Origin of the sequence: Streptomyces sp. CB02058 (genome assembly GCF_001905505.1) — a bacterium.
Classification (GTDB): domain Bacteria; phylum Actinomycetota; class Actinomycetes; order Streptomycetales; family Streptomycetaceae; genus Streptomyces.
The window spans coordinates 475,621-590,963 of sequence record NZ_LIPG01000005.1 but is presented as its reverse complement, the minus strand read 5'-3'; the positions used below and the strand labels follow the sequence as shown (position 1 = coordinate 590,963).

At 69.6% G+C, this 115,343-nt stretch carries 94 protein-coding genes and 2 tRNA genes; 53 read left to right on the top strand and 43 right to left on the bottom strand.

The features are described 5' to 3' along the window. Nucleotides 1-297: 297 nt before the first annotated feature. The gene (locus AMK10_RS27515) at nucleotides 298-4,476 is read left to right on the top strand and encodes a PAS domain-containing protein (protein WP_073750810.1); all 4,179 of its coding nucleotides are present in this window, start codon (nucleotides 298-300) and stop codon (nucleotides 4,474-4,476) included. Between the two features lie 89 nt (nucleotides 4,477-4,565). Here AMK10_RS27515 and AMK10_RS27510 read toward each other — a convergent pair whose 3' ends face one another. The 3 genes from AMK10_RS27510 to AMK10_RS27500 form a co-directional block, all read right to left on the bottom strand. Continuing rightward, nucleotides 4,566-6,212: a long-chain fatty acid--CoA ligase gene (locus AMK10_RS27510; protein ID WP_073750808.1), complete on the bottom strand. Its 1,647-nt coding sequence runs from the start codon at nucleotides 6,210-6,212 to the stop codon at nucleotides 4,566-4,568. 198 nt (nucleotides 6,213-6,410) lie between these two features. Next, entirely contained in the window at nucleotides 6,411-6,965 is a 555-nt protein-coding gene (locus tag AMK10_RS27505; RefSeq protein WP_073750806.1) for a SigE family RNA polymerase sigma factor, read from the bottom strand. Nucleotides 6,966-7,425: 460 nt separating this feature from the next. Beyond that, nucleotides 7,426-7,737, bottom strand: coding sequence for a hypothetical protein (locus tag AMK10_RS27500; protein ID WP_073750804.1), 312 nt, complete (start codon nucleotides 7,735-7,737; stop codon nucleotides 7,426-7,428). Nucleotides 7,738-8,102: 365 nt separating this feature from the next. Between AMK10_RS27500 and AMK10_RS27495 the strand changes: the two genes are divergently transcribed. Further along, nucleotides 8,103-8,984, top strand: coding sequence for a bifunctional DNA primase/polymerase (locus AMK10_RS27495; protein WP_073751057.1), 882 nt, complete (start codon nucleotides 8,103-8,105; stop codon nucleotides 8,982-8,984). A gap of 157 nt (nucleotides 8,985-9,141) precedes the next feature. Here the strand turns inward: AMK10_RS27495 and AMK10_RS27490 are convergent. Next, nucleotides 9,142-9,226, bottom strand: a tRNA-Ser gene (locus tag AMK10_RS27490). 61 nt (nucleotides 9,227-9,287) lie between these two features. After that, complete coding sequence (locus tag AMK10_RS27485) at nucleotides 9,288-10,763, bottom strand: S1C family serine protease (protein ID WP_073750802.1); 1,476 nt, start codon at nucleotides 10,761-10,763, stop codon at nucleotides 9,288-9,290. Between the two features lie 197 nt (nucleotides 10,764-10,960). Here AMK10_RS27485 and AMK10_RS27480 point away from each other — a divergent pair, with 197 nt between their 5' ends. The 3 genes from AMK10_RS27480 to AMK10_RS27470 all read left to right on the top strand — a co-directional run bounded on the left by AMK10_RS27480 (nucleotide 10,961) and on the right by AMK10_RS27470 (nucleotide 13,625). Next, nucleotides 10,961-11,788: a glycerophosphodiester phosphodiesterase gene (locus AMK10_RS27480; RefSeq protein WP_073750800.1), complete on the top strand. Its 828-nt coding sequence runs from the start codon at nucleotides 10,961-10,963 to the stop codon at nucleotides 11,786-11,788. A gap of 140 nt (nucleotides 11,789-11,928) precedes the next feature. Next, nucleotides 11,929-12,534 carry an ATP-binding protein gene (locus AMK10_RS27475; protein WP_079180884.1) on the top strand — a complete coding sequence of 202 codons (606 nt, stop codon included), beginning with the start codon at nucleotides 11,929-11,931 and terminating at the stop codon, nucleotides 12,532-12,534. Nucleotides 12,535-12,659: 125 nt separating this feature from the next. Next, entirely contained in the window at nucleotides 12,660-13,625 is a 966-nt protein-coding gene (locus AMK10_RS27470) for a DUF5926 family protein (RefSeq protein ID WP_073750798.1), read from the top strand. A 766-nt stretch (nucleotides 13,626-14,391) separates the two neighbouring features. Here AMK10_RS27470 and AMK10_RS27465 read toward each other — a convergent pair. Continuing rightward, nucleotides 14,392-15,075: a bifunctional DNA primase/polymerase gene (locus AMK10_RS27465; RefSeq protein ID WP_073751053.1), complete on the bottom strand. Its 684-nt coding sequence runs from the start codon at nucleotides 15,073-15,075 to the stop codon at nucleotides 14,392-14,394. A 656-nt stretch (nucleotides 15,076-15,731) separates the two neighbouring features. On the opposite strand from AMK10_RS27465, the gene AMK10_RS27460 reads away from it, so the two are divergent. Both AMK10_RS27460 and AMK10_RS27455 read left to right on the top strand, forming a co-directional pair. Further along, on the top strand, nucleotides 15,732-17,102 hold the full coding sequence (locus AMK10_RS27460) for a PP2C family protein-serine/threonine phosphatase (protein ID WP_241839690.1): 1,371 nt from the start codon (nucleotides 15,732-15,734) through the stop codon (nucleotides 17,100-17,102). 96 nt (nucleotides 17,103-17,198) lie between these two features. After that, entirely contained in the window at nucleotides 17,199-18,662 is a 1,464-nt protein-coding gene (locus AMK10_RS27455; protein WP_073750794.1) for an aminopeptidase P family protein, read from the top strand. Nucleotides 18,663-18,710: 48 nt separating this feature from the next. Here the strand turns inward: AMK10_RS27455 and AMK10_RS27450 are convergent, their stop codons facing one another. Beyond that, entirely contained in the window at nucleotides 18,711-19,304 is a 594-nt protein-coding gene (locus AMK10_RS27450; RefSeq protein WP_073750792.1) for an ATP-binding protein, read from the bottom strand. 259 nt (nucleotides 19,305-19,563) lie between these two features. Here AMK10_RS27450 and AMK10_RS27445 point away from each other — a divergent pair, with 259 nt between their 5' ends. The 9 genes from AMK10_RS27445 to AMK10_RS27405 all read left to right on the top strand — a co-directional run bounded on the left by AMK10_RS27445 (nucleotide 19,564) and on the right by AMK10_RS27405 (nucleotide 29,450). After that, nucleotides 19,564-20,367 carry a hypothetical protein gene (locus tag AMK10_RS27445; protein ID WP_073750790.1) on the top strand — a complete coding sequence of 268 codons (804 nt, stop codon included), beginning with the start codon at nucleotides 19,564-19,566 and terminating at the stop codon, nucleotides 20,365-20,367. A 105-nt stretch (nucleotides 20,368-20,472) separates the two neighbouring features. Beyond that, nucleotides 20,473-21,204: a YcnI family copper-binding membrane protein gene (locus tag AMK10_RS27440; protein ID WP_073750788.1), complete on the top strand. Its 732-nt coding sequence runs from the start codon at nucleotides 20,473-20,475 to the stop codon at nucleotides 21,202-21,204. A 38-nt stretch (nucleotides 21,205-21,242) separates the two neighbouring features. After that, nucleotides 21,243-21,899: an SCO family protein gene (locus AMK10_RS27435; protein ID WP_073750786.1), complete on the top strand. Its 657-nt coding sequence runs from the start codon at nucleotides 21,243-21,245 to the stop codon at nucleotides 21,897-21,899. Continuing rightward, entirely contained in the window at nucleotides 21,896-22,342 is a 447-nt protein-coding gene (locus tag AMK10_RS27430) for a copper chaperone PCu(A)C (RefSeq protein ID WP_073750785.1), read from the top strand. The genes AMK10_RS27435 and AMK10_RS27430 overlap by 4 nt, the downstream gene beginning before the upstream one ends. A gap of 13 nt (nucleotides 22,343-22,355) precedes the next feature. Further along, entirely contained in the window at nucleotides 22,356-24,290 is a 1,935-nt protein-coding gene (locus AMK10_RS27425; RefSeq protein ID WP_073750783.1) for a copper resistance CopC/CopD family protein, read from the top strand. Next, a complete protein-coding gene (efeB, locus tag AMK10_RS27420; RefSeq protein WP_382564614.1) occupies nucleotides 24,287-25,621 on the top strand; it encodes an iron uptake transporter deferrochelatase/peroxidase subunit in 1,335 nt (444 codons plus the stop codon). Before AMK10_RS27425 ends, efeB begins: the two co-directional genes overlap by 4 nt. Nucleotides 25,622-25,746: 125 nt before the next feature. Next, nucleotides 25,747-26,682 carry a prephenate dehydratase gene (gene pheA / locus AMK10_RS27415; protein ID WP_073750779.1) on the top strand — a complete coding sequence of 312 codons (936 nt, stop codon included), beginning with the start codon at nucleotides 25,747-25,749 and terminating at the stop codon, nucleotides 26,680-26,682. A 678-nt stretch (nucleotides 26,683-27,360) separates the two neighbouring features. Beyond that, on the top strand, nucleotides 27,361-28,638 hold the full coding sequence (gene serS, locus AMK10_RS27410) for a serine--tRNA ligase (protein ID WP_073750777.1): 1,278 nt from the start codon (nucleotides 27,361-27,363) through the stop codon (nucleotides 28,636-28,638). Next, on the top strand, nucleotides 28,635-29,450 hold the full coding sequence (locus tag AMK10_RS27405) for an HAD family hydrolase (RefSeq protein WP_073750775.1): 816 nt from the start codon (nucleotides 28,635-28,637) through the stop codon (nucleotides 29,448-29,450). The genes serS and AMK10_RS27405 overlap by 4 nt, the downstream gene beginning before the upstream one ends. Nucleotides 29,451-29,540: 90 nt before the next feature. Here the strand turns inward: AMK10_RS27405 and AMK10_RS27400 are convergent. From AMK10_RS27400 to AMK10_RS27375, 6 genes are all read right to left on the bottom strand, one after another. Then, nucleotides 29,541-29,627 (bottom strand) — tRNA-Ser (locus AMK10_RS27400). Between the two features lie 259 nt (nucleotides 29,628-29,886). Further along, a complete protein-coding gene (locus AMK10_RS27395; protein WP_073750773.1) occupies nucleotides 29,887-30,579 on the bottom strand; it encodes a hypothetical protein in 693 nt (230 codons plus the stop codon). Between the two features lie 332 nt (nucleotides 30,580-30,911). Beyond that, entirely contained in the window at nucleotides 30,912-31,631 is a 720-nt protein-coding gene (locus AMK10_RS27390) for an ABC transporter permease (RefSeq protein ID WP_073750771.1), read from the bottom strand. Nucleotides 31,632-31,661: 30 nt separating this feature from the next. Beyond that, nucleotides 31,662-32,573 (bottom strand): ABC transporter ATP-binding protein, encoded by a 912-nt coding sequence (locus tag AMK10_RS27385; protein WP_073750769.1) that lies wholly within the window; start codon nucleotides 32,571-32,573, stop codon nucleotides 31,662-31,664. Next, complete coding sequence (locus tag AMK10_RS27380) at nucleotides 32,570-33,478, bottom strand: ABC transporter permease (RefSeq protein WP_073750767.1); 909 nt, start codon at nucleotides 33,476-33,478, stop codon at nucleotides 32,570-32,572. Before AMK10_RS27380 ends, AMK10_RS27385 begins: the two co-directional genes overlap by 4 nt. Then, nucleotides 33,468-34,481: an ABC transporter ATP-binding protein gene (locus AMK10_RS27375; protein WP_073751051.1), complete on the bottom strand. Its 1,014-nt coding sequence runs from the start codon at nucleotides 34,479-34,481 to the stop codon at nucleotides 33,468-33,470. Before AMK10_RS27375 ends, AMK10_RS27380 begins: the two co-directional genes overlap by 11 nt. Nucleotides 34,482-34,801: 320 nt before the next feature. Between AMK10_RS27375 and AMK10_RS27370 the strand changes: the two genes are divergently transcribed. Both AMK10_RS27370 and AMK10_RS27365 read left to right on the top strand, forming a co-directional pair. Further along, complete coding sequence (locus AMK10_RS27370) at nucleotides 34,802-36,580, top strand: SDR family oxidoreductase (RefSeq protein ID WP_073750765.1); 1,779 nt, start codon at nucleotides 34,802-34,804, stop codon at nucleotides 36,578-36,580. A 353-nt stretch (nucleotides 36,581-36,933) separates the two neighbouring features. Continuing rightward, nucleotides 36,934-37,473, top strand: coding sequence for an RNA 2'-phosphotransferase (locus AMK10_RS27365; protein ID WP_073750764.1), 540 nt, complete (start codon nucleotides 36,934-36,936; stop codon nucleotides 37,471-37,473). Nucleotides 37,474-37,530: 57 nt separating this feature from the next. Here AMK10_RS27365 and AMK10_RS27360 read toward each other — a convergent pair whose 3' ends face one another. Then, complete coding sequence (locus tag AMK10_RS27360) at nucleotides 37,531-37,821, bottom strand: hypothetical protein (RefSeq protein ID WP_073750763.1); 291 nt, start codon at nucleotides 37,819-37,821, stop codon at nucleotides 37,531-37,533. 198 nt (nucleotides 37,822-38,019) lie between these two features. Between AMK10_RS27360 and AMK10_RS27355 the strand changes: the two genes are divergently transcribed. Continuing rightward, nucleotides 38,020-38,931 (top strand): LLM class flavin-dependent oxidoreductase, encoded by a 912-nt coding sequence (locus AMK10_RS27355; protein ID WP_073750762.1) that lies wholly within the window; start codon nucleotides 38,020-38,022, stop codon nucleotides 38,929-38,931. Nucleotides 38,932-39,156: 225 nt separating this feature from the next. Further along, nucleotides 39,157-39,999: a Cof-type HAD-IIB family hydrolase gene (locus AMK10_RS27350; protein WP_073750761.1), complete on the top strand. Its 843-nt coding sequence runs from the start codon at nucleotides 39,157-39,159 to the stop codon at nucleotides 39,997-39,999. 91 nt (nucleotides 40,000-40,090) lie between these two features. Here AMK10_RS27350 and AMK10_RS27345 read toward each other — a convergent pair whose 3' ends face one another. The 5 genes from AMK10_RS27345 to hisC form a co-directional block, all read right to left on the bottom strand. Then, entirely contained in the window at nucleotides 40,091-41,797 is a 1,707-nt protein-coding gene (locus AMK10_RS27345) for a sensor histidine kinase (RefSeq protein WP_073750760.1), read from the bottom strand. 61 nt (nucleotides 41,798-41,858) lie between these two features. Further along, nucleotides 41,859-45,422 carry a thiol reductant ABC exporter subunit CydD gene (gene cydD, locus AMK10_RS27340; protein ID WP_073750759.1) on the bottom strand — a complete coding sequence of 1,188 codons (3,564 nt, stop codon included), beginning with the start codon at nucleotides 45,420-45,422 and terminating at the stop codon, nucleotides 41,859-41,861. A gap of 178 nt (nucleotides 45,423-45,600) precedes the next feature. Then, nucleotides 45,601-46,602, bottom strand: a complete 1,002-nt coding sequence (gene cydB, locus AMK10_RS27335) for a cytochrome d ubiquinol oxidase subunit II (protein WP_073750758.1) — start codon at nucleotides 46,600-46,602, stop codon at nucleotides 45,601-45,603. A gap of 19 nt (nucleotides 46,603-46,621) precedes the next feature. Further along, nucleotides 46,622-48,130, bottom strand: coding sequence for a cytochrome ubiquinol oxidase subunit I (locus AMK10_RS27330; RefSeq protein WP_073750757.1), 1,509 nt, complete (start codon nucleotides 48,128-48,130; stop codon nucleotides 46,622-46,624). Between the two features lie 418 nt (nucleotides 48,131-48,548). Continuing rightward, entirely contained in the window at nucleotides 48,549-49,628 is a 1,080-nt protein-coding gene (hisC, locus tag AMK10_RS27325) for a histidinol-phosphate transaminase (protein WP_073750756.1), read from the bottom strand. Between the two features lie 403 nt (nucleotides 49,629-50,031). On the opposite strand from hisC, the gene AMK10_RS27320 reads away from it, so the two are divergent. The 3 genes from AMK10_RS27320 to AMK10_RS27310 all read left to right on the top strand — a co-directional run bounded on the left by AMK10_RS27320 (nucleotide 50,032) and on the right by AMK10_RS27310 (nucleotide 53,384). Beyond that, nucleotides 50,032-51,144: a LacI family DNA-binding transcriptional regulator gene (locus AMK10_RS27320; RefSeq protein ID WP_073750755.1), complete on the top strand. Its 1,113-nt coding sequence runs from the start codon at nucleotides 50,032-50,034 to the stop codon at nucleotides 51,142-51,144. Between the two features lie 174 nt (nucleotides 51,145-51,318). Beyond that, a complete protein-coding gene (locus AMK10_RS27315; RefSeq protein ID WP_073750754.1) occupies nucleotides 51,319-52,377 on the top strand; it encodes a metallophosphoesterase in 1,059 nt (352 codons plus the stop codon). Between the two features lie 182 nt (nucleotides 52,378-52,559). Continuing rightward, nucleotides 52,560-53,384: a hypothetical protein gene (locus tag AMK10_RS27310; RefSeq protein ID WP_073750753.1), complete on the top strand. Its 825-nt coding sequence runs from the start codon at nucleotides 52,560-52,562 to the stop codon at nucleotides 53,382-53,384. Nucleotides 53,385-53,534: 150 nt separating this feature from the next. On the opposite strand, the gene thiC is transcribed toward AMK10_RS27310, so the two are convergent. Continuing rightward, on the bottom strand, nucleotides 53,535-55,361 hold the full coding sequence (gene thiC / locus AMK10_RS27305) for a phosphomethylpyrimidine synthase ThiC (RefSeq protein ID WP_073750751.1): 1,827 nt from the start codon (nucleotides 55,359-55,361) through the stop codon (nucleotides 53,535-53,537). A gap of 197 nt (nucleotides 55,362-55,558) precedes the next feature. On the opposite strand from thiC, the gene AMK10_RS27300 reads away from it, so the two are divergent. Beyond that, complete coding sequence (locus AMK10_RS27300; RefSeq protein WP_073750749.1) at nucleotides 55,559-56,914, top strand: YibE/F family protein; 1,356 nt, start codon at nucleotides 55,559-55,561, stop codon at nucleotides 56,912-56,914. A gap of 63 nt (nucleotides 56,915-56,977) precedes the next feature. Here AMK10_RS27300 and AMK10_RS27295 read toward each other — a convergent pair whose 3' ends face one another. From AMK10_RS27295 to AMK10_RS27280, 4 genes are all read right to left on the bottom strand, one after another. Beyond that, nucleotides 56,978-57,415: an SsgA family sporulation/cell division regulator gene (locus AMK10_RS27295; RefSeq protein ID WP_073750747.1), complete on the bottom strand. Its 438-nt coding sequence runs from the start codon at nucleotides 57,413-57,415 to the stop codon at nucleotides 56,978-56,980. 101 nt (nucleotides 57,416-57,516) lie between these two features. Next, the gene (locus AMK10_RS27290) at nucleotides 57,517-58,284 is read right to left on the bottom strand and encodes a helix-turn-helix domain-containing protein (RefSeq protein ID WP_198959795.1); all 768 of its coding nucleotides are present in this window, start codon (nucleotides 58,282-58,284) and stop codon (nucleotides 57,517-57,519) included. Nucleotides 58,285-58,572: 288 nt separating this feature from the next. Beyond that, nucleotides 58,573-58,782: a DUF5326 family protein gene (locus tag AMK10_RS27285; protein WP_073751047.1), complete on the bottom strand. Its 210-nt coding sequence runs from the start codon at nucleotides 58,780-58,782 to the stop codon at nucleotides 58,573-58,575. A gap of 161 nt (nucleotides 58,783-58,943) precedes the next feature. Continuing rightward, entirely contained in the window at nucleotides 58,944-59,261 is a 318-nt protein-coding gene (locus tag AMK10_RS27280; RefSeq protein WP_073750744.1) for a cupin domain-containing protein, read from the bottom strand. A gap of 78 nt (nucleotides 59,262-59,339) precedes the next feature. Between AMK10_RS27280 and AMK10_RS27275 the strand changes: the two genes are divergently transcribed. From AMK10_RS27275 to AMK10_RS27255, 5 genes are all read left to right on the top strand, one after another. Beyond that, nucleotides 59,340-59,717, top strand: a complete 378-nt coding sequence (locus AMK10_RS27275; RefSeq protein ID WP_073750742.1) for a phage holin family protein — start codon at nucleotides 59,340-59,342, stop codon at nucleotides 59,715-59,717. A gap of 87 nt (nucleotides 59,718-59,804) precedes the next feature. After that, a complete protein-coding gene (locus tag AMK10_RS27270) occupies nucleotides 59,805-60,929 on the top strand; it encodes a cystathionine gamma-lyase (RefSeq protein WP_073750740.1) in 1,125 nt (374 codons plus the stop codon). Between the two features lie 385 nt (nucleotides 60,930-61,314). Then, entirely contained in the window at nucleotides 61,315-62,211 is an 897-nt protein-coding gene (locus AMK10_RS27265; protein ID WP_073750738.1) for a LysR family transcriptional regulator, read from the top strand. A gap of 52 nt (nucleotides 62,212-62,263) precedes the next feature. Further along, nucleotides 62,264-62,743: an NUDIX domain-containing protein gene (locus tag AMK10_RS27260; protein ID WP_073750736.1), complete on the top strand. Its 480-nt coding sequence runs from the start codon at nucleotides 62,264-62,266 to the stop codon at nucleotides 62,741-62,743. 136 nt (nucleotides 62,744-62,879) lie between these two features. Further along, complete coding sequence (locus AMK10_RS27255) at nucleotides 62,880-63,392, top strand: DUF2269 domain-containing protein (protein WP_073750734.1); 513 nt, start codon at nucleotides 62,880-62,882, stop codon at nucleotides 63,390-63,392. On the opposite strand, the gene AMK10_RS27250 is transcribed toward AMK10_RS27255, so the two are convergent. Next, nucleotides 63,292-64,536: an MFS transporter gene (locus AMK10_RS27250; protein ID WP_073750732.1), complete on the bottom strand. Its 1,245-nt coding sequence runs from the start codon at nucleotides 64,534-64,536 to the stop codon at nucleotides 63,292-63,294. The genes AMK10_RS27255 and AMK10_RS27250 overlap by 101 nt on opposite strands. A gap of 139 nt (nucleotides 64,537-64,675) precedes the next feature. Between AMK10_RS27250 and AMK10_RS27245 the strand changes: the two genes are divergently transcribed. The 3 genes from AMK10_RS27245 (at nucleotide 64,676) to AMK10_RS27235 (ending at nucleotide 66,851) form a co-directional block, all read left to right on the top strand. Beyond that, on the top strand, nucleotides 64,676-65,134 hold the full coding sequence (locus AMK10_RS27245; protein ID WP_073750730.1) for a MarR family winged helix-turn-helix transcriptional regulator: 459 nt from the start codon (nucleotides 64,676-64,678) through the stop codon (nucleotides 65,132-65,134). 27 nt (nucleotides 65,135-65,161) lie between these two features. Next, nucleotides 65,162-65,614, top strand: a complete 453-nt coding sequence (locus AMK10_RS27240; RefSeq protein WP_073750728.1) for a GNAT family N-acetyltransferase — start codon at nucleotides 65,162-65,164, stop codon at nucleotides 65,612-65,614. Between the two features lie 73 nt (nucleotides 65,615-65,687). Next, a complete protein-coding gene (locus tag AMK10_RS27235; protein ID WP_073750726.1) occupies nucleotides 65,688-66,851 on the top strand; it encodes a winged helix DNA-binding domain-containing protein in 1,164 nt (387 codons plus the stop codon). 75 nt (nucleotides 66,852-66,926) lie between these two features. Here the strand turns inward: AMK10_RS27235 and AMK10_RS27230 are convergent, their stop codons facing one another. After that, nucleotides 66,927-68,306 (bottom strand): serine hydrolase domain-containing protein, encoded by a 1,380-nt coding sequence (locus AMK10_RS27230; protein ID WP_073750724.1) that lies wholly within the window; start codon nucleotides 68,304-68,306, stop codon nucleotides 66,927-66,929. Between the two features lie 282 nt (nucleotides 68,307-68,588). Continuing rightward, a complete protein-coding gene (gene dnaB, locus AMK10_RS27225) occupies nucleotides 68,589-70,046 on the bottom strand; it encodes a replicative DNA helicase (protein ID WP_198959807.1) in 1,458 nt (485 codons plus the stop codon). Nucleotides 70,047-70,522: 476 nt separating this feature from the next. Between dnaB and AMK10_RS27220 the strand changes: the two genes are divergently transcribed. Then, nucleotides 70,523-71,860, top strand: coding sequence for an MATE family efflux transporter (locus AMK10_RS27220; protein WP_073750720.1), 1,338 nt, complete (start codon nucleotides 70,523-70,525; stop codon nucleotides 71,858-71,860). A gap of 251 nt (nucleotides 71,861-72,111) precedes the next feature. On the opposite strand, the gene rplI is transcribed toward AMK10_RS27220, so the two are convergent. The 4 genes from rplI to rpsF all read right to left on the bottom strand — a co-directional run bounded on the left by rplI (nucleotide 72,112) and on the right by rpsF (nucleotide 73,832). Then, on the bottom strand, nucleotides 72,112-72,558 hold the full coding sequence (gene rplI / locus AMK10_RS27215; protein ID WP_014155197.1) for a 50S ribosomal protein L9: 447 nt from the start codon (nucleotides 72,556-72,558) through the stop codon (nucleotides 72,112-72,114). A gap of 18 nt (nucleotides 72,559-72,576) precedes the next feature. After that, nucleotides 72,577-72,813, bottom strand: a complete 237-nt coding sequence (rpsR, locus tag AMK10_RS27210; RefSeq protein ID WP_003967857.1) for a 30S ribosomal protein S18 — start codon at nucleotides 72,811-72,813, stop codon at nucleotides 72,577-72,579. A 42-nt stretch (nucleotides 72,814-72,855) separates the two neighbouring features. Then, a complete protein-coding gene (locus AMK10_RS27205) occupies nucleotides 72,856-73,470 on the bottom strand; it encodes a single-stranded DNA-binding protein (RefSeq protein ID WP_073750718.1) in 615 nt (204 codons plus the stop codon). Between the two features lie 71 nt (nucleotides 73,471-73,541). Beyond that, nucleotides 73,542-73,832, bottom strand: a complete 291-nt coding sequence (gene rpsF, locus AMK10_RS27200; protein ID WP_006604399.1) for a 30S ribosomal protein S6 — start codon at nucleotides 73,830-73,832, stop codon at nucleotides 73,542-73,544. A 286-nt stretch (nucleotides 73,833-74,118) separates the two neighbouring features. On the opposite strand from rpsF, the gene AMK10_RS27195 reads away from it, so the two are divergent. From AMK10_RS27195 to AMK10_RS27185, 3 genes are all read left to right on the top strand, one after another. After that, the gene (locus AMK10_RS27195; RefSeq protein WP_073750716.1) at nucleotides 74,119-74,475 is read left to right on the top strand and encodes a hypothetical protein; all 357 of its coding nucleotides are present in this window, start codon (nucleotides 74,119-74,121) and stop codon (nucleotides 74,473-74,475) included. 183 nt (nucleotides 74,476-74,658) lie between these two features. Then, complete coding sequence (locus AMK10_RS27190; protein WP_073750714.1) at nucleotides 74,659-75,777, top strand: lipid II:glycine glycyltransferase FemX; 1,119 nt, start codon at nucleotides 74,659-74,661, stop codon at nucleotides 75,775-75,777. Nucleotides 75,778-75,856: 79 nt separating this feature from the next. Beyond that, nucleotides 75,857-76,888: an alanine racemase gene (locus tag AMK10_RS27185; RefSeq protein WP_073750712.1), complete on the top strand. Its 1,032-nt coding sequence runs from the start codon at nucleotides 75,857-75,859 to the stop codon at nucleotides 76,886-76,888. A gap of 15 nt (nucleotides 76,889-76,903) precedes the next feature. On the opposite strand, the gene AMK10_RS27180 is transcribed toward AMK10_RS27185, so the two are convergent. Then, nucleotides 76,904-78,412, bottom strand: coding sequence for a glycosyltransferase family 87 protein (locus AMK10_RS27180; RefSeq protein ID WP_073750710.1), 1,509 nt, complete (start codon nucleotides 78,410-78,412; stop codon nucleotides 76,904-76,906). 164 nt (nucleotides 78,413-78,576) lie between these two features. Further along, on the bottom strand, nucleotides 78,577-81,267 hold the full coding sequence (locus tag AMK10_RS27175) for a transglycosylase domain-containing protein (RefSeq protein ID WP_079180883.1): 2,691 nt from the start codon (nucleotides 81,265-81,267) through the stop codon (nucleotides 78,577-78,579). Between the two features lie 388 nt (nucleotides 81,268-81,655). Between AMK10_RS27175 and AMK10_RS27170 the strand changes: the two genes are divergently transcribed. From AMK10_RS27170 to AMK10_RS27160, 3 genes are all read left to right on the top strand, one after another. Further along, entirely contained in the window at nucleotides 81,656-82,357 is a 702-nt protein-coding gene (locus tag AMK10_RS27170; protein ID WP_073751043.1) for a PadR family transcriptional regulator, read from the top strand. Nucleotides 82,358-82,419: 62 nt separating this feature from the next. Continuing rightward, nucleotides 82,420-83,502 (top strand): inositol-3-phosphate synthase, encoded by a 1,083-nt coding sequence (locus AMK10_RS27165; protein WP_073750708.1) that lies wholly within the window; start codon nucleotides 82,420-82,422, stop codon nucleotides 83,500-83,502. A gap of 82 nt (nucleotides 83,503-83,584) precedes the next feature. Next, nucleotides 83,585-84,874, top strand: coding sequence for an MFS transporter (locus AMK10_RS27160; protein ID WP_073750706.1), 1,290 nt, complete (start codon nucleotides 83,585-83,587; stop codon nucleotides 84,872-84,874). Between the two features lie 87 nt (nucleotides 84,875-84,961). Here AMK10_RS27160 and AMK10_RS27155 read toward each other — a convergent pair whose 3' ends face one another. Continuing rightward, nucleotides 84,962-86,404 carry a CCA tRNA nucleotidyltransferase gene (locus tag AMK10_RS27155; RefSeq protein WP_073750704.1) on the bottom strand — a complete coding sequence of 481 codons (1,443 nt, stop codon included), beginning with the start codon at nucleotides 86,402-86,404 and terminating at the stop codon, nucleotides 84,962-84,964. A 180-nt stretch (nucleotides 86,405-86,584) separates the two neighbouring features. Here AMK10_RS27155 and AMK10_RS27150 point away from each other — a divergent pair, with 180 nt between their 5' ends. The 7 genes from AMK10_RS27150 (at nucleotide 86,585) to trxA (ending at nucleotide 96,063) form a co-directional block, all read left to right on the top strand. Then, nucleotides 86,585-88,882 (top strand): DUF6049 family protein, encoded by a 2,298-nt coding sequence (locus AMK10_RS27150; RefSeq protein ID WP_073750701.1) that lies wholly within the window; start codon nucleotides 86,585-86,587, stop codon nucleotides 88,880-88,882. Between the two features lie 49 nt (nucleotides 88,883-88,931). Then, nucleotides 88,932-91,091, top strand: a complete 2,160-nt coding sequence (murJ, locus tag AMK10_RS27145) for a murein biosynthesis integral membrane protein MurJ (RefSeq protein ID WP_073750699.1) — start codon at nucleotides 88,932-88,934, stop codon at nucleotides 91,089-91,091. Nucleotides 91,092-91,220: 129 nt separating this feature from the next. After that, nucleotides 91,221-92,930, top strand: a complete 1,710-nt coding sequence (locus AMK10_RS27140) for a protein kinase family protein (RefSeq protein WP_073750697.1) — start codon at nucleotides 91,221-91,223, stop codon at nucleotides 92,928-92,930. 25 nt (nucleotides 92,931-92,955) lie between these two features. Then, nucleotides 92,956-93,660 carry an RNA polymerase sigma factor SigM gene (gene sigM, locus AMK10_RS27135; RefSeq protein WP_073750695.1) on the top strand — a complete coding sequence of 235 codons (705 nt, stop codon included), beginning with the start codon at nucleotides 92,956-92,958 and terminating at the stop codon, nucleotides 93,658-93,660. Then, nucleotides 93,657-94,586 carry a hypothetical protein gene (locus AMK10_RS27130; protein WP_073750693.1) on the top strand — a complete coding sequence of 310 codons (930 nt, stop codon included), beginning with the start codon at nucleotides 93,657-93,659 and terminating at the stop codon, nucleotides 94,584-94,586. Before sigM ends, AMK10_RS27130 begins: the two co-directional genes overlap by 4 nt. A 126-nt stretch (nucleotides 94,587-94,712) precedes the next feature. Next, nucleotides 94,713-95,684: a thioredoxin-disulfide reductase gene (gene trxB / locus AMK10_RS27125; RefSeq protein WP_073750691.1), complete on the top strand. Its 972-nt coding sequence runs from the start codon at nucleotides 94,713-94,715 to the stop codon at nucleotides 95,682-95,684. A 46-nt stretch (nucleotides 95,685-95,730) separates the two neighbouring features. Next, on the top strand, nucleotides 95,731-96,063 hold the full coding sequence (trxA, locus tag AMK10_RS27120) for a thioredoxin (RefSeq protein ID WP_073750689.1): 333 nt from the start codon (nucleotides 95,731-95,733) through the stop codon (nucleotides 96,061-96,063). Nucleotides 96,064-96,138: 75 nt separating this feature from the next. Here the strand turns inward: trxA and AMK10_RS27115 are convergent, their stop codons facing one another. The 9 genes from AMK10_RS27115 to rpmH all read right to left on the bottom strand — a co-directional run bounded on the left by AMK10_RS27115 (nucleotide 96,139) and on the right by rpmH (nucleotide 103,061). Then, nucleotides 96,139-96,756: a GNAT family N-acetyltransferase gene (locus tag AMK10_RS27115; protein ID WP_073750688.1), complete on the bottom strand. Its 618-nt coding sequence runs from the start codon at nucleotides 96,754-96,756 to the stop codon at nucleotides 96,139-96,141. 305 nt (nucleotides 96,757-97,061) lie between these two features. Then, the gene (locus AMK10_RS27110) at nucleotides 97,062-98,159 is read right to left on the bottom strand and encodes a ParB/RepB/Spo0J family partition protein (protein ID WP_073750687.1); all 1,098 of its coding nucleotides are present in this window, start codon (nucleotides 98,157-98,159) and stop codon (nucleotides 97,062-97,064) included. Further along, nucleotides 98,156-99,250, bottom strand: a complete 1,095-nt coding sequence (locus tag AMK10_RS27105) for a ParA family protein (protein ID WP_073750686.1) — start codon at nucleotides 99,248-99,250, stop codon at nucleotides 98,156-98,158. The genes AMK10_RS27110 and AMK10_RS27105 overlap by 4 nt, the downstream gene beginning before the upstream one ends. Nucleotides 99,251-99,554: 304 nt before the next feature. Next, nucleotides 99,555-100,274, bottom strand: a complete 720-nt coding sequence (gene rsmG, locus AMK10_RS27100; RefSeq protein ID WP_073750685.1) for a 16S rRNA (guanine(527)-N(7))-methyltransferase RsmG — start codon at nucleotides 100,272-100,274, stop codon at nucleotides 99,555-99,557. 110 nt (nucleotides 100,275-100,384) lie between these two features. Continuing rightward, on the bottom strand, nucleotides 100,385-100,894 hold the full coding sequence (locus AMK10_RS27095; protein ID WP_073750684.1) for a Jag family protein: 510 nt from the start codon (nucleotides 100,892-100,894) through the stop codon (nucleotides 100,385-100,387). 14 nt (nucleotides 100,895-100,908) lie between these two features. Further along, complete coding sequence (gene yidC, locus AMK10_RS27090; RefSeq protein ID WP_073750683.1) at nucleotides 100,909-102,174, bottom strand: membrane protein insertase YidC; 1,266 nt, start codon at nucleotides 102,172-102,174, stop codon at nucleotides 100,909-100,911. Between the two features lie 3 nt (nucleotides 102,175-102,177). After that, the gene (gene yidD / locus AMK10_RS27085) at nucleotides 102,178-102,537 is read right to left on the bottom strand and encodes a membrane protein insertion efficiency factor YidD (RefSeq protein WP_073750682.1); all 360 of its coding nucleotides are present in this window, start codon (nucleotides 102,535-102,537) and stop codon (nucleotides 102,178-102,180) included. After that, nucleotides 102,534-102,905 carry a ribonuclease P protein component gene (gene rnpA / locus AMK10_RS27080; protein ID WP_073750681.1) on the bottom strand — a complete coding sequence of 124 codons (372 nt, stop codon included), beginning with the start codon at nucleotides 102,903-102,905 and terminating at the stop codon, nucleotides 102,534-102,536. Before rnpA ends, yidD begins: the two co-directional genes overlap by 4 nt. Nucleotides 102,906-102,923: 18 nt before the next feature. Then, nucleotides 102,924-103,061 (bottom strand): 50S ribosomal protein L34, encoded by a 138-nt coding sequence (rpmH, locus tag AMK10_RS27075; RefSeq protein ID WP_014047156.1) that lies wholly within the window; start codon nucleotides 103,059-103,061, stop codon nucleotides 102,924-102,926. Between the two features lie 381 nt (nucleotides 103,062-103,442). On the opposite strand from rpmH, the gene dnaA reads away from it, so the two are divergent. The 7 genes from dnaA to gyrA all read left to right on the top strand — a co-directional run bounded on the left by dnaA (nucleotide 103,443) and on the right by gyrA (nucleotide 115,324). Beyond that, nucleotides 103,443-105,236, top strand: coding sequence for a chromosomal replication initiator protein DnaA (dnaA, locus tag AMK10_RS27070; RefSeq protein ID WP_073750680.1), 1,794 nt, complete (start codon nucleotides 103,443-103,445; stop codon nucleotides 105,234-105,236). Between the two features lie 1,026 nt (nucleotides 105,237-106,262). Further along, nucleotides 106,263-107,393, top strand: a complete 1,131-nt coding sequence (gene dnaN, locus AMK10_RS27060; protein WP_073750679.1) for a DNA polymerase III subunit beta — start codon at nucleotides 106,263-106,265, stop codon at nucleotides 107,391-107,393. Between the two features lie 145 nt (nucleotides 107,394-107,538). After that, nucleotides 107,539-108,417 (top strand): phosphogluconate dehydrogenase (NAD(+)-dependent, decarboxylating), encoded by an 879-nt coding sequence (gene gnd, locus AMK10_RS27055; RefSeq protein ID WP_073750678.1) that lies wholly within the window; start codon nucleotides 107,539-107,541, stop codon nucleotides 108,415-108,417. 86 nt (nucleotides 108,418-108,503) lie between these two features. Then, a complete protein-coding gene (recF, locus tag AMK10_RS27050) occupies nucleotides 108,504-109,634 on the top strand; it encodes a DNA replication/repair protein RecF (protein ID WP_073750677.1) in 1,131 nt (376 codons plus the stop codon). Then, a complete protein-coding gene (locus AMK10_RS27045; protein ID WP_073750675.1) occupies nucleotides 109,631-110,200 on the top strand; it encodes a DUF721 domain-containing protein in 570 nt (189 codons plus the stop codon). The genes recF and AMK10_RS27045 overlap by 4 nt, the downstream gene beginning before the upstream one ends. Nucleotides 110,201-110,580: 380 nt before the next feature. Continuing rightward, the gene (gene gyrB, locus AMK10_RS27040) at nucleotides 110,581-112,650 is read left to right on the top strand and encodes a DNA topoisomerase (ATP-hydrolyzing) subunit B (RefSeq protein ID WP_073750673.1); all 2,070 of its coding nucleotides are present in this window, start codon (nucleotides 110,581-110,583) and stop codon (nucleotides 112,648-112,650) included. Between the two features lie 46 nt (nucleotides 112,651-112,696). Further along, a complete protein-coding gene (gyrA, locus tag AMK10_RS27035; protein WP_073750670.1) occupies nucleotides 112,697-115,324 on the top strand; it encodes a DNA gyrase subunit A in 2,628 nt (875 codons plus the stop codon). Nucleotides 115,325-115,343 lie beyond the last annotated feature (19 nt).

Here is a 115,343-nt window from a genome sequence, read left to right as displayed (position 1 = left end):
CGCGTACGGGGGCGTGCGCGGAGTCGCCCCAGGTACGTACCTGCCGGGTTCCAGGCGCAGTTCGGGCATGTCCAGGCATACGCCGGAACGTATCGGCCCACGTCACAGGGGGCGCTCGCGGTCACGGCACGGACCACCGGCGTACACCGTGTGCACAGAACCTTGGTGAGAGCTCCCCCTCATCCGCCGCCCGACATGCGCTCCCTGCCTTTAGACTCCTCCAGTGACAGCCTGAGGCCCGAGGGGCAGGATGGGGCCCGCTGTCGGCAAGGTGGGTATTCAGGGAGGAAGCGTCTCGTGAGCAGCAGGCCATCCCGAGGCGCTGCTCGCCTCGCAGCCATACTCGACGCCCTTCCGGACGGGCTCCTGCTCGTCAACTGCAACGGCACGGTCGTCAACGCCAACACCATCGCCCTCGAAATGTTCGAGACCCCGGGCACCGCGCTCGTGGGCCGCGGGCTGCTGGATCTGCTCCCGGAGTTCGACTCCAGGCTGATCCCGGGATCGATGCGCAGGCCGGACGCTGCGGACGAGCAGGGCAGGACCAAGCCGACGCGGATGATCGCGCGCCGTACCGACGGCACCGAGTATCCCGTCGAGGTCACCAGCGCGGCCCTGGACAGCGGCCAGGCCGGGTACAACGACATCCACTCCAGCTACACCGGCGACGAGCTGCTCATGCTCGTCGTACGGGATCTCTCCGGCACCGTCGACACCGAGGCCGAGCTGGCCCGTTCGCAGCGGCAGACCGAGATGATCCTGCGGGCCGCCTCCGAGGGCGTCGTCGGCACGGACACGGACGGCCGGGTCGTCCTGGTGAACCCCGCCGCCGCCCAGATCCTCGGCTTCCGGGCCAGCGACCTCGGCGGCAAGGAGCTCCACCCGCTGATCCTGCACTCGCGTGCGGAGGGCGAGCCGTTCCCGTACGAGGAGTCCCCGCTCGCCGACACCCTGAAGTCCGGCCGCAAGCACCGGGTGCGGGGACAGGTGCTCTGGTCCAAGAGCGGTGCCCAGGTACCGGTCGACCTGACGACCGCGCCGGTGCGCGACGGGGACCAGCTGGTCGGCGCCGTCATGACGTTCACGGACCGCAGGCCCTACGAGGAACTGACCGAGCAGCACACCGGCGAGGTCTCCCGGCTGACCGAACGCCACGCGGCGGAGATCGCCGAGCTCACCGAGGCCCACGGCGCAGAGGTCACCCGGCTCACCGAGAAGCACGCGGCCGAGACGGCCGACCGCACCGAGCGGTACGCCTCCGAGCTGGAGGAGAAGACGGAGCGCCTCGCCGATCTCGGCGAGCGGCACACCCAGCTGACCGCCGTGCTCGGCGAGTCCCTGCGCGGGCCGCTGGAGGAGCTGCGCGGCGAACTCTCGACCCTCGCGGCCGACCCGGCCGGACAGCTGTGGCCCGAGGCCAACCAGATCCTGCACCACCTCGCCGCGGGCTACGCGCGTATGACGACGCTCGTCGACAACGTACTCAGCTACCAGCGCCTGGACAGCGGGAGCGAGGAGCTCGTCAAGCACCCGGTGCTGCTCGACTCGGTGGTGACCGCCGGTATCGACGGCGCGGTCGAGCTGATCGGTCCCGGCCGCGCCCAGTTCGCGGTGCACGCGCCGCCGATCGAGGCCGAGGTCGACGCGGGACGGCTGATCACGGCGCTCGCCCATCTCGTCGCCGACGTCGCCGGTGTCGACTCGACCGGCAAGGCCCGGCTGGTGCCGGGCGGCGGTTACGTCGACTCGACGGTCGTGGTGGCAGCGGCGCAGCGTGGTGACGTCGTGCGCATCGAGGTGCGTGGGCCGTTCGCCGGGGGTGACCCGGTGCATGTGCCGATCGTGCGCGGGATCGTACGGGCGCACGGCGGGGTGCTCCAGACGCACGAGATGCCGGGCATGAGCGGCAGCGCGTACGTCCTGGAGGTGCCGATCGGTACGGGTTCCGGGACGATCGCGCCGGTGCCCACGCCGGAGGCCGTACCCGCGCCCGCACCGGAGACGGTGGCCGAGCCGGCCGCCGCGCCGGTTGCCGATGAGCCCGTCGCGCCGGAGGCCGCGCCCCAGCCCGCGGGCGGCGGCCGGCGCAGGGCGCGCAGGGCGTCGACGGACGCGTTCCTGGACAGCCCCCTGGACCCGGCCTCCGCGTCAGGGGACACAGCGGCGGCCGAGCCGACCGGGCGTCGCAGGGCTCGCAAGGAGACCCCGGCCCCCCAGGAACAGCAGCAGGAGGAGCGCGAGCCGGCGCTGACCCCGCCTCAGCGCGGCGAGGGTTCGGGCCGCAGGCGCGGCAGGCCCAGCCCCGCCGAGACGGGCCCCGCGGCCGACCAGCCCCGGCAGGCCCTGGCACTTCCCGCGGCGGGCCAGGCCCCCTCCGAGGGTTCGGTCGTCACGGCGGCCGAGGGCGCGCAGGGCGGCGGCCGTCCGCAGCGCGGGCAGACGGTGCCGCCCCAGGGCGTGCCGCAGAACGCCGCGCGGACCGGGCGTCAGGGCGGCGGCCAGCCCGCGCTGCCCGCGCTCGCCTCGTCCGAGGCCCAGGCGGAGCACCCGAGGCAGGAGGAGCCGGCACAGCAGCCCAGCGGCCGGCGCGCCCGCCGGGCCCTGGCCGCGGCGCAGGAACGCGCCGCGGCGGCGGAGAACACCGGGCCCCGTACGGCGTTCGCGCTGCCGCCCGCCGCCGCCGACCGGATTCCGCCGGTGGCCCCGGGCTCGCCCGTCGTGGCCCCGGCCCCCGTCACGCCTCCGGTCCCGGTCCCGGTCCCCGACCAGCCGGTCGCACCGGACCCCCAGCAGGCCGCACCGGGCCCGCAGCCGACCGATGCGGGCCCCCCGCACGTCCCGGCGAGTCCTCAGCAGATCCCGACGGGCCCTCAGCACCTCGCGGCCGAGGGCGGTCCCCGGCACCACGCGGCCGAAGACGGTTCGCTGCCCGAGCGTCACGACGCCGTGCGGACCGCGCCGGACGCGGACCACACCCCGCCGCAGCCGCACCCCGTGCCCTCCGGCCGCCGCAGGGGGCGGCCCGCCGACGCGCCGGAGCCGCAGCTCGGACCGGGGCACCCCGTGCCCGGGCAGCCGCTGCCCGCCGTTCCCCCGCAGCCCGACTGGGCGCAGTCGGGCACGTCGGGGCAAGGGCTGGCCGCACTGGTGCACGAGGACGACGTGGCTCCGGACGAGTCCTGGGCGGGCCCCGGCAGCACCACGCACACCACGGGCACCGCCGCCCCCGCCGGCCCTTCCGGTCCCGTACCGACGCCGGACGCACACCCGGCCGACGCCGACGCGCACGCCCCCGCACCGGACGCGCGGCGCCAGCCGCTGCCTGCCGAGGCGCCGATGCCCGCGTCCTCGGACTCGACCCAGGGCCGCGCCTTCAGCGTCCGGACGCTGGGGCAGGGCGTGCCCTTCGCGCAGCACCTCGCGCATCAGCAGAACCAGACGCTCGGGGGTGCCGGGCGGCGCCGTAAGCTCGCCGCCCCGCCTGAGGCCGAGCGTCAGACCCCTGCCGCGACGGCTCCCGTACCGCCGCAGCCCGTCACGGCCCCTGTCCCGCCGCAGCCCGGTGGCACCCAGGGGAGCACCGTGCAGGGCTCCGGCTCGGGCCGGCTGATGTCCGCTCCCGCGTCCGAGGGGCGCGCGTACGCCATAGGGGCGCCCGACGAGGGCGCGGAGGGCCCGGAGCCGCTGGACGGGCCCGGTGGCGCCGTCGAGGTCGCCAACCGTCCGCAGCCGCAGCCCGTCGACGACGAACTGCCCCCGGAGCCCCTGGACAACCCGCGCAGGCTGCTCGTCTGGCCCGCCCCCGACGTCTCCACCCAGCAGGCGCTGAGCGACCGCGGCTACCGTCCCGTGATCGTGCACTCGCGCGAGGAGGTCGACGCCCAGATCGCGGCCTTCCCCGCCGCCCTGTTCGTGGACCCGCTGACCGGGCCGATCACCCGTACGGCGCTGCAGTCGCTGCGTCAGGCCGCGGTGGCGGCCGAGGTCCCGGTGCTCGTGACGGCGGGTCTCGGGCAGGCGACCCGGGAAGCGGCGTACGGCGCCGACCCGGCCGTGCTGCTCAAGGCGCTCGCCCCGCGCGACAGCGACCAGCACCCGCCGCGGGTCCTCGTGATCGAGGAGCACGAGGAGATCGCGCTGGCCCTCACCGAGACGCTGGAGCGGCGCGGCATGCAGGTCGCGCGGGCTTCCGGCGACACCGAGGCCGTCGATCTCGCGACCCGGATGCGGCCGAACCTGGTCGTGATGGACCTGATGCAGGTGCGCCGCCGCCGCGCCGGGATCATCGACTGGCTGCGCGCGAACGGCGCGCTGAACCACACTCCGCTGGTCGTCTACACCTCGGCCGGGATGGAGGAGGCGGACCTTCCCAGGCTCGCTTCGGGCGAGACGGTGCTCTTCCTCGCCGAGCGCTCGACGAGCGACGAGGTGCAGTCCCGGATCGTGGATCTCCTGGCGAAGATAGGGACGAACTGACGGCGGACGTCACCGGACGCGTACGACGAGGGCGGTACGGGAAGACCCCGTACCGCCCTCGTCGTGTGCGGCGCCCAGGGGCGCCCGGCTCAGAGCTGGGTGACGTCGAGCTCGCCGTCGGCGTACTGCTTGCGGATCACCTTCTTGTCGAACTTGCCCACGCTCGTCTTCGGCACGGCGGGGACGATCGTCCAGCGCTCGGGCAGCTGCCACTTGGCGACGGACTGGGCGAGGAAGGTCTTCAGCGCGCCGTAGTCGGCGGTGGCACCCTCCTTGAGCACGACGGTCGCGAGGGGGCGCTCGCCCCACTTCTCGTCGGGGACGGCCACGACCGCGGCCTCGGCCACATCGGGGTGCGCCATGATCGCGTTCTCCAGGTCGACGCTGGAGATCCACTCGCCGCCGGACTTGATGACGTCCTTGGCCCGGTCGGTGAGCGTGAGGAAGCCGTCGGGGCTGATGACACCGACGTCGCCGGTCTTCAGCCAGCCGTCCTCGCTGAACTTGTCCTCGGGGCGCAGCTCCCCGCCGTCCGCACCGCCGTAGTACGCGGCGGCGATCCAGGGGCCCCGGACCTCCAGCTCACCCGCGGACTCGCCGTCCCACGGCAGGTGTTCGCCCCCGGGTCCGGCCAGCCGCGCCTCGACACCGGCCGGGAAGCGGCCCTGGGTGATGCGGTAGGGCCACTCCTCCTCGGCGGTCAGCCCGGCGGGCGGGTTGGACATCGTGCCGAGCGGCGAGGTCTCCGTCATGCCCCAGGCGTGGCAGAGGCGGACGCCCAGCTTGTCGTACGCCTCCATCAGGGAGGGCGGACACGCGGCGCCGCCGATGGTCACGTTGGCCATGGAGGAGAGGTCGCGCGGCTTGGCGGTGACCTCGGCGAGCAGCCCCTGCCAGATGGTGGGGACGGCGGCCGCGTGGGTCGGGCGCTCCCGCTCGATCATGTCGGCGAGCGGGGCGGGCTGGAGGAAGCGGTCGGGCATCAGCATGTTGATGCCCGTCATGAACGTCGCGTGGGGCAGCCCCCAGGCGTTCACATGGAACTGGGGCACGACGACCAGCGTCGTGTCCTTGTCGGTCAGCGCCATCGACTCGGCCATGTTGACCTGCATGGAGTGCAGATAGATCGAGCGGTGGGAGTAGACGACGCCCTTGGGGTCGCCCGTGGTCCCGGAGGTGTAGCACATGGCGGCTGCCTGGCGTTCGTCCAGCTCGGGCCAGTCGTAGGAGGTGGGGCGGCCCGCGATCAGCTCCTCGTACTCGTGCACCCGGGGCGTGACGCCTTCGAGCGCGGAGCGGTCGCCGGGGCCGGCCACCACCACGTGCTCGATGGAGGGGAGGTGGGGGAGCAGCGGCGCGAGCAGCGGCAGCAGCGAACCGTTGACGAGGACGACCTTGTCGTCGGCGTGGGCGACGATCCAGATCAGCTGCTCGGCGGGGAGCCGCAGATTGAGCGTGTGCAGCACGGCGCCCATGGAGGGGATCGCCAGATACGCCTCGACGTGCTCAGCGTTGTTCCACATGAGGGTCGCGACACGCTGGTCGCCGTCGATACCCAGCTCGTCGTGCAGGGCGTGCGCGAGTTGCGCGGCACGCCTGCCGATCTCCGCGAAGGTTCGCCGGTGCGGCTCCGGTTCGCCGGTCCAGGTCGTCACCTGCGACTTCCCGTGGATGGTCATCCCATGGTTCAGGATGCGGGTCACAGTCAGCGGTACGTCCTGCATGGTGCTCAGCACGGCGTCCTCCCGGTGGGCGCTACGTGGCAGTAAGGGTGCGCTGATTCTGCTCACATACCACGCGGTATGTCACTACTTCCGGGAGTACGAATCAGCGTCGGCCGCCAGAAACCGGGCTTCGGAGCGGCCTTCGAAGGGCTGCGAAGGGCTGCGGAGGGCTCGGAACGGTCCTCATCGGGCGTGGGCGTCCTGCGCGTCTCAGCGGACCGGGCTGAGCTCCGGGTCCTCGCGGAGCTTCCCGAGCGCCCGCGACACGGCGCTCTTCACCGTACCGACGGAGACCCCCAGCACCTCGGCCGTCTGCGCCTCGCTGAGGTCCTCGTAATACCTGAGGACGACCATGGCGCGCTGGCGGTCGGGGAGCTTGAGCACGGCCCGCCACATCGCGTCGTGCAGCGTCTGCTGCTCGGCGGGGTCGGGCGCCGGCGCGGCCTCCCTCTCCGGCAGCTCCTCGCAGGCGAACTCGTCGACCTTGCGCTTGCGCCACTGGGAGGTGCGGGTGTTCACCAGGGCGCGGCGGACGTATCCGTCGAGGGCCCGGTGGTCCTCGATCCGCTCCCAGGCGACGTACGTCTTGGTGAGAGCGGTCTGCAGCAGATCCTCGGCATCGCTCGGATTCGCGGTGAGGGAGCGGGCGGTACGCAGCAGCACGGGCCCCCGCGCCCGTACGTACGACGAGAACGACGGATAGCGGCGGTGTCCGGTGGCAGCAGCGGCCGCCCTGGAGGCGCCGGTGCAGACTGGCGTGGTCATGGCTCCACGCTAGGAGCGGACACGGACGAGGGGATCGGCCCCAGGTCCCGAAGCCGCGTCCGCCTCAGGGTGTAGGGGTGGGGCGGTCCTCACCTCCTGAAGGTGGAGGGGCGGCACACCCTCCTTCAGGGTCCCCGGCCCCGGGCCTCAGGGTCCGCGCCTCCGGGCACCCCGTCCCACCTCCTGGGTCGGGCCCCGGAGCCGCCGCCGTCATCCCCTGGGACTACTCGCGTCCGTACGGAAGTTCGCGGGCCGCTCACCCCGGGGCACTCGCCCCCGGATCACTCACCCCGGGTCACCCGCCCCAGGATCGCTCGCCCCGGATTGCGCTCCTCCGCGCGAAAGCCCTCCGCACGAAAGCCCTCCGTTCGGGACCCGGGGCCGTCCACCTCCGTGTACGGAAGCGGCCCGTGCGCCGGCGACGGGACTTCCGCCGGCGCACGGGCCAACCCCCCTCAGGTCACCAGAGCGGCGAGAAGGTCACCGAGTAGATGCGGGTCGACTGGTCGATCACCGTGAAAGCCGAGCCGTTCACCTGGGCCGAATTGCTGTGGTTCGACGCACCGAAGCCGACGGCCTGCTGCTGCGACGTGGATGAATTGCCGGAGTTGTTCCCACCGACACCGCCGGACCCGATGGTCGCCACCGCCGCGTTCGATCCGTCGCTGGCGAACGAACCGTTGTCCGCCACCGCGATACCTCCGAAGAGGGCGACGGTGAGAGGCAGGGCGGCAACGGCAGCAAGGGTGCGAGCGGTACGGGTACTTGCCATGTCAATTTCCTCCAGGAACCTGAATGCGGCTTGATACGGCTGGTTCCGAAGCAGTTGGCCGACCGCCTCGGTGCTGGTCACGACGTCGCGGAAGCAGAACTGCCCAGCGCATCCCCGCCGAATCGCCCGTGATCCGCGATTCCCCCGTAGGTATGAGGACCACCCGATAAACCCCTCGGGCCCGCGGAAGCGATCCACCAGGAACCACCCGGGACCGCCGGGCAAGGAGCCCTCAGGCTCCGGCCGAGGAGCCGCCCGATTCCGGCCGAGGCGCCACCCCGTTCCAGCCGCGAGGGCGCCGGAACCGCCAGGAGGACCCCAGGAATCCCCTTCCTTTCTTCGAACGCATGTACGAAACTATGGGCATGGCCATCATCGACCGGCAGACCGCCACCCTGGCCCTGGCGCACGCGCTCTCCGCCGCCGAGCGCGGGCTCCCCGTCTTCCCGCTGTCCGCCACCAAGCTCCCCGCCCTGCGCTCCCCCCACCACGACGAGGACCCTCCCGTGCAGTGCCGGGGCGCCTGCGGACTCCCCGGCCACGGTGTCCACGACGCGACCACCGACCCCGCCGCGATCCGGGCACTCTTCGCCGCCGCCCCCAGGGCGACCGGGTACGGCATCGCCTGCGGGCGCGCGCCGCACCGCCTCATCGGCATCGATCTGGACATCGACACCACGCACGGCAACGACTCCGTCGCCGCCCTCCAGCACCTGGCCCTCCAGCACCTGTTCACCATCCCGGCCACCGTCACCGTGCTCACCCCGAGCGGCGGCCGGCACCTCTGGCTGACGGGGCCCTCCGGCGTCCCGGTGCCCAACTCCGCCAGCCGACTGGCTCCCGGCATCGACGTCCGCGGGGCCGGCGGTTACCTGGTCGGCCCCGGCTCGGTCACCACCCACGGCCGCTACCGGCTCGCCCCCGGCACGGCGCATCTGACTCCCGCACCCTGCCCCCGCGCCCTCCTGCGCCTGCTCACGCCCCCACCGCGCCCCCACCGGTCCTCCGGCCGGGCCGCCCCCGCGCGGCAGGGCGAAGGGCTGGTCCAGTTCGTACGGGCGGCACATGAAGGCCAGCGCAACACCCGGCTGTTCTGGGCGGCCTGTCGCGCGTACGAACACGGCTTCGGCGACGACCTCGCGGACGCCCTCACCGACGCGGCGCTCAGCACGGGGCTCACGGAACAGGAGGCACGCGCCGCCATCGCCTCCGCCGCCCGCCTGACCGCACCACGCCGAACGCCCTGACCGAGCGGGCCACTCTCCCGGCTCCACCGGGACGCCCTGTTCGCGGGCCGCGCCCCGGCCCCGCCGACTGCGGGGAACGGGGAACTACGTGCGTTGACGGACAGGACAACGAGAAGGCCCCTGACCAGAGGTACCGGTCAGGGGCCTTCTCGCACTGCGGTGGGTGTGGGATTTGAACCCACGGTGACTCGCGCCACGACGGTTTTCAAGACCGTTCCCTTAGGCCGCTCGGGCAACCCACCCCGCATCCCCGCCCTGTCCGGTGCAGCCCGGCCCGCGTGATGCGTGGAACAGCCTAGCCGGTCAGCTGTCGCCCTTGCGCTCGCCCAGGGTGAGTTCGGCCGTCGCCGTCCTGCCGTCCCGCTCGTAGGTGATCGTGACCTTGTCGCCCGGCTTGTGGGTCCAGATCTCGCCGATCAGGGTCGGTCCGCTCTCGACCGCCGTGTCGTTGAACTTGGTGATCACGTCGCCGGCCTTGAGCCCCGCCTTCGCCGCCGGGCCGTCCGGAGTGACGGCCGGGGTGCCGCCCGCGCCCTCGTCCGAGATGACCGCGCCGCCGGTCTTCTCCTCCATCGTCACCGTCGCGCCGATCACCGGGTAGACCGGCTGGCCCGTCTTGATCAGCTGCTCCGCGACGTTCTTCGCCTGGTTGACCGGGATGGCGAAGCCGAGGCCGATGGAGCCGGCCTGGGACTGGCCGGCGCCGCTGCCGCTGGTGGACTGGATGGCCGAGTTGATGCCGATGACCGCGCCGCCCGCGTCCAGCAGCGGGCCGCCGGAGTTGCCCGGGTTGATCGAGGCGTCGGTCTGGAGGGCGCTCATGTACGAGTTGTTGTTGCTGGAACCGTCCCCGGAGGCCACCGGGCGGTCCTTCGCGCTGATGATGCCGGTGGTGACCGTGTTGGAGAGGCCGAACGGCGCGCCGATCGCGATGGTGGAGTCGCCCACCGCGACCTTGTCCGAGTCGCCCAGGGCCAGCGGGGTCAGTCCGTCCGGGGCGTTCTTGAGCTTCAGCACGGCCACGTCGTAGCCCTGGGCCCGGCCGACCACCTCGGCGTCGTACTTCTTGCCGTTGGAGAACGTCGCGGTCAGCTGGCCGCTGTCCGCCGCGGAGGCCACCACGTGGTTGTTCGTGAGGATGTGGCCCTCCTTGTCGTACACGAAGCCGGTGCCCGTGCCGCCCTCGCCGTCGCCGGACTGCGCGTCGATGGTGACCACGCTGGGCAGCGCGCCCGCCGCGACGCCCGCGACGGTGCCCGCCTCGCGCTTGAAGTCCTTGGGGCTGTTGGAGGCCGAGACCGTGGTCGACCCCGAGGAGCTGCCGTCGTTGCTGTCGGCGGCCCAGTAGCCGAGGGCTCCGCCGACTCCGCCCGCGACCAGTGCGGCCACGGCCACGGCGGCGATCAGTCCGCCGGCGCGGCGCTTGCGGGGGTGCTCGGGTTCCGCGTGCGCGGGGGCTCCCCAGGCCGGGGGGCTGCCGCCGTCGGCGTACGAGGGAATGGCCGGCGGGGGCGGCGGCCAGCCGGCCGAGGCGGCCGGGGGCTGCTCCGGAGCCGGCGGGGCGTACGGGTGCTCGTCGTGGGCGTGCCCCGCGTGCTCCTGGTACGCCGGAACCTGGGCCGTCGGTGCGTCCGTGTGGGCGGCCGGAGGGGTTTCCGGGGCGGGCGGGCTGCCCTGCGGGGTGCCCTCGGGAGCGGCGGCCGGCACGGGAGGCGCGGTCGGAACAGACGGTACGGACGGAACCGCGTTGTTCTCGTTGCCCTCGTTCTCGGTGCTCACAGCTCTTTACTCCTCGGTTCCACTCGGCATTCGGCAAGAGATCCGCTGTGCACGTGTCTGCGGTCAGCTTTTCCCACAGCACGTCAGGCCACTGTAAGCAGGACCTGTGCATCCGCACACCAATCTTTACATCAGGCAAAACGGTCCTGTGCAACAAGGTGTCGGCGCCCGACGCGTCGCGGTGACACCATGTCGCAGTGACCCACGCTCGCCTACCCTCCGAACAGCCTGCCATCCAGGTCATCGCCCACCGCGGGGCGTCGGACGACGCCCCCGAGCACACCCTGGCCGCGTACCGGAAGGCCATCGAGGACGGGGCGGACGCCCTGGAGTGCGATGTACGCCTCACCGCCGACGGACAGCTCGTCTGTGTGCACGACCGCAGGGTGAACCGCACGTCGAACGGCCGCGGCGCCGTCTCCGCCCTGGAGCTGGCCGATCTCGCCGCCCTCGACTTCGGCTCCTGGAAGGACCACGAGGAGTCGCCGGACTGGGACCCGGTCCCGGGTGAGCTCACCTCCGTACTCACGCTGGAACGCCTCCTGGAGCTTGCCCACGACGTACGGGCCACCGGCCGGCCGCTCCAGCTGGCCATCGAGACCAAGCACCCCACCCGCTGGGCCGGCCAGGTCGAGGAGCGGCTGCTCGACCTGCTCAAGCGGTTCGGCCTGGACGATCCGCCGGCCGGTGAGCCCTCGCCGGTACGCGTCATGAGCTTCTCCGCGCGCTCCCTGTACCGCGTCAGGGCCGCCGCCCCGAATCTGCCCACGGTCTTCCTGATGCAGTTCGTGTCACCGCGGCTGCGCGACGGGCGGCTTCCCGCCGGGGCGCGGATCGCCGGCCCGGGGATGCGGATCGTACGCAATCACCCCGCGTACATCGAGCGCCTGCACCGCGCGGGCCACCGCGTGCACGTGTGGACGGTGAACGAGCCGGAGGACGTGGAACTCTGCGCACGCCTCGGAGTGGAAGCAATCATCACCAACCGCCCCAAACAGGTGCTGTCACAACTTGGCCGTTCTTAACATCAGTTACCGGGGGTGCACCGGCGCATTCGCTCCGCAATCGATCGTTACGAGTGCATCACTGACAGGGCTTTGGCCGGTTTCCGGCGCAGCCCAGGGGGGCATCCAATCCCTGGCGTGGGGCAAAGGAGGTCTCGGGGGTGGCGTTTGTGGTGGCACAGGAAGTGCCCACGTCGTCGAGCATGGCCGTACCCCATGGCCCTGCGGGCGTGGGGCGGGCACGGCACTGTATGCGTGAGCAGCTGCGCAGCAACGGGGTGTCGGACGCCGTGGTCGACGACGCTGTACTGATCCTTTCCGAGCTCCTCAGCAATGCCTGCCGGCACGGCAGACCGCTGGGGCAGCACTCGGACATGGGTGACGGCGACGTCCGCGCCGCGTGGCGCGTGGACAGAAGAGGCGACCTGACCGTCGAGGTCACGGACGGCGGAGGACCGACCAGGCCGGTTCCGGCCACACCGTCGGTGACCGCGCGTGGCGGGCGCGGTCTCAACATCATCAGCGCGCTGGCCCAGGAGTGGGGCGTGCGCGACGACACCGCGGGCGAGGTCACCGTCTGGGCCCTGGTCTCCACGGACCACAAAAGCCCGGGCTTTCCCTCCGCAGCGCCGGGACGCCCGGTGCCCGCGCAGCGCGAGCGGGGCGGGCTGGAGGGACTGGGCGGACCGATCGGATTCGGCTCGCTGGACGGGCTGGACCTCGCCGAGGCGCTGGACGCGCTCGACGCCTTCGACGACGCGGGCTGAGAGCGAAACGGGCGCGCGGCGGCGGGGCGGGTCACGTGCCGTCACGGCGCGTGTGCCCCGGCGGCGACGGGGGCGGCTAGGCTCGCGCCCGAGACCGCACTTTCGCAATCGGGAGATCGCCCACCATGGCCAAGAAGCGCCCTCAGACCAAGGCCGGGAAGCCGCAGCTCAAGGATGGTGAAATCCCGGTCGTAGGGGCTCGTGAGCCCTGTCCGTGCGGTTCGGGCCGCCGCTACAAGGCGTGCCACGGGCGCGCCGCGGCCCAGGCCGTGACCGAGCTGGTCCAGCGTCCCTTCGAGGGACTCCCCGGCGAGTGCGACTGGATCGCCCTGCGCGAGCTGGTCCCCGCCGCCACCGTCGAGCTGACGCTCAAGGGCGGCCTTCCCGACGGCGTTCCGTCCGTGGCCCTCGCGACCGTACTTCCGATGGCGTGGCCCGCGCTGCGCCGTGACGACGGCTCCGTCCTGCTCGCCCTGCAGAACGACACCTCGTCGGGCGACCTCAGCCGCGACCTCGCGGACACCCTTCAGCGCGCCCTGGAGGCGGAGCCCGGTTCGCCCGTCGCCGCCCGCCGGGTACCCGCCGACGGCCCGCGGCTGCAGGATCTGCTCGACCCCGAGGGGGCGTTCGAGCCGGTCGTGCACTCCGGTTTCGAGTTCTGGGTCCCGGACGCGGAGAACGCGACGCCGGAGGTGTCCGCCTCCCTGGAGCGCGCCAACGCGGCGGCCATCCCCACCACCCTGCTCTCCGGCGTGGACGCCGCCTACTGGTGCGAGACGCCCGAGAAGAACCACCTGCGCTGGGTCATGCCGCACCCCGAGGAGCAGCTCCTCGACGCCCTGGCCCGGCTGCACGCGGCGGGAACCTCCTCGCTCGGCGAGGGCACCCGTCTGGTGGGCTCGTTCCGTGCCCACGGGCTGATGGTCCCGGTCTGGGACCTGCCGAGCGGGATGGGCGCCGAGGAGTGTGAGAAGCCCGCGGCGGAGTTCGCCGAGCGGCTCGCTCAGGCCCTGGCGACGGACGCCCCCCTCACGGGCGAGGAGCGCCGTGCGCGCGGAGGGCTCACCAACCGCCAAGTGACGCTCAGCTGACAGTGACGAGATCCCGGGCGTTGTGGTGACTCCCGTCACAGCGCCCGTACTCGCCGGTAAATACCTGTCCGAATAGGCGAGATCGAATTTGCTCACGGCAGATCTCTTGTTACGGTTCTGGAAGCCCGGTCGCTGGTGCATCCCCCGTCGCCAGCGGCCGGGCGTCCTCGTTTCCGGAGCACGGCCTGCCGGGGCGCACGCCGGAGCGCGCAGAGGATCGGGGACCTGCGGCGACCACCAGGCCCCGTCCCCGCTCCGGTCTCCCGCACCCGCCCTGCCAGGGGCTCACTCCATGGCCGGCCCCTGTGAGCGCCCTACCTGCCGGTCCGTGCGGAGTCGCACGCGCCCCCGGCCATCAACGGTGCGGGGCCGTTCGCTTTCGGACAGAAATCCGGTCCGCGGACCGCGTCCGGGAATGCGCCACCGGCACCTCGGAAAACATTCACGCCGGCATCACCACGCGCACCATTTCCGCAATCTGCGGAAAGGTCGTCAGAAGATGCGACGTCAGCGGCTTTTGCCTCTCGGGCAATTGTGGCGCTCTCCCGACCGCTCACGCATTCGAACTTCCGCCTGTTGATGCATCACGCGCTCACGCGTCCGCGCGGAACTCGGGCGGCCCCACACCCTTGCGAGTGAGCCGCCCGTTGTTCCCGCGTCTTCGCGCCTGCCGCGCTTCGGCGCCCGGCCCCACGGCCACTCGGCGCCCGAGCCGACCGCCTTTTGTACGTGAGCCGACCGCCACCCCGTACGCGAGCCGCTCGCCTCAGTACGCGAGCCGGCTGCCGCCGTCCGGGGCGCTGTTGCTCGCCTCGACGAGCGCGTCCAGGACGGATTCCACATCGGGAAGCCACGGCGCGGCCTCGCCGGCCTCGGGCGCGCGCTCCCAGCGCACCTGCCCCGTACCGATCTCGGACGGGGGCAGCACGAGATAGCCGCCCTCCCCGTGGAACCGCAGGGAGCTGGGCACCCAGTCCTTCGCGTGGAGCAGCTCACCGAGCCGCTCCAGGGTGTACGGGGCGACCAGCAGCGACCATCTGGTGGGCGTCGCCACCACGGGGCCGAGCCGCAGTCCCATTCCGTCGAGCGCGGCCAGCGCTCGGGCACCCGCCACGGCGGGCAGGCTCAGCGCGCACGGCGCCCGGCCGCCGGTCGCCAGGACGACGGGGGCGGTGGGCCGGTTGGTCCACCACCAGCGCACCATGCGGGCGTCGGTGGTCGCCGCGAGGAGACCGGGATCGAAGGGGTGTGCGCCGGGTACGGCGCACTCGGGGTCGGGACAGGCGCAGTCACGGCCGCGTTCGCCGCGTACACCTGTCGTCGCCAGCCCCGCTCCGGGGAGCACGGGCCATTTCCAGGCGGTGGCGCAGGTCAGCGCCGCGTCGAGCCGGGCGGAGCTTGCCTTGCGCCGGGGCCGGTGCCTGCGTCGCCTTCCGAGGATCTCGCGCATGAGCGCTCGTTCCTTTCCGTTGAACGCCGAGGTCCACATCACACCACGTGTTCGTTACACCACGTGTGCGTCTCTTCGCTGTGCGTGCTTGCTCATCGGGTTTGCGGTACGGACGAGTAGTCGGTGCCGAGCGTGAGCCGAGCGGAGCAGAGTGGAACCGAACAGAATGGAGCTGAGCCGAGTCGAACAGAGTTGAACCGAGCCGAGTCCAGTCAATACATCGCGCGGTCGGCGTGCGCATCGCGCGTGCCGTCCCTTGTGCATCCCCGCCACTCGGGGGCGGGCGGGCGGCCGTCATCGTTGAGGACGTTCGGGCGCGCTGTCGGGTTCCTGGGCGGTCACAACTGCCTCTGTGCCGTCCAGTGATTACGTACCCAGCATGCCCGGGATGACGCTCCCTCCGGCATTTCACCCCGAGGGTGCCCCCTGTCGAGCACACCCAGTCGACCGCAAATAGCCGCCCGGGGGTGCATTTTTTGGCCAAGTTAACACTGCCACGGACACCATAAATATCGTAAGGACAATGCTGGACATCGCGTTACTTGTACGTGTACATGTGGGGGCGTGTACATGTGGTTGCACCGAGATCGGCGCAGCACGACATGGGGGTTTGCGATGCTATTCGACACAAAGCACCGGTCGGAAAGCCGACTGCCATGAGCGCCCCGCATCTTCCGAAAGTGGCTGGAATCGATCCCATGGTTCCCGTTTCAACGCACACTGCCGTGCCTCCGGAGGGTGCGCTCTCCGCGCCCGGAGCCTTCATCCAGGACCGGCTGGCGGGCTGGGTCTCCGACCTGACCACGCTGCACGAACTCACCGAGCGTCTGGCCGGAACGAGCACTCTGGACGGCGCCCTCCATGAACTCCTGAGTGCCGGAGCCGCCCTCGTCGGGGCCGGCCGCGGGTTCCTCGTCCTCGAACCCGCCGACGGCGGCGGGCCGTCCCGCACGATCGGTCTCGCCCTCAGCCACGCCGAGCTCGGGCACATCGAGACGGTCCCGCGCCGCGCCACCCCGTACGGCCTCTTCCTCGACGGCCACCCGGACACCGGCGCCCCACTGGCCAGCCCCGACATCCTCGGCGACACCGCTCTCGACCCCCGCGCCCGCGAGGTGGCCGCCCGGATCGGATACGCCGCCAGTTACGCGCTGCCCCTCTCCACCGGGACGGCCGGGCGCCTCGGCGTGGCCGTCTGGCTGTACGACGAACCGGCGGAACCACTGGAGCGCCAGCGCCATCTCGTCGGGGTGTACGGCCGCTACGCCGCGGAACACCTGGCCCGCCTGCTCGAACTGGAACGCGCGAGGGCGGATGCCGCCGTCATCGCCGAGGAGTTCTTCCCCAGCAGGCTCCCCAGGATTCCCGGAGTGCGGCTGGCCGCCCGCCGTCGGGCCGCGCCCGGGGGCGGCGGCGACTGGTACGACGCGCTGCCCCTCCCGGACAACGCGCTGGGCCTGGCCGTCGGCTCGGTCGGCGGCTCCCGGCCGACGGCCCTGGCCGCCATGGGCAGGCTCCGCGCCGGGCTGCGGGCCTACGCCGTGATGGAGGGCGAGGACCCCGTCGCCGTACTCTCCGACCTCGAACTGCTGCTCCGGCTGACCGAGCCCTCCCGCGCGGCGACCGCCCTCTACGCGTACTGCGAGCCCGACCGGCGCACGATCCTGTTCGCCGGGGCCGGCCACACCCCGCCTCTGGTGATCGGCGACCGGCGCACCGAGTTCGTGGAGACCACGCTCTCCGCTCCGCTGGGCATGCTGTCCTGCTGGGAGGCACCGAGCGTGGAGTTCACGCCCCGGGCAGGAGAAACGGTGCTGCTCTACACCGACGGGCTGCTGCGCCGCACCGGCGACTCCATGGACCGGGCGTTCGCACGGCTGCACGCGGCTGCCGCCGGAGTGCCGAAGGCAATGCGCCAGGATCCCGGGGCCGTCGCCGACCACATCCTGAACACCGTCCTGCCCGGTGGCCACGGCCTGAGCGACGGCAGCGAGGACGTCGTCGTCCTGGCCGCGCGCTTCGACTGAGGCCGTGCCGGAGCTGTAAGAGGTCTTCCGGCCCTGGGCCCCCTTCCGTACGCCCGTACGATGGAGGGGGCCCAGTGTCGTACAAGGAGGACAAACGTGTCTGACGCGCTCATCCCGGAGACCCCGGAAGAAGCCGAAGCAGAGCCGATCAAGCAGCGGAAGAACGGCCTGTACCCGGGCATTTCCGATGAGCTCGCCGAGAACATGAAGTCCGGCTGGGCCGACACCGAGCTGCACGGCCTGGAGCCGATCGCCCAGGCCTCGCACACCGCCGCCCGCCGCGCCGCGCTCTCCGCGCGCTTCCCCGGCGAGCGGCTCGTCGTGCCCGCGGGCAACCTGAAGACCCGCTCCAACGACACCGAGTACGCCTTCCGCGCCTCCACCGAATACGCCTACCTCACCGGCGACCTGACCCAGGACGGCGTCCTGGTGCTGGAGCCGGCCGGTGACGGGCACGAGGCGACGGTCTATCTGCTGCCCCGCTCCGACCGCGAGAACGGCGAGTTCTGGCTCGACGGTCAGGGCGAGCTCTGGGTCGGCCGCCGCCACTCCCTCACCGAGGCCGAGCAGTTGCTGGGCATCCCGGCGAAGGACGTCCGTGAACTCCCCGCCGCGCTGGCGGAGGCCACCGGACCGGTGCGCAACGTCCGCGGCCACGACGCCGGCATCGAGGCCTCCCTGACCGACAAGGTCACCGCGGAGCGCGACGAGGAGCTGCGCGTCTTCCTCTCCGAGGCCCGTCTGGTCAAGGACGCCTTCGAGATCGCCGAGCTGCAGAAGGCCTGCGACGCCACGGCGCGCGGCTTCGAGGACGTCGTGAAGGTCCTCGACAAGGCCGAGGCCACGAGCGAGCGCTACATCGAGGGCACCTTCTTCCTGCGCGCCCGCGTCGACGGCAACGACATCGGCTACGGCTCGATCTGCGCCGCCGGCCCGCACGCGACCACGCTGCACTGGGTCCGCAACGACGGCGCGGTCCGCGCCGGCGAGCTCCTGCTGCTCGACGCGGGCGTGGAGACCAACGAGCTCTACACCGCCGACGTGACCCGCACGCTTCCCATCAACGGCACGTTCACACCGCTCCAGCGCAAGATCTACGACGCGGTGTACGAGGCCCAGGAGGCGGGCATCGCGGCCGTGAAGCCCGGCGCCGCCTTCCGCGACTTCCACGACGCCGCGCAGCGGGTCCTCGCCGAGAAGCTGGTCGAGTGGGGCCTGCTGGGCGACCTGACCGTGGAGAAGGTCCTGGAGCTGGGCCTCCAGCGCCGCTGGACGCTGCACGGCACCGGCCACATGCTCGGCATGGACGTCCACGACTGCGCCGTCGCGCGCACCGAGGCGTACGTCGACGGCATCCTGGAGCCCGGGGTCTGCCTCACCGTCGAGCCCGGTCTGTACTTCCAGGCCGACGACCTGACCGTGCCCGAGGAGTACCGGGGCATCGGCGTCCGGATCGAGGACGACATCCTCGTCACCGCGGACGGCAACAGGAACCTCTCGGCCGCGCTGCCGCGCCGTGCCGACGAGGTCGAGGCATGGATGGCCGGCCTCAAGGGCTGACGACGCCGGCGCGGGCGACCGCGCCACGAGCGCCGGAGGGCGCGCCGCTCAGGACACCATGAGCAGCGCGCCCTCACGCCATTTCAGGACCTTGTCGAAGCTCACCACCGCGCCGTGCCCCGGACGGTTGCCGAAGTGGACGTGATCGGCGAGCTCCTCGATCAGGCAGAGTCCCCGGCCGCTCTCGGCCGAGGCCGGAGGGTGAGGGCGCGGCGCCATGCGCGCGTGCGACGCGTCGTCCGCCGGCTGGGCGGCGGACGGCTGCGGATCCGCCGGATGCCCGGCGGACGGCTGTGCGGCGGTGCGAAGCGTGCGCCGGGCGGGGAAACCGGGCCCCGAGTCGGCGACTTCGATGCGGCATTTCTCGCCGTCCAGATAAGCGGTGACCCGGTACTGCCCGCAGGCGTGTCCGGGCTGCTCGTCGCCGGGGAGTCCGGGGCCGACGGATCCGGCCCCACCCGCGTCCTGTCGGTCGCCGCCGTGTTCGACGGCGTTCGCACAGGCTTCGCTGAGCGCGACCGAGAGGTCGTAGGAGATGTCCGGATCCACCCCCGCGGTCTCCATGGTGCCGAGCAGAAAACGACGGGCGAGCGGGACGCTCGCAGCTTCGCGCCGCAAATGGAGTGACCACCACATGCTCATGCTCCAGCCTCCTGGCTGCGGCTCGACATACCGTTACGTATTGCCTTGTTGGGCGCTTCGTAAGCGCCTATCCGCTGTGACAGCGCTCATTCGGCGGATGCGAATATTCCGTTCGCCGGTGTATGTCCGGTGGGAACAGGCGCGCGGGGCGCCCATGAACAGGCGCAACACCGTCCGATCACTCCCCGATGGGGACGGATGCCGACCTTCCGGACCTGCCGTACGGGGACGGGGTGCCCAGTGGGATGATGACCCGGCCATGTCTATGCCTCTCGCACGCGCCGGAGCCGGTATGCGGCTCCTGAGGACCGCGGTGTTCACCGCGGTCTGCGTCGTGCTCGCCGCCGCGGGACACGGTCTCGCCGGGGGCATGGGGGTCTCCGGGTGGACCCTGCTCGCCGGTTTCCTCGGCGTCTTCGCCGTCGCGGCGGCGCTCGCGGGACGTGAGCGGACCCTGCTCTCGATCACCGCCGCGCTCGCGGCCGGACAGGTCGCCCTGCACGTCCTCTTCGGGCTCGGACGGCACACGGCCGCTTCCGCGGCGCCCGGTGGGGACGAGTCGCTGGTCCGGTTCGCCGCCGGGCTCGTATGCGGAGAGCGGCCCGGGCAGTTGAGCACCGGTGACGCCCATCGCATCGTGACCGCCGCGGGCATCGACCCGGGGACGGTCGCCCAGGGCCACACCCATCTGGCCTCCGCGGCCGACCCCATGGCGCCGGCCACCCTGCTGGCCTGCCTGCCCAGCCTGGGGATGTTCCTGGGGCACCTGCTCGCCGCCCTCGCCACCGGCTGGCTGCTGCGCCGCGGTGAGATCGCGCTCTTCCGGCTCGCCAGGCTCTCGGCCCAGGGCGGACGGGAGCTCGCGGCCGGAGCCAGGCTCCGGGCACTGCGGGCGGCCATGGCACTCGTACGCGTGCTGCGTGCGGGACTTCCGGGGCGGTCCACGACCGGGCCGCTCCGTCCCCGTACCGCCGCGGACGCTCCGGCGCCCGCCTGCGGGGACCCTCTTCAGCACATGGTGATCAGGCGCGGGCCGCCGCCCGTATACGTACGCGCAGCCTGACGCGGCCCCTCTGCCGGGGACTCCGGTGAGGAGGTGGTCGTGATGCCGTCGCGCGTCCGCGCGCCGGACCACCTTTTCCTCGTGTCCTGTGGAGTGATCCCTGCCATGAACGTTTCCCGCATCGCCATCGCCGCCGGCGTCGCCGCGTCCACCGTCCTCCTGCTCGCGGGCCCGGCGTCCGCGCACGTCAGCGTGCAGCCCCAGGGCGAGGCCGCCCAGGGCGGCTACGCCACCGTCAACTTCAAGGTCCCCAACGAGCGTGACAACGCCTCCACCGTCAAGCTCGAGGTCAGCTTCCCGACGGACCACCCGCTGGCCTCCGTCAGCGCGCAGCCGGTGCCCGGCTGGAAGATCGCCGTCACCAAGAGCAAGCTGGCCGAGCCGCTCGACGTGCACGGCAAGAAGATCAACGAAGCCGTCTCCAAGGTCACCTGGACCGCTGACGGCAGCGGCATCGAGCCCGGCTTCTTCGAGCAGTTCCCGCTCTCCCTCGGGCAGCTTCCCGAGGACACCGACCAGCTGGTCTTCAAGGCGCTCCAGACGTACAGCAACAAGGAAGTCGTGCGCTGGATCGAGGAGACCCCCGAGGGCGGGGAGGAGCCCGAGAGCCCCGCGCCCGTCCTCGCCCTGACCGCCGCGACGGCTGACGCCCACGGCGCCGCCGCCGACGACAAGAGCGGTGAGGCCGCGACGGCGAAGGAGACGAAGGCGTCCTCGGACGACACGGCCTCCTCCACGAGCGACAGCACCGCCCGCGTCCTGGGCATCGTCGGCATCGTCATCGGTGTCGCCGGCGTCGCCTTCGGCGTGCTCGCCGGCCGCCGGCGCGCCGCCTGACCCCACCCACCGCCACACAGACCAGGAACCAGTTCTCCATGCACAGCAAGAAGAAGGTGCTGGCCGCGGCGCTCGCCGCCGTGGCCGCACTGACCCTGTCGGCCTGCGGCAGCGGCGGCGACTCGGCGGACACCTCCGTCGCCGAGGTCTCCACCGAGACCGATTCCAAGCCCGCGACCGTGCTCGACCAGCCGTTCACCAAGCCGGACCTCGTCCTCACCGACACCCACGGCAAGAAGTACGACCTGCGCGAGCAGACCAAGGGCAAGCCGGTACTCATCTACTTCGGCTACACCAACTGCCCCGACGTGTGCCCGCTGACCATGAGCAACATCGCCATCGCCAAGCGGGCCCTGCCCGCGGCCGACCAGGAGAAGCTCCAGGTCGTCTTCGTCACCACGGACCCCGAGCGGGACACCCCCGCGTCACTGGGCAGCTGGCTGAAGGCGCAGGACCCCGACTTCACCGGCCTCACCGGCGACTTCCCGACCATCCAGGCGGGAGCACGGCAGATCGGCATCGGCATCGACGCTCCGAAGAAGGAGAAGGACGGCACGATCGTCTCGATGCACGGCGCCCAGGTCATCGCGTTCTCCCCGAAGACCGACAAGGGGTACGTGCTCTACAGCGAGGACACCACGGCGGAGGACTACACCAAGGACCTCCCCAAGCTCGTCGAGGGGGAGACCCCGTGAACCGCCGTACCGCCGTCGCCGGCGTCCTGGCCCTCACCACCGGGCTGGCGCTGACGGCGTGTTCCTCGGACAGCTCACCGCGGCTGGAGGTGACCGGGGCGTTCATGCCGCAGCCCGTCAGCGACATGGCGGCCGGTTTCCTCCTCGTGAAGAACAGCGGCGGAGCCACCGACCGGCTCACCTCGGTGACCAGCGCGCTCTCGGACCACGTCTCCATCCACGAGACGCGGAACCAGACCATGCGGATGGTCTCCTCCTTCGAGGTGCCGGCCGGTGGTGAGCTCGACCTGGAACGCGGCGGCAGCCACATCATGTTCAGCGACCTCAAGAAGCAGCCCAAGCAGGGAGAGACGGTCTCCGTGGAGCTGCACTTCGAGAAGGCCGACCCCATCACGGTCGACATTCCCGTGAAGGAGACCACCTACAACCCGAAGAAGCAGTGAGGTACTGACACCCATGACAGCCACCGCCCCGCACTTCGGGCCCTCCCCGATACGACGGCCGCTCGCCGCGGTCGCGCTCCTCGCCGCGCTGATCAGCCTGCTGTTCGGCATGGTGCTGGCGGGCGCGAGCCCCGCGTCCGCGCACGCCGCGCTCACCGGGAGCGACCCGCAGGACGGGGCGGTGGTCGCCACCGCACCCGAGGAGATCGCCCTCACCTTCTCCGAACAGATCGCCATGGGCGACGACTCGATCCGGGTCCTCGACCCGAGCGGGAAGCGTGCCGACGCCGGCGCTCCCCGTGACCTCACGAGCGGCGGCGCCGTGCGGTACGGAGTCCAGCTCCACAGCGGGCTGCCCGACGGCACGTACACCGTCGCCTGGCAGGCCGTCTCCGCGGACAGCCATCCGATCGCCGGCGCCTTCACCTTCTCGGTCGGAGCGCCCTCGGAGACGACGGTGTCGCTCCCCTCCGGCGAGGCGGGCGGCGGTCTCGTCGGGGCCCTCTACGACATCGCGCGCTACGCCGCGTACGCCGGATTCATCCTGCTCGCGGGCGGTTCCGCCTTCGTGCTCGCCTGCTGGCAGCGAGGGGCGGGCGCACGGCCGCTCCAGCGTCTCGTCGTGCGCGGCTGGGTCACGCTCACGGCGGCGACGCTGGCCATGCTGCTCCTGCGCAACCCGTACACCGGCTCCGGCAAGCTCGCGGACGCCTTCGACCTCGACGGCCTGCAGACCGTGCTCGACACCAAGCCGGGAGCGGCACTGGTCTCCCGGCTGCTGCTCCTGGGAGCCTCCGCGCTCTTCATCGCCGTCCTCTTCGGGGCGTACGCCAAGCGCGAGGACCAGAGGGAGAAGCAGGACCTCACCTTCGGCCTCGCCATCGGCGGTGCGGTCATCGCCGCCGGGATCGCCGGCACGTGGGCGCTGGCCGAGCACGCGTCCACGGGTATCCAGCCGGGTATCGCGATGCCCGTCGACGTGCTCCACCTGCTCGCCGTCGCGAGCTGGCTGGGCGGACTCGCCGCGCTGCTGGTCGCGCTGTACCGGACGCCCGACATCACCGGCGACGCCGTACGGCGGTTCTCACGCCTGGCGTTCGCCAGTGTGCTCGTCCTCACGGCGACCGGGCTCTACCAGTCCTGGCGGCAGGTCGGCTCGTGGTCCGCGCTGACGGGCACCCGGTACGGGCAACTGCTGCTCCTCAAGGTGGCGCTCGTCGCCGTACTCGTCGGGGTGGCATGGATATCCCGGCGGTGGACGGCACGTCTGACCGAGCGCGCCGGGGCGGGGGAGCCGGTCGCGGCGGACGTTCCGCAGGACGTGGCGGACGACCCGGCCGAGGAGGAGACACCCGCCGAGGAGGTCGCTCCGGAGCGGGCCGCCCAGCTCGCCCGGCAGCGCGCCGTCCTGACGGCGACGAAGGAGAAGCGCGCCCGCGACGCCGATCCGGACCGTGCGGGGCTGCGGCGTTCGGTGCTGGTGGAGACGGGCATCGCCGTGGTGCTCCTCGCCGTCACGACGATCCTGACGTCCACCGAACCCGGCCGCACCGAGGAGGAGGCGGCCCGCGCCGGCACCACGGCGACGACCGCGCCCGTGACCGGCGGGCAGGTGAACCTGACCATTCCCTTCGACACCGCCGGCCAGAACGGCAAGGGGACGGTGCGCCTGGACATCACGCCCGGCGGAACCGGCTCCAACAGCGTGCACCTCTGGGTCGACGGGCCCGACAACAGCCCGCTGGACGTACCCGAGGTGAAACTCGCCTTCACCCTGGAGTCCAAGGACATCGGACCGCTGCCGGTCGTCCCGGACCGCCTCACCGCGGGGCACTGGACGGCGAGCAACGTGCAGATCCCGATGGCTGGCGACTGGAAGGTCGCGGTCACGGTGCGGACGTCGGACATCGACCAGACAACCATCAACAAGAACGTGAAGATCGGCTGAGCAGGGTGAGCAAGAAGAAGGACGCCCCCACGGGGCACGGCACCGCGGACGCCGCCCGTCGCGGCGGCTCCGGTCCGGACGGCGGCGGGACCGGGGCCGTCTCCCGGCGGCGGCTGATCGGCACCGCGGGAGCGGCCGGTGCGGCGGGACTCGTCCTGGGCGCGGCGGGCGGCGCGGGCGGCTACGCCGCGACCCGCGACGCCGAGCCGGCCGCTCTGACCACGGTCGGCTCGACCGAGGCGATGTTTCACGGGAAACATCAAGCGGGGATCACCACTCCGCTTCAGGCCCGCGGGCACCTGGTCGCCTTCGACCTGGCGGCCGGTGCGGGGCGCAAGGAGGCCGCCGCCCTGATGCGCCGCTGGTCGGCCGTGGCGGCAGCGCTGATGGCCGGTGAGCAGGCGGAGAGCGGCAGGGGGCACGACACCGGGGTGGCCCTGGACGCCGGGCCGTCCTCCCTGACCGTCACCTTCGGGTTCGGACGCACCTTCTTCACGCGCACCGGCCTGACCGACCGCCGGCCGGCCGCCCTCGACCCGCTGCCGGCCTTCTCCTCCGACCAGCTCGACGCCAAGCGCTCCGACGGCGACCTCTGGGTACAGATCGGCGCGGACGACGCGCTCGTCGCCTTCCACGCGCTGCGCGCCCTCCAGAAGGAGGCCGGCTCGGCCGCCCGGGTGCGCTGGCAGATGAACGGCTTCAACCGCACCCCGGGCGCCACGGACCGGCCGATGACCGCACGCAATCTGATGGGCCAGGTCGACGGCACCAACAACCCGAAGCCGGCCGAGAGCGACTTCGACGAGCGGATCTTCGTGCCGTCCGGCGGCTCGTCGGCGGACTCCTGGATGGCGGGTGGTTCGTACGCCGTCGTACGCCGGATCCGCATGCTCCTGGACGACTGGGAAGAGCTCACGGTCAAGCGCCAGGAACAGATCATCGGGCGGCGGAAGGCAGACGGGGCGCCGCTGAGCGGTGGCTCGGAGACGACGGCGATGAACCTGGACAAGGCCGGACCGGACGGAAAGCTGCTGATCGCCGCAAACGCCCACGCCCGGATCTCCTCCCCCGAGAAGAACGGCGGCGCCGCGATGCTGCGCCGCCCGTTCTCGTACCACGACGGCCTCTCGGACGACGGCACCCCGGACGCCGGGCTGCTCTTCATCTGCTGGCAGGCCGATCCGTTCAAGGGCTTCATCCCCGTCCAGCGCAAACTCGACCGGGGGGACGCGCTCTCCCCGTTCATCCGGCACGAGGCGAGCGGTCTCTTCGCCGTGCCGGGGGGCGCCGCAGCCGGGGAGTACGTGGGGCAGCGCCTGCTGGAAGCGTGAGGCACGCACGGGCGGGCGTGCTCCGACGGAGAGAGACGTGTGCTCCGCACGGGCGGGCGTGCGACGGCGCGTGCGGGTGGTGCGAGACGTGCGGCCGGACTGCTGCGGGCCTTTAGGGTGACCGTATGTCAGCCACGCGTTACGCCTATCTCGGCCCTGAAGGCACCTTCACCGAGGTGGCCCTCCGCACCCTCCCGGAAGCCGCCACCCGCGAGCTCGTCCCGATGGTCTCGGTGCCGGCCGCGCTGGACGCGGTGCGCAACGGGGAGGCGGCGGCTGCGCTCGTCCCCATCGAGAACTCGGTCGAGGGCGGGATCAGCGCGACTCTCGACGAGCTGACCACCGGCGAACCGCTGATGATCTACCGCGAGGTGCTGCTCTCCATCACCTTCGCCCTGCTGGTCCGCCCCGGCACGAAGCTGGCGGACATCAAGACCGTCACCGCGCACCCCGCCGCGCAGCCCCAGGTGCGGAACTGGATGACGGCCCATCTGCCCAACGCCCTGTGGGAGTCGGCGGCCTCGAACGCGGACGGTGCCCGGCTGGTCCAGGAGGGGCGCTACGACGCCGCCTTCGCCGGTGAGTTCGCCGCGGCGACCTACGGGCTGGAACCGCTGGTGACGGAGATCCACGACGCGGAGAACGCCCAGACCCGCTTCGTCCTGGTGGGGCGCCCGGCCAGGCCGTCCGCGCCCACCGGGGCCGACAAGACCTCCGTGGTCATCTGGCTCGGGGACGACCACCCGGGCGCCCTCCTCGAACTGCTCCAGGAGTTCTCCGTACGCGGGGTCAACCTCATGCTGATCCAGTCCCGGCCCACCGGCGAGGGCATCGGGAACTACTGCTTCGCCGTGGACGCCGAAGGACACATCGCGGACCGCCGGGTCGGCGAGGCTCTGATGGGGCTGAAGCGGATCTGCCCGAAGGTGCGCTTCCTGGGTTCGTACCCGCGTGCCGGGGTGACACCCGACGAGGTGAGGGCGCTGCGGACCGGGACGTCGGACAGGGACTTCTCGGAGGCGTCCGACTGGCTGGCCCGGAGCCAGGACGGACGGATCTGACGCACCGAGGCGAAGGCTGAGCCCCGGGGGGCCAGGGGGTGACGCACTGCGCCAAAGGCTGGGCCAGGGGCCGGAGGGCTTCCAGGGGCGTATCCACCGGACCGGAAAGCCGGTCCTATCGTCGGATTGCCGTTTCACACAGAGTTATCCACAGGGCAGTGACTCCCCCTGGGGACAAGTCGACACCGCAACAAGACATGGTCGACAAATCGCCCAGGTGACCCGGATCCCCCAGGACGCCACAGCTCCCCCCGTGTCACTCCAATTCCGTAGATCAACTCTTTGAAACGAGGAATACCCACCCGAATGAGTGCGTGGGGGAGGTTTGAGTAGCGACCCCATGCCCCATAGCGCCGGTTTCGGAACGATCCCTTCCGGCATCCACAGATCTTCTTCACAGCCTGTGGATAACTAATTGGATCACGCAACACCTGTGGACAACACGCTCCAGCCGGGACCCTCAACTCCCCGCGCGCGCACCGGTGATGCACTCAACCCGTCAAACCGTGGATGCGCTTGTTCCCTTTTCGGGGCGATGCGACCCTTTTATTGACGATCGCCGCCGCCCGCCCCGGCCATGATTCCCCCCAGGATTATTGATTCCGGCAATTCGGGCAAAGCGCCACGCTCGTCGATATCGGTTCGAGCAGCGGACGGCCGCACCGGTAGCCTTGAGGGGTGATTGACCTTCGCCTGCTCCGTGAGGACCCCGACCGTGTTCGCGCCTCCCAGCGCGCCCGTGGAGAGGACGTCGCGCTCGTCGACGCCCTGCTCTCCGCCGACGAGCTGCGCAGGTCGTCCGGCGTCCGCTTCGACGAACTCCGCTCCGAGCAGAAGTCGCTCGGGAAGCTGATCCCCAAGGCCACCCCCGAGGAGCGCGCCGAGCTCCTCAAGAAGGCCGATCAGCTGAAGGCCGAGGTCAAGGCCGCCGACGCCGCCCAGGACGAGGCCGACGCCGAGGCCAAGCGCCTGCTCCTGCTCCTCGGCAACGTCGTCCACGAGGACGTCCCGGTCGGCGGCGAGGAGGACTTCGTCGTCCTGGAGACGCACGGCACCATCCGTGACTTCGGCGCCGAGGGCTTCGAGCCCAAGGACCACCTGGAGCTCGGCGAGGCGCTGGGCGCCATCGACATGGAGCGCGGCGCCAAGGTCTCCGGATCGCGCTTCTACTACCTGACGGGCATCGGCGCCCTGCTGGAGCTCGCCCTGGTCAACGCGGCGATCGCGCAGGCCACCGAGGCCGGTTTCATCCCCATGCTGACCCCCGCGCTGGTCCGCCCGCGCGCCATGGAGGGCACGGGCTTCCTCGGCCAGGCCGCGGAGAACGTGTACCACCTGGAGAAGGACGACTACTACCTGGTCGGCACGTCGGAGGTCCCCCTCGCGGCGTACCACATGGACGAGATCATCGACGCCGACAAGCTGCCCCTTCGGTACGCCGGATTCTCGCCCTGCTTCCGCCGCGAGGCGGGCACGTACGGCAAGGACACCCGGGGCATCTTCCGTGTGCACCAGTTCGACAAGGTCGAGATGTTCTCGTACGTCGACCCGGCGGACGCCGAGGCCGAGCACCGCAGGCTCCTCGACTGGGAGAAGCAGTGGCTCACGGGCCTGGAGCTGCCGTTCCAGGTGATCGACGTCGCCACCGGTGACCTGGGCGCTTCGGCCTCGCGGAAGTTCGACTGCGAGGCGTGGATCCCGACCCAGGGCAAGTACCGCGAGCTGACCTCCGCGTCGAACTGCGACGGCTTCCAGGCGCGCCGGCTCTCCGTCCGTATGCGGGACGGCAAGAAGGTCCAGCCGCTGGCCACGCTGAACGGCACGCTCTGCGCCGTACCCCGCACGATCGTGGCGATCCTGGAGAACCACCAGCTGCCCGACGGCTCGGTGCGTGTGCCGGAGATGCTCCGTCCGTACCTGGGCGGCCGCGAGGTCCTGGAACCGGTCTCCAAGTGACCTTCCCGTACAAGCTCGTCGCCACGGACCTCGACGGCACCCTGCTCCGTGACGACCACACGGTTTCCGAGCGCACCCGTGAGGCGTTGACCGCGGCCACCGAGGCCGGCGCCGCGCACATCGTCGTGACCGGACGAGCGGTGCCCTGGACCCGGCACATCCTGGACGACCTGGGTTACGAGGGCCTGGCCGTGTGCGGCCAGGGCGCGCAGGTCTACCACGCGGGCGAGCACAAGCTGCTGACCTCCCTGACCCTGGACCGGCAGCTCGCCGGGCTCGCGCTGTCCAAGATCGAGGCGGAGGTCGGCCCGCTCGCGCTGGCGGCGAGCCGGGACGGGCTGGAGGGCGAGGTGCTCGTCGGCCCCGGCTACCAAGTGCAGGAGGGGCCGCTTCCCACGCACTCCATGGACGACCCCGCCGAGATGTGGACCGCTCCGCTGAACAAGGTCTACATCCAGCACCCGGAGCTGGACGACGACGCCCTCGCCGGGGCGGCGCGGCAGGCCGTCGGCAGCCTGGTGAACGTGGTCATGGCCGGCCCGGGTGTCGTGGAGATCCTGCCGCTGGGGCTCAGCAAGGCGACCGGCCTCTCCCTGGCCGCCCGCCGCCTGGGGCTCAAGGCGGCGGACACACTGGCGTTCGGCGACATGCCGAACGACATCCCCATGTTCGGCTGGGCGCAGCACGGCGTGGCGATGGCCAACGCGCACGACGAACTGAAGGCCGTGGCGCACGAGATCACCGCGTCGAACGAGCACGACGGCATCGCTGTGGTGCTGGAGGAGCTGCTGAGGACGGCCCGGCGCTCGTAGGGCCGGGCTGCGCTCGTCGCTTGTCGGCGGCCTGGCGGGCACTTCGGGCCGGTTCTTCGGGCCGGTTCCGGTCGGCTCTTCGGGCTGCGGCGGAGGATGCGCGGATCGAACGCGCGCGGGGTTCGCGCCCCGACGACGGCTTAGCAAGCCGCTGCCTTACCACTCGGCCAATCCTCCGGGAGGTGGCCCGCGCGATGTGCGGTGAGGGCCACCCGGGGTCCTGCGGGCAACTGCGCGGGCAGCTGATGAAGCTACCGCGGTGCCGGCTGCGGACCACCCTGTCGGGAACGCGACGGACTCGGACTCCTGGTCATCGCCGCGCTCCTCTCCCGGTCCTGGTGAACGGCGTGTTCGTCTCCGCGCCGTTCACCCCACTCTGCCCGAGGACCGCGTCCGAGGACCACCCATTTACGCGGTGGCCCCCGGACCCGGGCCGTCAGCCGCTCGTGCGGCGGCTCAGGTCTCTCAGCCGGCGAGCCAGATCGTCCATGCGGGCGTCGAGCCGGATGACGTCCTGCGAGACGTCGGTGAGCCGGACACTGACGGCACCGATGAGCTGGTGGGTGACGTCCAGCTTCCGGTCCAGGGAGTCGAAGCGCTGCGACATCCGGCCGAGCACGGGCCCGAGCTCCTGGAGCGCGCTTCCCACATCGGCGAGACAGCCCTCGATACGCGTGACGCGCCGGTCGAGCGATACGTAGGAGGCCCTGAGGTCCTCCTCGGCGTCGAGCAGGTGGGTCCGGACGCTGCGCGCGATATCGCTGTCGCGAAGAAGCAGGGCGATGTTGAGCACGGTCCTGCGCGTGTAGAGGCGGAGTTGAGTGGCTGCCTGTGGATAACTTTTCGCCTCCTCCCCCTTCCGCAGCGACATCGTGTCGCTATGGAAGGACCGCAGTTCAGCGCCTCGCAGCACCCTCATTCCATTGCTGACCAGTTCGTCCTGATGCCGGTCGGTGAGCCTCCTGACAGAAGCTGTGGATACTTCGAAGTACCGAGCCACCTCCTCTGTGCGAAGGTGAATTCCGTCGGGGAGCATGACAAGGCTCTTCACCTTGTCGAGCACTTCGACGCGCCCCATCTGCTCGACCCGGAGGGCCTGGGATTCGAGCAGGGCGACTTCCGTGGGCATGGGTGTGCCTCTCGTGCGTGGGAACGGCAAGGGGAGCCCTGTCCCCGGGCTGCGAGGGCGGAGGACGCTCACGGTTGCCACTCACTCGATGGCCGGCCGGGCGGGCATCGCCTCACCGTTGCCGGCATTCCCCTGATTCACGAAAGCTCGACGCCACGGATTCCAGTTGCCTCCACGCACCCGGCACAACGAGCCGACAACCGTACAGTCACGCGGATACACCGCCACACGGAACAACCCCCGTCCGGCGGACGGGGGTTGCGCAAGGGCGTGCTCCGCGAGGGCGGTCCCGAGGACCGCTTCCAAACGGGCCGGTCCCACAAAGGCCGGTCTCACTCCTCCCCGGCGAGCTTCAGCCCCCTCAGCTTCTGGCCCGCGTACCAGGTGGCGACCACCGTGACCCCGACCAGAAGGACCGTGGCGAGCGGCAGGCCCACGTCCGCGGTGACCAGACCGTCCCCCGCGACCTTCTCGGCGACCGAGAGGGACCACTGCTGCACGCTGAGCGTCCTGGCCCCCGGCACCAGGCTGCCGAAGAGCGCCTCCCACACCAGCGCGTACACCAGGCCGAAGACCACCGCGTGCCGGCTGACGGTTCCGAGCAGCAGGAACAGCGCGCTGTACGCGATCGAGGCGACCAGCGCCGCGATCGTGTAGGCCACGGCGATCTGTCCGCCGTTGCCGTTGAGGATCAGCCCCGCGACGAACGTCGGCAGTGCCGAGAAGAGCATCGTGACGGCGACGGCGACGATCAGCTTGGTGAAGATGATCGTGGGGCGCTTCACCGGCTTGGCCAGCAGATAGACGATCGAACCGTCGTCGATCTCCGGCCCGATGGCGCCGGTCCCGGCGATGACACCGATCAGCGGCACCATCGTGGCGAGGGCGAATCCGCCCAGCACACCGGAGGCGACGCCGTCATCGGCTCCGGCGAACGCCCGTACCGCCACCGAGATGGCCACCAGGAGGACGGGCAGGACGAACAGGATGGCGGCCCGGCGCCGGCCGAGCAGGGCCCGGTAGGTGAGCCGGGCGACTGTGGGGTCGTACATGACGCTTCACAGCTCCTTTCAGGCCACTACTCAGGCCGCTACGAGATAGGAAAAGACCGATTCGAGGGACTCGTCGGACGGGGAGACGGTCAGCAGCCGGATGCCGTGTTCGCGTGCCACCCTCGGCAGCAGCGTGGTGAAGCGCCCGAAGTCGACCGCCTGGATGCGCAGGGCCTGTTCCGTCACGTCGACCTCGATGCCCGCCGTCGACGGGTCGGCGATGAGCGCCGCCGCCAGGGCCCGGTCGTCACTGGAGCGCACGAGATAGCGGTGCGGCCGGTTCGTCATCAGCCGCCGGATCTTCCGGAAGTCGCCGGACGCGGCATGACGGCCCGCCACGATCACCTCGATGTGCGAGGCGAGCTGCTCGACCTCCTCGAGGATGTGCGAGGAGAAGAGCACCGTGCGGCCCTCCGCGCCCATGCGGCGCAGCAGATCCATCAGCTGCATGCGCTGGCGCGGGTCCATCCCGTTGAACGGCTCGTCGAGCAGCAGCACCGAGGGCTCGTGGACCAGCGCGGACGCCATCTTCACGCGCTGGCGCATGCCCTTGCTGTACGTCGAGATCTTGCGGTCCTGCGCGTGCTCCATCTCGACCGTGGCCAGCGCCTTCGCCGCCGCCGCGTCGCCCAGGCCGTGCAGCTCCGCGTTGGCGACGACGAACTCGCGTCCGGTGAGGAAGTCGTACATGCCCTCCCGCTCCGGCACGATCCCGATCGCCTTGTAGACCGCCTCGTTGCGCCAGATCCGGCTGCCGTCGAGCGTCACCGTGCCGGTCGACGGTTCGAGGAAGCCGGCCATCATGTTGATCAGCGTCGACTTCCCGGCTCCGTTGGGGCCGAGCAGTCCCGTGACCCCGGGACCCACGGTCATGCTCACGTCGTTGACGGCGACCACATTGCCGAACCAGCGGGAGGTGTGGTCGATCTCGATGGTGGTCACAGGCCGACCCTCCGGTAGCGGCGCATCAGTACGGCGTACGAGCCGGCGACGAGCGCGAGGACAACGAGCAGATAGACGACGCCCGCTCCGGCTCCCGGCCCGTCACCGCCGGGGAACGCGGAGACGGCACCGAGGAACGCGGTCTGCACTCCGTCGATCAGCGTGATGGGGGAGAACAGCCCCAGCCAGGTGATGGCGCCGGGCGAGTCCGTCTGCCAGGCGATCGCCTGGACGGTGGAGACGGCGCCGTAGGTGATGGTCAGTACGGCGATCACGGCGGCGACCCCGAATCCCCGGCGCGGGGTCAGCGCGGCGACGACCAGTCCGAGCCCGGCGAACAGTACGGAGAGCAGCGCCACCGAGACCATCCCCTGCCCGAAGCCCTTGGTCTGGTCGGCGAAGTCGAACTTGGCCAGCAGCGCGCCCACGTAGAGGATGACGAGGGGCAGTCCGGTGAGGATGAGCAGCGCCGATGCCATCGCCGCGTACTTCGCGAGCACGTAGTCGACGCGCTCGATGGGCCGCGAGAAGTACAGCGGCACGCTCTTGAAGCGGAGGTCCCGGGACACGGACTGCGGCGCCTGGGAGGCGATGAACAGTCCGATCACGGCCTGCAGGTAGATCGCGAAGTCCGTGTACTTGATGGGCAGTTTCGTCATGTTCGGCGTCGCGATGGCGACAGCGACGAGGATCAGCGCCACCAGGCACATCACCCCGCACAGCAGCATCGGCAGCACCTTGGACTTCGCGGACCTGCCCAGTCCGAACGAGCCCCGCAGGGACTGCGAGTAGAGCGACCGGCGGGCGTAGGCCCGGCCCAGCCGGGCGCCGTCGTAGGCGCGGTATCCGATGTTGTGGATCCGGGAGGTGTCGCTCCCGGCCGCGGTCCCGGTCTCAGTGCTCATCGCGACCGCTCCCCTTCTGCTGGACGGCGCCCGCCGTCGCGGCCATGGCCGCGACGGGTGCCTCTTCGGTACGGAAGACCTCGGCGATGCGGTGGCGTCGCTGTTCCATCCGGACGAGCCCGAGGCCGAGTTCCGCGACGCTGTCGCGGACCAGGTCGTAGGTCTCCTCGCCCGTCGCCTCCACGAGGAGGATGTGGCCGGCTCCCGGCAGCCCCTCCGCGTCGAGTCCGTCGTGGCCGACGAGCTTGATCCCGGCGCCGGTGAGGACCTCCCGCAGGGCGCCCGTGCCGTCGGGGTGCGCGTCGCTGTCGGTGACCTCGACCGCCAGTGTCGTGGTGGTGCGGGTGAAGTCGCTGGTCGAGCTGGACCGCAGAAGCGCCCCGCCGTCGATCACGACGACGTGGTCGCAGGTCCGCTCCAGCTCCCCCAGGAGGTGCGAGGTGACCAGCACCGAGATGCCGAAGTCGGTGTGGATGCGCCGGATCAGACCGAGCATCTCGTCGCGCCCGACGGGGTCCAGGCCGTTGGTCGGCTCGTCGAGGAGGACCAGCTTGGGGTCGTGGACCAGAGCCTGGGCCAGCTTCACCCGCTGCTTCATACCGGTCGAGTAGCCGCCGATGGGACGGTAGCGCTCCTCGTACAGACCGACATGGCGCAGCGTGTCCGCGGTGCGCTCGCGCGCAGCGGTGGGCGGCAGCCCCGACATCCGCGCCATGTGGACGACGAACTCCGTCGCCGACACGTCAGGGGGCAGACAGTCGTGCTCGGGCATGTATCCGACCCGTTCCCGGATCGCGGCGCCCTCGGTGGCGACGTCCAGCCCGAGCACCGCGGCCCGGCCTTCGGTGGCGGGGGACAGACCCAGAAGGATCTTGATCAACGTGGACTTGCCGGCCCCGTTGGAACCCACCAGACCGGTCACGCCCGGTCCGATGTCCAAGGAGAGCCGGTCAAGAGCGGTCACCCTCGGGAACCGCTTGCTCAGGCTTTCGATTGCGATCACAGTCACGTACTCGACGGTAGTGGTGCGCGCCACAGGAGTCGTCAGACCAGACGGTTGTATCCGCGTCCGACTCCAGGCGTACGGACCCGTAGGGGGACCCCATGGAGGGGGATACGGGGCCGCGGTCCGCCCACAGGACGCCGAGGTGCGATGTCCACAGGGACAGGGCCGGACATGTCCACAGACCGGTGGAACAGGCCCCCGTTCCGTTGTCCACAGGTTCGGGGCATCCCTTGACGCGGCCGCCCGCCGGTTGCCACATTCGTCGGTGTCACGTTACGGACGCGTACCGCAACGCCGGCACTGGACGAGGAGGCGGCGTGGATCTGCGAGGCGCGCGCGAGCGCTGGGTGAGTACGGGCGGAATCGAGCTGTGCGTGGCCGAGTTGGGCGACCCGGCACAGCCGACGGTCGTGCTGGTGCACGGCTATCCGGACAGCAAGGAGGTCTGGTCCGAGGTCGCGGGACGCCTGGCGGACCGGTTCCACGTGGTGCTCTACGACGTGCGGGGACACGGTCGCTCGACGACCCCGAAGCCGCTGCGCGGGGGCTTCACCCTGGAGAAGCTGACCGACGACTTCCTCGCCGTCGTGGACGCCGTGAGCCCGGACGCCCCGGTGCACCTGGTCGGCCACGACTGGGGCTCCGTCCAGGCGTGGGAGTTCGCGACGGTAGAGCGGACCAAGGGCCGGATCGCGTCGTTCACCTCGATGTCCGGCCCGTCCCTGGACCACCTCGGGCACTGGGTCAAGAAGCGCACGGCACACCCGAACCCCCGCCGCGTGGGCCAGTTGCTCGGGCAGGGCGCCAAGTCCTGGTACATCTACGCCCTGCACACACCGGTCCTGCCGGAGCTGGCCTGGCGCGGCACGCTCGGCCGGCAGTGGCCGCGCATCCTGCGCCGGATGGAGAAGGTGCCCGCCGACGGGTATCCGACGGCCTCGCTCCCTCAGGACGCGGCCAACGGCGCCTGGCTGTACCGCGACAACATCCGCTCCCGCATGCGCCGGCCACGCCCGGACGCGTACGCCCATGTGCCGGTCCAGCTGATCACTCCGACCGGCGACGCCTTTCTCTCGCCGGTGCTCTACGACGAACTGGACCGGTGGGCACCCAGATTGGTCCGCCGGTCGCTTCCGGCCAAGCACTGGATTCCACGTACCAGGCCCGATCAGCTGGCGTCCTGGATCAGTGACTTCGTCCTCGCGGAGGAGACCGGCCAGGGCGAAACCTCCCGTTCCGCCGCGGAGACCGGGAAGGCGCCCGGTCCCCATGCCGAGCGCTTTGGCGGGCAGTTGGTGCTGGTGACGGGAGCGGCTTCGGGAATCGGGCGGGCCACCGCTCTGTCGTTCGCCGCGGCGGGTGCGCGCGTGGTGGTCGTCGACCTGGACGCGGAGGGCGCGGCACGTACCGCCGAGTCGGCGCTGGCCGCCGGAGCGACGGACGCATGGGCCGAAGTGGCCGATGTCGGCGACGAGAAGGCGATGGAGCGCCTCGCCGAGAAGGTCGCCGCGGAGTACGGAGTCGTCGACGTCCTGGTGAACAACGCGGGCATCGGACTGTCGGGCTCCTTCTTCGACACGACCGCCGAGGACTGGCGGAAGGTGCTCGACGTCAACCTGTGGGGAGTCATCCACGGCTGCCGGGCCTTCGGCAGCCGCATGGCCGCCCGAGGCCAGGGCGGCCATATCGTCAACGTCGCCTCGGCTGCGGCGTATCAGCCGTCACTCGCCCTGCCCGCGTACAGCACCTCCAAGGCCGCGGTGCTGATGCTCAGCGAGTGCCTCCGCGCCGAACTGGCCGGGAAGTCGATCGGCGTCAGCGCGATCTGCCCGGGCTTCGTCAACACCGGCATCACCGCCACCGCACACTTCGCCGGGGCCGACGAGACCGAGGAGGCGCGACTCCGCGAACGGACGGCGAAGCTCTACGCACGCCGCAACTACCCTGCGGAGAAGGTGGCCCGCGCCATCCTCGAAGCCGTGGTGCACAACAGGGCAGTTGTGCCGGTGACACCCGAGGCCCGGGGGGTGCGTCTGCTGTCGCGGTTCAGCCCGCGCGTACTCCGCGGGGTGGCCCGGCTGAAGCCACCGCTGTGATGTGAGGCGGCTGTTCGGTGGTGCAGGGCTGCAACACGCCTCGGGAGGAGCGCGCTTCAACCGCTCTGTTCGGGCTGTCCGTCAACTCCCGTACAGATACCGTCGACTTGGCGATCTGGCGTGCCGCACAGGGGCATTGAGCGGATCATGTCGTCACAATTCCCCCATATCGCCCTGAAGATAGCAAAGTTAGCCAAATGACTTAAACTGCACAGCACTTGTCCACAGAAACGTCAAAAGACCTGTGGATAAAGTGAGTTGGCTGTGGATCAAACCTCGGAGCGCACATGAATGCCGAGAACGTGGAGTGAAATCCGGGTGCGCCGGGAGGCGCGGCGCGGGACTCTGACGGGATGGACGAAAGACGCACCGTCAAGGTGTCCAAATACCTGTCGAAGCATCTGCGGCATCAGCCGGACCGGCTCGGGATCACGCTCGATCCCCAAGGCTGGGTGGACGTGGACGAGCTGCTGCGGGCCTGCGCCCGGAACGGCTTCACCATCACCCCGGAGGAACTCGACCACGTCGTCGCCGCCAACGACAAGAAACGCTTCGCCGTCGAGGGCGGCCGCATCCGCGCGAGCCAGGGCCACTCCGTCACCGTGGACCTCGGCCTGCCTGCGGCCTTGCCGCCGCCGTACCTCTACCACGGCACCGTGGCCCGGGCGCTCGAGACCATCCGCGCCGAAGGGCTGCGGCCCATGGACCGTCACCACGTCCACCTCTCGCCCGACCGCGCGACCGCGACCCGTGTCGGCGCCCGGCGGGGCGTACCGGTCGTCCTCACCGTGGAAGCCGAGGCCATGCACAGGGCGGGCCATCTCTTCCATGTGAGCGCCAACGGGGTGTGGCTCACCGACACCGTGCCCCCGGCCTTCCTGCGCCTGCCCTGACGCGCCTGGCCGCTCCGGCCGCTCCGGCCGTCCTGCTCCGAACGATCCTGTGGGGCATCAGCGCTTCATGCCGCCGAGGCCGGTCCTCAGGTCTTCGAGGTTCATCACCGGCTGCAGGCTGATCTTGGAGTTCACATGGAACAAGGGCTCCAGCAGCGGAGGCATCTGGGCGGAGTCCTGCATGTCGAACACCATCAGACAGGTCCGCCGACCGTTCTGGACGGTGAAGTACGACGCCTCGGGCTTGAGATGCTCGACGACCTCCTCGATGACCTTCGGCATGGTTCCGTCGGACACGGCCTGGTTCGCCGTCTCGGTGTCCATCTGCGCGGTGAGCATCATCCTCATGGCGACCGTTCCTTCCCGTGAACCACCACCGGCGCCGTGCACACACGCGCGGGCAGGTCCGGCACGGTTCCTCTCCAGCGTCGCCCCGGCCTCCCGCCCCGGCAACCACTGCCACCCGTCCCGGGCAGCGTTCCTCCCCGGACCCGACACCCCTGGCGCCCCACGAGTCCTTTCGGCCCTCACCGTAGAGTCGTCGCCATGACCTCCTCCCGCCGACTGAGCACCGTGATTCTGCCCATCCACCGCTGGAACGACGGCGGCCGAGCCCGCTGGGCGCGCGCCGAGGAGCTGGGCTTCCACGCCGCGTACACCTATGACCACCTGGCGTGGCGGACCTTCCGTGACCGCCCGTGGTTCGGGGCGGTCCCGACCCTGACGGCCGCCGCCGCGGCCACCGAGCGGCTCCGCCTGGGCACCCTCGTGACCTCGCCCAACTTCCGGCACCCGGTGACGCTCGCCAAGGACCTCATCACGCTGGACGACGTGTCCGACGGCCGGATCACCCTCGGGATCGGCGCCGGCGGCAACGGTTTCGACGCCACGACGCTGCGCCCGGTCGGTGAGGAGCCGTGGACTCCGCGGGAACGCGCCGACCACTTCGACGAGTTCGTCCCGATGCTCGACCGGCTGCTCCGGGAGCCTTCGGTGACACAAGAGGGCACGTTCTACGCCGCGAACGAGGCCCGGAACATTCCCGGTTGTGTGCAGCGGCCCCGGCTGCCCTTCGCGATCGCCGCCACCGGGCCGCGCGGGCTGAAACTCGCCGCTCGGCACGGCCAGGCGTGGGTTACCACGGGCGACCCGAAGCTCTTCGAGGCCGGTACCCCGGAGCAGTCCGTGGCCGCCATCCGGGACCAGATCAGCCGGCTCGGCGCGGCCTGTGAGGAGACCGGACGGGACGTCGCGGAGCTGGACAAGATCCTGCTCACCGGTTTCACCCCGGACCGTCCGCTCCAGTCCTTCGAGGCGTTCGTCGACTTCGCGGGCAGGCACTTCGAGCTCGGCTTCACCGAGATCGTCGTGCACTGGCCGGTGCCCGACTCCGACTTCGCGGCGGACACCGAGCTGTTCGAGCGGATCGCCACCGAGGGCACGTCCCAGCTCGGCTGACCCCTCCGGTCCGCCTCATGGGCGGCTGTCCGGGCAGGGCGACGACCGTCCCGGCCCGGGCGGCCGGCCGCCTCGGCAGGGGCCGTCGGCCGCTTCTGCCCCGGTAAGCACGCCTTCGCGCGCCCTCGGCATATGCCTGAGTCATGTTCCGCAGTTCAGAGGCTCGGGTTCTCAGATGTGCGACCCTCTGCACGCCCGTGCGACTCCGTACGGGAGAATGGGCGGGTGACCTCAGCTTCCGACTCGCCTCTGCCTGCCGTGACACGTCTGATCGCCACCGATCTGGACGGCACCCTGCTGCGCGACGACAAGACCCTGTCGGACCGTACGACCGCCGCCCTCGCGGCAGCCGAGGAGGCGGGGATCGAGGTCTTCTTCGTCACCGGCAGGCCGGCCCGCTGGATGGACGTCGTCAGTGCCCACGTCCAGGGCCACGGCATGGCGATCTGTGCGAACGGGGCTGCGGTCGCCGACCTCCACGACGGTCGGCTCATCAAGGTCGACCCGCTGGACCGCGACGTCGCCCTGGACGTCGTGGGCGTCCTGCGGGAGGCCGCCCCCGGTGTGTCGTTCGCCGTCGAGCTGGCCACCGGCATCCACTACGAGCCGGCCTACCCCCCGTTCCACATGGACCCGGGTGCAACGGTCGCCTTGGCCGAAAAGCTGCTGTACGAGGAGGTCCCCGGCACCGCTGCCCCGGTCCTGAAGGTCCTCGCCCACCACCCCGAACTGGCTCCGGACGCCTTCCTCACGCTGGCCCGCGAGAGCGCCGGGGACCGCGCGTCCTTCACCCGGTCCAGCCCCACCGCGCTCCTGGAGATCAGCGGCCTCGGAGTCTCCAAGGCCCGCACGCTCGCCGCGTGCTGCGCGGAGCGCGGCATCTCCGCGGACGAGGTCGTGGCGTTCGGGGACATGCCCAACGACGTGGAGATGCTGAGCTGGGCGGGCGCCTCCTTCGCCATGGGCAACGCGCATCCGGCCGCCCGCGCCGCCGCGTCCGGGGTGACGCTCACGAACAACGAGGACGGCGTCGCGGTTGTCATCGAACGGATCCTGACCGCGCGCTGAGGCCACGGGCGGCTGAGGTCACATGCCGAGGCCGACGGCCCAGGGACACGCACGGCAGCGCTCCCCGACACACGGCAGACTCCCCGCGCGGTCAGAGCGGGACCTGCCAAGTCACCGTCGTACCGCCGCCGTCCTCCCCCGTCCCCGGCCCGAACCAGCTCGATCCGCCCAGGGATTCCGCGCGCCTGGCGAGGTTCCGCAGACCGCTGCGCCGCCCCCCTTCCGGGATGCCCACCCCGTCGTCCGCGACCGTGAGCCGTACCGCCTCCCGCCCGTCCGGCATCACGGCGGTGGCGTCCACCCCCACGTCGACGCGTGAGGCCTGCGCGTGCCGGAAGGTGTTGGACAGCGCCTCCCGCAGGGCCGCGATGAGATTCTTGCCCGCGAGCTCGCCCACGAGCGAGTCGATGGGACCGAGGAATCGGTGCGATGGCATGAACCCCAGGGGCACGGCCGCCATGTTGATCTCCCGCAGTACCCGCGTCCTGAACCCGGCCGGCGCCTCCGCGGGCTCCTGCTGCAGCGCGAAGATGGCGGTGCGGATCTCCTGGATGGTCACGTCCAGTTCGTCGACGGCCCGTCCGACGCCCTCCCGGACCTCGGGTACGGGCGAGCGCCGCTGCGCCCCCTCCAGCATGATCCCGGTGGCGAACAGGCGCTGGATGACGAGGTCATGGAGGTCTCGGGCGATCCGGTCCCGGTCCTCGTAGACGGCGAGTCGCTCCCGGTCCCGCTGGGCCTCGGCCATCTTCAGCGCGAGCGCCGCCTGCGCCGCGAAGTGGGTGGCCAGGAGCCGCTCCGTCCGGGTGAACGACCGTCCTCCCCGACGCCGCGGAATGGCGAGCGCCCCGAGCACCCGGCCACCGCTGCGCAGGGGGAGCAGAATGTGCGGGCCGAACCGATTGGCCAGCCTGGTGATCATCCGGGGGTCGGTGGCCGGGTCGTCGAGGACGACCTCCTCGCCCCTGAGGAGCGCGGCAACCACGGGGCTCTGCGGCGGAATGATCACCCCGAGGGACGCGGACGGCTTGTCGCCCGCGACGGCGACGATCTCCAGGCCCCCTTCCTCGGCGGGCAGCAGCACGATTCCCGCCTCGGCGTCGGCGAGGCGCATCGCCTGCTCCGCGACGACGGCCAGTGCCTCGTCCGCGTCCCCACCCGAGAGGAGAGCGGTGGTGACGGCGACCGAGCCGTTGATCCACCGCTCGCGCTGCCTGGCGGCCTCGTACGTCCGCGCGTGGCCGATGGCGATCCCCGCCTCCGTGGCGAGCACCCGCAGCAACTGCGTTTCGGCGTCGCCGAACGCCTCGCCGCCCTGCTTCTCCATCACATAGAGATTGCCGAAGATCTTGCCCTGGACCCGGATGGGAACGCCGAGGAAGGTCCGCATCCTCGGATGGCCGGGCGGGAAACCGGAGAAGCGCGGGTCGGCCTCCAGATCCTCCAGCCGGATGGAGACGCCCTCCTCGATCAGGGCGCCCAGCAGCCCGGTGTGTCCGTCGGGCGGGCGGCCGACGGCCTCGGCGGTCCCTTCGGGAACGCCATGAGTAACGAAGTCGCGGAGGCTCTCACCGGGCTTGTCGACGACTCCGATCGCCGCGTAGCGAGCACGGGCGAGCTCGGCCGCCGTCTCGCAGATGCGCTCCAGGGTGGAGTGGAGATCGAGCCCTGTGCCGACGGACTTGGTGGCCTCCAGCAGCGCGGGGACACGGGCGGTCAGCGCGGGGGAGAGCCCCCGCAGGCTCGCGGCGGGCGGCCGTGCTGCTTCGGGCGAGTCCTGCGGCTCCTGCTCCGGCATGACCCGAGCCTAATAAGCGATGAATGGTCCGGAAAGTCGGAACACCGTCCGCCCGCTGTCCTCAGGCGCGGACGGGCACCGCCTCCACCCGCGCCCGCCGGTCCGGCGCCGTGCCGACCGGCTCCTGCTCGCGGGCCAGCATCCGGCGCAACGGCCCGTCCTGCGCGGCCAGATCGGCGTAGGGCCCTTGCTGGACCACTCGGCCGCCGTCCAGCACGAGGACCTCGTCCACTGCGTCGAGCCCGGCCAGCCGGTGCGTGATCAGCACCGTCGTACGTCCCTCGGTGGCGGCCAGCAGATCCGTGGTCAGCGCGTCCGCCGTCGCCAGGTCGAGGTGCTCCGCGGGCTCGTCGAGTACGAGCACGGGGAAGTCGGCGAGGAGCGCACGGGCCAGCGCCAGCCGCTGCCGCTGTCCGCCCGAGAGCCGGGCGCCGTGCTCGCCCACCAGCGTGTCCAGTCCGTCCGGCAGCGAGTCGGCCCAGTCCAGCAGCCTGGCCCCGGCCAGAGCGTCCCGGAGCTGACCGTCCGTCGCACCGGTGCGGGCGAGCCGCAGGTTCTCGCGGATGGAGCTGTCGAAGACGTGTGCGTCCTGGGCGCACAGCCCGACGAAGCTCCGGACCGTGTCCCCGTCCAGGGCGGAGGCCTCGACACCACCGAGGCGGTACGTCCCCTCCCGGGCGTCCAGGAATCGCAGCAGGACCTGTGCGAGCGTGGTCTTGCCCGAGCCGGACGGTCCCACGACCGCCACCCGCTTGCCGGGGAGCAGGGTCAGATCGACGGAGTGCAGGGCGTCGTGCTCCGCGCCCTCGTACCGGGCCGACAGTCCTCGTACGTCGAGCGGGAAGGGCGAGGCGGGTGCCTCGGCGGGCTCGGCCGGTTCCTCGACCGGCACGGGGGCGTCCAGCACCTCGAAGACCCGCTCCGCGCTGCGCCGGACCCGCTGGCGGTACTGCACCGCGAGCGGCAGTCCTGTCACCGCTTCGAAGGCGGCGAGCGGCGTGAGGACGACGACGGCGAGCTCCACGCCTTCCAGCCGTCCGTCGAACGCGGCGGGCAGTGCGACGACCGCCGCGGCCACCACGGTGAGCCCGCAGATCAGGGCGGAGAGTCCGCCGCCGAGCGCGGTCGCGGTCGCCGCGCGCGAGGCGATCCGCGTGAGGACGGTGTCCGCACCGCGCACCTGCTCCTTGCGGTCGCCCAGGGCGCCCGCGACGGTCAGCTCGGCCGTCCCGCCGAGGAGATCGGCGACCCGGACGGACAACTCGGCCCGGGCGGGCGCCAGCCGGCGCTCGGCATGCTTGGCGCAGACCCCGCTCAGCCAGGGCACGCCCACACCGGCGAGCAGAAGTCCGGCCGCCAGGACCGCGCCCGCCCCGGGGAGCAGCCAGCCGAGGAACGCCACCGACCCGGCCCCGACCGCGAGCGCGGTCCCGGCGGGCAGCAGCCAGCGCAGCCAGTAGTCCTGAAGGGCGTCCACGTCGGAGACCAGCCGGGACAGCAGATCGCCTCGTCGCGTGGTCCGGAGTCCGGCGGGCGCGATGCGCTCCAGCCCCCGGTACACGGAGACCCTCAGCTCGGCGAGCATCCTGAGCACCGCGTCATGGGACACCAGACGCTCGGCGTACCGGAAGACGGCCCGGCCGATGCCGAAGGCCCTGGTCGCGGTGACGGCGACCATCAGATACATCACTGGCGGCTGCTCGGACGCGCGCGAGATCAGCCATCCGGACACGGCCATGAGCCCGACGGACGACCCGACGGCGAGGCTGCCCAGCAAGAGCGCCAGGCCCAGCTTCCCGTGCTGCGATCCCGCGGCCTCCCGGACCCGCGCGAGCACCCGGCCGCCGGCCCTCGGAGCGGTGTCCTTCAGCAGCCCGGGCTCCCCCGCGCCGATCAGCTCGCGTGCGTCGGAACGGTCCGCCGCCGGTGAAACGCCGGACGGCGCGGGCACCCGGGCAGCAGGCGAGGCTCCGGGGGAGGCGCTCACCGGCGGCCGGGGCCCGATCTCCACCACCCGGTCCGCCACCGAGAGGAGCGCGGGCCGGTGCACGACCAGCAGCACGGTGCGTCCCGCCGCCAGCCTCCGCACCGCGTCGACGATGCCTGCCTCCGTCTCGCCGTCCAGGCTCGCCGTCGGCTCGTCGAGCAGCAGCAGCGGCCGGTCGGCGAGGAACGCCCGGGCCAGTGCGAGCCGCTGACGCTGGCCTGCGGAGAGTCCGGCGCCGTCCTCACCCAGCGGCGTCAGGACTCCGTCCGGCAACGCCGCGACGAAGTCGTGGGCCCCCGCCTCCCGCAGGGCCGCCATGACCTCTTCGTCGCCGGCGTCCGGGCGAGCCAGCCGTACGTTCTCCGCGATCGTCCCGGCGAAGAGATACGGACGCTGGGGCACCCACGCGATCTGCTCGCGCCAGCGCTCGGGGGAGAGGTCGGCGAGACGGGTCCCGCCGATACTCACCCGGCCCTCGTCGGGCACCGTGAACCCCAGCACCACGCTCAGGAGCGTCGACTTGCCGGCCCCGCTGGGGCCGACGAGGGCGACGGTCTCCCCCGGCTCGACGACGAGGGACGCGTCGTCGAGCGAGGGTTCCGTACGCCCCTGATGCCGGACCGTCACTCCGTCCAGCTCCAGACGAAGCGACCGCGGCACGTCCTCGGTGCCACCGGCGGCGGGCTCGGTCTCCAGTACCGCGAAGATCTCCTCCGCGGCCGAGAGCCCTTCCGCGGCGGCGTGGTACTGCGCGCCGACCTGGCGGATGGGCAGGTAGGCCTCCGGCGCCAGGATGAGAACGACCAGCCCCGTGTAGAGGTCGAGTTCTCCGTGGACGAGCCTCATCCCGATGGTCACCGCGACCAGCGCCACGGAGAGCGTCGCAAGCAGTTCGAGGGCGAAGGACGAGAGGAAGGCGATCCGGAGCGTCTTCAGCGTGGCCGCGCGGTACTGCGAGGTGATCGTGCGGATCGATTCGGCCTGTGCCTTGGCCCGCCCGAAGACCTTCAGGGTCGGCAGTCCCGCGACCACGTCGAGAAAGTGCCCGGAGAGCCGCGAGAGCAGCCGCCACTGACGGTCCATCCGGGACTGGGTGGCCCATCCGATCAGGATCATGAAAAGCGGGATCAGCGGCAGGGTCACCACGATGATCGCCGCCGACACCCAGTCCTCGGTGACGATCCTGGCCAGAACCGCCACCGGTACGACGACCGCGAGGCCGAGCTGAGGGAGATAGCGGGAGAAGTAGTCGTCGAGTGCGTCGACCCCCCGGGTTGCCAGCGCGACGAGCGACCCGGTGCGCTGCCCGCTCAGCCAGTCCGGACCCAGCGCGGCGGCCCGCTCCATGAGCCGGCCGCGCAGCTCGGACTTGACGGCGGAACTCGCCCGATGGGCGGCCAGTTCCGTCAGCCAGGCCACGAAGGCCCGGCCCAGCGCGACCGCGGCGAGCAGGAGCAGCGGGGTGCGCAGTCCGGAAGCGGTCAGCCCCTGCTCGAAGCCGCCCACCACCACCTCGGCGATGAGCATGGCCTGAGCGATGACCAGAGCGGCACCGACCAGCCCGAGCGCGACCACGGCCGCCAGGAAGAAGCGGGTGGCGCGGGCGTACCGGAGCAGGCGCGGGTCGATCGGTTTCACGTGAAACAGCTCCCCTGTGAGCTCAGGTCCGGGGCGACGACATGCGTCGCGTGCCGGCTGGTGTCGGGCGCGCGCCGACACATGCGGCGCGCGCCGTCGGGTTCAGTGCACCTCGGCTTCTGTGCACCTCGGTTTCGTACACGTCGGCTTCGTACACGTCGGTTCAGTGCGCGTCGGTTCAGTGCGCGTCGGCGATGTGCTGCGTACCGATGCGCTTGCGGAACACCCAGTACGTCCAGCCCTGGTAGAGCAGCACCACCGGAGTGGCGATGCCCGCGCACCAGGTCATGATCTTGAGGGTGTAGGGGCTCGACGAGGCGTTGGTGACCGTCAGGTTCCAGGCGTCGTTCAGCGAGGACGGCATGACGTTCGGGAAGAGCGTCAGGAAGAGCATCGCCACGGCCGCGGTGATGGTCAGGCCCGAGAAGGCGAAGGACCAGCCTTCGCGTCCCGCCGAGATCGCTCCGATGGCCAGGACCAGCGTCACCACGGCGACGGCCATCGCGATAAGGCTCCAGCCGTTGCCGTTGTCGGCCTGGGTCCAGAGGAGGAAGACCAGCGCGAGTACAGCGGTGGCCAGGCCCAGCTTGAAGGCCAGCGCACGCGCCCGCTCCCTGATGTCCCCGACCGTCTTGAGCGCGGCGAACACCGCCCCGTGGAAGGTGAAGAGGAACAGCGTGACCAGCCCGCCCAGAAGCGCGTACGTGTTGAGCAGGTCCCAGAGGTTGCCGACGTACTCCATGTCGGCGTCGATCTTCACCCCGCGGACGATGTTCCCGAAGGCCACACCCCAGAGAACGGCCGGGATCAGCGAGGTCCAGAAGATCGCGTGTTCCCAGTTGGTCTGCCAGCGCTCCTCGGGCCGCTTCGCCCGGTACTCGAACGCCACCCCGCGCACGATCAGGCAGATCAGGATGATCAGCAGGGGCAGATAGAAGCCGGAGAACAGGGTGGCGTACCACTCCGGGAAGGCGGCGAAGGTCGCGCCTCCCGCGCTGAGGAGCCATACCTCGTTGCCGTCCCAGACCGGCCCGATCGTGTTGATCAGGACACGGCGTTCCTTGCGGTTCCTGGCCAGCAGCTTGGTGAGGACCCCGATGCCGAAGTCGAATCCCTCCAGGAAGAAGTAGCCGGTCCAGAGAACGGCGATGAGCACGAACCAGACGTCGTGGAGTTCCATCTCTCAGCTCCGCTTGCTCTCAGTAGGAGAAGGCCATCGGCCGGTCGGCGTCCTCGTCATGACCGCCGATCCGGGTGGGCGGGTTGAGGTCGGCCTCGGTGAGCTCGGGTGGACCGGCCTTGATGTACTTCAGGAGCAGCTTGACCTCGATGACGGCGAGCACCGCGTAGAGCGCCGTGAAGCCGATCATGGAGGTGAGGATCTCCCCCTGCGAGACCCCGGGAGAGACGCCGTCACGGGTCTGGAGCACCCCGTAGACCACCCAGGGCTGACGCCCCATCTCGGTGAAGATCCAGCCCCAGGAGTTGGCGATCAAGGGGAAGAGCATGGTCCAGAGGGCGGTGAACCAGTAGATCCTGGCGAGCTTCGGGCTCAGCGCCTTGTTCCTGAACAGGACCAGATTCGGCACCTCGTCCTCCCCGGTGCGCAGCGCCGGTGGCAGCAGGAACTTCCGACGTGTGAGCCACAGCCCCAACAGTCCGAGCCCGAAGGACGCCATGCCGAAGCCGATCATCCAGCGGAAGCTCCAGAAGGCGACCGGGATGTTGGGCCGGTAGTCACCCGGGCCGTAGGTCTCCTGCAGCTGCTCGTTGATGTCGTTGATGCCTGGGACGTACGAGGTGAAGGTGTTGTCCGCGAGGAAGGACAGCACGCCGGGGATGGAGACCTCCACGTCGTTGTGTCCCTCGGCGACATCGCCGACCGCGAAGAGCGAGAACGGTGCGCCCTCCTCGCCCTCCCACAGGGCCTCCGCCGCGGCCATCTTCATCGGCTGCTGCTTGAACATCACCTTGCCGAGCGTGTCTCCGCTGACGGCGGTGAGCATGCCCGCCGCCACGACCGTGACCAGTCCGACCCTCAGCGAGGTGCGCATCACCCGGATGTGCTTCTTGCGGGCCAGGTGGAAGGCGGAGATGCCGACCATGAACGCGCCGCCGACGAGGAAGGCCGCCGTGATCGTGTGGAAGAACTGGGTGAGCGCGGTGTCCTGGGTGAGCACCTTCCAGAAGTCGGTGAGCTCGGCACGGCCGCGTTCCTCGTTGATCCGGTAGCCGACCGGGTGCTGCATCCAGGAGTTGGCCGCCAGGATGAAGAACGTCGAGAGGATCGTGCCGATGGACACCATCCAGATGCAGGCGAGGTGGATCTTCTTCGGCAGCTTGTCCCAGCCGAAGATCCACAGGCCGATGAAGGTGGACTCGAAGAAGAACGCGATCAGCGCCTCGAAGGCGAGCGGAGCGCCGAAGACATCACCCACGAACCGCGAGTAGTCGGACCAGTTCATGCCGAACTGGAACTCCTGCACGATGCCGGTGACCACACCCATGGCGATGTTGATCAGAAAGAGCTTGCCCCAGAACTTGGTGGCCCTGAGGTACTTCTCGTTGTCCGTCCGCACCCACGCGGTCTGCAGGCCGGCGGTGAGCGCCGCGAGCGAGATCGTCAGAGGGACGAACAGGAAGTGGTAGACGGTGGTGATGCCGAACTGCCAACGCGCCAGAGTCTCTGGTGCCAGAGCCAGGTCCACGCCGCTTCTCCTTACGTCGCCGTGATCACCGCCACAGCTCGCCCCATCAATCCACCCGATCACGGGAGAAACGGGACTAGCTTGTGAACGCGTTCACATTCACAAGCATTATGGCGCACACATGCTCGAGCCCGTCGAGCGGGGGGGTGGTTTCCGGCCGACCCCGCCGAGCCGCCCGAAAACGGACACGGCCCGGCGCGCACGGAACTGCGCCGCAGTGGCCACCGGAGCGACACCCGCTTCCGGCACGACAGCGGCCCCGGGCCTCATGGAGCGAGGTCCGGGGCCGCTGGAGATCACGGGGCGCCGGGCAGGGCCGCCGGAGGCCGCGCCCGCCGTGGCCGCCGAAGATCGCGAAGAAACACCGCCACCGGAGTCGGCGCGGGGCGCACCCGCAGCAGCGTCAGGGGGCGCGCCGTCACAGCTCCTGTCGGTACGCCTCCGCCACCTTCAGGAACACGTCGTTTGCCTCGGACTCCCCGATCGTGACCCGCACACCCTCACCGGCGAACGGCCGCACGACCACACCGGCCCGCTCGCAGACCCCGGCGAAATCGAGCGTACGGTCCCCGAGCCTCAGCCAGACGAAGTTCGCCTGGGACTCCGGGACGGTCCAGCCCTGCCGCACGAGGCCCTCGTACACCCGGGCACGCTCGCCGACCAGCGCGCCGACGCGTCCCAGCAGTTCGTCCTCGGCGCGCAGGGACGCGACGGCGGCGTCCTGGGCGACCTGGCTGACGCCGAAGGGGACGGCCGTCTTGCGCAGCGCCGCCGCCACGGGCTCGTGCGCCACCGCGAAGCCGACCCGCAGGCCCGCGAGACCGTAGGCCTTGGAGAAGGTGCGGAGCACGGCGACATTGGGCCGCTCCCGGTAGATCTCGATGCCGTCCGGCACGTCCGGGTCCCGGATGAACTCCTTGTACGCCTCGTCGAGCACCACCAGCACGTCGGAGGGCACCCGGTCCAGGAACCGCTCCAGCTCCGCCCGGCGCACCACGGTGCCGGTCGGGTTGTTCGGGTTGCAGACGAAGATCAGCCGCGTCCGGTCGGTGACCGCTCCGGCCATGGCGTCGAGGTCGTGCACCTCACCGCCGGTCAGCGGCACCTTGACGGATGTCGCCCCACTGACCTGGGTGATGATCGGGTACGCCTCGAACGAGCGCCAGGCGTAGATGACCTCGTCGCCCGGACCCGAGGTGGCCTGGAGCAGCTGCTGGGCGACACCGACCGAGCCGGTGCCGGTGGCCAGATGCGTGACGGGCACACCGAAACGGTCGGCCAGCTCGTTCATCAGGCCGGTGCACGCCATGTCCGGATACCTGTTGAAGGAGGCGGCAGCGGCGAGCGCCGACTCCATGACACCGGGCAGCGGGGGATACGGGTTCTCGTTGGAGGACAGCTTGAAGGCAACCGCTCCCTCGGCGCCCGCCGGCTTGCCCGGCACATACGCAGGGACGCCGTCCAGCTCGGCGCGCAGCTTGGGGCTCGTCTCGCTCACCGCAGGTCCTCCTCGACCGTCCGTACACATCAATACTGCTCACCTTATGAGGATTGGGCGCGCCTGCGAATGGCCCGAAGCCGGGAATCCTCCGCCCCGGCGGGAAACGCCGGGCATGCACGGCTCCGGCACCCTTCGGGAGGGGGAGTGCCGGGCATCCCGCCGCGCGCCGGTCGCTCACTCCGTGGCGCGCATCCCCCGAACAGGTGAGTTGAGACCTCTTCGAGACATGAGCCATTCAGCAGGTCCATGCGCGTCGATGCATGACACATCGACCCACAGGCCCCCAACACCCTTGCTTAGCAAGGTATTTACACCTTTCTGATCATGCAGAAACGTGCCTGTCAACGCGTGCATATGCGACCGGCCCAACCAGGCATCGGAGCCCTACTATCGGCTCGCTATGACAGCAGCAGGGAAGCACCAGGTGAGCCGGACAGAGACGCCCCGGCGCAGCGGCCGACAAGGACGGGCGGGCATCCGGGATGTGGCCGCGGCGGCCGGAGTCTCCATCACGACCGTGTCCGACGCCCTCAACGGCAAGGGCAGGCTCCCGGACGCCACCCGCCGCCATGTCCGCGAGGTCGCCGAACGACTGGGCTACCGCCCGTCCGCCGCGGCCCGAACCCTCCGCACCGGCAAGTCGGGCCTCATCGGTCTGACCGTGACCACCTACGGGGATGAACCTTTCACCTTCACGGAGTTCGCGTACTTCGCGGAGATGGCGAGAGCGGCCACATCGGCCGCCCTCGCCCGTGGCTACGCCCTCGTGATCCTGCCCGCCACGTCCCGCCACGACGTCTGGTCCAACGTCGCCCTCGACGGAACGGTCGTGATCGACCCCTCCGACCAGGACCCCGTGGTCACCGAACTCGTGCGCCAGGGCCTTCCCGTCGTCTCCGACGGGCGCCCGGCAGGAACACTTCCGGTCACGGCCTGGGTCGACAACGACCACCGCGCGGCCGTCCTCGATCTCCTGGACCACCTGGCCGCCGCGGGAGCACGCCGCATCGGGCTGCTGACGGGCACCACCACCGACACGTACACCCGTCTCTCCACCACCGCCTACCTCCACTGGTGCGAGCGGGTGGGCCAGGATCCGGTCTACGAGTCCTATCCCGCCCACGACCCCTGCGCCGGCGCCGTCGCCGCCGACCGCCTCCTCGCCCGCCCCGACCGCCCCGACGCCGTCTACGGGCTCTTCGACCCCAACGGGACCGATCTGCTCGCCGCCGCACGCCGCTACGGCCTGCGGGTCCCCGACGACCTCCTGCTGGTCTGCTGCAGCGAGTCCACCGTCTACGCGTCGACCGAGCCCCCGATCACCACGCTCTCGCTGAAGCCGCGCAGAATCGGCACAGCAGTCGTCCAGCTCCTCATCGACGCCATCGAAGGGGTCGAGCACGACGGTCCGGTGGAGCAGGTGATACCGACGGAGCTCATCGTCCGGACGTCCTCGCAACGGCGTCCGCCGCGCACCACGGTCAGCGCACCCCGCTCACCTGCCGGGGACTGATCGGATCAATCCGGACCAAAAGGTCGGTGAACCAGCTGTGGCTCAGGATTCACCACCCCTGGTGCGTCACACAGCACGATCCGCATTCCTATGATGGGCGCACGACACCGCGGACCACCTCTACCAGGCAGGGCCCGTCAGGTGTACGGAGGCGCGACGGTGGTGGAGGGGTCGATGACTCAGGGGGCCGGTCAGGAACCCGTAGTGCGGACAGCGACGTTGCGTGACTTCCGCGTACCGCCGTATGCGCAGGTGCCGATGCCCCCGCCCTTGCCGCACCCCGGCAACGCAGCGGTGGGCGACGAGCCGCCGGAGGGGTACACCCCCACCGAGCGCGATCTGCCCGTGATCAACCGCGGTGACACCGTCCAGGTGCGGACCGTCCCCGAGCCCCGGCCCGCCGACGCCCGGGGCCGCGGTCCGCTGTACGTCGTCGGTGACGTCCACGGTTATCTGGACGAGCTACTGGCGGCTCTCGGCGCGCAGGGCCTCATCGACGCCGACGGCGGATGGGCGGCCGGCAACGCCAGGCTCTGGTTCCTCGGCGACTTCACCGACCGGGGCCCGGACGGCATCGGCGTCATCGATCTCGTCATGCGCCTCTCCGCCGAGGCCGCGGCGGCGGGCGGGTACTGCAAGGCCCTCATGGGCAACCACGAGCTGCTGCTGCTCGGCGCGAAGCGGTTCGGCGACACCCCGGTGAACTCCGGCGCGGGCACCGCGACCTTCCAGGCCGCCTGGCTCCTCAACGGCGGCCAGAAGACCGACATGGAGCGGCTCCAGGACGTCCATCTCCAGTGGATGTCCCGGCTCGACGCGGTCGTCGAGGAGGACGGGCATCTACTGATGCACTCCGACACGACGGCCTACCTCGACTACGGGTCCACCATCGAGGACGTCAACGACACGGTGCACGCCATTCTCACGCGGAACGACGCCGACGAGTGCTGGGATCTCTTCCGCAAGCTCACCAAGCGGTTCGCCTTCCGCGACGAGGGCGGCGCGCAGGCCGTGCGCGAGCTGATGTCGACGTACGGCGGACAGCGCGTCGTCCATGGCCACAGCCCCATTCCGTACCTGCTGGGCGAGGTCGGCTCGGAGGACGGCGAGGACACGGCACGCCCCGTGGTGGACGGCCCGCACGTCTACGCGGACGGGCTGGCCATCGCCATGGACGGCGGAGTGACCATGGCCGGAAAGCTGTTGGTGGTCCAACTTCCCCTGCATGACTGAGGAGTACGCGGGAAGACGCATCACGACCCGACTCCGTCGGCGGCTGGGCCTATTTCCGGAAACCCCCTGTCACCCCGTGCCGTAGGCGCTCTACCATCGGCGTATCAGTAGCAGGCTCTCCTCCGTTTCCGCCCGATTGCCCGGCCCCACGCGGTCGATCAGGCCTTACGGAGCATCGGGGGATGCACATGAAAAGCGCTCCGCACCTGCTGGCCGAGGACCGCCCCGAATACGAGCGGATCCTTGCCGACGCGCTGCGTCATGCTCACGAACGACCGGATCTGGACGGAGTCGGCGACCGGCTCAACGCGGAACAGCTGCGGACGATGGCGCTGGACGCCACGCCCCTGATAACCGCTGCCGCCGCCACCGAGTACGAGCACTACGTCAAGGTCCGCGGCGAACTGCGCGGACCGGACGATCCGGCGGCCCACGACTCCGTCCTCGAACCCGCCACGCACGAACCGGATCCCACGGGCGCAGGCACCCTGGCGGTGATCACCGTGCTGGCTCCCGTCCTCGCCGGAGCCGCCGCCCTGATATTCCTGCTGGTCGGTTACGTCCTCAAGGCGCTCAGCCCGGAACCCGCCTTCGCCGGGACCATGGTCACCGCCGGATGGTTCTTCGCCGCCGTCGCCGCCGCCGCCATCCTCGTGGCGGCGGTGGGGCTCCTCCTCACCGCGCTGCGCAACGGCGCCACCGCGCTGCCCGCCATGGACGAGGAGGAGGAGCTGCCGGAGGACGTGGCCCGCGCCAGGGAGGCCTGGCGCCACGCCCTGCTGGAGCGCGGCATCCTGCCCTTCCTGCGGGACGCGCTCGCCGACCCGACCGCGGGCCCTGCCGCGAGGACGCCGCGCAGGTCGGCCCATCGCATCCCGAAGGTCGGCTACAGCAGACCGGACTTCACCGGGCCCCAGGACGGCCCCTCGGCAGGACCGCGCCCCACCTTCACGAGTCCGGACTTCACCAGCCCGGACTTCGGCGGGCCCGAGCACCAGCCGGAGTGACCGGCAGGCGCGGCGCAGGGCTTCCCACGACACCGCGTCGCGCCCCCCGCCTCCGCCGAGGAGAAACCGGGACCGGTGACGCGGCGGGCCCACCTCCGCCGAGGCGGCCGGGGCAGGTGACCTGGTGGGCCCGCCGGCGAGGCGGCCGGGTCAGCCGGCCGACCTGCCCCCCGTCTCCGCGATCGGCAGGTAGACCCTGTTGCCCGCCGCCGCGAACTCCCTGGACTTCTCGGCCATCCCCGCCTCGATGTCGGCCCGTTCGTCCCCGTGTTCCCGCCGGATGTCGTGGGAGATCTTCATCGAGCAGAACTTCGGGCCGCACATCGAGCAGAAGTGCGCCGTCTTCGCGGGCTCCGCCGGCAGGGTCTCGTCGTGGAACTCCCGTGCCGTGTCCGGGTCGAGCGCCAGGTTGAACTGGTCCTCCCAGCGGAATTCGAACCGCGCGTCCGACAGCGCGTCGTCCCACTCCTGCGCCCCCGGATGCCCCTTGGCGAGGTCCGCCGCGTGCGCCGCGATCTTGTACGTGATAACGCCCGTCTTCACGTCGTCGCGGTTCGGCAGCCCCAGGTGCTCCTTGGGCGTGACGTAGCAGAGCATCGCCGTCCCCCACCAGGCGATCATCGCCGCACCGATGCCCGAGGTGATGTGGTCGTAGGCGGGAGCGACGTCGGTGGTCAGCGGGCCCAGCGTGTAGAACGGCGCCTCTTCGCAGATCTCCTGCTGGCGATCGATGTTCTCCTTGATCTTGTGCATCGGGACATGCCCCGGGCCCTCGATCATCGTCTGGACGCCGAACCTCTTGGCGACGGTGTTCAGTTCGCCGAGGGTACGGAGTTCGGCGAACTGCGCCTCGTCGTTGGCGTCGGCGATGGAGCCCGGACGCAGCCCGTCGCCGAGCGAGTACGTCACGTCGTAGGCCGCGAGGATCTCGCAGAGCTCCTCGAAGTGCTCGTACAGGAACGACTCCTTGTGGTGCGCGAGGCACCAGGCCGCCATGATCGACCCTCCGCGGGAGACGATGCCGGTCTTGCGCCGGGCCGTCAGCGGTACGTACGGCAGCCGGACTCCGGCGTGCACCGTCATGTAGTCGACACCCTGCTCGGCCTGTTCGATAACCGTGTCCTTGTAGATCTCCCAGGTCAGCTCCTCGGCCCGGCCGTCGACCTTTTCCAGGGCCTGGTAGAGGGGCACCGTGCCGATCGGGACGGGGGAGTTGCGCAGGACCCACTCACGGGTCGTGTGGATGTTGCGGCCGGTGGAGAGGTCCATGACCGTGTCGGCACCCCACTGGGTGGCCCAGGTCATCTTGTCCACCTCCTCCTCGATGGAGGAAGTGACCGCGGAGTTGCCGATGTTGGCGTTGACCTTCACCAGGAACCGCTTGCCGATGATCATCGGCTCGATCTCCGGGTGGTTGACGTTGGCCGGAAGGACGGCCCGGCCCGCCGCGATCTCCTCGCGCACGACCTCCGGTCCGACGTTCTCCCGGATCGCCACGTACTCCATCTCCGGGGTGATCTCCCCCCGGCGGGCGTACGCGAGCTGCGTGACCGGCTGTCCGTCGCGGCTGCGGCGGGGCTGACGGGGGCGGCCGGGGAAGACCGCGTCGAGGTTGCGCAGGCCACCGCGCGGGGACGTGTGCCTGAGCCCGTCGTCCTCGGGGCGCGCGGGGCGGCCCGCGTACTCCTCGGTGTCCCCGCGGGCGATGATCCAGTTCTCCCGGAGGGGCGCGAGTCCGCGCCGTACATCCGTGTCGGTGGCAGGATCGGTGTACGGCCCGGACGTGTCGTACAGCGTCACGTCCTTGCCGTTGGTGAGGTGCACCTGACGGACCGGCACCCGGAGGTCCGGGCGCGAGCCCTGGACGTATCCCTTGTGCCAGCCGATGGACTTCCCGGCCTCGTCGCTCTTCGGAACATCCTGCGCATTCTGCGCAATTCGCTCCGAGGCAGGCGTGCGTGCGTCCGCTGTGGTCATGAGACCTACTCCCTACGCCGGCATTACCCGGTAACAGGTTCGGCGGTCGGCGCAGCGTGTCCCGTATGGATATACGGAGGTCAGCGCCCTCTCAGCCCGGTGCTCCGAGCTCCCGCGTGTGCAAATGTGCCTCCACGCTAACCTCCGGTCCAGCGTGCTGACCAGAGGGCCTCCCCCGTTCTTGGGATGATCGCCCGGTGACGTCTCCCGGAAGCGCCCCCGAACCACACGGCCCCGCGACAGGAAGTTCGCAGAGCCATGTGCACGCCCACTCGCACACCCACGGTCCCGCCGCGCCGGTGTCCAAGCACCTGCGCAAGGTCATCGCCGCCGTGGTGATCCCCTTCGCCACGGCGGTGCTCGTCGGCCTCGTGGCGTTCTGGCCGGGCGGCGCACCCGCCCACGAGCGCACGGGGGTCGGCTTCGACCGGCAGACCCAGGACGGGCGGGTGACGAAGGTCGTGTCGGTCGACTGCGCGGACGTCAACGCCTCCCAGGTGCCGGCGACCGGCGACACGTCCATGGCCTCGGGGCAGGAGGCGGTCAACGAGCAGTCCGGGGAGTGCAAGAAGGCCACGGTCGAGGTGACGACCGGTGACGACAAGGGCCGTACGTTCGTCGAGGTCATCCAGCCGGATGCCCCCCGGCAACTGCGCGAGGGACAGAAGGTGGTCGTGGCGTACGCGCCCGACGCCCCCCGCGACCTGCAGTACTCGGTGACGGACGTGGACCGCTCGGTCCCGATGGCTCTGCTGGCCGGGATCTTCGCCCTCGCGGTCGTCGTGGTCGGCAGGATGCGAGGGCTGATGGCGCTGATCGCGCTCGCCGTCTCGTTCGGCGTGCTGACCCTGTTCATCCTGCCCGCGATCCTGCAGGGGTCGAATCCACTGGTGGTCGCGGTGATCGGGTCGAGCGCCATCATGCTGATCGCCCTCTACACCTGCCACGGACTGACGGCGCGCACCTCCGTGGCCGTGATCGGCACCCTCATCTCACTGCTGCTGATCGGGCTGTTGGGCTCCCTGTTCATCGGCTGGGCCGGCCTGACCGGCAACACGGACGACAACACCGGCCTCATCCATGGCCTGTACCCGGAGATCGACATGAGCGGCCTGCTGCTGGCCGGTGTGATCATCGGTTCGCTCGGTGTTCTCGACGACGTGACCGTCACCCAGACGTCAGCGGTCTGGGAACTCCACCAGGCGGACCCGACGATGGGTGTACGACGGCTCTACCGGGCAGGTATCAGGATCGGGCGCGACCACATCGCCTCGGTGGTCAACACCCTCGTACTCGCCTACGCGGGCGCCGCGCTGCCCCTGCTGCTGCTCTTCTCCATCGCCCAGAGCAGCGTGGGCACGGTGGCCAACAGCGAGCTGGTCGCGGAGGAGATCGTCCGGACGCTGGTCGGATCCATCGGGCTGGTCGCCTCGGTGCCGGTGACGACGGTGCTCGCGGCCCTGGTGGTCTCCGCGGACCGTACGGGGCTCGGCGCGGAAGCCGGAGCTCCTGCACCCGCACGGACCGGGAGGGGCCGACGTCGCAAGGCGTGAGCCAGGACGCCGGACTCATGGCCCCGGACCACCGGTGTTCGATGTTCAGCCGGACCTTCCCGGTCAGCCGGCGTTCTGTTCCTTGGCCAGGATGCGGCCGAGCGCCTCTTCGAGATTGCCGTCGAAGTCACCCAGCGTGTGCTCCTGCCCCAGTGGCACCAGCTTGTCCGTCCGGTCGAGAAATGCCACAAGAGGCGCCGTGCCGGCCCGGAAGAGCGCGCGGTCGGCGCCTACCTGAAGGCGGATGTGTACATCGGAGAGCCCTTCGGGCTCGGTCGGGCCGATGTGCACATCACCGTCACCACTGGGGCTGTTGAGGCCGTCGAGCAGCAGCTCGCGGCCGAAAGCCCAGGTGACGGGGGCGTCACCGGGGAGGTGGAAGGTCATCCGGATCGCGTACGGATCACTGACCTCGTACCGGAGCTCCACAGGAATACGGAACGAGAGCTCCTCGGAGACGAGGAAGCTCATCATGACCTCTGCTTGAACCGACTCGCGCATCGTTCAACCCCGCAGTAGATGAAACTGGCCAGGAATGATCCCCCATGGCCCTATTGACGCCATCGTGGTGCAAGCGATAGCAGATCACAAGGAGTGATTTTTCAGATACTGATAGAGAACACGAACGAGCGCAAGAGGGTGGTCACTTCGCAGCGTAGTTGTTCGACTGCAGCGAGCAACCGTTCTTCTTGGTTCAAGGGGAGAGAAACAGCCATCGCCGCCACGGCGGAACCGACAGTGATCGGAATGGCAGCGCAGACCGTTCCGATGGCGTACTCCTGTCGTTCAATGACAGGTTCCGTACGTTTCATTGATCGCAACCGGTCCAGAAACGTCTGACGGTCCCTTACGGAGTAACGCGTCAGCTGCCGGACGGGATGCCGGTCCAGATGATCCTCCCGCGCGCGCTCGTCGAGCTGGCCCAGGAGGCACTGCCCGAGAGCGTGCGCATGGCCCGTCTCACGGAACGAGACCCACTCACGCACCGCGGGGCACGAGGGGGTGTCGGCCACCGCGACCATCTCGATCTCGCCCTCGCGGTACAGGGCGCAGTACACCGGGGCACCGATGACGTCCGCCCAGTGCGCGAGCGAGTCGACGATCACACCGGGACGCGGAGTCGCGGGACCGCCGCCCAGCCGCTCGGCAGCGGCGCCGAAGAGGAAGACGCCGTTCTCCCTGCGGAGATAGCCCTCATGGGTCAGGGTGCGCAGCAAGTGATAGGCGGTGGGGAGCGGAAGGCCCGCCTCTCGGGCGAGCTGCTTCGCCGGCGCCCCGTCCCGATGGGTGCCCACAGCCTCCATAAGTCTCAACGCCCGCTGAACGGAACCGATCAACGTCGGGACAGCGGTACTCGATGCCGTGGTCACAGGTCACCCCCAGGCATGGTGACGGGCTGTCAGCCCTCCCGCGGGGGCCGCCCCCACGGGCCCGCCGCGAGCCTGGGGTCCGGAGACCGGACAGTCGCACAAACCACTGGGCAGGATGGTGACGGACCGTCATTTCCCAGCTGGCGGCAGCGGTACGCAACTGTATCGGCACGTTCAGTCACGAGTGAGGTTTCATCCCGGACTTAGCTCAGCTGGGCTAACGGCCGAATCCGCGGCCGGACACCTGCCCGTCACGCCATCACACGATCCGGCGTACGCCTGCCGTTCCTACCAGTCGCTGCGCTCGGACGAGGACATGAACTTCCGTACGACGAAGATCAGACCGCCCACCAGGACGACGAAGACCAGGACCTTGAACAGCAGCCCGATGACGAACCCGACCACGCTGGCGATCAGACCGCCGAACACGACGATCGCGATCAGGGGCACCGCGACCCACTTCACCCACCAGGGCATTCCCGCGAAAATCTCCCGCACAGCCATCGCCGCTACCTCGTCTCTGTGAGTACCTGCTGCCTCGATGCTAGAGGCGCCGGGGAGGCCGGCGGGGCTCCGGGAGCCCTTGAAGTCCCCTGAGCGGTCCCCTAGGGAACACGGGGGCCGGGGAGCCCCGGCCCCTGAGGGGAAGCCCGTGGCGCTCAGCCCTCCGGCGGGGAGAAGACCACCATCACCCTGAGGTCCTCGGTGATGTGGTGGAACTTGTGCGCGGTCCCGGCGGGCACGTAGACGACGCTCCCCCGCCCCACCTGTGTGGTCTCCATGCCGACCGTGATCGAGGCACGGCCGCTCACGACGAAGTACACCTCGTCCTGCTTGTGCGGCTGCTGGGGGTCGAGCTCGCCGGCGTCCAGGGCGTACAGGCCGACGGACATGTTGCGTTCCCTGACGAACTGCAGATAAGCGCCCTCGTTGGCGGCGCGTTCCGCCTCCAGCTCGTCGAGTCTGAATGCCTTCATCGTCCGTCCGCCCCTCGCGCCCGTGCTCGGCTGTCCTGCCGGTGTCCACCACCGATCATGTCTGCCACGATCAGACACATGAAGAATTTCGTAGTCAAGACGATCGCCAACGCGGGTGCGCTGGCCGTGGCCATCTGGCTGCTCCAGGACATCACGCTCACCGGTGACAACACCGGGCGCAAGGTGCTCACGCTGATACTGGTGGCGCTGCTGTTCGGCCTGGTGAACTTCGTCGTCAAGCCGTTCGTGAAGCTGCTCACCCTGCCCCTGTTCATCCTGACGCTCGGGCTGATCACGCTGGTGGTCAACGCGCTCATGCTGCTGCTGACCTCCTGGCTCGCAGACCTCGTGAATCTGAACTTCCATGTCGACGGCTTCTGGACCGCGGTCCTGGGCGGCCTGATCATCTCGGTCGTGTCCTGGGCCCTCAACGTCGTGCTCCCCGACGAGGACTGACCCGGCACCTGTCGGCGCGGTCCGGACGGTCCGGTGGACACCAGGGAGGGATTCCGGTGCACGCCGGGGAGAGACAAGGAGAGAACGATGAGCACCACGGGCGACGGAACACGAGCGGTCAGAGCCGGCCTTCCCGAACCGGAGCAGTACGAACCCACGCTCCCGGGTCCCGTCTTCGCCGCGCACTTCCATCTGTCCGGCGAGCCCGTCGGCCCCTATACCTACGGTCGCGAGACGAACCCGACCTGGACCCACCTGGAACGGGCCATCGGCGAGCTGGAGGCCCCGGGGGAGCAGGTCGGGACCACGGTCTTCGCCTCCGGGATGGCGGCCGTATCGGCCGTGCTCCTCTCCCGGACGCGCATGGGCGACGTCGTGGTCCTGCCGGACGACGGCTACCAGGCGCTCCCCCTCGTACGGGAACAGCTGGAGGCGTACGGCGTCGAGGTGCGCACGGCACCGACCGGCGGCAATGCCCAGCTGGAGCTTCTGGCCGGGGCGAAGCTGCTGTGGATCGAGACGCCCTCCAACCCCGGGCTCGACGTCTGTGACGTGCGCGCGCTCGTGGAGGCCGCGCACGCGGCAGGTGCGCTGGTCGCGGTCGACAACACCCTGGCCACCCCCCTGGGGCAGCGACCCCTCGAACTGGGAGCGGACTTCTCGGTGGCCAGCGACACCAAGGGCATGACCGGGCACGGAGACATCCTGCTCGGCCATGTGACCTGCCGGGATCCGGAGCTCACCGCGGGGGTACGCCGCTGGCGCAAGGTCGTCGGGGCGATCCCCGGCCCGATGGAGGCCTGGCTCGCACACCGTTCGCTGGCCACGCTGCAGCTGCGGATCGACCGGCAGTGCACGACCGCGCTCGCCCTGGCCGAGGCGCTGTCCGGGCGTACGGACGTGGCTGCGCTGCGCTACCCGGGGCTGCCCGGTGATGCCTCGTATCCGACGGCAGTCCGGCAGATGCGGCGCTTCGGCTCCGTGGTCTCCTTCGTGCTGGCGGACGAAGCCACAGCGGAGCGTTTCCTCGCCGGGCTTCGGCTGGTCGACGACGCGACCAGCTTCGGCGGGCTGCGCTCCACTGCCGAGCGCCGGGCGCGCTGGGGCGGGGACGCCGTGCCCGAGGGCTTCATCCGCTTCTCGGTCGGCGCCGAAGACCCTGAGGATCTGCTCGCGGACGTGGCCCGCGCACTGGACGAGGCCGCGCGCTGAAGCCGCCGCCTCTCCCCCTGACCAGGCCGCCGCTTCCGGGTCCGGTGCCGTTCCCAGGTGCTTTTCCCTGGTCCGGTGCTCTCCCTGGGTCCGGTGCCGGTACCGGTTCCGTCCCCGGTCCTGGCAGGGCCGGGGACGGGACGGGCATCCCCGTCGACCGACCCGGCCCTGCCCGGGACGGGTGGTCCGAGCCTCCCCCCTCGTGGCTCGAACCACCCCGGTTCCTGCGCCTAGAACCGCCTCGACAAGGCTAATTGACTCTGCGTCAGTGTCCAATCACAGTAGCGACAGCAGCCTATCGACATATTTATAGTTGGGGCGTTCGCTAGGGACGGTGCGGGACGGCGCAGCGTCGGAGAGTGCCGGAGGGCGGAGAGGGCGGACCATGGACCTGGCCCTGCTGCGCACGTTCGTCACAGTGCACCGGGCCGGTTCGTTCACCCGGGCTGCCGCGCTGCTCGGGCTGTCCCAGCCCGCCGTCACCTCGCAGATACGCACGCTGGAACGGCAGCTGGGGCGCCCCCTCTTCCTGCGCAGGGCCCGTGGGGTGACCCCGACCACCGTCGGCGACGAGCTCGCGCACCGGGCCGCGCCTCATCTGGACGCGCTGGTCGACATCGTCGAGGCCGGTCTCGACGAGGAGTCGGGGGTACGGACCCTTCATCTGGCCGGGCCTCCGGAGTTCACCTCCCTGCGCGCCCTCCCCGCCCTGACCCCGCTCGTCTCCCAGGGCCTCGCGCTGCGCAGCACCTTCCTCGCGAACACCGAGGAGACACTGGAGGGCCTGGCCGCCGGACATCATGATCTGGCCATCACGACGGCCCGTCCGCGCGGTGGTCTTCTGACGTCGACCACACTCTGCGACGAGGAACACGTGCTCGTCGCGGCACCGCGCTGGGCCGGGCGCCTGGGACCCGGGACACTGCGGCACAAGGGCTCCGTGCTCCTGGAGCAGCTGCCGGTGGTCGAGGTGCACGAGAGCCTCCCTCTGATCTCCCGCTACTGGGCCGCTGTGTTCGACAGCCGTCCCGCCGCCTCCGCCGCGGTGATCGCACCGGATCTCCGCGCGGTTCTGGAGAGCACCGCAGCGGGCGCCGGCCTCGCCGTGCTGCCGCGCTATCTCTGCGAGAACGCGCTGGAGCGGGGAGAGGTCGTGGCCCTGCTCGACCCTCCGGTACCCCCGCTGCGCACGTACTTCCTCATCGCACGGACCGGCACACTCGGCCTTCCCCACATTGCGCGGGCGCACGAGTGGCTGGTGCGTGCTGCCGTGGACTGGTGACCGGTCGGCCGACGGGAGTTTCAGACGGGGTTTCCTGGGCCACTCTCTTGCCATGACCGAACGTCCCGTGGTCAAGCGCACAGCACGCGCCGTCCTGCTCGACGGCGATGACCTCATCCTGATCAAACGCACCAAGCCCGGGGTCGACCCGTACTGGCTCACGCCTGGTGGCGGGGTCGAGCCGGAGGACGCCACCGTGGTCGACGCACTGCACCGTGAGGTCGACGAGGAGCTCGGCGCCAAGGTCGTCGATGTCGTGCCCTGTTTCGTCGACACCGTCGAACACATCGCGGGCGGCGGCGTCAAAGGCGTGAAGGTGCAGCACTTCTTCGTCTGCCGACTGGCCTCGATGGATCTGTCGCGCCGGCACGGCCCGGAGATCGACGAGCCTTGCGGGGAGTACGAGGTCGTACGCGTGCCCTTCAGCCGCGTCGGCATCGCAGCCGTCCACCTCGTGCCCCTGTCCCTGCGGCACTATCTGGACGGCAATATCGAGGGCGTGCGAGCCATGCACGCACCCGACCTGGGCTGAGACCTGGCCCTGTGGGCGGTCCGGGCGGGCGAGCCCGAGGGGTCGGCCCCCGCGCGTCGCGTACGCCGAGGCAAGTAGACGCGGATACTCCCGCTGTCAGACGACCGCTCGCTCTGCGCTTGACACCGTGTTTCACGTGAAACCACTCAAGCGCCCTGTCCGGCGCGGCGTTCTCGTCGCCCACGTAGCGGTGTCCGTGAGCTGGCTGGGCCTCACCCTGGGGCTGCTGGCTCTCGGCCTCACCGCGTTCCTCACCGAGGACGCCACGACGGCTCAGGCAGCCACGCGCGCCATGAAGGTCTTCGGCGACTGGCTCGTGGTGCCGGTCGCTCTGGGCTCCCTTCTCAGCGGCCTGGTGCTGGCACTGGGCACCCCGTGGGGCCTGGCCAGGCACCGATGGGTCTGGACGAAGTTCTGGCTGACGCTGACCACGGCGGGGCTGTCGGTCTTCTCGCTCCGCCCGGGCATCGACGAGGCCGCGGCCAGGGGCGCCGCCGACATCGACCTCGTCATCGCGCCCTCGGTGGCCACGGCCACGTACCTCTTCGTCACCGCGATATCGGTGCTGAAGCCATGGGGGCCGACTCGGCGGGGGCGACGTCTGCGGCAGGCTCGGGAGAGTGCGCGGCAACCAGTCGGCCTCGGGTGACCGTACGGCGCTCCAGCCCGCCGGAGAGCAGCGCCAGAAGCAGCGCCGAGGCGGCGAGGGCGGCGCCGACCCAGTTGGGCGCCGTGTATCCGAGCCCGGCCGCGATGACGATGCCGCCGAGCCACGCCGAGAGCGCGTTTCCGAGGTTGAAGGCCCCGATGTTGACGGCCGAGGCCAGCGTGGGCGCACCGGCCGCCTGGTCGAGGACCCGCTTCTGCAGCGGCGGTACGGTCGCGAAGCCCAGACCGCCGATGAGAACGATGGTGATCGCCGCGGCGATCTTGTTGTGCGCGGTCAGGGTGAAGAGGGCAAGAACCGTGGCGAGCGCACCGAGCGACACGTACAGCATCGGCATCAGGTGGCGGTCGGCGAACTTTCCGCCGAGCAGATTCCCGCCGACCATGCCGAGCCCGAAGAGGACGAGCAGCCAGGTCACGGCCGAGGTCGCGTAACCGGCGGTCTCCGTCATCATCGGAGTGATGTAGGTGATCGCCGCGAAGACGCCGCCGAAGCCCAGGACGGTCATCGCCATGGCGAGCAGTACCTGCACATTGCGGAACGCTGCCAGCTCATGGCGGATCCGTACGCCCTCGGCCTTCGGCTGCTCGGGGATCAGCTTGGCCACACCGAGGAGGCCCAGGACACCGAGCGCGGCGACCACGAGGAACGTGATGCGCCACCCGACGCTCTGACCGATGAACGTCCCCAGCGGGACACCGACGACATTGGCCACGGTGAGCCCGGTGAACATCATGGCGATGGCACCGGCCTTCTTCTCCGGGGCGACCAGATCTGCTGCCACCACCGATCCGATGCCGAAGAAGGCTCCGTGGGCGAGCGAGGCAATGACTCGGCCGGCGAGCATCACGCCGAAGACGGGGGCGATCGCGGAGACCACGTTGCCCACGATGAAGAGCCCCATCAGGAGCATCAGCATGCGCTTCCGGGTCACCCGGGTACCGAGGAAGGTCATCAGTGGAGCGCCGAGCACCACCCCGAGCGCATAGCCCGTGACAAGGAATCCCGCGGTCGGGATCGAGACCTGGAAGTCCGCCGCCACATCGGGGAGCAGCCCCATGATCACGAACTCGGTGGTTCCGATACCGAATGCCCCTATGGCGAGGGCGAGGAGCGCGAGCGGCATGGGTTCACCTTTTCTATAGATTGCGTCTGCGCCTTACAAGCGTCCACAATAATTGCAGACGCTTGTTAATTGCAAGCGCGGGCTATTGCGTACGTGCCCTATCCTGGAGGCAGGCAGCTCCCGCACGGAGGAGAGACACATGACAGCGACCGATCCCGCACTGACGGCCCTCGCCCAGAGCTGGTGCGCCCTCTCTCTGCTCCACGGGAAGATCGAGGCCCGCATCGAGCGGGCGCTGCAGTCCAACCACGGCCTCAGCGCGCGTGAGTTCTCGCTGCTCGACGTCCTGAGCCGCCAGCACAGCGGCACGGGCGGGCACCTCCAGATGAAGCAGGTGGCGGACGCCGTGGTGCTGAGCCAGAGCGCCACCACCCGGCTGGTCACCCGGCTCGAGGACCGGGGCCTGCTCACCCGGTACCTGTGCGACACGGACCGGCGGGGCATCTACACGGACGTCACGGAAGCGGGCCTCACGCTGCTGGGCGAGGCCAGGCCCACCAACGACACCGCGCTGCGGGCCGCTCTCGACGAGGCCGCGGAGAATCCGGAGCTGGCTCCGCTCGTCCGGACGGTCGAGGCCCTGAAGGTCCCCGCCTGACCCGGCGGGTTGCGTAGTCTGCCGATCATGAGCGATCTCGACATACGCCCCGCTGCACCCGACGACATCCCGGCCATCGTCGCCATGCTCGCCGACGACCCGCTCGGCGCGCAGCGTGAGTCTCCGGACGACCTCAGCCCGTACCGCACGGCGTTCCGTCGGCTCGCGGACGACCCGAACCAGCACCTGGTCGTGGCGGTGCGCGAGGAGCGCGTCGTCGGCACCCTCCAGCTCACGATCGTGCCCGGGCTGTCCCGGCGCGGTGCGACCCGCTCGGTCATCGAGGGCGTCCGTGTCCACGCCGATGAGCGTGGCGGCGGCCTCGGCACCCAGCTGATCCAGTGGGCGGTCGACGAGTCCCGGCGCCAGGACTGCCAGCTGGTTCAGCTGACGTCGGACGCCACCCGTACCGACGCCCACCGCTTCTACGAGCGGCTCGGGTTCACCGCGAGCCATGTGGGCTTCAAACTCGCTCTCTGAGCCCGGCTCCAGGTCCAGGCAGCTCCGGGACGTTCAGCGCTCCGGGATGTTCAGCGCTTTCAGGAGGGACCGCGTGCATCGCATCGACGACGAACAGCGCAGAGCGAGGCTCGGCCGACGGCATCTGCTCGCTCCGTCCGCACGGGCCACCTCCGCCGTAGAGGTGGCCGACGCACTGGTGGCGCTGCACGCGACCGACGCCGCCACGGTGTACCTCTCCGCCTGCGCGCGGCTGCGCGACCCCGATGCCGGAGCCGTGGAGCGAGCGCTCTACGCGGACGTATCGCTGGTGCGGCTGCTCTCGATGCGGAACACCCTGTTCACGGTGTCCACGGAGGTCGCGCCCCTGGTCGACGCGGCCAACGCCCGGACCGTGGCGGCCGACGAGCGCCGCAGGCTCCTCAAGCACCTGCGCGAGGACGGCGAAGGGCTGGACGAGCGGTGGCTCGCCGATACCGAGCGGGAGACCCTCGCCGCCCTGGGCGACCGGGGGCAGGCCACGGGAAGTGAGCTGTCCGCCGCCGTACCCGCCCTCCGTACGAAGATCACCGTCTTCCCCGGCACGAAGCAGGAGACGGTGCAGGGAGTCGCCACCCGGGTGATCCGTGTGCTGGCCGCCGAGGGGCGCATCCGGCGGGACCGGCCCCGCGGTTCCTGGACCTCCAGCCAGTTCCGCTGGACGGCGTCCGAGCCCTGGCCCGCTGCGGAACCCGCCGGAGCGCGGGCAGAGCTCGCGGCCCGCTGGCTCCGCTCCTACGGTCCCGCGACGGAAGCGGACCTGAAGTGGTGGACCGGCTGGGGCGTCCGCCAGACGCGCTCCGCTCTGGCCACCGCCGGCGCCGAGGAGGTCCTGCTCGACAGCGGAGCCGTCGGCTGGGTGGCGCCCGGGGACCTCGACGCCGAACCTCGTCCGGAGCCCTGGGCGGCCCTGCTGCCCGGTCTCGACCCCAGCGCGATGGGCTGGGCGGACCGCGGCTTCCACCTGTCCGCAGCTCACCGCGCCTCGCTCTTCGACCGCGCCGGCAACATCGGCCCCACGGTGTGGGTGGACGGCGAGATCGTGGGCGGATGGGCTCAGCGCCCGGACGGTGAGCCGGTGTGGCGGCTGCTGTCCGACGTCGGCCGGGATGCCTCACATCTCATCGAGGCGGAGGCCTCCCGGCTCTCGGCATGGCTGGGCGACGTGAGGATCACTCCACGCTTCCGTACGCCCCTGGAGCGCGAGCTGACCGCCTGAAACGTCCGCCACGGAGCAGCGCAGCACGCGCTCCGGCCGGTCCGGCGTTTCACGTGAAACGCCGGACCACCGTGCTCAGACGGAGAGCCCCCGCCAGCCCTCGTCGTCCACCCCACCCGGAACGGCGGCAGTCGGGTCGTACGGCTCCCGGGTGAAGACGAAGGACCCCAGGTCGAGGTGGTCCACCGTGCCGTCCTCGGCACGCACAGCGCGGAGGGTCTCCCCCGCGTAGTACCCGTTGAGGCCCTTCCACGTCCCGTCCGGACACGCCTCGAAGCGGGCCGCGCGCCCGGCGCCCCGCAGTGGCAGAAGCTCGATGCCACGGTCCGGGAGCAGCCTCAGCCCGTACACGTAGGTGCCCCAGTACCAGGGCCCGGTCAGCGCCAGCAGCTCTTCGTCGAACTGGGGCAGGGGCCGCCAGGGCTCCGGGATCCTCGGCTCGGCCTCGGCCACGATCTCCAGCAGGTCACCGGCCACCGCCCCCGTCAGCGGCCCCGAGGTGGCGTTGGAGAGCACCACGGCTGCCACGTCGTCCTCGACGCTGAACCACAGCGCGGCCAGGAAGCCGGGCAGCGAACCCGAGTGGCCGAGGAGTGTCCGGCTCTTGCGCCGCACGACCTGGAGGCCGAGGCCGTACGCTCCGGCCCAGTCACCGGCCTCGGGCGGAGCTGCGGGGGCACGCATCTCCTCGACCGAGGAGGCCCTGAGCACGCGTTCGTCACCCCGCGCCAGGAAGGCGGCGAACCTGAGCAGATCGGTGGTGGTCGACCAGAGCTGCCCCGCAGGCGCCATCAGCCCGAGATCCTCCGCCGGCTCGGGCAGCATGACATCGGCCCACGGATGGACCGCCCAGCCTCCGGCATGCGGCGCGACCGCCTGCGAAGTCGTGCGGCCCATCCCCAGCGGCTCCAGGATCTCCCGGCGCAGCACCTCGTCCCACGTGTCGCCCCGCAGCTTCTCCACGAGTGAGCCGAGCAGTGTGTAGCCCGGGTTCGAGTAGTGGTGCCCGTGACCGGACCGGTGGATCAGCGGCCCCTCACCGAGCACATCGGCGAGCTCCGGGCGTGTGGTCCCCGGCGTCCGCTCCCACCAGGGCGCGGGTGTCTCGGCCGCCAGGCCGGAGCTGTGGCCGAGCAGTTGGAAGACGGTGACGTGCCCGGCGCCCGTGCCGGGCAGGTGCTTCTCCAGGGGGTCGTCCAGATCGATAAGCCCCTCGTCACGCAGGCGCATTACCAGCACCGCAGTGAACGTCTTGGTGATGGAGCCGATCCTGAACTGCGTATCACCATCGGGCTCGTGGCCCTCCACACAGCTCCGCGCACCACTCCAGGCGATCTGTCCGTCCCTCTGAACGGCGGCGACCAGGGAGGGGGTCCGGCCTTCGGCCTGCGCCGTGGCGACGCGGTGGAGCAGGGCGCGGCGAGTGGTGGGGAGCAGGGGTTCGGATGAGGTCATGCTCAAGCATGACCCGGGAGTTCATCCCCTGACGAACGCGTTTCGTGTCTCCGCGACAGTCCGCGCGTCTAGGCACGAGGTGCGCGTGGCCGGGCACTCTCACCGTTCCGCAGCTCTTCCTGGTTCAGCACGCCGGGTTCTCGGGCCGGAGCAACTGCTGAGCAACGAGTTCGGAGCGGTTCAGCCCGAGCAACCGCCCCATCCAGTTGCGGAAGAGTGCCTGGAAGGCAGCTGACATGTCCAGGTGTTGCTGCGAAATCTGAGACCCCGCAACCAGCGCGATCAGGTCTGGGCCATGTCCACGAAGCGCGAGTAGTGGCCCTGGAACGCCACGGTGATCGTCGCCGTGGGGCCGTTACGGTGCTTGGCCACGATCAGGTCGGCCTCCCCCGCTCGGGGGGACTCCTTCTCGTACGCGTCCTCGCGGTGCAGCAGGATCACCATGTCGGCGTCCTGCTCGATGGAGCCAGACTCACGCAGGTCGGAGACCATCGGCTTCTTGTCCGTGCGCTGCTCGGGACCACGGTTCAGCTGGGAGAGGGCGATGACGGGAAGCTCCAGCTCCTTGGCCAGGAGCTTGAGGTTTCGGGACATGTCCGAGACCTCCTGCTGGCGGCTCTCCGCCCGCTTGGCGCCGCCGGACTGCATCAGCTGGAGGTAGTCGATGACCACCAGCTTGAGTTCGTTGCGCTGCTTGAGGCGACGGCACTTCGCGCGGATCTCCATCATGGAGAGGTTCGGCGAGTCGTCGATGTAGAGCGGAGCCGCGGACACGTCCGGCATACGCCGGGCCAGCCTCGTCCAGTCCTCGTCTGTCATCGTGCCGGAGCGCATGTGGTGGAGGGCCACCCGGGCCTCGGCGGACAGAAGACGCATCGCGATCTCGTTGCGCCCCATTTCCAGGGAGAAGATCACGCTCGGCAGGTTGCTCTTGATCGAGCAGGCGCGGGCGAAGTCCAGCGCCAGGGTGGACTTACCCATGGCGGGGCGGGCCGCGATGACGATCATCTGGCCGGGGTGCAGGCCGTTCGTGAGGGCATCGAGGTCGGTGAAGCCGGTGGGCACGCCGGTCATCTCGCCGCTGCGCGACCCGATGGCCTCGATCTCGTCGAGGGCGCCCTCCATGATGTCGCCCAGCGGAAGATAGTCCTCGCTGGTGCGCTGCTCCGTGACGGCGTAGATCTCGGCCTGCGCCGAGTTCACGATCTCGTCGACGTCGCCGTCGGCGGCGTATCCCATCTGGGTGATCTTGGTGCCGGCTTCGACGAGACGCCGGAGCACAGCCCGCTCATGGACGATCTCCGCGTAGTACGAAGCGTTGGCCGCGGTCGGCACCGACTGGACCAGGGTGTGCAGATACGGCGCACCGCCGACCTTGGTGATCTCCCCGCGCTTGACCAGCTCGGCCGCGACGGTGATCGGGTCGGCGGGCTCGCCCTTGGCATAGAGGTCGAGGATCGCCGTGTAGACCGTCTCGTGCGCCGGACGGTAGAAGTCGTGCCCCTTGATGATCTCCACGACGTCCGCGATGGCGTCCTTGGAGAGCAGCATGCCGCCGAGGACGGACTGCTCGGCATCGAGATCCTGCGGAGGCACCCGCTCGAAGCCGGACGAGCCGCCGTCCCAGCCGCCCTCGCGGCCCCGCTCGTGCTGCTCCTCGCGCCCCTTGCCCTCTCCGCGGCGCTGACGGGAAACAGGCAGACGGTCACTGGGACCGACGTCGGCCCAGGGATCGTCCAAAGGCTCGGGAATGCTCACCGGGCCACCTCCTCCCGTCCGCTTCGCGGACCTAGCCGTGCCACTCTTTCTTACGGCACGGCACCGACAAACAAGACGCCCGACTCCGGTTCCGGCGCGTCAAGTTCTGCTGGCTTCCAAGCCGGAACGGAGTGCGGGCGCCGCACCACGGTAGGCCGGTCCGCACCGTCAGCCAATCTGGTTATCCACAGGGCATGTGGACGACGGACCAGATGCTGTGGAGAACCCATCCGATCCTGTGCACGGACCGGGGGACAGCACTGTGGACAAACTCATACGGGAACATCCAGGTCGCTCCTGACCTGGGGTTTCTCCATCCACTGGCTGTGGGGGAGAAAAACTTTTGCCTCCAGCTCAAGATCACCGGAACCGACCAGCGGCCGAACCCGAAACCCGGCATCAAGTAAGGACCCCAAGCGCATTGCATCTCTTACCTGTGGAAGATTAGATTGACCCCCATGACCAAGGCCTCCACGGCGCAGCCGCCCTCCCGCCGCCGGCACGACCGCGAGATCATCGCACTCGCGGTCCCGGCCTTCGGCGCGCTCGTCGCCGAGCCGCTTTTCGTCATCGTCGACAGCGCGATCATCGGCCACCTCGGCACCCCCCAACTGGCGGGACTGGGAGTCGCCGCGGCCCTGCTGACCACTGCGGTGAGCATCTTCGTCTTCCTCGCGTACGCCACCACGGCCGCCGTCGCCCGCCGGGTCGGCGCGGGCGATCTGGCCTCCGCCATCCGCCAGGGCATGGACGGCATCTGGCTCGCCCTGCTGATCGGCGCCGCCGTCGTCGCCGCCACGCTCCCCCTGGCCCCATGGCTGGTCGAGATCTTCGGAGCATCCGACACAGCGGCCCCGTACGCCATCACCTATCTGCGGATCTCCAGCCTCGGCATCCCCGCGATGCTCGTGGTGCTCGCGGCGACGGGCGTACTACGCGGACTTCAGGACACCCGCACTCCGTTGTACGTCGCCATCGGTGGCTTCGCGGCCAACGGCGCCCTCAACGCAGCACTCGTCTACGGCGCCGGGCTCGGTATCGCCGGATCGGCCTGGGGCACGGTCATCGCCCAGGTCGGCATGGCACTCGCCTACGTGGTCGTGGTGGTGCGCGGGGCCCGTCGGCACGGAGCCTCACTGCGCCCCGACGCCTCCGGAATCCGGGCCAGCGCCCAGGCAGGCGTTCCGCTGCTCGTCCGCACCCTCTCCCTGCGGGCGGTCCTGATGATCGCCACCGCTGTCGCCGCGCGACTCGGCGACACGGACATCGCCGCCCACCAGATCATCCTGTCGCTCTGGAGCCTGGCGGCCTTCGCCCTGGACGCCATCGCCATCGCGGGACAGGCCATCATCGGCCGCTATCTCGGGGCGAACGACACCAAGGGAGCCCGCGAGGCATGCCGGCGCATGGTCCAGTGGGGCATCGCGTCAGGAGTGGTGCTGGGGCTGGTGATCGTGCTCGCCCGGCCTCTGTTCATCCCGCTGTTCACCAGCGACGCCTCCGTGCAGGACACCCTGCTGCCCGCCCTGCTCGTCGTCGCGCTCTCCCAGCCGATCGCCGGAGTGGTCTTCGTCCTGGACGGAGTACTGATGGGGGCCGGGGACGGCCGCTATCTCGCCTGGGCAATGATCCTGACCCTGGCCGTCTTCGCTCCGGTCGCCCTGCTCGTCCCCAGCCTCGGCGGGGGTCTCACCGCTCTCTGGTGGGCGATGGCCCTGATGATGGCGGTCCGGCTCCTGACGCTCTGGATGCGTATGCGCTCAGGCCGCTGGATCGTGACCGGAGCCACGCGCTGAAAGTACCGCTCTCCGCCGATCCACCCCGGGTCGGACGGCCGCCGGTCTCCCGCCCCGTTTCACGTGAAACGTGGCCGCACCCGGGAACGAGGGAGCGCCAGAACGAGGGAACGACAGAACGACCGAGCGACAGAACGCCGGAGTCGCGCGACACCGACACAGAACACGTGCCGGAGCGACGACAGGCAGGAACGACGAAGGGCCGCACCCAGTGGGTGCGGCCCTTCACCTAGCTCTGCTGAGCTGTGCCCTTAGGCAGCAACGACCTCGATACCGAGCTTCGCGGCAACCTCGGGGTGCAGACGGACGGACACCTGGTGTCCGCCGAGCGTCTTGATCGGCGAGCCGAGCTCGACGCGACGCTTGTCGACGTCCGGACCACCGGCGGACTTGATCGCCGAGGCGATGTCGGCCGGGGTGACGGAGCCGAAGAGGCGGCCGGCGTCGCCGGAGCGAACAGCCAGACGGACCTTCACGGCCTCGAGCTTGGCCTTGATCTCGTTGGCCTGCTCGATCGTCGCGATCTCGTGGATCTTGCGGGCGCGGCGGATCTGCGCCACGTCCTTCTCGCCACCCTTGGTCCAGCGAATGGCGAAGCCACGCGGAACCAGGTAGTTGCGGGCGTACCCGTCCTTGACGTCCACGACGTCGCCGGCGGCACCGAGGCCAGTGACCTCGTGGGTGAGGATGATCTTCATGATTCGGTCACCCTTCCCTTATCGCGCGGTGGACGTGTAGGGCAGCAGCGCCATCTCACGGCTGTTCTTGACAGCCGTGGCGACGTCACGCTGGTGCTGCGTGCAGTTGCCGGTGACGCGGCGGGCACGGATCTTGCCGCGGTCGGAAATGAACTTCCGCAGCATGTTCGTGTCCTTGTAGTCCACGTACTGGGTCTTGTCCTTGCAGAAAGCGCAGACCTTCTTCTTAGGCTTGCGCACAGGCGGCTTCGCCATGGTGTTTCTCCTGTGTGATCAAGAAGTGGGGTACGAGCAGCCCTAGAAGGGAGGCTCGTCCGAGTAGCCGCCGCCGGAACCGCCGGAACCGCCGGAGCTTCCGCCCCAGCCGCCCCCGCCGCCCTGCTGGCCCCCGCCCTGGCCGCCGGCCGGAGCGCTGGTGGCCCACGGGTCGTCGGCGGGAGCACCGCCGCCGCCCTGCTGGCCGCCGCCACCGGGACCGCCGCCCCAGTTGCCGCCGCCCTGCTGGCCGCCGCCGTATCCACCCTGGCCGCCGCCCTGACCACCGCGACCGGTGGTCTTGGTGACCTTGGCCGTGGCGTTCTTCAGGCTGGGGCCGACTTCCTCGACGTCCAGCTCGTAGACCGTGCGCTTGACGCCCTCACGGTCCTCGTAGGACCGCTGCTTCAGCCGGCCCTGCACGACGACGCGCATGCCTCGCTGGAGCGACTCCGCGACGTTCTCCGCCGCCTGACGCCAGACCGAGCAGGTGAGGAACAGGCCTTCGCCGTCCTTCCACTCATTGGTCTGCCGGTCGAAGATGCGGGGAGTGGACGCGACACGGAACTTCGCGACCGCCGCACCGGACGGGGTGAAGCGCAGCTCGGGGTCGTCGACGAGATTGCCGACGACCGTGATGACGGTCTCGCCTGCCATGGGTGAACCTCTCGGCGGGGATTGCTTCTGGCTGCTTGCTACTCGAACCCGATGACCGCTGAGCTAGATGCTCAGTGGGTCTCGGGACGGAGGACCTTGGTCCGGAGGACCGACTCGTTCAGGTTCATCTGTCGGTCGAGCTCCTTGACGACCGCAGGCTCGGCCTGCAGGTCGATGACCGAGTAGATGCCCTCAGGCTTCTTCTTGATCTCGTAAGAGAGACGACGACGGCCCCAGGTGTCGACCTTCTCGACCTTTCCGTTGCCCTCACGGACGACGGAGAGGAAGTTCTCGATCAGCGGGGAGACTGCTCGCTCCTCGAGATCGGGGTCGAGGATGACCATCACCTCGTAGTGACGCATGTGGAACCCACCTCCTTTGGACTCAGCGGCCACGGTCGTTCCGTGGCAGGAGGGTCGTGATGCGTGAGCATCAGTGTCTCCGAGTAAAACAGCCGCCACTGACAACGCCCGTCTTCGAGAGTCGAGGGGGGCCGCAGTGCTGGCTCAGGGCAGACACCGGTGCAGACCGTACAGAGTACCCGCAGACAGGCTTCCGGTTGAAATCCGGTGTTCAGGGCGCACAATCGAGACAGATGCGGTGTGAGAGGCACTACATTGCACCGCCCTTCCCGCCAGGAGGTGCTCCATGGCACAGACCATCCGGCCTGCCGGCAGCAGGCCTGTTCCCCGCCGGGTTTCCGGAGCCCGTCCGGCCACCGGGTCCCTCTTCGCCACGGACGGCAAGCCCCATCCGCTCCAGGAAGCGCTGATGGTGGTGACCGGGGTCCTCGGAGTCCTCGCGTTCGTCACCGCGATGTTCCACAGCCTGCACCTGGTCAGCTCGTGGGCCGGGCTGATCGGCATCCTGACCGGCGCGTACGGGCAGTACATCTCCCGGACCACCTGGGAACGTTTCGGTCTGATCATGGGGATCGGCGCATCCGCCGTCGGCTTCTACCTCGGCATGGCACACGGCGGCCTCTTCGGCGGCGTGATCACCTGACCGGCAGAGCGGCGGCCGACGGCATCGACGGCCCCACGAGGTGCTCGGACGGGCAATCCCTCACGGATGGCGCCCGGTCCGGTCCAGACGGGCCAGACCGGGCGCGCCTCGGTCACAGTAGGCTTCGGCGCGAGAGCCGGAGCCCCTGACCGATGGGGACACACCTGCCGAGGAGCGCCCCGCATGAGCCTGACCCTGAGGACCATCAGCCGAGAGCAGCATCTGGCCTACATCCAGAATCTGCCCTCGGCCAGTCACTGCCAGGTCCCGGCGTGGGCTGACGTGAAAACGGAGTGGCGCTCGGAGAACCTGGGCTGGTTCGACAAGAACGGCGAGATGGTCGGCGCGGGCCTGGTGCTCTACCGCCAGCTCCCCAAGATCAAGCGCTACCTCGCCTATCTCCCCGAGGGCCCGGTCATCAACTGGTACGCCCCGAATCTGGACGACTGGCTCCAGCCGATGCTCGCCCACCTGAAGCAGCAGGGCGCCTTCTCGGTGAAGATGGGCCCGCCCGTGGTCATCCGCCGCTGGGACTCGGCCGCCATCAAGTCGGGCATCCAGGATCCCGACGTGAAGCGCCTGCGTGACGTGGAGGCCAGCCACATCGAGCCGCGTGCCTTCGAGGTCTCGGACCGGCTGCGGAAGATGGGCTGGCAGCAGGGCGAGGACGGCGGCGCCGGCTTCGGCGACGTACAGCCCCGCTACGTCTTCCAGGTGCCGCTGGCCAACCGCTCGCTCGAGGACGTCCTCAAGGGCTTCAACCAGCTCTGGCGCCGCAACATCAAGAAGGCCGACAAGGCCGGTGTCGAGGTCGTCCAGGGCGGCTACGAGGACCTCGCCGAATGGCAGCGCCTGTACGAGATCACCGCCGTACGCGACCACTTCCGGCCGCGCCCGCTCTCGTACTTCCAGCGCATGTGGACGGTGCTCAACTCCGAGGACCCCAACCGCATGCGGCTGTACTTCGCGCGGCACAACGGCGTGAACCTGTCGGCTGCCACGATGCTCGTCGTCGGGGGGCACGTCTGGTATTCCTACGGCGCTTCGGACAACATCGGACGCGAGGTCCGTCCCTCCAACGCCATGCAGTGGCGCATGCTCCGCGACTCGTACGCGATGGGCGCGACCGTCTACGACCTGCGCGGGATCAGCGATTCGCTGGACGAGACCGACCATCTCTTCGGCCTGATCCAGTTCAAGGTCGGCACGGGCGGCGAGGCCGTCGAGTACGTCGGCGAATGGGACTTCCCCCTCAACAAGCTGCTCCACAAGGCACTAGACATGTACATGTCGCGACGCTGACCGCGTCCACACCTCCATCCATCCGCTCCTCCCTCCCTCTCCTCTGCACCGCAGCCACCAGAAAGGTTCCGGGCCGGCCATGGCGCTCTCCCTCTACGTCGACACCGCGCGCTGGCGGGCGCACCAGAAGTCCGTCCTGGACCAGTTCCCCGGTCTCGTACCCGTCTGCAAGGGCAACGGATACGGCTTCGGGCACGAGCGGCTGGCCGACGAGGCGATCCGCTTCGGATCCGACACCCTGGCCGTCGGGACCACCTACGAGGCCGCCCGCATCAAGGACTGGTTCAGCGGCGACCTGCTGGTGCTCACGCCCTTCCGCAGGGGTGAGGAGCCGGTGCCGCTGCCCGACCGCGTCATCCGTTCCGTCTCCTCCGTCGACGGGGTGCACGCCCTGGTGGGCGCGCGGGTGGTCATCGAGTGCATGAGCTCGATGAAGCGCCACGGCGTGAAGGAGGAGGAGCTGGGGCAGCTGCACGCGGCCATAGAGGACGTACGCCTCGAAGGCTTCGCGCTGCACCTGCCGCTCGACCGCACCGACGGTTCGGACGCCGTCGAGGAGGTCATCGCCTGGATGGACCGGCTGCGCGCGGCCCGGCTGCCCCTGCACACGATGTTCGTCAGCCACCTGCGGGCGGAGGAGCTGGCGCGGCTCCAGCAGCAGTTTCCGCAGACCCGCTTCCGCGCGCGCATCGGCACGCGGCTCTGGCTCGGCGACCACGAGGCGACCGAGTACCGCGGCGCGGTGCTCGACGTCACGCGTGTCGTCAAGGGCGACCGGTTCGGCTACCGACAGCAGAAGGCCGCGTCGGACGGCTGGCTGGTCGTCGTCGCCGGCGGCACCTCCCACGGCGTCGGCCTGGAGGCGCCGAAGGCCCTGCACGGCGTGATGCCCCGCGCCAAGGGCGTCGCGCGCGCCGGACTGGCCACGGTCAACCGCAACCTGTCACCGTTCGTCTGGGCGGGCAAGCAGCGCTGGTTCGCCGAGCCTCCGCACATGCAGGTGTCGATCCTCTTCGTGCCGTCCGACGCGCAGGAGCCGAAGGTCGGCGACGAACTGGTGGCCCATCTGCGCCACACCACCACCCAGTTCGACCGCCTCGTCGACCGGTAGACCCGGCCCGCCCCCTCAGCCCGAGGAGGCGGCTCCGCCCGCCCTGCCCCACTCCACCCGCGGTCCCTCGACCGCGGGTTCGGCATGTGGGGGCGGCTGCGGATGCGTCTGCCCCAGGGCCACGCGGTCCGGCGCCCCGTCGAGCACTCCGCCCGACGGATCGTCGGACCCGTCGCGCCGCACGGGGTCCCGCTCCGGCATCAGGATGTCCCGGACGATCACGGCGCACAGGTACAGCGTTCCCAGCAGATGCAGGATGATCGCGACCTGGTAGCCCTCCTGCGGCAGTCCCTGGTGCTTGTCGCCGCTGGTCGTGTACGCGAGGTAGAACCAGATCCCCAGGAAGTACATGACCTCGCAGGCCTGCCAGACGAGGAAGTCCCGCCAGCGGGGCCTGGCCAGCGCGGCCAGCGGGATCAGCCAGAGCACGTACTGCGGTGAGTAGACCTTGTTCGTCAGGATGAAGGCGGCCACCACCAGGAACGCGAGCTGGGCGAAGCGCGGCCGGTTCCTGGCGGACAGGGCCAGCCCCGCGATGCCCGCGCAGAGCACGATCATCAGCAGCACCGACGCCGTGTTCACCGTGTCGACGTCGATGGGCCGGCCGGTGCGCTGGGTGATGATCAGCCAGAACGATCCGTAGTCGATCTGCCTCTCCTGGCTGAACGTGTAGAACTTCTTCCACCCCTCGGGGGCGTACAGCATGACCGGGAGGTTCACCAGCAGCCAGGACGCCGCGGCGCCGAAGAGCGCCACCCCGTACGCCCGCCATTTCCCGGCCCGCATGCACAGCACAAGCAGGGGGCCCAGGAGCAGGACGGGATACAGCTTCGCGGCGGTCGCCAGGCCGATGAGGACGCCGAAGGCGAGCGCCCTGCCCCGGGACCACATGAGCATCGCCGCAGCCGTCAGCGCGACGGCGAGCAGGTCCCAGTTGATCGTCGCGGTGAGCGCCAGCGCCGGGGCCAGAGCGACCAGCAGACCGTCCCAGGGCCGGCGCCTGTGGGTGCGGGCGACGCACAGGGCGAGGATCACCGCGCAGACCATGAGCATGCCGGCGTTGACCATCCAGTACATCTGCTCGCGCTGCTGGATGGAGTCCGACGAGGGCGTCAGTGTGAGCCAGGACGCGACCTGCATGAACAGGCCGGTCAGTACCGGGTACTCCAGATACGCCATGTCGCCGCTGAGCCGGTCGAAGTACGGCACGAGCCCGTCGGCGAAGCCGCGCCCGGCGAAGAGGTGGGGGATGTCGGAGTAGCACGCGTGCGTGTACTGCGAACTGGTTCCGCGGAACCACGCCCAGTCGTAGCAGGGGATCTTCTGCACCATGCCGAGTGCGAACATCCCGATCGCCACGAGCACGATGACGCGCACCGGCGTGAGCGGCCCCGATCCGAACCGCGCCCAGCGGCCCGCGGGCCCGCCGAACAGCTCGCTGCCCGCTGCGGCGATCTCGTCCTGTCGCGTGGGCGGTACGACGGACGGCTCCTGGTGCACGCTCGTGTCTTCTGCGCTTGGCATGCCGCACATCCTGCCGTACGGCGCTGTGTGCGGGCGTGGGCCACGTACGGACACACGAGAGGGCCGTCGGCACCTGGCAGGTGCCGACGGCCCTCGTCGTGCGTGTCCGGCCCGTCTGCGCGGGCTCCGGAGCGCGGTGGCCTCAGCCACCGCCCTCCGGGTCGCTACCCGCCGCCTCCGAAGATCCCGCCACCGCCGTTGCCGTTGGCGTTGCCGTTCGTCGTACTGCCTTGCGTCGTCCCCTCGGTCGTCCCCTCGGCGGTCCCTTCAGTAGTCCCCTCCGTGGTTCCTTCCGTGGACCCCTCGGTGTTCCCTTCCGTGGACCCCTCACTGGTCCCGCCGTTGTTCCTGCACTCCCAGTCGAGCGGCGCGCACGTCTCGCTCGGCGAAGGGGTCGGGGAGGTCGGGGAGGGCGGCGGGGTCGTGGGCATCTCGCTGGACTCCGACGGCGAAGGCGTCGGACTGGGAGTCGGGCTGGGGCTGGCCGCGCCGCCTCCGTAGACCGTTTCGCCGAGGGGTTCGGGCTTGGGGAAGGCCTTGACCTTCGTGCCCTTCACCGCGTCGGCCATGTAGTCGTGCCAGATCTGCGCGGGGAACGAGGCACCGTGGATCTTCTCCTCGCCACCCGTCCCGAACATCTCCAGGAACTCACGGTTCTTCTTGGTCTCGTCGTCGTCCAGCCGGAACATGCTGACGGCCGTGGACAGCTGCGGCGTGTAGCCGACGAACCAGGCCGACTTGTTTCCGTCGGTGGTACCGGTCTTGCCGGCCACGTCACGCCCTTCGAGCTTGGCCGGCGTGCCGGTCCCGTTCTCGACGACGTTCTTCAGCACGTCGGTGACGTTGTCCGCGATGGCGCTCGAGAACGCCGCCTTGGTCTCCGTCTTGTGCTGATAGATGACCTCACCCAGGTGCTTCACCTCCGAGACCGAGAAGGGCTCACGCTGCTTGCCGCTCGTGGCGAAGGTGGCGTACGCGCCCGCCATCCGGATGGCACTCGGCGAGGAGGTACCGATGGAGAAGGAGGGATAGTTCGAGTCTGCCAGGTACTGGTCGTCGCGCAGGCCCGCGGCGAGCGCGGCCTCCTTCACCTTGTCGGTGCCGACGTCCATGCCGAGCTGGACGTACGGGGAGTTCGCGGACTCCTGCATGGCGTAGCGCAGGGTGATCGGTCCGTAGTCGTGCTGGCCGTCGTTGGTCTGGAGCCAGTCGTTCTGGTCCTTGTCGCGCCAGACCTCACCGTTGTACGTCTTGATCTGGAGCTTGTTGTCGCCGTTGTAGACGCTCTTCGGCGAGACGAGGGTGCGCTCCGACTCGCTCTGCTCAGCGGTACCTTCGGGGTCGCGCTTCCCGTACTGCATGGCGGCCGCCAGTACGAACGGCTTGAACGTCGAACCGACCTGCGCGCCGGTCGCGTCGGCGTTGTTGGTGTAGTGCTGCGTCGCGTCCTGGCCGCCGTACGTGGCGACGATCGCGCCCGTCGCGGTGTCCACCGACGCGCCGCCGAACTCGACGTGCGAGTCCAGGTCGGGGCGCTCCTTCTCGTCGATCTTGGCCTTGTAGACCTTCTCGACCGACTTCTGGAGCTGCTTGACCTTGTTCTTGTCGAAGGTCGTGTGGATCTCGTAGCCGCCGAGGGCCAGTTCCTTCTCTGTGATGTTCTGGTCGTTGTGCGCCAGGAAGTACTTCGTGGCGAGATCGACCAGGTAACCGGTCTGGCCGCCGAGCTTGGCGTCCGTCCTCTTGGCATCGGGCATCGGGAAGGTCTTGAACTTGGCGCGCTCCGCGGCGCTCAGCCGGCCGTCCTTGACCTCCTCGTCGAGGATCCACTTCCAGCGCGCCTTCGCCCGCTCGGTGTTCTTCTTGGCCGTGGCCTGCACCGGGTCGACATCGGGAGCACCCGCGGGGTCGTAGTAGCTCGCGCCCTTGAGCAGCGTCGCCAGGAAGGCGCACTCGCTCGCGTTCAGGTCCTGGGCGTCCTTGCCGTAGTACGTACGCGCCGCGGCCTGAAGTCCGGAAGCGCCGCGTCCGTAGTAGGAGACGTTGAGGTACCCGGCCATGACCTCGTTCTTGCCCACGGTCTCGCCGACCTTGAGCGTGATGAAGAGCTCCTTGACCTTCCGGCTCAGGGTCTGGTCCTGGGTCAGGCGGGAGTTCTTCACGTACTGCTGGGTGATCGTCGAACCGCCCTGGGTCTCACCGCCCTTGGCCATGTTCCAGACCGCGCGCGCGATACCCATCGGGTCGATGCCCCGGTCGGTCTCGAACGACTTGTTCTCGGCGGAGATGACGGCGTTCCGCATCGCCACCGGGATCTGGGCGTACTCGATCTCCTGGCGGTTGACGGACCCGCCCGTGGCGACCATCTCCGTGTCGTCGGCCCAGTAGTAGACGTTGTTCTGGGCCTTGGCGAGGTCGTTGATCTCCGGCGGCACCACCAGCGCGTACGCGATGCCGGCCGCACCCATCATGAGACCCAGGAAGCCCAGGCAGAGGCCGGAGACCAGCTTCCACGAGGGCACCCACCGGCGGGCGCCGTACTTACCGGCCCGCGGGTAGTCGATGATGCGCTTCTTGCCGGAGTCCCCGCGGCCCCGGCCGCGGCCTTCCTGGCCTGCGCCGTCGCCGCCTCCCCGCCGCCTTCCTCCGCCTCCGCCTCCACCGCGCTGTGCGGCGCGGCGGGCCTCGGCACGGCCTCCGTACGTCGGCTCATCGCCGTATGCGCCGGAAGGTGATGATTGTGTTGCTCTGCGTGACGCATCGGTGCGACGTCCAGCAGGCTGTTGGGCGGCTCGTCTGGCCGCTGCGCGCCCGCCACCTTGCGGTTGCGGCGCTTTGCGACGGTGCTCGCTCATCGAACGACTACTCCTCGGGCAGGCGAGAGCGCCTGGAAGCGGCAGTTGAGATCCGGTCCCCCCGAATTACGGACAAGCCCTGCGGAAGGCTCACCCGCAGTACATCCGGCAGTCCGCGATAACTGACGCTCGGCGGCGTCTCACGGTTCCCGGTGGTCTGCATGCCGCACAGACTACGCACGGTCAAAAACCTCCGGGGACCGAACTTCACCCCAAATAACGCAAGTCACTCCCTATGAATCCTTTGATGTGACGCCGCTCACGAACCGCCCCCTTGTCGAACATCACGGGCCGATCTATCGTGCTGATGTATCGAGTCGATACATCAGCACGGCATAAGGTGGGCCCACCGGCCCCGCGGAAGCACGAGGCGAAGGAGGAGGCGAAGGTGAGCAGACGCTCCGGCATCCTCGAATTCGCCGTACTCGGCCTGCTCCGCGAGTCCCCGATGCACGGATACGAGCTGCGCAAGCGCCTCAACACATCCCTGGGGATCTTCCGCGCCTTCAGTTACGGCACCCTCTACCCCTGCCTCAAGACGCTGGTCGCCAGCGGCTGGTTGATCGAGGAGCCGGGGAGCGTTCCGGCGTCGCCGCCGGCGACGAGCCGCGGGGTCGCCCCCGCGTCCTCGCTGGCCGGGCGTCGCGCCAAGATCGTCTACCGGTTGACGGCTGAAGGTAAGGAGCACTTCGAGGAGCTGCTCTCGCACACCGGCCCCGACGCCTGGGAGGACGAGCACTTCGCCGCTCGCTTCGCCTTCTTCGGGCAGACGGAGCGCGAGGTGCGGATGCGCGTGCTCGAAGGGCGCCGCAGCAGGCTGGAGGAGCGCCTCGAGAAGATGCGCGCCTCTCTCGCCCGCACCCGTGAACGACTCGACGACTACACGCTTGAGCTGCAGCGACACGGCATGGAGTCCGTGGAGCGCGAAGTGCGCTGGCTGAACGAGCTCATCGAGAGCGAGCGTTCGGGACGGGATCAGCGACGATCCTCGCCCGAGAGCTCCCCTCAACAGGACACAACAGGAGCGACGGGCGGCCTGCCCCGGCACCGGGACAACACCCGGCCGGATCCGTCCGACGACACCAAGTGAAATCCCCACGGAGCCGCAAGGTGCCGTCGGGGAACACCGAGAACACACAGGGAGCAATCGGCATGGGTTCGGTTCGCGTAGCCATCGTCGGCGTGGGCAACTGCGCCGCCTCACTGGTGCAGGGCGTCGAGTACTACAAGGACGCCGATCCGGCCGGCAAGGTGCCCGGTCTGATGCACGTCCAGTTCGGCGATTACCACGTGAGCGACGTCGAGTTCGTCGCCGCCTTCGACGTCGACGCGAAGAAGGTCGGCCTCGACCTCGCCGACGCCATCGGCGCCAGCGAGAACAACACCATCAAGATCGCCGACGTGCCGAACACGGGCGTGACCGTTCAGCGCGGCCACACCCACGACGGCCTGGGCAAGTACTACCGCGAGACGATCGAGGAGTCCGCCGAGGCCCCCGTCGACATCGTCCAGGTCCTCAAGGACAAGCAGGTCGACGTCCTCGTCTGCTACCTGCCCGTCGGTTCCGAGGTGGCTGCGAAGTTCTACGCGCAGTGCGCCATCGACGCCAAGGTCGCGTTCGTCAACGCCCTCCCGGTCTTCATCGCCGGCACCAAGGAGTGGGCGGACAAGTTCACCGAGGCCGGTGTCCCGATCGTCGGCGACGACATCAAGTCCCAGGTCGGCGCCACCATCACGCACCGTGTGATGGCGAAGCTCTTCGAGGACCGGGGTGTCATCCTCGACCGCACGATGCAGCTGAACGTCGGCGGCAACATGGACTTCAAGAACATGCTCGAGCGTGAGCGCCTCGAGTCCAAGAAGATCTCGAAGACGCAGGCCGTCACCTCGCAGATCCGTGACCGTGAGCTCGGTGCGGACAACGTCCACATCGGCCCCTCGGACTACGTGGCCTGGCTGGACGACCGCAAGTGGGCGTACGTGCGCCTCGAGGGCCGCGCCTTCGGTGACGTTCCGCTGAACCTGGAGTACAAGCTCGAGGTCTGGGACTCCCCGAACTCCGCCGGTGTCATCATCGACGCCGTGCGCGCCGCGAAGATCGCCAAGGACCGCGGCATCGGCGGCCCGATCCTCTCCGCCTCCTCGTACTTCATGAAGTCCCCGCCGGTTCAGTACTTCGACGACGAGGCCCGTGAGAACGTCGAGAAGTTCATCGCCGGCGACGTCGAGCGCTGATCCGGTCGGACACCGCTTCTCGCTGTGAGGGGTCCCGGGGCAATCCGCCCCGGGACCCCTCACATGTGTGACCCTTGCCCACATGCCTGTCGTGCGTGATCTGGGCGTACTCCTGCGCCTTCGGAACTTCCGTCGCCTGCTCGCCGTACGACTTCTCTCCCAGTCGGCCGACGGGGTCTACCAGGTCGCGCTCGCCACGTATGTCGTCTTCTCCCCGGAGAACCAGACGACGCCGGGGGCCATCGCCTCGGCCATGGCCGTGCTGCTGCTCCCGTACTCACTGATCGGCCCGTTCGCCGGAGTCCTCCTCGACCGCTGGCAGCGCCGCCAGGTCTTCCTCTACGGAAACCTCCTGCGGGCGGCCCTGGCCTGCTGCACGGCCCTGCTGCTCCTGAGCTCCGTCCCGGACTGGCTCTTCTACGCCTCTGCCCTCTGCGTCACCGCCGTCAACCGCTTCGTGCTGGCCGGGCTGTCGGCTGCCCTTCCACGGGTCGTCGACACCGAACGGCTCGTCCTCGCCAACTCCATCTCGCCGACGGCGGGAACGCTGGCGGCCACCGCAGGCGGCGGGCTGGCCCTCGGCATCCGGCTGCTGACCGACGGGTCCGACGCCGCCGTGGTCCTGCTGGGGGCAGCCCTCTACCTCCTCTCGGCGCTCGCCTCCCTGACCCTGCCGCGCAGGCTCCTGGGGCCCGACGAGGACGAGCACCATGTGCGCCTGCGCGAGGCACTGACCACCACCGCGCGAGGGCTGGTCGCGGGGTTGCGCCATCTGGCCGAGCGGCGGGACGCGGCGCACGCGCTGGCCGCCATGACGGTGTTCCGCTTCTGCTACGGAGCGCTCACCGTCATGCTGCTGATGCTGTGCCGCTACGCCTGGTCGGACGGTGAGTCCGACGGCCTGGCTCTGCTCGGCCTGGCGCTCGGCACCTCCGCCGCCGGGTTCTTCGTGGCCGCCCTGATCACACCCTGGGCCGTGGGGCGCTTCGGCCGCTACGGCTGGATGGCGTGCTGTGCCGGATCAGCCGCCGTTCTGGTACCGGCACTGGGACTGCCCTTCGCCCCCGTACCGATGCTGGCGGCAGCGTTCGTGCTCGGGCTCGTCACCCAGGGCGCGAAGATCGCGACCGACACCGAGGTGCAGACCTCCGTGGACGATGCCTACCGCGGCCGGGTGTTCTCGCTCTACGACGTGCTGTTCAACGTCGCCTTCGTCGCGGCCGCAGCGATGTCCGCCCTGGTGCTGCCCCCCGACGGGCGTTCCGCGCTCGTCGTCCTCGTCGTGGCCGTGCTCTACGCGCTCATCTCGGTGGCGATGCTTCGCAGGCGGCGGGCAGGGAGGGCGCTCCAGCGCGCCGAGGGCAGGGAATGAGCGAGGGGTGGTGTTTCACGTGAAACACCACCCCTCGCCCTCGCGGTCGGTCATGTTTCACGTGAAACATGACGGGCCGCCGCGCTCTCAGTCCTGCGCGGCCCACCACTCCTTGAGAGCGGCGACCGCCGCATCGCGGTTCATGGGCCCGTTCTCCAGGCGCTGCTCCAGCAGGAAGGAGTAGGCCTTGCCGATCAGGGGCCCAGGACCGACGCCGAGGATCTGCATGATCTCGTTGCCGTCCAGGTCCGGCCGGATCGCGTCCAGCTCCTCCTGCTCCTGCAACTGCGCGATGCGCTCCTCGAGACCGTCATAGGTGCGCGACAGGGCGTTCGCCTTGCGCTTGTTCCGTGTCGTGCAGTCCGAGCGCGTCAGCTTGTGCAGCCGGTCCAGCAGCGGTCCCGCGTCCCGTACGTACCGGCGCACCGCGGAGTCGGTCCATTCGCCGTCGCCGTATCCGTGGAAGCGCAGATGCAGCTCCACCAGCTTCGAGACGTCCTTGACCATGTCGTTGGAGTACTTGAGCTCGGTCATCCGCTTCTTGGCCATCTTCGCCCCGACCACTTCGTGGTGATGGAACGAGACGCGTCCGTCCTTCTCGAAGCGGCGCGTCCTCGGCTTCCCGATGTCGTGGAGCAGGGCCGCGAGGCGCAGGACGAGGTCCGGGCCGTCCTGCTCCAGGTCGATGGCCTGCTCCAGAACCGTCAGGGAGTGCTCATAGACGTCCTTGTGGCGGTGATGCTCATCACTTTCCAGGCGCAGCGCGGGGAGCTCGGGCAGCACCTGGCCGGCCAGCCCCGTGTCCACGAGCAGCCCCAGCCCCTTGCGGGGGTGCGCGGAGAGCAGCAGCTTGTTGAGCTCCTCACGAACACGCTCGGCCGAGACGATCTCGATACGCCCCGCCATGTCCGTCATCGCCGTGACGACATCCGGGGCGACATCGAAGTCCAGCTGCGCGGCGAAGCGAGCCGCGCGCAGCATGCGCAGCGGGTCGTCGGAGAAGGACTCCTCAGGGGTGCCGGGAGTGCGCAGGACACGCTGCGCCAGGTCGTCGAGGCCGCCGTACGGGTCGATGAACTCCTTCTGCGGCAGCGCGACGGCCATGGCATTGACCGTGAAGTCGCGGCGCACGAGGTCTTCCTCGATCGAGTCGCCGTAGGAGACCTCCGGCTTGCGCGAGGTCCTGTCGTACGCCTCCGACCGGTAGGTCGTGACCTCGATCTGGTAGCCGTCCTTCTGCGAGCCGACCGTGCCGAACGCGATGCCGACCTCCCAGACCGAGTCGGCCCAGGGCCGAACGATCTTCAGTACGTCCTCGGGGCGCGCGTCGGTCGTGAAGTCGAGGTCGTTTCCGAGCCTGCCGAGCAGCGCATCGCGGACCGATCCTCCGACCAGGGCGAGACCGAACCCGGCCTCCTGGAATCGGCGGGCGAGGTCGTCGGCGACGGGGGACACCCGCAGCAGTTCGCTGACTGCGCGGTGCTGCACCTGACTCAGTTCACGGGGGCTGTCTTCGTTGGCGTTCGGCACAACAGAAAAGGGTACGTGCACCGACCGGCCCGGGCGTCATCGATTCTTGCGGCCCTGCGAGACTCTCCCGATCATGTGGCACGGTCCCCGGCACTCAGCCCTCGGGCGCATCGTTACCATGCGGGGACGCAGAGACCGGCAAGACCGATACCAGCTGACGACGACGAGGGACGGATACGCGTGGCCGAGGCGGCAGACTTTCAGGGGATGAATCCCTCCCCTGCCCGCCGGTGGCTCCGGCGCACAGCCTCCTTGATCGTCGGGGCGCCGCTGGTCGCCGGCCTCCTGGCCGGTCCCGCGGCCCCTTCCGCGCAGGCCGAGGGGGTGGCCAAGGCCCCCACCGGCTCACGCACCGTGGCTGTGTCCCTGGACACGCTCTCACCCAGCGCGCCCGTCGAAGGCGACACCCTCAGCGTCTCAGGCACCGTGACCAACAAGGGCAAGAAGACGATCACGGACGCCGAGGTCGACCTGCGCGTCGGGCCCCGGCTGTCCGGCAGGACCGCGATCGACGAGGCCGCCAAACGCACCGGGTACCAGCCCGGGAGCGACCCGGCCAAGCTCGGCGGCTCGTACTCGGTGAAGATCGACAAGCTCACCTCGGGCGTCAGCCAGGACTTCACGCTCACCGTGCCGGTGAACAAGCTGGGACTGGACGACGCGGGCGTGTACCAGCTCGGGGTCTCCATCACCGGCAGGACGACCGACTACACCTACGACCAGGTGCTGGGCATCCAGCGGACCTTCCTGCCCTGGCAGCCCGAGGACTCCGAGAGCAGGACCAAGCTGACGTTCCTCTGGCCGCTGATCGCCTCGGCGCATGTCACCGCCGAGACGGGGTCCGACGAACAGCAGACCCCCGTCTTCGCCGACGACGATCTCGCCATGGAACTCGCTCCCGGTGGCCGGCTGGAGCAGATGGTGTCGCTGGGCCGTCAGCTCCCCGTGACCTGGGTGATCGACCCGGATCTGCTGGCCTCGGTCGACGCGATGACGAGGAACTACCGCGTCCGGATCGGTGACACCACCGTCGCCGGGACGAACCAGGCCGTCGCCAAGAAGTGGCTCACGGCTCTGGAGGCGGCCGTCAAGGACGGGAAGGTGGTGGCTCTGCCGTTCGCCGACCCGGACCTGGCCTCGATCGCCCACCGGGGCAAGAACGTCTCGGGAACCCTGAGCCACCTCCAGACGGCCACCGAGGTGGCGAGCACGACGGTGGAGACCGTGCTGCACGTGAAGCCGTCCACCGACTTCGCCTGGCCGGTGGACGGGGCGATCGATCCCTCCGTCGTCGACGTCGCCACCTCGGCCGGCGCGCACAAGGTGATCGCCCGCAGCGACAGCCTCGAAGAGACCGCCGGACTGCTCTACACACCGACCGCTGCCCGGCCGATCGGCGGTGGCACCACCGCGGTCGTCTCCGACTACAGGCTCTCCACGGCGTTCACTGGCGATCTGGCGAAGGCCGGCGCATCCACGCTCGCCGTCCAGAAGTTCCTCGCCCAGACCCTGGCGCTGACGGAGCAGGACGCCGACAAGGAGCGCAGCATCGTCGTGGCGCCGCAGCGTGCGCCCACGGCCGCCCAGGCACAGTCCATGGCGCGCGCCCTCCAGGCACTCACCTCGGAACGCTGGACCCAGCCCCTCGACCTGATCGCGGCGGCCGACCAGAAGCCGGACTCACGGGCCACCACCAAGGTCCCCAGGGCTTCCCAGTACCCGAAGAAGCTCCGCAGCCAGGAGCTGCCCACCCAGGCCTTCCAGGACATCCGGACGACCCAGGACTCGCTCGAGAGCTTCCAGGTCATCCTCACCCAGCCCGACCGGGTGGTGACCCCCTTCGGGAACGCGGTCAACCGCTCCATGTCGACCTCGTGGCGCGGCAGAGCGCTGGAGGCTCAGCAGTATCGCGACGCGGTCCGCACCTATCTCCAGGGCCTCACCAACGAAGTGCAGCTGGTCCCGAAGTCGGACGTGACCCTGTCCGGGCGCAGCGCGACGATCCCCGTGACGGTGCAGAACAAGCTCGTCCAGGGTGTCGACCACCTGGTGCTCCGGCTGACCTCGGGCAACGCCACGCGCCTCAAGCTCAACGACGGCGGAGCCGTCGCGGAGAAGCCGATCGAGATCGGGGGCGGGCACAGCCAGTCCGTGAAGTTCGACGCCTCCGCCAATGCCAACGGGCAGGCGCAGGTCACGGCGCGGCTCTTCACCGCGGACGGCGTGCCGTACGGCGAGGAGATGACCTTCACGGTGAAGGTCTCGGAAGTGACGCCGACCGTGCTCCTGGTGATCGCCGGCGGGCTGCTGCTGCTGGTCCTGGCGGGCATCAGGATGTACACCCACCGCAAGCGCACCGTCGCCGGCGGGGCGGAGGAGAACGACGGCGGTGAACCCGAGCAGCCGAGTGACCCGACGCCGGACACCGGTCCGGAAAGCGGGAACACGTCGGGCCCGGGTGAGAAAGTGGACCGTTGAGCGATGTCTGTCGGGGCCGGTCGGCCGGGGACAATGAGGTGGGGTTTCGATGAACGCGCCGTACGACGGTGACCGCGGCCAAGGCGCGGGCGGAGCTGGGTCTTCCAGCGGTCCGCCGGTGCCACCTGGCGGTGGCGAGCACGGGGAGACACCCGACCCGTACTTCCAGCACGCGTACGACCACGATCCGTACCGTGCCCAGGACCTCGCCGCCCAGGACCCGGTCGCCGAAGCGCTCTACGACCGCGCCTCGCACCCCCCGCCGCCTCCGGGCACCTACCAGGAGCCACAGGCGCTCTACCAGCAGCCTCCCGCCGCCCAGCACGCCCCGGACCCCCGGATCTGGGCACAGACGCCTCCACCGGAGCCCGCAGGCCCTTCCCGGCACCTTCCCTACGGGGACAACGCCGCCACCACCCAGTACGTGGGAGTCGACGACCTGGTCACCCAGGCGTCCGACGACCGTGACGACCAGGACGCCTTCGCCCACCTCTTCCGCGACCAGGAAGGCTCCGGCAGGCCGCCCGGTCCCCCTGCCGAGCCGGAAGCGGCTCCGGCGCCCGTGCCGCCCAAGTCCGGTGGCCGTGGCGCCGGAATACTGAAGTCCAGTGCGCTGATGGCGGCCGGCACCCTGGTGTCCCGGCTCACCGGCTTCGTCCGCAGTCTCGTGATCACGGCCGCGCTGGGCGCCGCACTGCTCGGCGACAGCTTCACCATCGCGTACACCCTGCCCACGATGATCTACATCCTCACCGTGGGCGGCGGGCTGAACTCGGTCTTCGTCCCTCAGCTCGTCCGGTCCATGAAGGACGACGAGGACGGTGGCGAGGCGTATGCCAACCGTCTGCTGACCCTCGTCATGGTCGCGCTCGGTGTGATCGTCGCGATCGCCGTGTTCGCGGCGCCGTGGCTGATCCACATGATGTCGCCGACCATCGCGAACGATGCCGCGTCGAACAGCGTCGCCGTCGCCTTCGCCCGCTACTGCCTGCCGACCATCTTCTTCATGGGCGTCCATGTCGTCATGGGCCAGATCCTCAACGCCCGCGGACGATTCGGCGCGATGATGTGGACCCCGGTCCTCAACAACATCGTCATGATCTTCACCTTTGGACTGTTCATCTGGGTCTACGGCACCTCGGCCGAGTCCCGGATGGGTGTGGAGACGATCCCGCCGGAGGGCGTCCGGCTGCTGGGTATCGGCACACTCCTCGGTCTGATCGTCCAGGCGCTGGCGATGGTCCCGTATCTCCGTGAAGCAGGGTTCCGCTTCCGCCCCCGCTTCGACTGGAAGGGCCACGGGCTCGGAAAGACGATCAGGCTGGCGAAGTGGACGGTCCTGTTCGTCCTCGCCAACCAGGCCGGCGTCATCGTCGTCACGCAGCTGGCGACCTCGGCCGGAAAGCTCTCGGGCAAGGACGGAACCGGTTTCCTCGCCTACTCCAACGCCCAGCTGATCTGGGGCATGCCGCAGGCGATCATCACCGTCTCGGTCATGGCGGCCCTGCTGCCCCGTATCTCCCGCGCCGCCCACGACAACGACCCCGGTGCGGTGCGCGACGACATCTCGCAGGGGCTGCGGAACTCCGCCGTGGCGATCGTGCCGGTCGCCTTCACGTTCCTGGCGCTCGGACTGCCGATGTGCACGCTGCTCTATGCCTCCAGCGGCACCGAGGCGGCACGCTCCATGGGCTTCATCCTGATGGCGTTCGGACTCGGCCTCATCCCGTACTCCGTGCAGTACGTCGTGCTGCGTGGCTTCTACGCGTACGAGGACACCCGCACGCCCTTCTACAACACGGTCATCGTCGCAGCGGTCAACGCGGCGGCCTCCGCCCTCTGCTACGTGATTCTTCCGGCCCAGTGGGCAGTCGTGGGTATGGCGGCCTCCTACGGGCTGGCCTACGCGGTCGGCGTCGGCATCGCATGGCGCAGGCTGAGCAACCGGCTCGGCGGCGACCTCGACGGCGCCCGCGTGGTGCGTACCTACGCGCGCCTCTGCCTGGCGGCGATCCCCGCGGCAGTCATCGGTGGCGGCATCGGATTCGCTCTTCTCCGTGTGCTCGGAGAGGGAGCGGGCGGCTCGGTCGTGGCCCTGGTCTGCGGCAGTGTCGTACTGCTGGGTGTCTTCTTCGTCGCGGCGAAGAAGATGCGGATCGAGGAGCTCAACGGCATGGTCGGCATGGTCCGGGGACGACTCGGACGCTGAACAGGCTCCGAGCAGCACAACCATCGCCGGACACCGCGTGTCGTGCATAGCGCCGGAGTGTGGGCACAATTGGCGTGACTGTGCAGAGCTGGCTGGCATCGCGCAACGGATGGGGAGGCAGGAACGACGGTGGCGGAACGTAGCACGGCTGCTGTCGACGTGGCCGACAACAGCGGCGACGAGCCGCTGACCGCCAAGGCGGACGCGGCCACGACCGACGGGACGGCGCAAACCCAGGACGACAAGGGCGCGAGCTCGAAGGACACGGCGGAGAGCGGGCGGGACGGCTCGGCCGCCGTTCCGGCGTCGCCCGATCTGCACAGCGGGCACAAACTGGCCAGACGCTACCGCCTCGAGGAGTGCGTCACCCGGCTGGACGGATTCAGCAGCTGGCGCGCCGTCGACGAGAAGCTGCGCCGCGCGGTGGGGGTCCATCTGCTCCCCGCCGACCATCCGCGCGCCCGCTCGGTGCTGGCCGCGGCCCGCTCCTCCGCGCTGCTCGGTGATCCACGCTTCGTCCAGGTCCTGGACGCCGTGGAGGAGGACGACCTCGTCTACGTCGTCCATGAATGGCTCCCCGACGCCACCGAGCTCACGGCGCTGCTCGCCGCCGGGCCCCTGGAAGCCCATGACGCCTACCAGCTCGTGAGCCAGATCTCCCAGGCCATGGCCGCGGCCCACCGGGAGGGGCTCGCACACCTGCGCCTCACTCCCGGCGCCGTACTGCGCAGCTCGACCGGGCAGTACCGCATCCGCGGCCTGGCAGTGAACGCCGCACTGCGTGGCATCACCGCCGACCAGCCGCTCCGTACGGACACCGAGGCCATCGGCGCGCTCCTCTACGCCGCCCTCACACGGCGCTGGCCCTACGAGAGCGACGCGTACGGCCTCTCCGGGCTCCCCAAGGACCTGGGCCTGATCCCGCCGGACCAGGTACGGGCCGGCGTCCACCGCGGCCTGTCCGAACTGGCGATGCGCGCGCTCGCCAACGACGGCGCCACCGCTTCGCGGCAGGAACAGCCGTGCACCACCCCTGACGAACTGGCCAAGGCGGTCGCGGCCATGCCGCGCATCCTCCCCCCTGAGCCCGCTTTCACCGCCCCGCCCGAGTACCAGCGCACGACGTACCAGCAGGGCACCTACGGGCGCCCGTCGGCGCGGCCCCCGTCCACCACGCAGCCGGTGATCGCGGTTCCTCCGCCTCCTCTGCAGAGCCGCACCGGCAAGGCACTCAAGTGGGCGGTCTCCGCCCTGCTCATCGCCGCTCTGGGCCTCGGCAGCTGGCAGCTGGCGGAAACCGTCCTCGACCGGGGCAACGACTCGGGAGAGCCGACCCCCACACAGACCACCGGTGACGAGGACGGCGGTGACGACAACAACGCCGTCGCTCCCAGCAAGCCCCTCACCATCGTGGGGGCCCAGGACTACGATCCGCTGGGCGCCGACGGATCCGAGAAGCCCGCCTCGATAAAGAACGTCTACGACGGGGACGCAAGCTCCTACTGGAACACCGACGGCTACTTCAGCGCCGACTTCGGCAGGCTCAAGGAAGGCGTCGGTGTCGTTCTCGACCTCGGCGAGGTCCAGGAGGTCGGCAAGGTCGACGTGTCCTTCCTCGGCGGCAACACGTCCGTCGAGCTGAGGACCACCGAGGACTCGTCCGTCCCGCACATGCCCGACGGCTTCACCAAGGTCGCGCAGGGATCCGGAACAAAAGTCTCCCTCAAGCCCGACAAGCAGGTGAAGGCGCGATACCTTCTGGTCTGGCTCACCAAGTTGCCGTCGAGTGACGACGGGAACTACCGGGGCAAGATCTCGGATATCAAGGTCACCAGCTGACGGCACCAGGGGAGGGGGCTCACCGTTGAACGACGCCAGATTCGCCGACATCAGCGACCAGGATCTTCTGGCCCAGCACGTCGCAGGCGAACCGGACGCGTTCGGTGAGCTCGTTCGGCGGCACCGTGACCGCCTCTGGGCCGTGGCGATCCGCACGCTCGGGGACCGCGAGGAGGCCGCCGACGCCGTGCAGGATGCCCTCGTCTCCGCGTTCCGCGCGGCGCACACCTTCCGGGGCCAGTCCGCCGTCACCACCTGGCTGCACAGGATCACCGTCAACGCCTGCCTGGACCGTGCCCGCAAAGCAGCCTCGCGCAAGACCGCGCCGGTGGACGACGCCGAGCGGCTCGATCAGCTCCTGGAGCCGCACGAGTCCGCCGAGGCACCGGCCGAACGACAGGACCTGCACCGCGAACTCCTCGCGGCCCTCGCCACTCTGCCCGCCGAGCAGCGTGCTGCCCTCATCCTGGTGGACATGCAGGCGTATCCCGTCGCCGAGGCGGCCCGCATCCTCGACGTCCCCACAGGGACGGTGAAAAGCCGCTGCGCGCGAGGACGGGCCAGACTGCTTCCTCTGCTGACTCATCTGCGCAGCAACAGAGGGGACAGCGGGGACGGCACCATGGAAAGGAACCGCACACGGGGGACATCCGTCCCACCGGCGTCAGGACCAAGAGATGCAGGCGACGGCAATCCTGCGGCTGTGAAGGGTGGAGGTGGGCTCGCATGACATCCACAGCCGACACGGCTCAGCACCCGGAAGTCGAGGAGATCTCCGACCTCACCGAAGGCCTCCTCCCGCCGTCCCGCGAGACGGCGCTCCGCCGCCACCTCGACACCTGTGAGCAGTGCGCCGAGATCCACGCCTCGCTGGAAGAGATCCGCTCACTGCTCGGGTCCATGACCGCCCATGAGCCCATGCCCGACGACGTCGCCGAGCGCATTGACGCCGCCCTGGCAGCGGAAGCGGCCGTTGCGCCGGACACGGCCCCCGCTCCCGATGTGCCGACCTCGGTGGTTCATGTTTCACGTGAAACACAGGAGCTCGCGGCAGAGGGAACCGTCGCGCCCAGGCCTGCGGGGCGCCCTCGGGGCTCCACCGGCCCCGGCAGGAACCCGGCCAGGCGCCGTCGCCGCACAGTGTTCCTGGGGACCGCGTTCGGTGCGGCTGCCGTCGGCATGAGCGTCCTTCTGTTGCAGACGGTCCAGGACTCGACCGGTACGTCGGCCGATCAGGGGTCCAGCGCGGCCGAGAAGAGCGTGGCAGATTTCTCGGAACGCACGCTCGAAGGCCAGGTCCATTCGCTCCTGCGCGGAACGACGGCATCCGAGACCCCTGGTGTCCCGGACGAGCCCTCCGCGGACACCAAGTCGTCCCCCCAGGGCATGTCCCCCGACGCCGCGTCCACCCGCACTCCTCTTCTTACCCCCGTCGTGGTTGTCCCGCCGTGTGTCCAGCAGGGCACCGGCCGGGAAGCCCCGGCGCTGGCCGTCGAAGAGGGCAGGTACCAGGGCACGGACGCCTTCCTCGTCGTACTGCCTCACGCGACCGACTCCAGCCGTGTACAGGCCTACGTGGTCGACGCCGCGTGCGTGGACTCCGCCCCCGCGACCAAGGGCCGGCTGCTGCTCACGGAGTCCTACACACGCCCCTGAGGACCGCGCCAACAGCCGGTCCGGGACTTCGGGAATGCATGCCCCGTAGGATCCGTTGGGTGGGGTGAGAGTCGTGGAACCGACCCCAGATGGCAGTAGGCAGTCTGCAGAGACGAGGAAGAACCCGTGAGCGACGTCCGTAATGTGATCATCATCGGCTCCGGGCCGGCTGGTTACACCGCCGCCCTGTACACCGCTCGCGCGTCGCTGAAGCCGCTGGTGTTCGAGGGTGCCGTCACCGCCGGCGGTGCACTGATGAACACCACCGACGTGGAGAACTTCCCGGGGTTCCAGGACGGGATCATGGGCCCCGAGCTCATGGACAACATGCGTGCCCAGGCCGAGCGCTTCGGCGCCGAGCTGATCCCCGACGACGTGGTCTCCGTCGACCTCTCCGGCGACGTCAAGACGGTCACGGACACCGCGGGCACAGTTCACCGCGCCAAGGCCGTCATCGTCACCACGGGCTCCCAGCACCGCAAGCTCGGCCTGCCGAACGAGGACGCGCTCTCCGGACGCGGCGTCTCCTGGTGCGCCACCTGCGACGGCTTCTTCTTCAAGGACCAGGACATCGCCGTGGTCGGCGGCGGCGACACCGCGATGGAGGAGGCGACCTTCCTCTCCCGGTTCGCCAAGTCCGTCACCATCGTCCACCGTCGTGACTCCCTGCGTGCCTCCAAGGCCATGCAGGAGCGCGCCTTCGCCGACCCGAAGATCAAGTTCGCCTGGGACAGCGAGGTCGCCACGGTCCACGGGGACCAGAAGCTCTCCAGCCTCACCCTGCGCAACACCAAGACCGGCGAGACCTCCGAGCTTCCGGTGACCGGCCTGTTCATCGCCGTCGGCCACGACCCCCGCACGGAGCTCTTCAAGGGCCAGCTCGACCTCGACGACGAGGGCTACCTCAAGGTCGCGGCTCCCTCGACGCGCACCAACCTGAAGGGTGTCTTCGGCGCCGGCGACGTGGTCGACCACACCTACCGTCAGGCGATCACCGCGGCCGGTACCGGCTGCTCGGCAGCACTCGACGCCGAGCGCTTCCTGGCCGCGCTCTCCGACGAGCAGCTTGCCGAGCCGGAGAAGACCCCGGCAGTCTGACTGCCACCCCCTAGACCCCACACCCCGCGAAGTTAAGGAGGCCGCCGTGGCCGGCGCCCTGAAGAACGTGACTGACGACTCCTTCGATGAGGACGTCCTGAAGAACGACAAGCCCGTCCTGGTGGACTTCTGGGCCGCTTGGTGCGGTCCGTGCCGCCAGATCGCGCCTTCGCTGGAGGCCATCGCGGCTGAATACGGCGACCAGATCGAGATCGTCAAGCTCAACATCGACGAGAACCCGGCCACCGCAGCCAAGTACGGCGTGATGTCGATCCCGACGCTCAACGTGTACCAGGGCGGCGAGGTCGCCAAGACGATCGTCGGTGCCAAGCCGAAGGCCGCGATCATTCGCGACCTCGAGAGCTTCATCGGCGAGTAACAGCGGCACGCTGTTTCACGTGAAACGGGCCCACCCTTCGGGGTGGGCCCGTTCTGCATGTTCTCGTGAGACAGATCAGAGAGGTCGCAGCACCGGTTCCTTCTGTACGACGCCGAGCAACCGGTCCAGTGCCAGCTCGACGTCCTCCTTCCAGGAGAGCGTCGTACGCAGCTCGAGTCGAAGCCGCGGATGCACGGGGTGTGGGCGCACCGTCTTGAAGCCGACCGCGAGCAGGTGATCCGCCGGCAGCACGCACGCCGGTTCCTTCCACCGCGCGTCGCCGAAAGCCTCGATTGCCTTGAAGCCCCGCCGCAGCAGGTCCTTGGCGACCGTCTGCACCATCACACGCCCCAGCCCCTGCCCCTGGAAACCTGGTGTGATCATCGCCGTCATCAGCTGCACGGCATCGGGGGAGACAGGACTGGTGGGGAACGCCGTGGCCCGCGGAACATAGGCGGGCGGCGCGTAGAGCACGAAGCCCGCCGCGACATCGTCCACGTAGACGACCCGTCCACAGGAACCCCACTCCAGCAGCACGGCCGAGATCCAGGCTTCCTTCTCGAGCTCGGGCCTGCCCGCCTTTACCGCAGCTTCCCCGCTGACCGGATCAAGCTCCCAGAAGACACACGAGCGGCAGCGCCTGGGGAGATCCGGAAGGTTGTCCAGTGTGAGCGGTACGAGCCGACGCCCCATGAAGGCGGTTCCTCACTTCCTTCGCCCGCCGCATCACGTGCGGCTGCGAGCGCACTCCGTTCTCGGAACAGGCTGCCGACGAACCCCCCGACAGCTCCAAGCCCCAACCCGACTGACACCAGGTGGCTGCGATTCACTGATCGCACGGCCGCCGCCTCCTCTGAGGTGGATCACGGTGATGGATACGCCATACCAGAACGCATCGTATCCACCCAGAGGTGATGCGGATACCGAGAGAGAGCAAAGGGCGGGCCTGGTTCCGGAGAACTTCCGGAATCAGGCCCGCCCTTTGCTCTGCCGCAGACTCAGGCGTCGTCGCCCTCGGCCTGCTCCTCTTCGATGCTCCGCTCCAGCACGCGTCCCTCGCCCGGAGCGAGGCTGCCGAGAATGCGGTCCAGATCCTCCATCGAGGCGAACTCGACGACGATCTTGCCCTTCTTCTGCCCCAGGTCGACCTTCACCCGCGTCTCGAAGCGGTCCGAGAGGCGCGAGGCGAGGTCGGTCAGGGCGGGCGAGACACGCCCTCCGGCCCTGGGGCCCCGAGGCTTCGCGGAGCTTGCGGGCTCGGAGCCGAGAAGATTCACGATCTCCTCGACCGCGCGCACCGACAGCCCCTCGGCCACGATGCGGTGAGCCAGCCGGTCCTGCTCCTCGGAATCGTCCACGGACAGCAGCGCCCGTGCATGACCGGCTGAGAGAACGCCGGCCGCCACCCGCCGCTGCACCGGCGCGGAGAGCCTGAGCAGTCGGAGCGTGTTCGACACCTGGGGACGCGACCGGCCGATCCGGTCCGCCAGCTGATCATGCGTGCACTTGAAGTCCTTCAGCAGCTGGTCGTACGCAGCCGCCTCCTCCAGGGGGTTCAGCTGGGCCCGGTGCAGGTTCTCCAGGAGAGCGTCCAGGAGAAGCTTCTCGTCGTCCGTCGCACGGACGATCGCGGGGATGCGCTCCAGACCGGCCTCGCCACAGGCCCTCCAGCGACGCTCACCCATGATGAGCTCGTAGCGGTCCTCGGCGACCTTGCGGACGACGACGGGCTGGAGGAGACCGACCTCCTTGATGGAGGTGACCAGCTCGGCCAGAGCGTCCTCGTCGAAGACCTCACGGGGCTGCCTGGGGTTGGGCGTGATGGATGCAAGGGGAAGCTCGGCGAAATACGCGCCGGCGGAGTCGGTCTGCTCCGTGGCGGACTCCGACTCACCGACGGGAGAGCTCGGCTCCGGCACCACCGGTCCTGAGGAGAGCCCTGCCAGCTTCGCGGCGGCCACTCCTCGCTCGGCGGCCAGCACGGGCGAGGCGCTCGTGTTCGTACCGGCTCCGGGACCGGGGACCTGCTTCTCCTGGGGAGCTGCGGGGATCAGTGCACCGAGTCCACGCCCCAGCCCTCTACGACGCTCACTCACTGCATGCCCTCCGAGTTGCTCTGCTGACTGTTCTGGACGCCCGTGTGGGCAGGCTCGCCCGCAGGGGCGTGCTGGGCTTCGTAATGCACTCCTACACCCCTCAGGGCGATCTCACGGGCCGCTTCCAGGTAGGAGAGGGACCCGCTGGAGCCCGGATCGTACGTCAGGACCGTCTGGCCGTAACTCGGTGCCTCCGAGATACGTACGGATCGCGGAATGCTGGTCCGCAGCACCTCCTTGCCGAAGTGGGTGCGCACCTCCTCGGCGACCTGAGAAGCGAGCCTGGTCCTGCCGTCGTACATGGTGAGCAGGATCGTCGAGACGTGAAGATCCGGGTTCAGGTGCCCACGGACCAGGTCGACGTTGCGCAGCAGCTGCCCGAGGCCCTCCAGGGCGTAGTACTCGCACTGGATCGGGATGAGCACCTCGGCTCCGGCAACCAGAGCGTTGACCGTCAGCAGGCCGAGCGACGGCGGGCAGTCGATGAGGATGTAGTCCAGCGGCTGGTCATACGCCTGGATCGCCCGCTGAAGCCGGCTCTCTCGCGCCACCAGCGACACCAGCTCGATCTCCGCACCGGCGAGATCGATGGTGGCCGGTGCACAGAAGAGACCTTCGACATCGGGGACGGGCTGAACCACCTCGGAGAGAGGCATGCTCTCCACGAGAACGTCATAGATGGAGGGAACCTCTGCGTGATGGTCGATCCCCAGTGCCGTGGAGGCGTTCCCCTGCGGGTCGAGGTCCACGACCAGAACGCGCGCGCCGTGCAGTGCGAGCGAAGCGGCAAGGTTGACCGTCGAGGTCGTCTTGCCGACACCGCCCTTCTGGTTGGCGACAACCATGACGCGCGTCCGGTCTGGTCGCGGCAGCCCTTCGCCGGCGCGGCCGAGGGCCTCGACCGCCAGCTGAGCCGCACGACCAATGGGTGTGTCGTCCATCGGTGGCGGTGTTTCACGTGAAACACCGTCCCCCAGGGACTCGGTACGGGGACCGGGGACCGGATCGGTCATCGGTCCCGCGATGTTGGCATCGGACCGCAAGGATTCACTCTCCTCGACTTCAGGCTCGCAATGAACTGAGCCTGCCATGCTTTCGGGGTCGTGAACCAGCGAGGCCGACTGTTCTGTGGATGAATCCGGTTCTGTGGACAACTTCGTAGCCCGTACGGGCTTGCGGTCGCGCGGCGCGGCAGCCGCACGACCGCGGCCGATGATTCCCTGCAGCAGAGAGCGACGTTTCACGTGAAACACGATGCCTCTGCGGCACAGCGGCACGCTCCCGACACTCCGCAGGCAGCACATATCGCTGCTTGCATGGAGCATCAGTGCAAAAGCGCCTCACCAGGGCGGAAAGTGATGAAAGCGACCCCTTTGTTCAAGGGTCACCGGACACTCAACGGCGTCGGCGCGTCCGGCCCACCCTGGCGGCCTTGGCCCTCTTTGCGGCGAACCTCACACCACCCGGGCTCTCCCCGACCACCACGCGCACGACCGTGGAAGCGGGGTCGACCAACCCCTCGCCCACGTGCAGCACCTCTGTCTCCACCACGCCGAGCTTGCTCAGAGCGGCACGCGCCCCCTGAATCTCCTCCTCGGCGGTTCCTCCCTTGAGCGCCAGCATCTCCCCGTAGGGACGGAGCAGGGGCACACCCCATCCCGCGAGCCGGTCGAGCGGCGCCACGGCCCTGGCCGTCACCACATGTACGGGCTGCAGCGTCCCGAGCACCTCTTCGGCCCGACCGCGGACGACCGTCACATGGTCCAGGCCCAGGAGCTCGACGACCTCCTGGAGGAAGTTCGTACGGCGCAACAGCGGCTCGAGCAGCGTGATCTTGAGGTCGGGGCGCACCAGCGCCAGCGGGATGCCGGGAAGGCCGGCCCCCGAACCCACATCGCACACCGTGACGCCTTCGGGAACCACCTCGGAGAGGACCGCGCAGTTCAGCAGGTGGCGCTCCCAGAGCCGCGGCACCTCGCGTGGACCGATCAGTCCCCGCTTGACCCCCGCGTCCGCCAGCAGCTCCGCGTACCTGACAGCCTCTGGAAAGAACTCACCGAATACCGCCTGCGCCTCCTTGGGCGCCTGAGGGAGCTCGGCTGCTGCCTCCGTCACGGGAAACCGTCCTTCCGTACCGCACTAGCGCACTGTGGGTGGCTGACTATCAGGCTGACAAAGATCGGCCCCGCCTGCGAACAGACGGGGCCGACAGTACAAGGATCCGGTCAGGCCGGCAGAACGACGACGAAGCGCTGCGGCTCCTCGCCCTCGGACTCGCTGCGGAGCCCTGCTGCCGCGACCGCGTCGTGCACGACCTTGCGCTCGAACGGCGTCATCGGCTCCAGCTTCACCGGCTCACCAGAGCTCTTGACCTCGTCCGCGGCCTTGGCACCCAGCGCGGCGAGGACCTCACGCTTCTTGGCCCGAAAGCCCGCGATGTCCAGCATCAGGCGGCTGCGGTCACCGGTCTCACGGTGCACGGCCAGGCGCGTCAGCTCCTGGAGAGCCTCCAGCACCTCTCCGTCACGGCCCACAAGCTTCTGCAGGTCACGCGCCGATTCGCTGATGATCGAGACCGCGGCCCGGTCCGCCTCCACATCCATGTCGATGTCGCCGTCGAGGTCGGCGATGTCGAGCAGGCCTTCGAGGTAATCGGCCGCGATCTCCCCCTCCTGCTCGAGGCGGGTCAGGGTGTCGCTGCCCTCAGCGGCCGTGGTGGTGGTGCCTTCCGTCACGGATGGACTCCTTCTTACTTCTTGGACGGGTGCTTGGGCCGCTGCGGACCCTTGCGCTGTCCGGACTTGGCTTGGCGTGAGGAGCCGGACGCGGCGGGCTTGTCCGCCGTCTTCGGCTTGTCCTGCGATGCGTCCTGCTTCTCCAGCGAGGTCTTGGATCCCGAGTCGGTGGACTCGGAGTCCTTCGCCGCGCCGGGATGCGTGGCAGCAGTCTGACGCTTCGCCTTGGTCTGGCGCTTGGGCTGGTGGCGCTTGGGTGCGGCGCCGCCCTCTGCCTCGAGGACGGCTGCTTCGCTCTTCGCCACCGTCCCGTCCTCCTGGGCCGCGAGACCCAGCTTGCTCAGACCGGTGATGAACTTGCGCTCGATGTCGTTGCGGTCGGTCCCCTTGGCGACGATCCGCTTCACGGTGTTGCGCCGGGTCCTGCCCCGCACCTGACCGTGAGAGGTCACGCTCTTCAGCAGCCGGCCGAGGTACTGGTCCTGCGCCTTGCTGCCCGGGGTCGGGTTCTGGTTGATCACGTACATCTGCTGACCCATGGTCCAGACGTTGGTGGTCAGCCAGTACACGAGGACACCGACGGGGAAGTTGATACCCATGACGGCGAAGATCACGGGGAAGATGTACATCAGCATCTTCTGCTGCTGCATGTACGGGGTCTTCACCGTCAGGTCGACGTTCTTCGTCATCAGCTGGCGCTGGGTGAAGAACTGCGAGGCCGACATCATCACGATCATGACCGCGGTCACGACACGGACATCGGTCAGCGAGGCGCCGAGCGCCGAGACCTTCTCTTCGCTGTCCATGAACTTCGCAGCCAGCGGAGCACCGAAGATGTGCGCCTGACGCGCGCTGTCGAGCAGCGGCTGGTCGATCACGCCGATCGTCTTGCCCGAGGCGATGGCCGAGAGCACGTGATACAGGGCGAAGAAGAACGGGGACTGCGCCAGGATCGGAAGGCACGAGGAGAGCGGGTTGGTACCCGTCTCCTTGTACAGCTTCATCATCTCTTCGGACTGACGCTGCTTGTCGTTCTTGTAGCGCTCCTGGATCGCCTTCATCTTCGGCTGGAGCACCTGCATGTTCCGGGTCGACTTGATCTGCTTCACGAAGAGCGGGATCAGGCAGATCCGGATCAGGACCACCAGGGACACGATGGACAGGCCCCAGGCCCAGCCCGTGTCATCGCCGAAGAGGGCTCCGTACAGCTTGTGGAACTGGACAATGACCCACGAGACAGGTGTGGTGATAAAGCTGAACAGACTGGCAATCGTGTCCACTAATCAGGCTCCTTGAGCATTGGGCGAGGTCTCTTTGGCCGGGCTCAGGGGTTCGGAGACCGACCCCCCGGAAGGCACATCGGCGGCGGAGTCCCCGCCCTTGCCACCACGCACATAGCTGCGCAGCAGTTCGTGCCAACGCGGACGTTTGCGTGGCGGTACGTGATCCACGCCGCCGGGTGACCACGGATTGCATCGCAGGATGCGCCATGCGGTCAGCGCAGTTCCCTTGATCGCACCGTGCCGGTCGATCGCCGTATATCCATAGTGGGAACACGACGGGTAGTAACGGCAGACAGGCCCGAGGAGCGGGCTGATCGTCCACTGATACAGCTTGATGAGAGCCAGCAGCGGGTACTTCATCGCGCGCCCCCTCCCAGTAGCCGCTGAAGTGCGGCATCCAGGTCTCGGGCCAGCTGTGCATGGTCGGCGTCGCCCGATCCGGGCAGCGCTCGTACGACAACAAGGCTACCGGGGGGCAGCTGAGCCAGCCGTTCGCGCACCAGATGGCGAAGCCTGCGCTTCACCGCGGTCCGGACGACCGCGCCACCCACTGCTTTGCTGACAACGAAACCCGCACGCGGCGGGGGAGCACTCTCCCCTGTCACGTGCGGGTCCGTAACACCGCTGCGTAGATGTACGACGAGTAGCGGGCGTCCGGCCCGACGTCCCCGGCGTACAGCGGCTGCGAAGTCCTCGCGCCGCCTCAGCCGATTCTCGGTAGGCAGCACGTCATGACCTGGCCGCGATCAGGCGGACAGGTTTGCGCGACCCTTGCCACGGCGGTTCGCGAGAATCGCGCGGCCGGCACGGGTACGCATACGCAGCCGGAAGCCGTGGGTCTTGGCGCGACGACGATTGTTCGGCTGGAAGGTGCGCTTGCTCACTCGGGGGCTCCAGAAATGATTCGTGTGTTGGCGGGACATCGCCTGGCTGTCACCGTGCGCCCACGAGGAACTCGCGTAAACGCCTTAGTGCACCGCTTCACAATCACAGATCGTGATGTTTGCCCATCGGAGGCAGGCGGCAGCAGCCATCGACAACTCGACCTGGTCACGGTACGCGCGGCTGCGCCATTCGGTCAAACCAGCTCCTCGGCACCCCGTGCTGTACACAGCCTGTGGACAACAACTTGAACCGTGCGGGTCGGGCTGACTACCGTGGCTGAACTCCGGTTCTTTTCCTTCCCCCCTGCCGGGCCTCACCCGACCCGACCCATCCCGTCCCGAGAAGCACACATTCGTGGGACATGCGAGAGAGCGTGCCTTGTGGCTGACGTACCTGCCGATCTTGCCGCAGTGTGGCCACGAGTGCTGGAACAACTCCTCGGAGAGGGCCAGCAGGGCATCGAGCCGAAGGACAAGCAGTGGATCGAGCGCTGCCAGCCTCTGGCGCTCGTCGCCGACACCGCGCTGCTCGCCGTGCCCAACGAGTGGGGCAAGCGCGTCCTGGAGGGCCGGCTCGCCCCGCTCATCAGCGAGACGCTCACCCGCGAGTGCGGGCGTCCGATCCGGATCGCGATCACCGTCGACGACTCCGCCGGCGAGCCCCCCGCCCCGCCGGCACCGCCCATGCACTCGTCGCACCAGCCCCACCAGGGCCAGCAGTCCCATCGCTACCAAGGGCCGCAGCACGACGAGCCCCCGCGCAACGACGGGTACGACAGCTACGGCCCCAGGCCCTCCGACGACGGCATGCCGACGGCCCGCCCGGCCTACCCGGACTACCAGCAGCACCGCCCCGAGCCCGGCGCCTGGCCCCGCGCACAGGAGGACCTCTCGTGGCAGCCGCGGCACGGCGGCTACCAGGACCGCGACCCGTACGCGAGCCCGCGCCCCCAGCAGCCGCAGCACGACTACCGTCCGCAGCCACCCGAGCACCAGGGCTACGAACAGCAGCGTGACGGCCGCGACCGGCACGATCTGCAGGAGCAGCAGCCGCAGCACCGCCAGCCCGGCCCCGGGCCCTCGCGAGCCGGCGGCGGCCCCATGGGCACGCAGTCCGCGCCACCGCCCGGCACGGGTGAGCCGCACGCCCGGCTGAACCCGAAGTACCTCTTCGACACCTTCGTCATCGGCGCGTCCAACCGGTTCGCCCACGCGGCCGCGGTGGCCGTCGCCGAAGCCCCCGCCAAGGCCTACAACCCCCTGTTCATCTACGGGGAGTCGGGGCTCGGGAAGACCCACCTGCTGCACGCCATCGGCCACTACGCGCGCAGCCTCTACCCGGGCACCCGGGTGCGGTACGTGAGCTCCGAGGAGTTCACCAACGAGTTCATCAACTCGATCCGCGACGGCAAGGGCGACACCTTCCGCAAGCGCTACCGCGACGTGGACATCCTCCTGGTCGACGACATCCAGTTCCTGGCGAGCAAGGAGTCGACGCAGGAGGAGTTCTTCCACACCTTCAACACGCTGCACAACGCCAACAAGCAGATCGTTCTGTCCTCCGACCGCCCGCCCAAGCAGCTGGTGACCCTGGAGGACCGGCTGCGCAACCGGTTCGAGTGGGGCCTCACCACCGATGTGCAGCCTCCGGAGCTGGAGACGCGTATCGCGATCCTCCGCAAGAAGGCCGTGCAGGAGCAGCTCAACGCCCCGCCCGAGGTCCTCGAGTTCATCGCCTCCCGCATCTCGCGCAACATCCGTGAGCTGGAGGGCGCACTCATCCGCGTGACCGCCTTCGCGAGCCTCAACCGGCAGCCGGTGGACCTCGGCCTGACCGAGATCGTGCTCAAGGACCTGATCCCCGGCGGCGAGGACTCCGCCCCCGAGATCACGGCGCCGGCCATCATGGCGGCCACCGCGGACTATTTCGGGCTGACGGTGGAGGACCTCTGCGGATCCTCGCGCAGCCGTGTCCTGGTGACGGCGCGCCAGATCGCCATGTATCTGTGCCGCGAGCTGACGGATCTCTCCCTGCCCAAGATCGGGGCACAGTTCGGAGGGCGCGACCACACCACGGTGATGCACGCCGACCGGAAGATCCGCGCGCTGATGGCGGAGCGCCGCTCCATCTACAACCAGGTCACCGAGCTCACCAACCGCATCAAGAACGGCTGAGGCCGAAGGCGACGGCCAGACCCGCCGCAGCGCGCTCCTGAGGGCGCCCCGAGAGGACCGTACGACGTCCTCCTGGGGCGCCCTCTGCCGTCAGGGGCACTCCCCGGAAGGCTCGGCGGAGTTCCCCAGGAGGCTCCGCCGAGTTCCACAGGACGGCTCCAGGAGTGGCCGGGTGTCAGGCGGGGAATGGTCCCCGAGACCGCTCGGCACGCCTCCTCCGGCCCCGGGCGAGGACCTGTGGGCAGGCCGAGTCGGCGGCCAATGTTCGAATACGGCCCCCGGAAGGGCCTCTCTCCACAGATGATCGAGGAATCTCGCGTCCACAGCCTGGGGACTGTGAAGTTGTCCAGATTGCTTCCACAGGACCGGCTGTCGATACTCCATCAGGGCAGGTCAGATGCCTGGGGATTTGTGGTCAACAATGATCCACAGCCTGTGGACAGAATTTCCGTCCACAGGGCCTCATCGATGTTGTCCACCGGCAGCCCACAGGCTGTGGGCCGTTGTCCCCAGCTTCTCCACACCCCTGTCCACTGTTCGGCAACGCGACACCGCCTTTCACTGCCGAGAGTGAAAGGCGTCACACCAGGGGCCTCGGTTGAGCTGTGGGGAACGTGGGTAAAGCTGGGGACAGCCCTGGGGAGAAGTCACCCGGCCCTGTGCATCGGGTGTGCAGAACTTTCGCGTGTCCACAGAAGCACCTGGTTGTCCACCGGTGCCACCCACAGGGTCGGTGGACAAAAAACCGGCTCTGACCTGCGCAGATGACGTTATCCACGGTTTCCACAGGGCCTACTACTACTACCACTCAGAGTTAGCCAGGAATCAGCTTCGAAGTGGGGCCTGTGCACAACTCGAGGAGCGAGCGCGGCGAACCTCTTGGCTCGACTTGACCCCGAGCAGCAACGAGTGTCAGTGCCGTACGTCAGACTGGTCCCCGGCGGCCTCCCCAGCCCTTCGGCAGGGAGCCCCGATCAGACGACGAAGGCCAGCAGGGCGAGCGAGCAACAGCAGGAGGCGGTTCCGGTGAAGATCCGGGTGGAGCGCGATGTACTCGCGGAGGCGGTGGCCTGGGTGGCCCGCAGCCTCCCGGCCCGTCCGCCGGCGCCCGTTCTCGCGGGCCTTCTCCTGAAGGCTGAGGACGGAGCCCTCAGCTTCTCGAGCTTCGACTACGAGGTCTCGGCCAAGGTCTCGGTGGACGCCGAGATCGAGGAGGACGGCACGGTGCTCGTCTCCGGCCGGCTCCTCGCCGACATCTGCCGCGCCCTGCCGAACCGCCCGGTGGAGATCTCCACCGACGGTGTGCGGGCCACGGTGGTCTGCGGCTCCTCGCGGTTCACCCTCCACACACTGCCTGTGGAGGAGTACCCGGCCCTGCCGCAGATGCCGACGGCCACGGGCACCGTCCCCGGTGAGGTCTTCGCCTCGGCTGCCGCCCAGGTCGCCATCGCGGCAGGGCGTGACGACACCCTGCCCGTCCTGACCGGCGTCCGGATCGAGATCGAGGGCGACACCGTCACCCTCGCGTCGACCGACCGCTACCGCTTCGCGGTCCGCGAGTTCCTGTGGAAGCCGGAGAACCCGGACGCGTCGGCCGTGGCCCTGGTGCCCGCCAAGACGCTCCTGGACACCGCCAAGGCGCTCACCAGCGGTGACACGGTGACGCTCGCCCTGTCCGGTTCGGGTGCGGGTGAGGGGCTCATCGGCTTCGAGGGCGCGGGCCGCCGCACGACCACCCGGCTGCTCGAGGGCGACCTCCCGAAGTACCGCACGCTCTTCCCGACCGAGTTCAACTCGGTCGCGGTGATCGAGACCGCCCCGTTCGTCGAGGCCGTCAAGCGTGTCGCCCTCGTCGCCGAGCGCAACACCCCGGTGCGGCTCAGCTTCGAGCAGGGCGTTCTGATCCTGGAAGCCGGTTCCAGCGACGACGCACAGGCTGTGGAGCGTGTCGACGCCGTGCTGGAGGGCGACGACATCTCGATCGCCTTCAACCCGACCTTCCTGCTGGACGGTCTCAGCGCGATCGACTCCCCCGTCGCCCAGCTCTCCTTCACGACGTCGACGAAGCCGGCCCTGCTCAGCGGCCGTCCCGCCGTCGACGCCGAGGCGAACGACGCGTACAAGTACCTGATCATGCCGGTCCGCCTCTCGGGCTGACCCGGCGGTCGTTCCTGTCATGGCAGCTTCCGGTGGACAGGCTCAGCGCCGAGCGAGCCCGCCGTGCTGCACCCCGCCGTGCGGTACCGGCCGGGCGTAGGCTCGGTCCCAGGTACGAATCGGCACAACGCTAAAGGAATCTCTGATGGAGCTCGGTCTCGTCGGCCTCGGCAAGATGGGCGGCAACATGCGCGAGCGCATCCGCCGCGCAGGCCACACGGTCATCGGTTACGACCGCAACCCGGACGTCGCCGATGTCCACAGCCTGGAAGAGCTTGTGGGCAAGCTCAAGGGCCCGCGCGTCGTGTGGGTGATGGTCCCGGCCGGCGCCGCGACCCAGTCCACCATCGACGAGCTGGCCGAGCTGCTCTCCCCGGGCGACGTCGTCGTCGACGGTGGGAACTCCCGCTGGACCGACGACGAGAAGCACGCGGTCGAGCTGGGCATCAAGGGCATCGGCTTCGTCGACTGCGGCGTCTCCGGCGGTGTCTGGGGCCTGGAGAACGGCTACGCCCTGATGTACGGCGGCGACGCCGCGAACGTCGAGAAGGTCCAGCCGGTCTTCGACGCGCTCAAGCCCGAGGGTGAGTTCGGTTCCGTCCACGCGGGCAAGGTCGGCGCCGGCCACTTCGCCAAGATGGTCCACAACGGCATCGAGTACGCCATGATGCAGGCCTACGCCGAGGGCTGGGAGCTCCTGGAGAAGGTCGACTCCGTCACCGACGTGCGCGAGGTCTTCCGCTCCTGGCAGGAGGGCACGGTCATCCGTTCCTGGCTGCTCGACCTGGCGGTCAACGCGCTCGACGACGACGAGCACCTCGACCAGCTCCGTGGCTTCGCCGCGGACTCCGGCGAGGGCCGGTGGACGGTCGAGGCCGCCATCGACAACGCGGTGCCGCTGCCCGCGATCACCGCGTCCCTCTTCGCGCGCTTCGCCTCGCGGCAGGACGACTCGCCGCAGATGAAGATGATCGCCGCGCTGCGCAACCAGTTCGGTGGCCACGCCGTCGAGAACAAGAAGTAGCGGCGAGCAAGAAGCAGCCGTGAGCCGGAGGACGGCCCGCGGCACAGCAGCACACAGCAGAGCAAGCAGTCGAAGGGTCGGCGATCATGCACGTCACGCATCTTTCGCTGGCCGACTTCCGCTCGTACGCCCGGGTCGAGGTTCCTCTCGACCCGGGCGTCACCGTGTTCGTGGGGGCCAACGGCCAGGGCAAGACCAATCTCGTCGAGGCGGTCGGCTATCTCGCGACGCTCGGCAGCCACCGGGTGTCGTCGGACGCCCCGCTGGTGCGGATGGGCGCCGAGCGCGCCGTGGTCCGTGCCGCGGTCACCCAGGGCGAGCGGTCACAGCTGATCGAGCTGGAGCTCAACCCCGGCCGCGCCAATCGGGCGCGTATCAACAGGTCCTCGCAGGTCAGACCGCGTGACGTCCTGGGGATCGTGCGGACGGTGCTCTTCGCCCCCGAGGACCTGGCCCTGGTGAAGGGCGATCCGGGCGAGCGCCGGCGCTTCCTCGACGAGCTGATCACCGCGCGCTCCCCTCGCATGGCGGGCGTCCGCTCCGACTACGAGCGGGTGCTGAAGCAGCGCAACACCCTGCTGAAGTCCGCCGCCATGGCCCGCAGGCACGGCGGCCGGTCGCTGGACCTGTCCACCCTGGACGTGTGGGACCAGCATCTCGGCCAGGTGGGGGCGGAGTTGCTGGCACAGCGGCTGGATCTGATCGCCACCCTCCAGCCGCTCGCGGACAAGGCGTACGCCGATGTCGCCCCGGGCGGTGGACCCGTGACCCTGGAGTACCGCAGCTCGGTCGGGGCCGACGTGGATCCCGCACGCACCCGCGAGGAGCTGTACGAGCAGGTGATGGCCGCGCTGGCCGAGGCCCGCAAGCAGGAGATCGAGCGTGGGGTGACGCTGGTCGGCCCGCACCGCGACGACCTGGTGCTGGGCCTGCGCGGGATGCCGGCGAAGGGGTACGCCAGCCACGGCGAGTCCTGGTCCTACGCGCTCGCGCTGCGGCTGGCCTCGTACGACCTGCTGCGCACCGAGGGCAACGAGCCGGTGCTGGTGCTCGACGACGTCTTCGCCGAGCTGGACGCGCGCCGCCGTGAGCGGCTGGCCGAGCTGGTGGCCCCCGGCGAGCAGGTGCTGGTGACGGCCGCCGTGGACGACGACGTCCCGGGGGTTCTGACGGGCGCCCGGTACACGGTGTCCGCCGGATCGGTGGAGCGGTTGTGAGCGATCAGGGCGAGAAGCGCGAGCAGGACGGGTCCGGACCCGTCCCGGCGAAGCAGCCGGAGGTGTCCGGGGTCGACCTGGCACGGGTGGCGTTGCGGGCGGCGAAGGAGCAGGCCCGTGCCAGAGGCGCGGCAGCCCAGCAGAAGAAGCAGGCCAGGCGCGGTGGCGGGCTGCGTTCCGGTGCGCGCTCCGACGGCCGCGATCCGCTGGCCCTGGGGTCGGCGATCAACAGGCTGATCACCGAGCGCGGCTGGGAGACCCCCGCCGCGGTCGGCGGAGTGATGGGCCGGTGGCCACAGATCGTGGGGGACGATCTGGCCAATCACTGCGTGCCCGTGCGGTACGACGAGGATCCGGCCGAGCGGGTTCTGACGGTGCAGTGCGACTCGACGGCGTGGGCGACGCAGCTGCGGCTGCTGGCCCCGCAGCTGGTGGCCCGGCTCAACACGGACCTCGGCCACGGAACGGTCCGGATGATCAAGGTGCTGGGTCCGGGCGGACCACAGCGCAGATTCGGCCCTCTTCGGACTCCCGGAAGCAAGGGCCCCGGAGACACCTACGGCTGAGCAGGCCTTTTCCCGGATCCGCCTCCCGGGCCCGGCAGCAAGCCCATCCGTGTCTGTCCCGTTTTGCTGAGGACTCGGTGTTTCCGGTCTGTACGGCTTTGTCTGTCTTTGTGGCGTACGGGAAACCTGAGGCGTCCCTCACCGTAGCGGGAGGTTGACAGCCCGAAGCGCGCAATGCCCTCGTGAGCCTCTCAGGGCCCCTTCCTGAATATGGGGAGTCGTCAGCCGCTCATTCAGGGCGGCACATGCGTACTCAGGCGCCAGCAAACCCCCATTCATGTCGGCGCTACCGGTAGACTGGTGGACAATCCCGCTTCCTCGCGGGAGTCGTCGATACAAGCCGAACGACGCAGCCGCTCCCGCCTGCCGGAGAACGGCCTGTGCTGTGCCAGAAAGGGCGCTTCGTGGCCGATTCCGGCAACCCCAACGAGAACATTCCGTCCACAGCCGGTGAGCACGGCGAGGTGACCGCCTCGTACGACGCGAGCGCGATCACCGTGCTCGAAGGCCTGGACGCGGTCCGCAAGCGACCCGGCATGTACATCGGGTCCACCGGTGAGCGCGGTCTCCACCACCTCGTGCAAGAGGTTGTCGACAACTCGGTCGACGAGGCGATGGCCGGGCACGCGGACACCATCGACGTCACGATCCTCGCCGACGGCGGGGTGCGCGTGGTCGACAACGGCCGCGGTATCCCGGTCGGCATCGTGCCGTCCGAGGGCAAGCCGGCCGTCGAGGTCGTGCTCACCGTCCTGCACGCGGGCGGAAAGTTCGGCGGTGGCGGTTACGCCGTCTCCGGTGGTCTGCACGGCGTCGGTGTGTCCGTCGTCAACGCTCTGTCCACGCGGGTGGCCGTCGAGGTCAAGACGGACGGTCACCGCTGGACCCAGGACTACAAGCTCGGTGTCCCGACGGCCCCGCTGGCCCGTCACGAGGCCACCGAGGAGACGGGTACGACCGTCACCTTCTGGGCCGACGGCGATGTCTTCGAGACCACCGACTACTCCTTCGAGACCCTCTCGCGCCGCTTCCAGGAGATGGCGTTCCTCAACAAGGGACTCACCCTCAAGCTCACCGACGAGCGCGAGGCGGCGAAGGCCACGGCGGGCGCGGACAGCGCCGAGGTGGTGGACGTACCGGACGAGGAGTCGACCCGCACGGTCACGTACCACTACGAGAACGGCATCGTCGACTTCGTCAAGTACCTCAACTCCCGCAAGGGCGAGCTGATTCACCAGTCGGTGATCGACATCGAGGCCGAGGACAAGGAGCGCCTCCTCTCGGTCGAGATCGCCATGCAGTGGAACACGCAGTACAGCGAGGGCGTCTACTCCTTCGCCAACGCGATCCACACGCACGAGGGCGGTACTCACGAGGAGGGCTTCCGCGCGGCGCTGACCTCGCTGGTCAACCGCTACGCGCGCGACAAGAAGCTGCTGCGCGAGAAGGACGACAACCTCACCGGTGAGGACGTCCGCGAGGGTCTGACGGCGATCATCTCGGTGAAGCTGGGCGAGCCGCAGTTCGAGGGCCAGACGAAGACCAAGCTGGGCAACACCGAGGCCAAGACCTTCGTCCAGAAGGTGGTCCACGAGCAGCTGACGGACTGGTTCGACCGGAACCCCAACGAGGCCGCCGACATCATCCGCAAGGGCATCGCGGCCTCCACGGCCCGTGTCGCGGCGCGCAAGGCGCGTGACCTCACCCGGCGCAAGGGGCTCCTGGAGAGCGCCTCGCTGCCGGGCAAGCTGAGCGACTGCCAGTCCAACGACCCGACGAAGTGCGAGATCTTCATCGTCGAGGGTGACTCCGCCGGTGGTTCGGCGAAGTCCGGCCGTAACCCGATGTACCAGGCCATCCTGCCGATCCGGGGCAAGATCCTGAACGTCGAGAAGGCCCGCATCGACAAGATCCTGCAGAACACCGAGGTCCAGGCGCTGATCTCGGCCTTCGGCACCGGGGTCCACGAGGACTTCGACATCGAGAAGCTCCGCTATCACAAGATCATTCTGATGGCGGACGCCGACGTCGACGGCCAGCACATCAACACCCTGCTGCTGACCTTCCTGTTCCGCTTCATGCGGCCGCTGGTCGAGTCCGGGCACGTCTACCTCTCGCGCCCGCCGCTCTACAAGATCAAGTGGGGCCGCGACGACTTCGAGTACGCGTACTCGGACCGCGAGCGCGACGCCCTGGTGGCCCTGGGCAAGCAGAACGGCAAGCGCATCAAGGAAGACTCGATCCAGCGCTTCAAGGGGCTCGGTGAGATGAACGCCGAGGAGCTGCGCGTCACCACGATGGACGTCGACCACCGTGTGCTCGGCCAGGTCACGCTGGACGACGCCGCGCAGGCCGACGACCTGTTCTCGGTGCTGATGGGCGAGGACGTCGAGGCACGGCGCTCGTTCATCCAGCGCAACGCCAAGGACGTCCGCTTCCTCGACATCTGAGTCGGCCGTACAAGCAAGCCGTAGCGCGAAAGGACTTTGACCAGCAATGGCCGACGAGAACACCCCTGTGATGCCCGAAGAGGAGCCCATCGTCCCGGGCGTGGGCATGCGTGTCGAGCCCGTCGGGCTCGAGACGGAGATGCAGCGCTCCTACCTCGACTACGCGATGTCCGTCATCGTGTCGCGTGCCCTGCCCGACGTGAGGGACGGTCTGAAGCCCGTCCACCGCCGCGTGCTGTACGCGATGTACGACGGCGGCTACCGGCCCGAGAAGGGCTTCTACAAGTGCGCCCGCGTCGTCGGCGACGTCATGGGCACGTACCACCCGCACGGCGACTCCTCCATCTATGACGCCCTGGTGCGCCTCGCGCAGCCGTGGTCGCTGCGCATGCCGCTGGTGGACTCCAACGGCAACTTCGGTTCCCCGGGCAACGACCCGGCCGCCGCCATGCGGTACACCGAGTGCAAGATGATGCCGCTGTCCATGGAGATGGTCCGGGACATCGACGAGGAGACCGTCGACTTCCAGGACAACTACGACGGCCGCAACCAGGAGCCGACGGTCCTGCCGGCGCGCATCCCGAACCTCCTGGTGAACGGTTCCGCCGGCATCGCGGTCGGTATGGCGACCAACATCCCGCCGCACAACCTGCGTGAGGTCGCCGCCGGTGCCCAGTGGTACCTGGAGAACCCGGAGGCCTCGCACGAGGAGCTCCTGGACGCCCTGATCGAGCGGATCAAGGGCCCGGACTTCCCGACCGGCGCGCTGGTCGTGGGCCGCAAGGGCATCGAGGAGGCGTACCGCACCGGCCGTGGCTCGATCACCATGCGCGCGGTCGTCGCGGTGGAGGAGATCCAGAACAGGCAGTGCCTGGTCGTCACGGAGCTTCCGTTCCAGACCAACCCCGACAACCTCGCGCAGAAGATCGCCGACCTGGTGAAGGACGGCAAGGTCGGCGGCATCGCTGACGTCCGCGACGAGACGTCCTCGCGCACGGGCCAGCGCCTGGTCGTCGTGCTGAAGCGTGACGCGGTCGCCAAGGTCGTGCTCAACAACCTCTACAAGCACACCGACCTGCAGACGAACTTCGGCGCGAACATGCTGGCGCTCGTCGACGGGGTGCCGCGCACGCTGTCGATCGACGCGTTCATCCGCCACTGGGTGACGCACCAGATCGAGGTCATCGTCCGGCGTACGAGGTTCCGCCTGCGCAAGGCCGAGGAGCGGGCGCACATCCTGCGCGGCCTGCTCAAGGCGCTGGACGCGATCGAAGAGGTCATCGCCCTCATCCGTCGCAGCAACACGGTGGAGATCGCGCGCGAGGGCCTGATGGGCCTGCTGGAGATCGACGAGATCCAGGCGAACGCGATCCTGGAGATGCAGCTGCGCCGTCTGGCCGCGCTGGAGCACCAGAAGATCACCGCCGAGCACGACGAACTCCAGGCGAAGATCAACGAGTACAACGAGATCCTCGCGTCGCCGGCGCGGCAGCGGCAGATCGTCAGCGAGGAACTGGCGGCGATCGTCGACAAGTTCGGCGACGACCGGCGCTCGAAGCTGGTGCCCTTCGACGGTGACATGTCCATCGAGGACCTCATCGCCGAGGAGGACATCGTCGTCACGATCTCCCGCGGCGGCTACGTCAAGCGCACCAAGACGGACGACTACCGCTCGCAGAAGCGCGGCGGCAAGGGCGTCCGGGGCACGAAGCTCAAGGAAGACGACATCGTCGACCACTTCTTCGTGTCGACGACGCACCACTGGCTGCTGTTCTTCACGAACAAGGGCCGGGTCTACCGGGCCAAGGCGTACGAACTGCCGGACGCCGGCCGGGACGCGCGTGGCCAGCACGTCGCGAACCTCCTCGCCTTCCAGCCGGACGAGCAGATCGCCCAGATCCTCGCGATCCGCGACTACGAGGCGGCGCCCTACCTGGTCCTGGCGACCAAGGGCGGTCTGGTGAAGAAGACCTCGCTCAAGGACTACGACTCGCCGCGTTCCGGTGGCGTCATCGCGATCAACCTCCGGGAGACCGAGAGCGGCGCGGACGACGAGCTGATCGGCGCCGAGTTGGTGTCGGCCGAGGACGACCTGCTGCTCATCAGCAGGAAGGCCCAGTCGATCAGGTTCACGGCGACGGACGACGCGCTGCGCCCGATGGGCCGCGCGACGTCGGGCGTGAAGGGCATGAGTTTCCGCGAGGGCGACGAACTGCTCTCGATGAATGTTGTCCGGCCCGGTACGTTCGTGTTCACTGCCACCGACGGCGGGTACGCGAAGCGGACCGCGGTCGACGAGTACCGCGTCCAGGGCCGTGGCGGTCTGGGCATCAAGGCGGCCAAGATCGTCGAGGACCGCGGGTCGCTCGTCGGCGCGCTGGTGGTGGAGGAAGCGGACGAGATCCTCGCCATCACGCTCGGCGGTGGTGTGATCCGTACGCGAGTCAATGAAGTCAGGGAGACGGGCCGTGACACCATGGGCGTCCAACTGATCAATCTGGGCAAGCGCGATGCCGTCGTCGGTATCGCGCGCAACGCCGAGGCCGGTCGTGAGGCCGAAGAGGTCGACGGGACCGATGAGGCCGAAGGCGCCACGGTCGAGGCCCATGCCGAGAGCGTGGTCGAGGGCACAGTCGAGGGCACGGCGCCTTCGGCCGGGGAGCACGAGGAGTAGAGCGTGAGTGGAGCCACGG

Coding starts and splice junctions, on each gene's coding strand:
- AMK10_RS27445 (WP_073750790.1), top strand. CDS start 19,564: ATGTCTATGCCTCTCGCACGCGCCGGAGCCGGTATGCGGCTCCTGAGG.
- AMK10_RS27440 (WP_073750788.1), top strand. CDS start 20,473: ATGAACGTTTCCCGCATCGCCATCGCCGCCGGCGTCGCCGCGTCCACC.
- AMK10_RS27185 (WP_073750712.1), top strand. CDS start 75,857: ATGGCGCTCTCCCTCTACGTCGACACCGCGCGCTGGCGGGCGCACCAG.
- AMK10_RS27450 (WP_073750792.1), bottom strand. CDS start 19,304: ATGAGCATGTGGTGGTCACTCCATTTGCGGCGCGAAGCTGCGAGCGTC.
- AMK10_RS27105 (WP_073750686.1), bottom strand. CDS start 99,250: ATGGCAGGCTCAGTTCATTGCGAGCCTGAAGTCGAGGAGAGTGAATCC.
- recF (WP_073750677.1), top strand. CDS start 108,504: ATGCACGTCACGCATCTTTCGCTGGCCGACTTCCGCTCGTACGCCCGG.
- AMK10_RS27390 (WP_073750771.1), bottom strand. CDS start 31,631: ATGTACGACCCCACAGTCGCCCGGCTCACCTACCGGGCCCTGCTCGGC.
- cydB (WP_073750758.1), bottom strand. CDS start 46,602: ATGGAACTCCACGACGTCTGGTTCGTGCTCATCGCCGTTCTCTGGACC.
- AMK10_RS27260 (WP_073750736.1), top strand. CDS start 62,264: ATGACCGAACGTCCCGTGGTCAAGCGCACAGCACGCGCCGTCCTGCTC.
- AMK10_RS27460 (WP_241839690.1), top strand. CDS start 15,732: ATGAGCGCCCCGCATCTTCCGAAAGTGGCTGGAATCGATCCCATGGTT.
- AMK10_RS27195 (WP_073750716.1), top strand. CDS start 74,119: ATGGCACAGACCATCCGGCCTGCCGGCAGCAGGCCTGTTCCCCGCCGG.
- AMK10_RS27175 (WP_079180883.1), bottom strand. CDS start 81,267: ATGAGCGAGCACCGTCGCAAAGCGCCGCAACCGCAAGGTGGCGGGCGC.
- gnd (WP_073750678.1), top strand. CDS start 107,539: ATGGAGCTCGGTCTCGTCGGCCTCGGCAAGATGGGCGGCAACATGCGC.
- gyrA (WP_073750670.1), top strand. CDS start 112,697: ATGGCCGACGAGAACACCCCTGTGATGCCCGAAGAGGAGCCCATCGTC.
- AMK10_RS27270 (WP_073750740.1), top strand. CDS start 59,805: ATGAGCACCACGGGCGACGGAACACGAGCGGTCAGAGCCGGCCTTCCC.
- AMK10_RS27220 (WP_073750720.1), top strand. CDS start 70,523: ATGACCAAGGCCTCCACGGCGCAGCCGCCCTCCCGCCGCCGGCACGAC.
- AMK10_RS27435 (WP_073750786.1), top strand. CDS start 21,243: ATGCACAGCAAGAAGAAGGTGCTGGCCGCGGCGCTCGCCGCCGTGGCC.
- AMK10_RS27295 (WP_073750747.1), bottom strand. CDS start 57,415: ATGCGCGAGTCGGTTCAAGCAGAGGTCATGATGAGCTTCCTCGTCTCC.
- AMK10_RS27275 (WP_073750742.1), top strand. CDS start 59,340: ATGAAGAATTTCGTAGTCAAGACGATCGCCAACGCGGGTGCGCTGGCC.
- rpsF (WP_006604399.1), bottom strand. CDS start 73,832: ATGCGTCACTACGAGGTGATGGTCATCCTCGACCCCGATCTCGAGGAG.
- AMK10_RS27310 (WP_073750753.1), top strand. CDS start 52,560: ATGCACATGAAAAGCGCTCCGCACCTGCTGGCCGAGGACCGCCCCGAA.
- AMK10_RS27380 (WP_073750767.1), bottom strand. CDS start 33,478: ATGAGCACTGAGACCGGGACCGCGGCCGGGAGCGACACCTCCCGGATC.
- AMK10_RS27230 (WP_073750724.1), bottom strand. CDS start 68,306: ATGACCTCATCCGAACCCCTGCTCCCCACCACTCGCCGCGCCCTGCTC.
- AMK10_RS27465 (WP_073751053.1), bottom strand. CDS start 15,075: ATGCGCGAGATCCTCGGAAGGCGACGCAGGCACCGGCCCCGGCGCAAG.
- murJ (WP_073750699.1), top strand. CDS start 88,932: ATGAACGCGCCGTACGACGGTGACCGCGGCCAAGGCGCGGGCGGAGCT.
- AMK10_RS27320 (WP_073750755.1), top strand. CDS start 50,032: ATGACAGCAGCAGGGAAGCACCAGGTGAGCCGGACAGAGACGCCCCGG.
- AMK10_RS27345 (WP_073750760.1), bottom strand. CDS start 41,797: ATGCCGGAGCAGGAGCCGCAGGACTCGCCCGAAGCAGCACGGCCGCCC.
- rpsR (WP_003967857.1), bottom strand. CDS start 72,813: ATGGCGAAGCCGCCTGTGCGCAAGCCTAAGAAGAAGGTCTGCGCTTTC.
- AMK10_RS27265 (WP_073750738.1), top strand. CDS start 61,315: ATGGACCTGGCCCTGCTGCGCACGTTCGTCACAGTGCACCGGGCCGGT.
- AMK10_RS27470 (WP_073750798.1), top strand. CDS start 12,660: ATGGCCAAGAAGCGCCCTCAGACCAAGGCCGGGAAGCCGCAGCTCAAG.
- AMK10_RS27280 (WP_073750744.1), bottom strand. CDS start 59,261: ATGAAGGCATTCAGACTCGACGAGCTGGAGGCGGAACGCGCCGCCAAC.
- AMK10_RS27130 (WP_073750693.1), top strand. CDS start 93,657: ATGACATCCACAGCCGACACGGCTCAGCACCCGGAAGTCGAGGAGATC.
- AMK10_RS27190 (WP_073750714.1), top strand. CDS start 74,659: ATGAGCCTGACCCTGAGGACCATCAGCCGAGAGCAGCATCTGGCCTAC.
- pheA (WP_073750779.1), top strand. CDS start 25,747: ATGTCAGCCACGCGTTACGCCTATCTCGGCCCTGAAGGCACCTTCACC.
- AMK10_RS27365 (WP_073750764.1), top strand. CDS start 36,934: ATGGACGAAAGACGCACCGTCAAGGTGTCCAAATACCTGTCGAAGCAT.
- AMK10_RS27240 (WP_073750728.1), top strand. CDS start 65,162: ATGAGCGATCTCGACATACGCCCCGCTGCACCCGACGACATCCCGGCC.
- AMK10_RS27250 (WP_073750732.1), bottom strand. CDS start 64,536: ATGCCGCTCGCGCTCCTCGCCCTCGCCATAGGGGCATTCGGTATCGGA.
- AMK10_RS27115 (WP_073750688.1), bottom strand. CDS start 96,756: ATGGGGCGTCGGCTCGTACCGCTCACACTGGACAACCTTCCGGATCTC.
- AMK10_RS27495 (WP_073751057.1), top strand. CDS start 8,103: ATGGCCATCATCGACCGGCAGACCGCCACCCTGGCCCTGGCGCACGCG.
- AMK10_RS27180 (WP_073750710.1), bottom strand. CDS start 78,412: ATGCCAAGCGCAGAAGACACGAGCGTGCACCAGGAGCCGTCCGTCGTA.
- AMK10_RS27395 (WP_073750773.1), bottom strand. CDS start 30,579: ATGCCCACGGAAGTCGCCCTGCTCGAATCCCAGGCCCTCCGGGTCGAG.
- AMK10_RS27500 (WP_073750804.1), bottom strand. CDS start 7,737: ATGGCAAGTACCCGTACCGCTCGCACCCTTGCTGCCGTTGCCGCCCTG.
- AMK10_RS27315 (WP_073750754.1), top strand. CDS start 51,319: ATGACTCAGGGGGCCGGTCAGGAACCCGTAGTGCGGACAGCGACGTTG.
- AMK10_RS27245 (WP_073750730.1), top strand. CDS start 64,676: ATGACAGCGACCGATCCCGCACTGACGGCCCTCGCCCAGAGCTGGTGC.
- AMK10_RS27165 (WP_073750708.1), top strand. CDS start 82,420: ATGGGTTCGGTTCGCGTAGCCATCGTCGGCGTGGGCAACTGCGCCGCC.
- AMK10_RS27160 (WP_073750706.1), top strand. CDS start 83,585: ATGCCTGTCGTGCGTGATCTGGGCGTACTCCTGCGCCTTCGGAACTTC.
- AMK10_RS27205 (WP_073750718.1), bottom strand. CDS start 73,470: ATGGCAGGCGAGACCGTCATCACGGTCGTCGGCAATCTCGTCGACGAC.
- rplI (WP_014155197.1), bottom strand. CDS start 72,558: ATGAAGATCATCCTCACCCACGAGGTCACTGGCCTCGGTGCCGCCGGC.
- thiC (WP_073750751.1), bottom strand. CDS start 55,361: ATGACCACAGCGGACGCACGCACGCCTGCCTCGGAGCGAATTGCGCAG.
- AMK10_RS27425 (WP_073750783.1), top strand. CDS start 22,356: ATGACAGCCACCGCCCCGCACTTCGGGCCCTCCCCGATACGACGGCCG.
- yidD (WP_073750682.1), bottom strand. CDS start 102,537: ATGAAGTACCCGCTGCTGGCTCTCATCAAGCTGTATCAGTGGACGATC.
- AMK10_RS27360 (WP_073750763.1), bottom strand. CDS start 37,821: ATGAGGATGATGCTCACCGCGCAGATGGACACCGAGACGGCGAACCAG.
- AMK10_RS27505 (WP_073750806.1), bottom strand. CDS start 6,965: ATGACCACGCCAGTCTGCACCGGCGCCTCCAGGGCGGCCGCTGCTGCC.
- AMK10_RS27355 (WP_073750762.1), top strand. CDS start 38,020: ATGACCTCCTCCCGCCGACTGAGCACCGTGATTCTGCCCATCCACCGC.